Origin of the sequence: Photobacterium sp. Alg240-V54, from assembly GCF_900537155.1 — a bacterium.
Classification (GTDB): domain Bacteria; phylum Pseudomonadota; class Gammaproteobacteria; order Enterobacterales; family Vibrionaceae; genus Photobacterium.
This window is the reverse complement of the sequence record NZ_UNRL01000002.1, coordinates 461,372-576,714: the sequence shown is the minus strand read 5'-3', so window position 1 is coordinate 576,714 and position 115,343 is coordinate 461,372. Positions and strand designations below refer to the sequence as shown.

Annotated in this window: 95 protein-coding genes and 1 pseudogene (1 of these 96 cut by a window edge); 45 read left to right on the top strand and 51 right to left on the bottom strand. The window is 39.2% G+C overall.

The annotated features are described in order from the left end of the window. Positions 1–83: 83 nt before the first annotated feature. Positions 84–2,375, bottom strand: coding sequence for a DNA internalization-related competence protein ComEC/Rec2 (locus G6R09_RS08100; protein WP_065166208.1), 2,292 nt, complete (start codon positions 2,373–2,375; stop codon positions 84–86). Positions 2,376–2,405: 30 nt separating this feature from the next. Here G6R09_RS08100 and G6R09_RS08095 point away from each other — a divergent pair, with 30 nt between their 5' ends. The 4 genes from G6R09_RS08095 to G6R09_RS08080 all read left to right on the top strand — a co-directional run bounded on the left by G6R09_RS08095 (position 2,406) and on the right by G6R09_RS08080 (position 5,065). Beyond that, a complete protein-coding gene (locus tag G6R09_RS08095; protein WP_065166566.1) occupies positions 2,406–2,930 on the top strand; it encodes a DUF2062 domain-containing protein in 525 nt (174 codons plus the stop codon). Between the two features lie 311 nt (positions 2,931–3,241). After that, on the top strand, positions 3,242–3,799 hold the full coding sequence (locus tag G6R09_RS08090; protein ID WP_036795227.1) for an HdeD family acid-resistance protein: 558 nt from the start codon (positions 3,242–3,244) through the stop codon (positions 3,797–3,799). A 185-nt stretch (positions 3,800–3,984) separates the two neighbouring features. Continuing rightward, positions 3,985–4,407: a hypothetical protein gene (locus G6R09_RS08085; RefSeq protein WP_065176632.1), complete on the top strand. Its 423-nt coding sequence runs from the start codon at positions 3,985–3,987 to the stop codon at positions 4,405–4,407. Then, on the top strand, positions 4,400–5,065 hold the full coding sequence (locus tag G6R09_RS08080) for a DedA family protein (protein ID WP_065166211.1): 666 nt from the start codon (positions 4,400–4,402) through the stop codon (positions 5,063–5,065). The genes G6R09_RS08085 and G6R09_RS08080 overlap by 8 nt, the downstream gene beginning before the upstream one ends. Positions 5,066–5,158: 93 nt before the next feature. Here G6R09_RS08080 and G6R09_RS08075 read toward each other — a convergent pair whose 3' ends face one another. The 4 genes from G6R09_RS08075 to lolC all read right to left on the bottom strand — a co-directional run bounded on the left by G6R09_RS08075 (position 5,159) and on the right by lolC (position 9,449). Beyond that, on the bottom strand, positions 5,159–5,710 hold the full coding sequence (locus tag G6R09_RS08075; RefSeq protein ID WP_065166212.1) for an outer membrane beta-barrel protein: 552 nt from the start codon (positions 5,708–5,710) through the stop codon (positions 5,159–5,161). A 604-nt stretch (positions 5,711–6,314) separates the two neighbouring features. Beyond that, positions 6,315–7,559 carry a lipoprotein-releasing ABC transporter permease subunit LolE gene (lolE, locus tag G6R09_RS08070; protein WP_163921607.1) on the bottom strand — a complete coding sequence of 415 codons (1,245 nt, stop codon included), beginning with the start codon at positions 7,557–7,559 and terminating at the stop codon, positions 6,315–6,317. Beyond that, positions 7,559–8,248, bottom strand: a complete 690-nt coding sequence (lolD, locus tag G6R09_RS08065; protein WP_065166214.1) for a lipoprotein-releasing ABC transporter ATP-binding protein LolD — start codon at positions 8,246–8,248, stop codon at positions 7,559–7,561. The genes lolE and lolD overlap by 1 nt, the downstream gene beginning before the upstream one ends. Continuing rightward, the gene (gene lolC, locus G6R09_RS08060; protein WP_065166215.1) at positions 8,241–9,449 is read right to left on the bottom strand and encodes a lipoprotein-releasing ABC transporter permease subunit LolC; all 1,209 of its coding nucleotides are present in this window, start codon (positions 9,447–9,449) and stop codon (positions 8,241–8,243) included. The genes lolD and lolC overlap by 8 nt, the downstream gene beginning before the upstream one ends. A 239-nt stretch (positions 9,450–9,688) precedes the next feature. Here lolC and G6R09_RS08055 point away from each other — a divergent pair, with 239 nt between their 5' ends. The 4 genes and pseudogenes from G6R09_RS08055 to G6R09_RS08040 form a co-directional block, all read left to right on the top strand. Then, positions 9,689–10,273 (top strand): PilZ domain-containing protein, encoded by a 585-nt coding sequence (locus G6R09_RS08055; RefSeq protein WP_065166216.1) that lies wholly within the window; start codon positions 9,689–9,691, stop codon positions 10,271–10,273. After that, entirely contained in the window at positions 10,263–13,724 is a 3,462-nt protein-coding gene (gene mfd / locus G6R09_RS08050; RefSeq protein ID WP_163921605.1) for a transcription-repair coupling factor, read from the top strand. The genes G6R09_RS08055 and mfd overlap by 11 nt, the downstream gene beginning before the upstream one ends. An 87-nt stretch (positions 13,725–13,811) precedes the next feature. Beyond that, a complete protein-coding gene (locus tag G6R09_RS08045; RefSeq protein ID WP_065166218.1) occupies positions 13,812–14,363 on the top strand; it encodes a GNAT family N-acetyltransferase in 552 nt (183 codons plus the stop codon). A gap of 49 nt (positions 14,364–14,412) precedes the next feature. After that, positions 14,413–14,586, top strand: a pseudogene (locus tag G6R09_RS08040) (DUF2492 family protein); the annotation flags it as partial. Between the two features lie 190 nt (positions 14,587–14,776). Here G6R09_RS08040 and G6R09_RS08035 read toward each other — a convergent pair. Then, positions 14,777–15,781, bottom strand: a complete 1,005-nt coding sequence (locus tag G6R09_RS08035; RefSeq protein WP_163921603.1) for a VirK/YbjX family protein — start codon at positions 15,779–15,781, stop codon at positions 14,777–14,779. 285 nt (positions 15,782–16,066) lie between these two features. Here G6R09_RS08035 and G6R09_RS08030 point away from each other — a divergent pair, with 285 nt between their 5' ends. Beyond that, positions 16,067–16,540 carry an FKBP-type peptidyl-prolyl cis-trans isomerase gene (locus G6R09_RS08030; RefSeq protein WP_060996557.1) on the top strand — a complete coding sequence of 158 codons (474 nt, stop codon included), beginning with the start codon at positions 16,067–16,069 and terminating at the stop codon, positions 16,538–16,540. Between the two features lie 95 nt (positions 16,541–16,635). Here G6R09_RS08030 and G6R09_RS08025 read toward each other — a convergent pair whose 3' ends face one another. The 6 genes from G6R09_RS08025 to hinT all read right to left on the bottom strand — a co-directional run bounded on the left by G6R09_RS08025 (position 16,636) and on the right by hinT (position 21,394). Beyond that, positions 16,636–17,925, bottom strand: coding sequence for an NAD(P)/FAD-dependent oxidoreductase (locus G6R09_RS08025; RefSeq protein ID WP_163921602.1), 1,290 nt, complete (start codon positions 17,923–17,925; stop codon positions 16,636–16,638). 190 nt (positions 17,926–18,115) lie between these two features. After that, positions 18,116–18,655 (bottom strand): alpha/beta hydrolase YcfP, encoded by a 540-nt coding sequence (ycfP, locus tag G6R09_RS08020; protein WP_065176633.1) that lies wholly within the window; start codon positions 18,653–18,655, stop codon positions 18,116–18,118. Between the two features lie 204 nt (positions 18,656–18,859). Further along, complete coding sequence (locus G6R09_RS08015) at positions 18,860–19,792, bottom strand: phosphotransferase (protein WP_163921599.1); 933 nt, start codon at positions 19,790–19,792, stop codon at positions 18,860–18,862. Positions 19,793–19,827: 35 nt separating this feature from the next. Next, positions 19,828–20,421, bottom strand: a complete 594-nt coding sequence (gene lpoB, locus G6R09_RS08010; protein WP_065166221.1) for a penicillin-binding protein activator LpoB — start codon at positions 20,419–20,421, stop codon at positions 19,828–19,830. Positions 20,422–20,454: 33 nt separating this feature from the next. Further along, the gene (locus tag G6R09_RS08005; protein WP_163921596.1) at positions 20,455–20,850 is read right to left on the bottom strand and encodes a YcfL family protein; all 396 of its coding nucleotides are present in this window, start codon (positions 20,848–20,850) and stop codon (positions 20,455–20,457) included. A 193-nt stretch (positions 20,851–21,043) separates the two neighbouring features. Next, entirely contained in the window at positions 21,044–21,394 is a 351-nt protein-coding gene (gene hinT / locus G6R09_RS08000) for a purine nucleoside phosphoramidase (protein WP_065166223.1), read from the bottom strand. Positions 21,395–21,745: 351 nt separating this feature from the next. On the opposite strand from hinT, the gene G6R09_RS07995 reads away from it, so the two are divergent. Beyond that, the gene (locus tag G6R09_RS07995; RefSeq protein WP_240345710.1) at positions 21,746–23,749 is read left to right on the top strand and encodes a methyl-accepting chemotaxis protein; all 2,004 of its coding nucleotides are present in this window, start codon (positions 21,746–21,748) and stop codon (positions 23,747–23,749) included. A 168-nt stretch (positions 23,750–23,917) separates the two neighbouring features. Continuing rightward, a complete protein-coding gene (gene pyrC / locus G6R09_RS07990; RefSeq protein WP_163921594.1) occupies positions 23,918–24,949 on the top strand; it encodes a dihydroorotase in 1,032 nt (343 codons plus the stop codon). Between the two features lie 79 nt (positions 24,950–25,028). Here pyrC and G6R09_RS07985 read toward each other — a convergent pair whose 3' ends face one another. The 4 genes from G6R09_RS07985 to G6R09_RS07970 form a co-directional block, all read right to left on the bottom strand. Next, positions 25,029–28,103: an efflux RND transporter permease subunit gene (locus G6R09_RS07985; RefSeq protein ID WP_163921591.1), complete on the bottom strand. Its 3,075-nt coding sequence runs from the start codon at positions 28,101–28,103 to the stop codon at positions 25,029–25,031. Continuing rightward, positions 28,103–29,197 (bottom strand): efflux RND transporter periplasmic adaptor subunit, encoded by a 1,095-nt coding sequence (locus G6R09_RS07980; protein WP_163921588.1) that lies wholly within the window; start codon positions 29,195–29,197, stop codon positions 28,103–28,105. The genes G6R09_RS07985 and G6R09_RS07980 overlap by 1 nt, the downstream gene beginning before the upstream one ends. Continuing rightward, positions 29,194–30,231 (bottom strand): efflux RND transporter periplasmic adaptor subunit, encoded by a 1,038-nt coding sequence (locus G6R09_RS07975; RefSeq protein ID WP_163921585.1) that lies wholly within the window; start codon positions 30,229–30,231, stop codon positions 29,194–29,196. Before G6R09_RS07975 ends, G6R09_RS07980 begins: the two co-directional genes overlap by 4 nt. A 206-nt stretch (positions 30,232–30,437) precedes the next feature. Beyond that, positions 30,438–31,952 (bottom strand): fumarate hydratase, encoded by a 1,515-nt coding sequence (locus G6R09_RS07970; protein ID WP_163921582.1) that lies wholly within the window; start codon positions 31,950–31,952, stop codon positions 30,438–30,440. Positions 31,953–32,127: 175 nt separating this feature from the next. Between G6R09_RS07970 and pabB the strand changes: the two genes are divergently transcribed. The 5 genes from pabB to G6R09_RS07945 all read left to right on the top strand — a co-directional run bounded on the left by pabB (position 32,128) and on the right by G6R09_RS07945 (position 38,448). Beyond that, positions 32,128–33,525 (top strand): aminodeoxychorismate synthase component 1, encoded by a 1,398-nt coding sequence (gene pabB / locus G6R09_RS07965; protein ID WP_163921579.1) that lies wholly within the window; start codon positions 32,128–32,130, stop codon positions 33,523–33,525. A gap of 39 nt (positions 33,526–33,564) precedes the next feature. After that, positions 33,565–34,173, top strand: a complete 609-nt coding sequence (locus G6R09_RS07960; protein ID WP_065166227.1) for a CoA pyrophosphatase — start codon at positions 33,565–33,567, stop codon at positions 34,171–34,173. A gap of 180 nt (positions 34,174–34,353) precedes the next feature. Beyond that, complete coding sequence (locus G6R09_RS07955) at positions 34,354–35,601, top strand: aromatic amino acid transport family protein (RefSeq protein WP_065166228.1); 1,248 nt, start codon at positions 34,354–34,356, stop codon at positions 35,599–35,601. Positions 35,602–35,842: 241 nt separating this feature from the next. Continuing rightward, complete coding sequence (locus tag G6R09_RS07950) at positions 35,843–37,204, top strand: L-serine ammonia-lyase (RefSeq protein ID WP_065166229.1); 1,362 nt, start codon at positions 35,843–35,845, stop codon at positions 37,202–37,204. A 359-nt stretch (positions 37,205–37,563) separates the two neighbouring features. Next, positions 37,564–38,448, top strand: coding sequence for an AraC family transcriptional regulator (locus G6R09_RS07945; protein WP_065166230.1), 885 nt, complete (start codon positions 37,564–37,566; stop codon positions 38,446–38,448). Positions 38,449–38,574: 126 nt separating this feature from the next. Here the strand turns inward: G6R09_RS07945 and G6R09_RS07940 are convergent, their stop codons facing one another. Both G6R09_RS07940 and G6R09_RS07935 read right to left on the bottom strand, forming a co-directional pair. Continuing rightward, a complete protein-coding gene (locus G6R09_RS07940) occupies positions 38,575–39,165 on the bottom strand; it encodes a GPR1/FUN34/YaaH family transporter (RefSeq protein WP_065166231.1) in 591 nt (196 codons plus the stop codon). Between the two features lie 502 nt (positions 39,166–39,667). Further along, positions 39,668–40,840, bottom strand: coding sequence for an iron-containing alcohol dehydrogenase (locus tag G6R09_RS07935; RefSeq protein ID WP_163921576.1), 1,173 nt, complete (start codon positions 40,838–40,840; stop codon positions 39,668–39,670). Between the two features lie 314 nt (positions 40,841–41,154). On the opposite strand from G6R09_RS07935, the gene G6R09_RS07930 reads away from it, so the two are divergent. The 5 genes from G6R09_RS07930 (at position 41,155) to G6R09_RS07910 (ending at position 46,776) form a co-directional block, all read left to right on the top strand. After that, on the top strand, positions 41,155–42,105 hold the full coding sequence (locus tag G6R09_RS07930; protein WP_163921573.1) for a porin: 951 nt from the start codon (positions 41,155–41,157) through the stop codon (positions 42,103–42,105). A 177-nt stretch (positions 42,106–42,282) separates the two neighbouring features. After that, on the top strand, positions 42,283–42,546 hold the full coding sequence (locus G6R09_RS07925) for a GrxA family glutaredoxin (RefSeq protein WP_065166234.1): 264 nt from the start codon (positions 42,283–42,285) through the stop codon (positions 42,544–42,546). 264 nt (positions 42,547–42,810) lie between these two features. After that, a complete protein-coding gene (locus tag G6R09_RS07920) occupies positions 42,811–44,493 on the top strand; it encodes an aspartate:alanine antiporter (protein ID WP_060996575.1) in 1,683 nt (560 codons plus the stop codon). A 268-nt stretch (positions 44,494–44,761) separates the two neighbouring features. Then, positions 44,762–45,436 carry a response regulator gene (locus G6R09_RS07915; RefSeq protein WP_163921570.1) on the top strand — a complete coding sequence of 225 codons (675 nt, stop codon included), beginning with the start codon at positions 44,762–44,764 and terminating at the stop codon, positions 45,434–45,436. Then, positions 45,433–46,776: an ATP-binding protein gene (locus tag G6R09_RS07910; RefSeq protein ID WP_065166236.1), complete on the top strand. Its 1,344-nt coding sequence runs from the start codon at positions 45,433–45,435 to the stop codon at positions 46,774–46,776. Before G6R09_RS07915 ends, G6R09_RS07910 begins: the two co-directional genes overlap by 4 nt. A 47-nt stretch (positions 46,777–46,823) precedes the next feature. Here G6R09_RS07910 and G6R09_RS07905 read toward each other — a convergent pair whose 3' ends face one another. From G6R09_RS07905 to G6R09_RS07885, 5 genes are all read right to left on the bottom strand, one after another. After that, positions 46,824–47,234: a PACE efflux transporter gene (locus G6R09_RS07905; RefSeq protein WP_087843865.1), complete on the bottom strand. Its 411-nt coding sequence runs from the start codon at positions 47,232–47,234 to the stop codon at positions 46,824–46,826. A 163-nt stretch (positions 47,235–47,397) separates the two neighbouring features. Beyond that, the gene (gene fabV / locus G6R09_RS07900) at positions 47,398–48,600 is read right to left on the bottom strand and encodes an enoyl-ACP reductase FabV (protein ID WP_065166238.1); all 1,203 of its coding nucleotides are present in this window, start codon (positions 48,598–48,600) and stop codon (positions 47,398–47,400) included. A 189-nt stretch (positions 48,601–48,789) separates the two neighbouring features. Then, entirely contained in the window at positions 48,790–51,066 is a 2,277-nt protein-coding gene (locus G6R09_RS07895) for an acyl-CoA dehydrogenase (RefSeq protein ID WP_163921567.1), read from the bottom strand. Positions 51,067–51,110: 44 nt separating this feature from the next. Then, positions 51,111–51,776 carry a TetR/AcrR family transcriptional regulator gene (locus G6R09_RS07890; RefSeq protein WP_163921564.1) on the bottom strand — a complete coding sequence of 222 codons (666 nt, stop codon included), beginning with the start codon at positions 51,774–51,776 and terminating at the stop codon, positions 51,111–51,113. Positions 51,777–52,513: 737 nt separating this feature from the next. Next, on the bottom strand, positions 52,514–53,335 hold the full coding sequence (locus G6R09_RS07885) for an NAD-dependent epimerase/dehydratase family protein (RefSeq protein WP_163921561.1): 822 nt from the start codon (positions 53,333–53,335) through the stop codon (positions 52,514–52,516). 342 nt (positions 53,336–53,677) lie between these two features. Between G6R09_RS07885 and G6R09_RS07880 the strand changes: the two genes are divergently transcribed. Beyond that, positions 53,678–54,535: a MurR/RpiR family transcriptional regulator gene (locus tag G6R09_RS07880; protein ID WP_065166242.1), complete on the top strand. Its 858-nt coding sequence runs from the start codon at positions 53,678–53,680 to the stop codon at positions 54,533–54,535. A 187-nt stretch (positions 54,536–54,722) separates the two neighbouring features. Continuing rightward, entirely contained in the window at positions 54,723–56,168 is a 1,446-nt protein-coding gene (gene pyk, locus G6R09_RS07875; protein WP_163921559.1) for a pyruvate kinase, read from the top strand. A 96-nt stretch (positions 56,169–56,264) separates the two neighbouring features. Here pyk and rimJ read toward each other — a convergent pair whose 3' ends face one another. Further along, on the bottom strand, positions 56,265–56,849 hold the full coding sequence (rimJ, locus tag G6R09_RS07870) for a ribosomal protein S5-alanine N-acetyltransferase (protein ID WP_163921556.1): 585 nt from the start codon (positions 56,847–56,849) through the stop codon (positions 56,265–56,267). A gap of 163 nt (positions 56,850–57,012) precedes the next feature. Between rimJ and G6R09_RS07865 the strand changes: the two genes are divergently transcribed. After that, the gene (locus G6R09_RS07865) at positions 57,013–57,507 is read left to right on the top strand and encodes a methylated-DNA--[protein]-cysteine S-methyltransferase (protein ID WP_163921554.1); all 495 of its coding nucleotides are present in this window, start codon (positions 57,013–57,015) and stop codon (positions 57,505–57,507) included. 78 nt (positions 57,508–57,585) lie between these two features. On the opposite strand, the gene tyrR is transcribed toward G6R09_RS07865, so the two are convergent. The 6 genes from tyrR to pspA form a co-directional block, all read right to left on the bottom strand. Beyond that, positions 57,586–59,124: a transcriptional regulator TyrR gene (tyrR, locus tag G6R09_RS07860; RefSeq protein WP_087843872.1), complete on the bottom strand. Its 1,539-nt coding sequence runs from the start codon at positions 59,122–59,124 to the stop codon at positions 57,586–57,588. Positions 59,125–59,440: 316 nt separating this feature from the next. Next, positions 59,441–60,475 carry a YcjF family protein gene (locus tag G6R09_RS07855; protein ID WP_163921552.1) on the bottom strand — a complete coding sequence of 345 codons (1,035 nt, stop codon included), beginning with the start codon at positions 60,473–60,475 and terminating at the stop codon, positions 59,441–59,443. After that, positions 60,472–61,869, bottom strand: coding sequence for a YcjX family protein (locus tag G6R09_RS07850; RefSeq protein WP_163921549.1), 1,398 nt, complete (start codon positions 61,867–61,869; stop codon positions 60,472–60,474). Before G6R09_RS07850 ends, G6R09_RS07855 begins: the two co-directional genes overlap by 4 nt. Before the next feature lie 138 nt (positions 61,870–62,007). Then, positions 62,008–62,394 carry an envelope stress response membrane protein PspC gene (gene pspC / locus G6R09_RS07845; RefSeq protein WP_065166249.1) on the bottom strand — a complete coding sequence of 129 codons (387 nt, stop codon included), beginning with the start codon at positions 62,392–62,394 and terminating at the stop codon, positions 62,008–62,010. Then, positions 62,394–62,621 carry an envelope stress response membrane protein PspB gene (gene pspB, locus G6R09_RS07840; protein ID WP_036795289.1) on the bottom strand — a complete coding sequence of 76 codons (228 nt, stop codon included), beginning with the start codon at positions 62,619–62,621 and terminating at the stop codon, positions 62,394–62,396. Before pspB ends, pspC begins: the two co-directional genes overlap by 1 nt. Before the next feature lie 76 nt (positions 62,622–62,697). After that, positions 62,698–63,366: a phage shock protein PspA gene (gene pspA, locus G6R09_RS07835; protein ID WP_060996588.1), complete on the bottom strand. Its 669-nt coding sequence runs from the start codon at positions 63,364–63,366 to the stop codon at positions 62,698–62,700. Between the two features lie 217 nt (positions 63,367–63,583). Here pspA and pspF point away from each other — a divergent pair, with 217 nt between their 5' ends. From pspF to G6R09_RS07805, 6 genes are all read left to right on the top strand, one after another. Further along, on the top strand, positions 63,584–64,606 hold the full coding sequence (pspF, locus tag G6R09_RS07830) for a phage shock protein operon transcriptional activator (protein WP_065166250.1): 1,023 nt from the start codon (positions 63,584–63,586) through the stop codon (positions 64,604–64,606). 136 nt (positions 64,607–64,742) lie between these two features. Further along, entirely contained in the window at positions 64,743–66,362 is a 1,620-nt protein-coding gene (sapA, locus tag G6R09_RS07825; protein WP_163921546.1) for an ABC transporter substrate-binding protein SapA, read from the top strand. Between the two features lie 3 nt (positions 66,363–66,365). Then, the gene (locus G6R09_RS07820) at positions 66,366–67,328 is read left to right on the top strand and encodes an ABC transporter permease subunit (RefSeq protein ID WP_163921543.1); all 963 of its coding nucleotides are present in this window, start codon (positions 66,366–66,368) and stop codon (positions 67,326–67,328) included. Beyond that, positions 67,315–68,202 carry a putrescine export ABC transporter permease SapC gene (gene sapC / locus G6R09_RS07815; RefSeq protein WP_107204456.1) on the top strand — a complete coding sequence of 296 codons (888 nt, stop codon included), beginning with the start codon at positions 67,315–67,317 and terminating at the stop codon, positions 68,200–68,202. Before G6R09_RS07820 ends, sapC begins: the two co-directional genes overlap by 14 nt. 1 nt (position 68,203) lies before the next feature. After that, a complete protein-coding gene (locus G6R09_RS07810) occupies positions 68,204–69,202 on the top strand; it encodes an oligopeptide/dipeptide ABC transporter ATP-binding protein (RefSeq protein ID WP_065166252.1) in 999 nt (332 codons plus the stop codon). Beyond that, positions 69,199–70,023 carry an ATP-binding cassette domain-containing protein gene (locus G6R09_RS07805; RefSeq protein WP_065166253.1) on the top strand — a complete coding sequence of 275 codons (825 nt, stop codon included), beginning with the start codon at positions 69,199–69,201 and terminating at the stop codon, positions 70,021–70,023. Before G6R09_RS07810 ends, G6R09_RS07805 begins: the two co-directional genes overlap by 4 nt. 75 nt (positions 70,024–70,098) lie before the next feature. Here the strand turns inward: G6R09_RS07805 and pyrF are convergent, their stop codons facing one another. From pyrF to aroA, 7 genes are all read right to left on the bottom strand, one after another. Further along, the gene (pyrF, locus tag G6R09_RS07800; RefSeq protein WP_163921541.1) at positions 70,099–70,809 is read right to left on the bottom strand and encodes an orotidine-5'-phosphate decarboxylase; all 711 of its coding nucleotides are present in this window, start codon (positions 70,807–70,809) and stop codon (positions 70,099–70,101) included. A 148-nt stretch (positions 70,810–70,957) separates the two neighbouring features. Beyond that, entirely contained in the window at positions 70,958–72,127 is a 1,170-nt protein-coding gene (lapB, locus tag G6R09_RS07795) for a lipopolysaccharide assembly protein LapB (RefSeq protein ID WP_065166255.1), read from the bottom strand. Positions 72,128–72,133: 6 nt separating this feature from the next. After that, positions 72,134–72,418: a LapA family protein gene (locus G6R09_RS07790; protein WP_036795300.1), complete on the bottom strand. Its 285-nt coding sequence runs from the start codon at positions 72,416–72,418 to the stop codon at positions 72,134–72,136. A gap of 128 nt (positions 72,419–72,546) precedes the next feature. Further along, a complete protein-coding gene (gene ihfB, locus G6R09_RS07785; RefSeq protein ID WP_036795301.1) occupies positions 72,547–72,837 on the bottom strand; it encodes an integration host factor subunit beta in 291 nt (96 codons plus the stop codon). An 80-nt stretch (positions 72,838–72,917) separates the two neighbouring features. Then, positions 72,918–74,588: a 30S ribosomal protein S1 gene (gene rpsA, locus G6R09_RS07780; protein WP_060996598.1), complete on the bottom strand. Its 1,671-nt coding sequence runs from the start codon at positions 74,586–74,588 to the stop codon at positions 72,918–72,920. 123 nt (positions 74,589–74,711) lie between these two features. Continuing rightward, a complete protein-coding gene (gene cmk, locus G6R09_RS07775) occupies positions 74,712–75,389 on the bottom strand; it encodes a (d)CMP kinase (protein ID WP_065166256.1) in 678 nt (225 codons plus the stop codon). A 213-nt stretch (positions 75,390–75,602) separates the two neighbouring features. Beyond that, positions 75,603–76,883: a 3-phosphoshikimate 1-carboxyvinyltransferase gene (aroA, locus tag G6R09_RS07770; protein ID WP_065166257.1), complete on the bottom strand. Its 1,281-nt coding sequence runs from the start codon at positions 76,881–76,883 to the stop codon at positions 75,603–75,605. A 173-nt stretch (positions 76,884–77,056) separates the two neighbouring features. Between aroA and G6R09_RS07765 the strand changes: the two genes are divergently transcribed. The 4 genes from G6R09_RS07765 to G6R09_RS07750 all read left to right on the top strand — a co-directional run bounded on the left by G6R09_RS07765 (position 77,057) and on the right by G6R09_RS07750 (position 80,035). Then, the gene (locus G6R09_RS07765; RefSeq protein WP_163921537.1) at positions 77,057–77,485 is read left to right on the top strand and encodes an NUDIX hydrolase; all 429 of its coding nucleotides are present in this window, start codon (positions 77,057–77,059) and stop codon (positions 77,483–77,485) included. A 119-nt stretch (positions 77,486–77,604) separates the two neighbouring features. After that, on the top strand, positions 77,605–78,276 hold the full coding sequence (locus G6R09_RS07760; RefSeq protein WP_065166260.1) for a response regulator transcription factor: 672 nt from the start codon (positions 77,605–77,607) through the stop codon (positions 78,274–78,276). Beyond that, complete coding sequence (locus G6R09_RS07755; protein ID WP_163921534.1) at positions 78,245–79,495, top strand: HAMP domain-containing sensor histidine kinase; 1,251 nt, start codon at positions 78,245–78,247, stop codon at positions 79,493–79,495. The genes G6R09_RS07760 and G6R09_RS07755 overlap by 32 nt, the downstream gene beginning before the upstream one ends. 15 nt (positions 79,496–79,510) lie before the next feature. After that, on the top strand, positions 79,511–80,035 hold the full coding sequence (locus G6R09_RS07750) for a lipocalin family protein (protein WP_065166262.1): 525 nt from the start codon (positions 79,511–79,513) through the stop codon (positions 80,033–80,035). Positions 80,036–80,092: 57 nt separating this feature from the next. Here G6R09_RS07750 and G6R09_RS07745 read toward each other — a convergent pair whose 3' ends face one another. From G6R09_RS07745 to gyrA, 4 genes are all read right to left on the bottom strand, one after another. Next, positions 80,093–80,818 carry a sulfite exporter TauE/SafE family protein gene (locus G6R09_RS07745; RefSeq protein WP_065166263.1) on the bottom strand — a complete coding sequence of 242 codons (726 nt, stop codon included), beginning with the start codon at positions 80,816–80,818 and terminating at the stop codon, positions 80,093–80,095. Between the two features lie 99 nt (positions 80,819–80,917). Continuing rightward, positions 80,918–82,957: an EAL domain-containing protein gene (locus tag G6R09_RS07740; protein WP_163921532.1), complete on the bottom strand. Its 2,040-nt coding sequence runs from the start codon at positions 82,955–82,957 to the stop codon at positions 80,918–80,920. A gap of 154 nt (positions 82,958–83,111) precedes the next feature. Continuing rightward, a complete protein-coding gene (gene serC / locus G6R09_RS07735; RefSeq protein WP_065166265.1) occupies positions 83,112–84,194 on the bottom strand; it encodes a 3-phosphoserine/phosphohydroxythreonine transaminase in 1,083 nt (360 codons plus the stop codon). 267 nt (positions 84,195–84,461) lie between these two features. After that, a complete protein-coding gene (gene gyrA / locus G6R09_RS07730; protein ID WP_107204455.1) occupies positions 84,462–87,128 on the bottom strand; it encodes a DNA topoisomerase (ATP-hydrolyzing) subunit A in 2,667 nt (888 codons plus the stop codon). A 460-nt stretch (positions 87,129–87,588) separates the two neighbouring features. On the opposite strand from gyrA, the gene G6R09_RS07725 reads away from it, so the two are divergent. The 5 genes from G6R09_RS07725 to yfaE all read left to right on the top strand — a co-directional run bounded on the left by G6R09_RS07725 (position 87,589) and on the right by yfaE (position 92,874). Next, entirely contained in the window at positions 87,589–87,759 is a 171-nt protein-coding gene (locus tag G6R09_RS07725; protein WP_156673543.1) for a hypothetical protein, read from the top strand. A 161-nt stretch (positions 87,760–87,920) separates the two neighbouring features. Beyond that, complete coding sequence (gene ubiG / locus G6R09_RS07720) at positions 87,921–88,631, top strand: bifunctional 2-polyprenyl-6-hydroxyphenol methylase/3-demethylubiquinol 3-O-methyltransferase UbiG (RefSeq protein WP_065166266.1); 711 nt, start codon at positions 87,921–87,923, stop codon at positions 88,629–88,631. Positions 88,632–89,130: 499 nt separating this feature from the next. After that, entirely contained in the window at positions 89,131–91,398 is a 2,268-nt protein-coding gene (gene nrdA, locus G6R09_RS07715) for a class 1a ribonucleoside-diphosphate reductase subunit alpha (protein WP_065166267.1), read from the top strand. A gap of 46 nt (positions 91,399–91,444) precedes the next feature. Further along, complete coding sequence (nrdB, locus tag G6R09_RS07710; protein ID WP_065166268.1) at positions 91,445–92,578, top strand: class Ia ribonucleoside-diphosphate reductase subunit beta; 1,134 nt, start codon at positions 91,445–91,447, stop codon at positions 92,576–92,578. Further along, positions 92,575–92,874 (top strand): class I ribonucleotide reductase maintenance protein YfaE, encoded by a 300-nt coding sequence (yfaE, locus tag G6R09_RS07705; protein ID WP_065166269.1) that lies wholly within the window; start codon positions 92,575–92,577, stop codon positions 92,872–92,874. The genes nrdB and yfaE overlap by 4 nt, the downstream gene beginning before the upstream one ends. A 67-nt stretch (positions 92,875–92,941) precedes the next feature. Here yfaE and adiA read toward each other — a convergent pair whose 3' ends face one another. The 4 genes from adiA to G6R09_RS07685 all read right to left on the bottom strand — a co-directional run bounded on the left by adiA (position 92,942) and on the right by G6R09_RS07685 (position 99,169). Beyond that, on the bottom strand, positions 92,942–95,233 hold the full coding sequence (gene adiA / locus G6R09_RS07700; protein ID WP_107204454.1) for an arginine decarboxylase: 2,292 nt from the start codon (positions 95,231–95,233) through the stop codon (positions 92,942–92,944). A 55-nt stretch (positions 95,234–95,288) separates the two neighbouring features. Next, positions 95,289–96,611, bottom strand: a complete 1,323-nt coding sequence (gene potE, locus G6R09_RS07695) for a putrescine-ornithine antiporter (RefSeq protein ID WP_065166270.1) — start codon at positions 96,609–96,611, stop codon at positions 95,289–95,291. A gap of 293 nt (positions 96,612–96,904) precedes the next feature. Beyond that, on the bottom strand, positions 96,905–97,747 hold the full coding sequence (locus tag G6R09_RS07690; RefSeq protein ID WP_163921529.1) for an META domain-containing protein: 843 nt from the start codon (positions 97,745–97,747) through the stop codon (positions 96,905–96,907). Positions 97,748–97,951: 204 nt separating this feature from the next. After that, entirely contained in the window at positions 97,952–99,169 is a 1,218-nt protein-coding gene (locus G6R09_RS07685; protein ID WP_163921526.1) for a CinA family nicotinamide mononucleotide deamidase-related protein, read from the bottom strand. A gap of 430 nt (positions 99,170–99,599) precedes the next feature. On the opposite strand from G6R09_RS07685, the gene tyrP reads away from it, so the two are divergent. Next, positions 99,600–100,814 (top strand): tyrosine transporter TyrP, encoded by a 1,215-nt coding sequence (tyrP, locus tag G6R09_RS07680; protein ID WP_163921523.1) that lies wholly within the window; start codon positions 99,600–99,602, stop codon positions 100,812–100,814. 195 nt (positions 100,815–101,009) lie between these two features. Then, entirely contained in the window at positions 101,010–102,968 is a 1,959-nt protein-coding gene (locus G6R09_RS07675) for a bifunctional diguanylate cyclase/phosphodiesterase (protein WP_065166273.1), read from the top strand. A 56-nt stretch (positions 102,969–103,024) separates the two neighbouring features. Here the strand turns inward: G6R09_RS07675 and G6R09_RS07670 are convergent, their stop codons facing one another. Continuing rightward, the gene (locus G6R09_RS07670; protein ID WP_065166274.1) at positions 103,025–104,221 is read right to left on the bottom strand and encodes a methyltransferase; all 1,197 of its coding nucleotides are present in this window, start codon (positions 104,219–104,221) and stop codon (positions 103,025–103,027) included. 128 nt (positions 104,222–104,349) lie between these two features. Continuing rightward, on the bottom strand, positions 104,350–105,324 hold the full coding sequence (cysB, locus tag G6R09_RS07665; RefSeq protein ID WP_065166275.1) for an HTH-type transcriptional regulator CysB: 975 nt from the start codon (positions 105,322–105,324) through the stop codon (positions 104,350–104,352). 502 nt (positions 105,325–105,826) lie between these two features. Between cysB and G6R09_RS07660 the strand changes: the two genes are divergently transcribed. Continuing rightward, positions 105,827–106,588: a DNA repair protein gene (locus tag G6R09_RS07660; protein WP_065166276.1), complete on the top strand. Its 762-nt coding sequence runs from the start codon at positions 105,827–105,829 to the stop codon at positions 106,586–106,588. A 91-nt stretch (positions 106,589–106,679) separates the two neighbouring features. Next, on the top strand, positions 106,680–107,477 hold the full coding sequence (locus tag G6R09_RS07655; RefSeq protein ID WP_065166277.1) for a tRNA isopentenyl-2-thiomethyl-A-37 hydroxylase MiaE: 798 nt from the start codon (positions 106,680–106,682) through the stop codon (positions 107,475–107,477). Between the two features lie 90 nt (positions 107,478–107,567). Here the strand turns inward: G6R09_RS07655 and topA are convergent, their stop codons facing one another. Continuing rightward, positions 107,568–110,219 (bottom strand): type I DNA topoisomerase, encoded by a 2,652-nt coding sequence (gene topA, locus G6R09_RS07650; RefSeq protein ID WP_060996624.1) that lies wholly within the window; start codon positions 110,217–110,219, stop codon positions 107,568–107,570. 617 nt (positions 110,220–110,836) lie between these two features. Between topA and G6R09_RS07645 the strand changes: the two genes are divergently transcribed. Beyond that, complete coding sequence (locus G6R09_RS07645; protein WP_065166278.1) at positions 110,837–111,094, top strand: YciN family protein; 258 nt, start codon at positions 110,837–110,839, stop codon at positions 111,092–111,094. 58 nt (positions 111,095–111,152) lie between these two features. Here G6R09_RS07645 and sohB read toward each other — a convergent pair whose 3' ends face one another. Next, the gene (gene sohB / locus G6R09_RS07640) at positions 111,153–112,214 is read right to left on the bottom strand and encodes a protease SohB (RefSeq protein ID WP_065166279.1); all 1,062 of its coding nucleotides are present in this window, start codon (positions 112,212–112,214) and stop codon (positions 111,153–111,155) included. Between the two features lie 264 nt (positions 112,215–112,478). On the opposite strand from sohB, the gene G6R09_RS07635 reads away from it, so the two are divergent. Then, positions 112,479–113,249 carry a YciK family oxidoreductase gene (locus tag G6R09_RS07635; RefSeq protein ID WP_065166280.1) on the top strand — a complete coding sequence of 257 codons (771 nt, stop codon included), beginning with the start codon at positions 112,479–112,481 and terminating at the stop codon, positions 113,247–113,249. Between the two features lie 99 nt (positions 113,250–113,348). Here the strand turns inward: G6R09_RS07635 and rluB are convergent, their stop codons facing one another. Together rluB and G6R09_RS07625 are read right to left on the bottom strand one after the other, a co-directional pair. After that, entirely contained in the window at positions 113,349–114,527 is a 1,179-nt protein-coding gene (rluB, locus tag G6R09_RS07630; RefSeq protein WP_060996628.1) for a 23S rRNA pseudouridine(2605) synthase RluB, read from the bottom strand. Positions 114,528–114,836: 309 nt separating this feature from the next. Next, a protein-coding gene (locus tag G6R09_RS07625; protein ID WP_060996629.1) for an L-threonylcarbamoyladenylate synthase crosses the window boundary here: on the bottom strand, positions 114,837–115,343 show its 3' portion. The gene runs 114 nt beyond the window's last position; the window shows 507 of its 621 coding nt (coding positions 115–621); its start codon lies beyond the right edge, outside the window; it ends in the stop codon at positions 114,837–114,839.

The window sequence follows — 115,343 nt, the reverse complement described above, 5'->3', positions numbered from 1 at the left end:
CAAATTTGTCCTTACTCCTTTTTTATTAAAGGGTTTTTTCTGCTCATAAAAACACCACTAACACCCTAATCATGGTTATTATTTTATTGTTTAGTCAACCAGTGTGGTCGATACCAGTCTTGAGAATAATGACGTTGTCTTTTTACACTATAATCATCTGCTGTCATTGTAATCGTTATTTGACCACTATCTTGAGTGCTGAGCCAATCAATATGGTTATCTTGATAGCGCTTTTTAACCGCTTGTGACGGCAGTCCCCACGGATTAAAATGACCGATGGAAGCAACAGCAAGTGATGCTGCAATAGCACTCAGTAAAGTTTGAGTTGAGGAGGTGTTACTGCCATGATGTGGCACTATAATAATGTCAGCCTGCCAAGCTTGAGTTTGCATTAACATCACTAATTCTGATTTAGCGTCAATATCCCCTGTTAATAAAATACTTGGTCCATGACCATCTATCGCTTGAATTCGAATAACACAAGAATCTGAATTGGTTGCTCGCCCTGTTGCTTTAGGTGGCCACTTAACTACAAAATCAAGACCTTGCCACTGCCATGTTTGCCCTATAACACACTCAGAAAATTCTGCTCGTTGATCACTGCTGTATTTAGTAGCAGGCTGATAGCGCTGAATAAGATACTCACTACCCCCAGCATGATCGCTATCAGCATGACTCAAAATTAACCCATCAATCGCGGTTATTCCTTTATTGGCCAATATTGGAGTAATAACGGATTTTGCAATGCTGTTTTCATTCCACGAATTCCCCGTATCATAAATAAATACTCGCTGCTGTTTTTCAATTAAGATAGCTAAGCCGTGACCCACATCTAACACACTGAGTGTCCATTGTCGTGGTTGATGATTATTTTCCCAACGCCAACTCATCACAATAAAAATCACACTGCAATAAAACCATCGAAAAAACCATATTGGTAATAATGGCCATACAACGATCGTTATTGCACCAATCACCAGCCATGGTGTTAAAGCTGCAGGTAACATCATCCATGCACCATGACTCCATGCTGCAATATTTAGAATAGGGCTTAGTGAGACATCAGCCAGTAGCCAACACCATGATGATAGCCACGGCCACCATGAGGTGATGACACCCATTAACACTAAGGGAACGGTAATAATACTAACCCAAGGCACGGCAACTAAATTGGTTAATGGTGCTGCTAAAGATACACCACCAAACCACCACCATTGCATTGGCAACATCAAGAGTAATAAATAGCCTTGTAACTTACAGAGGTGCTTTAGCTTTTGATATCCGCGTTGATACCAAGGTAACGTCGCCAAATTCGGTGAGTTATCTGTCATCATCATGGCTAAAAAAATAATAACCGCATTAAAAGACAGCCAGAACCCTGCGCTATAACTCACAAAAGGTTGCCACAATAAGCAGAGGCCGACAGTTACTAATACCACTTGCCACGGTAGCCAATAGATTGCAGTTACTCTTAAAATGCCTACGATTAAACACATTAACAGTGCACGTAAGGTGGGTAAACTAAACCCCGCTAACCATGCATAGCCTAATGCAAACGCCAATCCACTCAATAACGGTAGCCATAACCAATAATGTGTTTGAGGAAGACATAACCGCAATAGATAACCTAACCACCACCCCATTAACATCGCAAGTCCGATATGAAGCCCAGATATTGCTAACAGATGCGCCAAACCACTATCACGAAGATAAACCCAGTCTTGCGCTTTAAGTCCATCTCTTAGCCCAAAGCTTAATGCAGTTAAGTAACTTTGATTATCACGATTTTTCAGTAATGGCGTAATTTGATCTAACCATTGCTGTCTCAATGAGGTGGAGGAAGATAGTCGTATTGGGATCACATCACCGCTGTTTACTACCGCACTACCATGAATACCGCGACTTAAAGCATATTGTTCACCATCAAAGCCAGCTTGATTAACTCGACCGACAATACGACTTAACCTTACCGGTAATCGCCATACTTGCCCTTGCTTCAACGGGGGCGGATTTTTCCACATCACCATTAACCGCACTGGAAAAACAAAATCAACCTTGGCGGAATGTAGGTTGAGCACTTTGACCTCAAAATTCTCAATGGGTATATTTTCATTAAAAAGCGTACTAACGCTAACATCTATGGTAATATTAGTTCTGTTTTTTGGAATGCTATCTATGTCGTTAATATATTGATTAGCATCAAAAACAGCCCATAATATAGCGAGTGAAAAGCAAATAACGATAACATTTCGACACACTATAAATATAATACCGCCAACAGCTATTAGTAATAATAAATACCAATATGGTGGTAATATATTAAAAAAATGTAACGATAGAAAACCGCTGATACTCGTTATAAATATTTGAACCATATGGCCTTAGCCAGTTTAAAAAAAATCATTATGCCAAGACATTTCATTAAAAAATTTCTGCCTAGCCATGAAGTAATTAAACGCCAAAAAGCGTTGAAAATATTTGGGAATCTACTTTATAACCCTAATCTATGGTGTTTAAACCGTCGCTCAGCGTCTGGTGCATTTGCTGTAGGTCTGTTTATGGCCTTTGTTCCACTTCCTAGTCAAATGTTAATGGCTGCAGGTTTAGCTATTATGTTTGGTGTCAATTTACCGCTCTCTGTCGCGCTAGTATGGGTCAGTAATCCTGTTACTATGCCGGTACTCTTTTACGGCGCTTACAAACTCGGTGCGTGGGTATTACACAGTCCAGATGTTGGATTTCATTTTGAATTAACATGGGATTTCTTGTTAAATCAAATGAGCCAAATCGGTCCTCCATTTTTACTAGGCTGTTTTATCTGTAGCGTTTTAAGTGCGTTAATCGGATATTTTGGTATTCGCTGGCTATGGCGCTACTCAGTTGTACGTAGCTGGAATCGCCGTAAATTTCGTATTCCTAAAGCGCACTAACAATTATTTTTTATCATAATAAAACTCCATCACGGTGGAGTTTTATTGTTAATCGTTTTTTTTTGAGAAATAGCCCCCACTGTTTTAGCTGCGCTTACTCACCCTTTCACTATTAGCCGATCTACCGCACATCTATTGACCATTATCCCTTCAAACACCCCATCAAAAACTTATATTGCTAATTAGTTGCATTTTATACCTAATAGTAATTACTATTGTTCAGTATACTATTAAACGAGAATACATCCTTAAATAGCAGTCACTTAGCTAACAGCTAAATAAACATTAATAATTAATTAAAGGGAAATAAGATGGAAAACCCAGTGAAAAATTTACTGACAAAAGGCTGGAAATGGTTTGTCATCGTTGGCGTAATAGTGGCTCTTGCAGGTATTTTTGCCATTAGCTTACCTGTTGCAGCAGGTATGACGATCACCACAATTATTGGTGTGATCTTTTTAGTCATTGGATTGGTACAGGTTTATCACACCTTTAGTATTCCACAATGGAAAACCAAGATATGGTATGTCATTAGTGCACTCTTTTACCTCATTGGCGGCTTATTTATTTTAGGACAACCTTTTATTGGGTTAGTCACTATTACCGTACTAATGATTGCAACTATGGTCTTTAACGGTATTACACGAATGGTGTTTGGCTTTAGCAGTCGAGAGCATCTTGCAGGCTGGCGCTGGATTGTATTCAGTGGCTTATTGTCTACCGCAATTGGGGTGTATTTCTTTAATTTAATGCACAACCCAGAGTTTTCAATGTCGCTATTAGGAATTTTTGTTGGGGTTTCATTAATATTTGAAGGAATTAGCTTTATTTTCATTGGTTCACAAATGAAAAAAGCACTTCATAAGTAAAGACTAATATTAAAATGATTATTAAAGCTTCAGTACTCTACTGAAGCTTTTTCTTTATAATTCAAATAATAACTTACCATAAACATAACTAACAAATCATTTTAGCCACAATTTATTATAAAAATATTGCCTTTAGTCGAAAATTTAAGTAAAAGTGTTTTTTTTATACTTAGGTGATACTGTTGATGGGTTATCTTACTCTATTTAGCTTACTGCTAAGCGTTTTATTAATAAACGCAACGAGTATAACTACGCCAGCAACATCCTTCCAGTATGCTTTACATTCAATGTCAGCATTTAGCGTTACCAGTAATGAAGAAAACTGGAACGATAATGTCATTATTTTATCGAATAATACTCATAAAACACGACAGCTATCAAAAACCGAGAAAAAGAATTTTGTTCCTGCTCTAAATTGTGACAACAATGCCACTCAGCGATTACACCCAATAATAAGTCATTATTCTAAGCATCAACGGTATCCACTTCTTGAGCTTGCTAATTTTCAATACCGTTTTACCCATAGTCGTAGGCAGTTAAGGTTACTCAATTACCGCGACATTTACTTTAATTATGACTCTGACTACAAGGACTACATAGATGCTTGATTCATTTGTATCTATTTTTTCAGCGCTATGGCAACAAGATTTTGCAGCATTACAAAACCCAGAAAGTATTGTAATGATCTATTTTTGTGTCACCTTTGTTATTTGGCTGGAAAGCGCATTTTTACCTGCTGCACCGCTACCTTGCGACAGTATTGTTATTTTAGCAGGCACATTAGGTGCTATGGGGATCATTGATTTTAAACTGATTGTGTTTTTATTAATTGTTGCTGCTGCAGTTGGTAGTTGGTTGGCATATTTACAAGGTCGCTGGCTTGATCATTTACCCAAGGTAAAACGGTGGGTCGATATGGTGCCACCTCATCGAATGCAGACTGTCGATAAGCTGCTTATTCGCCATGGTATCGTAGCTTTGTTTACTGCACGATTTATTCCAGTTGTACGCCCACTATTGCCATTAATGATGGGATTTAGGGTTAAGAATCAAGCCCACTTCTTCCGCTTTGCTTGGCTAAGTGCAACGGCATGGGTATTACTGCTAACAGGGCTAGGTTACTTATTAACGTTATTACCAGAAAATGTTGCGCGTGTGACTACCATGGTATTGATGGTTGCGCCTTTTGTTACTTTAGGTATCGCAATCATTAGTCTGTTAAGTAGCTGGCTGCTGAAGCGTTTTAAAAAAAATAACATCGCTTAATCTCTGTTTACAGTAACAATATACTAATCAATAGCTATAAAAAAACCCGCTAACAGTTAGCGGGTTTTTTATCATCTGTATACGGGCTTAAACTTAGAAGTAGAAGCGAGTACCGAATACGATGTTTGTTAGGCTGTCTTTCGCTTTGTTGCCAGAGAACTCAATATCGTCAGTTGCGATGTTGTAGTTAACTTCTGCGCTTAGAGCAACGTTAGGATTGATGAAGTACTTAACACCACCAGCTAGTTTAAGGTTAAGTGCCCAAGAATCGCCACTCTTACCAAAGTCAGAACCAGCACCATCTTTGTTGTTGTAGTTTAGAGCAGCAAGCTCAGTTGCAACACCTACGTAAGGAACCCAGTTAGTAGAGTTAACAAAGTTGTACTCTGTGAATACACCTAGCTTACCGCTAATTGCATCGTTTTCATCTTTAGCTGCAACAGATGCAGTACCACCAACTTCCCAGTTGTCTTTTACGAAAGTACCGTAAGAACCGTTTAAGTTTAGATCCCAACCGCTACCAAGCTTAGCATTACCTTGAACACCAATCTCTTGTGTGCCAGCAGGAAGTTGAACAGCTGCTTGTGCTGCTACAGGAGCCATTACAGCAAAAGCTACTAATAAACCAAGTGCATTCTTTTTCATGTTAATTCCTAAATTGTGTTTTTTTTATAAACAAATAGCTGTCCATTATAATTAATAGTCATATCGATGCAGGGTAAATCCCTTTCCAATAACGACAACAGCATACTCGTATTTAAGTAACGACAAATTATCACGTAAAAATGACACTGTTAAATTAAAAAATATAAATTCACAAAAAAAAGAACAGTGTTCGTAATTTATATATAACAAATTTCCTGATCAGCAATCATTGACAAACCTCAGCCAGCATCAGTACTGGCGATTGGTACTTTTTTATAATCCAGCCAACGAAAACACTGAAAATCACAGCGCATAAAATAAAAAAAACAATGTTTGTTATTGTCAAAATAATCACATGTTTGGTCAAAAAATAACCATAATTATCAATTAACCGTCAAAATAATTACTTTTAGATCTTATTTTTATGTTTATTTATCTATTAAAATGAACTTATTTACTGATTGATAATAAAAAACCAACATCTTACGAGGGAGATCATAGTTACTATTACTTTAATCACTAATATCGCTCAAATACTCCCATAAAAAAACGAAGCCGAAGCTCCGTTTTTTATTATCTACACCGATATAATCCAAATCGGTTATTACTTTGCACTTAATACACGAGCAGGTTGTAATCGACTAGCACGAGTTGCTGGGTACCATGTTGCGAGTAAACTCAATACAATCGCTGTTGCCGTAACAATTGCAACATCCTGCCAAGCTAATTGTGTTGGTAAGAAATCGACAAAATAGATATCACCTGATAGGAACCTATGTCCGATAATTTTCTCTATTACTCGTACAATATGGGTTAAATTAATCGCAACTAAGGATCCAAATATCGAACCAATAATACTACCAAGCACACCTGATAATACGCCATGCCAAACAAAGATAGCTTTAATCAGCCGATCACTTGCCCCCATTGTGCGTAAAATGGCAATATCTGCGGCACGATCTTTTACAGCCATCATCAGCGTTGAAACAATATTAAAACAAGCCACACCTATCACTAATACCATCACTAAATACATAATGGTGCGTACCATTTGAATATCACGGTATAAATAGCCGTATTTTTGTGTCCAGCTCTTTAAGTAGACATAAACAGGTAAAGTATCGCCAACTTCTTTTACTATTTGTTGAGCATCAAGCACATTATCAACATTCATCTCGATGCCAGAAACACCCTGCCCCATATCTAAATATTGTTGTGCATCTTGTAACGGTACGATCGCTAAACTGTGATCGATCTGTCCGCCTAACGCAAGCAAGCCCACAACTTGTAGACGAATACGTTTAGGCGCTCTTAACTTCATTTCAGGATCGGTATTTGGAATCATCGCGGTGATCCAATCACCGACCTTTAATTTCAGTTTAGTTGCAACACCTTGCCCTAAGATCACCTCGCGCTTACCGGCAGTGAAAGTTGACCATGCATTATTCTTTACATAATGAGGCAACTCACTCACTTTAAGCTGTTCTTTAGGATCGACACCACGCACAGCAACGGCTTTTAGTTTGGCGCCTCTTTCAAGCAGTGCTGTAAATTCAACATAAGGCGCTGCAGCTGTAATGTGTGGGTGCAGCTCAACTTGCTTTAATAGTGGTTTCCAATTGTTCAATGGCGGTTCTACTGCTTGTAACTCACCTTGAGGAATAACAGACAGTACTCGCGTTTGTAGCTCACGTTCAAAACCATTCATTGCAGATAAACCAATGATGATCACTGCAACCCCAACCGCAATACCAAGCATTGATGACAATGAGATAAATGACACCATTCGATTGCGTTTTTTAGAACGGTTAAATCGGCTACCTATATAGAGGGATAAAGGACGAAACATTACTTCTCCTTAACCTCTGCTAAAATGCCATCTTGCATGTACATACAGCGATCAAGTTTTGATGCTAACTGCCTATCATGAGTTACCACTAAAAATGCAGTACCAGATTCTGCATTTAACTTACGCATCAAATCATAAATATCTAATGCTGTTTGGTGATCTAAATTACCTGTTGGCTCATCGGCAAGCACAATCGCTGGGTTATTAACTAATGCACGAGCAATAGCAACCCGTTGGCGTTCACCACCACTCAATTCTGATGGGCGATGTTCAAAACGATGATCTAAACCCACCATTGCCAGCATATCTTGAGCACGAGTACGCGCCTCACTAACGGCAACGCCACCAATCAATAATGGCATTGCCACGTTTTCTGTGGCAGTAAAATCAGCTAACAAATGGTGAAATTGATACACGAAACCAATATCTTGATTACGGATTTTGGCTTGTTTATTTGAACTTAATGTATCTAACCGCTGCCCTTTAAAAAACACTTCGCCGTTAGTCGGTTCATCTAGTGCCCCTAAAATATGCAATAAGGTACTTTTACCCGAACCTGAAGAACCAACAATAGCAACTAATTCATGATCTGCTATTTCAATATTGACCTGTTTTAATACTTCAGTTTGTAATTGACCTTCTTGATAGGTTTTACATAATTGCTGACAAGATAATAAAGCATTATTCATAACGAAGAGCCTCAGCAGGACGGACAGCGGCCGCACGATAAGAAGGGAAAATAGTCGCTAATAAACTCAAAATAATAGCGCCAACAATAACAGCCAAAATTTGCATCGGCTCAAAATCTACCGGTAGAGAACCACCAATTGCAGCGAGGTTAACACCGAAAAATGCCATAATTGGATTTATATAATGAGACAGTATCACACCAAAAATGCCACCTAATAATGCGCCAATAACACCGCTACTTGAGCCTTGAACCATAAATAGTGTCAGTACCTGTCGATGGGTCATACCTTGGGTTTTTAGAATTGCCACTTCCGCTTGCTTTTCCATTACAACCATGATTAATGCGGAAATAATGTTAAACGCAGCGACACCAATGATAAGTCCTAACATTAGCCCCATCATGTTTTTCTCCATTTTAACCGCTTGAAATAATTCACCACGTTGTTCACGCCAATCAGACCATTTCCAATCATTAGGCAACGGTATTTTTGCAAGTTCAGTGACGGCAAATGGATCATCAAGGTACAACCGCCAGCCTGACATTTGATCTAGTTTGTAATGTAATAATCGACCTGCATCAGAAATATTAGTGAAAACTAACTGTTTATCAACGTCAGATCCGGTATCGTAAATTCCAGACACGGTAAAATTTCGCTGACTAGGTAAGCGACCTAAAGGGGTAAATTGGCTGGCACTAGTGACCATAAGACGAATTTTATCACCCGGCTGAATATCTAATTCAACAGCCAGTGCTTGACCAATAATTACGTTAAAACTACCTGGCTGAAGGTCTTTTAATGAACCCACCATTAAATGATCAGCAATCGGATCATATTGGTTTGGTTCAATACCTATCATCATTCCAGCGGCTAACGAATTCGCACTTTGAATGATAGTTTCACCCCGTGTAATTGCCGTAACTTTAGTTACATGTGGCAATTGCTTGAGTACTGTTGGAACCTGCTCAGATAATGGAACTCGCCCATCAGCATGCGTTACAACAGCTTGCGGTAACACACCTAAAATTCGGTCTTTGAGTTGTTGTTCAAAACCGTTCATGACTGACATTACGGTAATTAATGCCATCACTCCAACAGTAATACCCGCGGTTGACATATAAGAAACGAAGCGACTAAAACGGTCACCTGAACGTCCTCGTAAATAACGTAAACCAATAAAAAAAGATACAGGATGAAACATAGGCTTAAAAAACCACTCCTTTATTTGATGACTCAAGAATACGCGTTAACGGCACGGTTTACCATCTAGCAAGGTAAATGTAATGTAAAAACAGTGAGTAAAAGATAGCCGCTTAACGGAGATCACTTGCTCGTCGGTACGCTCTAAGTAATAATTAACCCACATGTCACGATATAATCTGGGTTACATAACCTCAATAGTGACAACGCCGATGACAACTAACAGGCAGTGAGTAAGTAATGAGACAAGATGAATATTTTTCAGTTCACTTAGGACTAACAATCAATGTCGAACCATTAACTGATGGAAAACCACTCCCCGATGTCGACACCTTTCGTGCTGAAATACCGCCACTGTTCCGTATCTCGAGCGAATGTAACACGCTCGAAGAAAATGCAGAACGGCTATTAGCTGGATTTGGCAAACAAGACAGTAAACTCTTAGTCGATTACCTTAGCGCTCAAAATAGTAAAATAAACCTACTGTTATCTTACGTGCTATCTCAACAAGATAATGCTACTTATCGATATATAACCGAGACCTTTGGTGCGAGTAATGTAAGCTTTTATAGCTCACATGAATTTCCGATTGGGCAAAATGTCACCGTTAAACTATTTTTAGATCACCCTGCAGCGGCAATTTATTGTTATGCTGAGGTGGTTAACTGCTCCGTTTTAGAGGATCGTTTTTTAATTCAGCTTCATTACACGCGACTGTTAGAAGACGATCGTGATTTATTAATCCGTGCCGCACTGCATTGCCAACAAAAGCTTTTACGTCAGCGGGCCCAACAACGAAACATGAATAATAACAATGACGAATAAAACATTACTTTCCATTCCCGTACCTAAAAAATCTGGGGATAATCGTTACATCGGTAATTTATCAGGTTCTGCGTTGGCGTTGTCATTAGCAGAAATTGCGGCCAAACATAACGGGCCGATACTTACTGTTGTTGCTGATACTCAAACGGCACTAAAACTGCAGCCTGAAATAACTCAATTTTGTGATATTGATGTCCATGTTTTTCCTGATTGGGAAACACTGCCGTATGATAATTTCTCACCTCATCAAGATATTATCTCTGAGCGTCTCGCACGTTTATATAAAATGCCAACTCAAAAAAATGGCATTATATTAGTTCCTATCAGTACGCTATTGCAGCGCCTTACGCCTCAAGAATTTATTCATAAGCATGCCTTAATTGTCAAAAAAGACGATCGGATTTCGCTAGAGAAATTGCGTCTTCAATTAGAGGCATCAGGCTATCGTCATGTTGATCAAGTGATGGAGCATGGTGAATATGCAAGCCGAGGTTCATTGGTTGATCTCTTTCCTATGGGTAGTAACGCACCCTACCGAATCGATTTTTTTGATGATGAAGTTGATTCTATTCGCCAATTTGATCCTGAAAATCAACGTTCAACAGCAGAAATCGCCACGATAGATCTTCTACCAGCGCATGAGTTCCCAACGGATGAATTAGCGATTGAAAACTTTCGTATGCGCTGGCGTGAACGTTTTGAAGCACGCCGTGAGCCTGAATCTATTTATCAACAAGTCAGTAAGAAAATCTGGCCAACAGGTATCGAATATTGGCAGCCACTGTTTTTTGATCATACCGAAACCTTGTTTGATTATTTACCTAGCAATGCATTATTGGTGACCTTAGGTGATTTAGAGCCAGCGGTAGACACCTTCTTGCACGATGCAGAGTACCGCTATGATCAGCGTCGCGTTGATCCATTACGACCATTACTCGCCCCTAAAGAATTATGGCTAACTAAAGATGAAATGTTTAGTGGCTTTAAGCAACTGCCACGAGTAAGAATACAACGCGATCCAATTGATGATGAAAAAGTAGGCCGTTATAACCCTGCATTAACCGCTGTTCCAGCTATTACTATTAATCATCAACTTAAAGAGCCGTTCGCTGAACTGCGTCAGTTTACTGAGCAATTTAAAGGAAAAATTATTTTCTCGGTGGCTTCAGAAGGTCGCCGCGAAGCACTATTTGATTTATTAGCTCGAATAAAGCTTCGTCCAACTGTTTTTGATAGTCTTGAAGCAGCAATGGCTGATAAAAAAGCCAAGCATTGCCTTGTTATTGGTGCCGCTGAAAACGGTTTTATTCTAGAAAAACCCGCTGTCGCTTTTATTTGTGAAAGTGATTTATTGGGCGAGCGTATTCAACAACGTCGCCGTAATGATAAAAAGACCACGGTTAATGCTGATACCATTATTCGTAATCTGGCTGAATTACAAGTCGGTCAGCCTGTGGTTCATATCGATCATGGTATTGGACGTTATCAAGGTTTACAAACGCTAGAAGCTGGCGGCATTAAAACTGAATATGTCACCCTTGAATATCAAGGTGGTGCAAAACTGTATGTACCTGTCGCTTCACTGCACCTTATTAGTCGTTATTCCGGTGGCGCTGAAGAAACCGCACCGATTCATAAATTAGGTGGTGAAGCGTGGGTTAAGGCGCGCCGTAAAGCTGCTGAAAAAGTACGTGACGTTGCAGCAGAATTACTGGAAGTTTACGCCATGCGTGAGCTAAAACCAGGCTTTAAATTTAAACTTGATCGTGAAAGCTATGCTGATTTCTGTACCAGTTTCCCTTATGAAGAAACCTACGATCAAGCATTAGCGATTAACGCGGTACTGTCTGACATGTGCCAACCTAAAGCGATGGATCGTCTAGTCTGTGGTGACGTTGGTTTTGGTAAAACAGAAGTCGCAATGCGAGCAGCCTTTGTTGCTGTTGACAATAATAAACAAGTAACGATCTTAGTACCGACAACACTATTAGCGCAGCAGCATTTCGAGAACTTTCGCGATCGCTTTGCTAATACGCCGATTCGCGTTGAAGTGCTATCTCGTTTTAAAACAGCCAAAGAACAAAAACAGATTCTGGCAGATGTTGAAGAAGGTAAGATTGATATTCTTATTGGTACTCACAAACTGCTTAATAGTAGCGTTAACTACCATGATCTTGGGTTACTGGTGGTTGATGAAGAACACCGCTTTGGTGTCCGCCAAAAAGAAAAGATTAAGGCGATTCGAGCCGACGTTGATATTCTAACGCTAACTGCAACACCCATCCCTCGAACGCTTAATATGGCAATGAGTGGTATGCGTGACTTATCGATCATTGCAACGCCACCCGCGCGTCGTCTAGCAATCAAAACTTTTGTTCGTCAAAGTGATGAAAATATTATTCGCGAAGCCATATTGCGTGAAATCAGCCGTGGTGGTCAGGTTTACTTCCTGCATAACGAAGTCGATAGCATCGAGCAAACCACAGCAGATTTGGCTAAATTGATTCCAGAAGCACGAGTCACTTTTGCACATGGTCAAATGCGTGAACGTGAACTTGAAAAGATCATGGGTGATTTTTACCACCAACGTTTTAATGTCTTAGTTTGTACTACTATCATTGAAACGGGTATCGATGTACCTAGCGCTAATACCATTATTATGGATCGTGCAGACAATCTCGGTTTAGCCCAATTACACCAGTTACGTGGTCGTGTGGGTCGTTCTCATCATCAAGCCTATGCTTACTTACTGACACCCCATCCTAAACGGATGACCAAAGATGCGGTTAAACGCTTAGAAGCCATTGCATCATTAGAAGATCTTGGTGCCGGCTTTACTCTAGCAACCCATGATTTAGAAATTCGTGGTGCTGGTGAATTATTGGGTGACGAGCAAAGTGGTCAAATTCAATCCGTTGGTTTTAGCTTATTCATGGAAATGCTAGAACAAGCCGTTGAATCATTACGTGAAGGTAAAGAGCCAACACTTGATGACTTACTCAAGCAGCAAGCTGAGGTAGAAATGCGTATTCCAGCATTGCTACCTGATGATTATATTCCTGATATTAATACCCGTTTATCGCTCTATAAGCGTATTGCAAGTGCAACCAATGACAATGAACTTAATGAAATTAAAGTTGAGTTAATTGATCGCTTTGGTTTGTTACCAGAAGCGGCAACTAACCTGTTAACAGTGAATAGTCTTAAACTCAAAGCTGCCATTATTGGGGTTAAGAAAGTAGAGAGTAATGAAAAAGGCGGTTATTTTGAATTTAAACAAGATGCAGCTATTAACCCTCATTTTCTAGTCGGCTTACTACAAACACAACCGCAGCACTTTAGAATGGAAGGACCAACTAAACTCAAAATTGTATCGGAACAACCAGATCGTAAAAAGAGAATTAAATTTATTGAAGATCTGCTTAACCAATTTAGAGAAAATATGATCTAATACCGACTAACCCTAGATACTCGTCTAGGGTTTTTCTTTAGTATCATTATTACCTTACCGACTATCACTTCATAGACCACTATTATCATGAAACTTGATTACCAACTTACCACACCACGGCTTATTTTACGGCCATTTAAAACTGTCGATTTAAACGCCTTTTTTGAAGCAGTTAGTCAATCAGCACCTTACCTTGAGCCGTGGTTAGAATGGTGTGACAGTGATTTTGACCAACAACAAGCCCATGAGTGGATCGCCGCTAGTCGTTTAAGTTGGCAGCATGATTACAGCTATGAGTTAGCGATTTTTGATCGTTTTAATGATGATTTTGTAGGTACAGTTTCGCTCAGTGCTATTACGCCATTATTTAATTCCGCTAATCTCGGCTATTGGATCAGCCACAATTATCATCGCCAAGGCATAGCGACGGAAGCGAGTCTCGCTATTATTCAATTTGGCTTTCAAATATTAGGTCTTACTCGACTAGAAATTATTACTCATATTGATAACTACGCCAGTCAAAAGACCGCATTAGCTTGTAATGCTATTTTTGAATGCGAAGCAAGAAATCGTATTTTTTATAGAAATAAACCAATCAATGGCTATGTGTATTCTCTGATACCACAAGATTTATATTAAACCTTATTATCGGCATTGATATTAGTATGCATCAGTACCTTTCACCCTTGAAACATTACACACTTATGTCGAGCAACATTGGGGAACCGAGGTTCGGTTTCATACTTGTAAACTTAACGATCTTTCATTAGATGCACTGCTAACGTTTCTTTTATCTCGCAATAAGATCACTCTTGATGGTGATCTCTTACACACCAATAGAGATAATATCTGTCAGCATTAAGATAATTATCGTTCAATTGGTACATAACCCTATTTATCTTATGGATAATGGTAGCGGCTTTACCATTATTTATTTGATATAACCGCTATATATTAATAAGATCACCACCTGTACTACAAACATTTGAAGTACAGGTGGCATTATATTTTTCTGTTATGTCTATATATTTAAAAAATAACCAATAGAGACGTTATGATTTATCAATTTTAGTTATTATTTTTGAAATGTTAGTATCAAATAATAACTCTGTATCTTCTAGCCACTGATAGCGTTTAGTATATAGCTTCCTTTTATTTCTATTTAAACTTTCTAAATCTTTTTTAGGAATCTCTAACGGTATTTTATAAAAATTACCATCAAAAATCTCAGCCCCATATTCTTGCCAATGACTGTCATAATCAAAGGTAACGGCATTACGTTTACGACCAATATATCGCCAAGATTGATACATATGAGATCTATTACTTATCCCAAATAGCATTTTTAAATCCAAGCTGTGGGCAAGCATAATGGCAAATTCAAGAATCAATGCTTTGGGTCGAAGTCCATGACACCCTTTTGTTAAGGCTTTTATTACATCATTTCTATTTTCAACATCATGATTAGGTCCTTGTATCGAGCCTATATACATTGAACCTTGATGTTCTGAGCTCAAATTCATTGTTATCATATAGATACGTTGATTCTTATCATTCACTAAACGTAAACCTAACGCTCCTTCCCTATTTTGTCCCCGATCTAATATCAGTTTATATTTAGCTTCATTACGATCTTCTATTTCTAATACACAATAACCTTCATCTCGATAAATTAAGGGTAAATTAGACGAGAATAGCTCTGACATGCATTGAAAATGTTGAGTTACCGAAGTAATTCTTTGCTTTTTATTCCAATTAACGCATAAATAAGGTTTAAATGGTTTTTTTACAATATGTGGATGTAACGCTAATATCACACTAAGATTGGGTGTTAAAAAAGTATTTATTAAGTGCTTTAAGCGTGAGTAATGCAAATAGCTCCATATTATAAATCGTGTGTCTTTACGCTTTTTCTTCCAGCCAGAAGATTTATAATTAAGATGGTTAGCAATATTTTTTATATTGTTAAAAAAACAATTCTCAGAATTTAATTTATAACTCGCATCAGTCAACTCTCCTTGATGAAGTAAATTTATATCATTAAGATTATTGTTCATTTTCTATCTATCAACCTTATGCTTATAATTTCTTGTGAAAATAAATCACCATCACAATATTCAGAATAAGCATACTACAGTAACAGGAATTCAAATCAACTAGCAGTATAATATGTAAAACGTCACTAACTTTTATTTACGAATAGTTATGCTAACAATATGCTATAAAAACTAAAAAGATTATATATTCCACCTTAAAATTTAATTCTTAGATTGTTATTTCATACTGTTACTTCTGAAAGAGAATGATATTATTAGTTAAATTTATTCAGTAAGGACACACTAGTGCCAAAAATTATTATTGCAGTGGTTATCGCTGCCGTGGTTGCGTTTTTTCTTTATCGCTCTTACAACAACAAACAAGCCGCACAAGAAAATATTAAGATTGGACAGGAATTTCTAGCGGCAAACAAACTAAAACAAGGCGTGCAAACCACTGCTTCAGGTTTACAATATTTGGTATTACAACCAGGTACTGGCACTGAACATCCAAAACCAACAGATACAGTGACTGTCCATTACCATGGTACATTAATTAATGGCACTGTATTTGACAGTTCAGTTGATCGTGGTGAAAAGATTTCATTTCCACTAAATCGAGTGATTAAGGGCTGGACGGAAGGCTTACAACATATGGTTGTTGGCGAAAAAGTGCGTTTCTTTATTCCTGCAAATCTTGCGTATGGTAATAATGGCGCAGGCAGCATTCCACCAGGATCAGTACTGATCTTTGATGTTGAGTTATTTAAAATTAATTAAATTCTCTGCATCAATAAAAACGCCAGTATGGAACTCTAACAAAAGAGTTACTACCATACTGGCGTTTTTTATTAGTTTAATATTACGCTAATTTATTAGTGCAATTTCAAACTAGGACGAAGTACACGGTTAATTCTACCCACTAACATAATCAAACCGGTTTTAAACATGCCATGTAACGCCATTTGATGCATACGATACAATGAAATGTAAACCATACGAGCAATACGGCCTTCAACCATCATTGAACCTTTTGACAAGTTACCCATTAAGCTACCAACAGTCGAAAAACGGCTTAATGATACTAATGAACCATGGTCACTATAGATGTAAGGTTTTTGCTCACGATCAGATAATTTAGCCACGATATTAGCAAAACAACGACTTGCCATTTGGTGTGCAGCTTGCGCGCGTGGTGGTACAAATGAACCATCTTCTTGCACACATGATGCCAAATCACCAATAACATAAATGTTATCATCACGAGTGGTTTGCAGCGTTGGTTTCACCACTAACTGATTAATACGGTTAGTTTCAAGACCTGCGATATCTTTCATGAAATCAGGCGCTTTAATACCAGCAGCCCACACCATAATTTGCGCAGGAATATGTTCACCATCTTTAGTAGTTAAGCCTGTTTCATCAGCCTTTGTTACCATCGTCGCAGTACGAACATTAACACCTAACTTAGTCAGCTCATTATGTGCTGCTTGAGATATGCGTGGCGGTAATGCTGGTAAAATACGCTCGCCAGCTTCAACTAAGTTAATGTTTAAACGGGAACTATCAAGATCACCAAAACCGTAGTTATGTAATTCTTGCACAGCATTATGTAACTCAGCAGAAAGCTCTACGCCCGTTGCACCTGCGCCAACAATTGCAATATCAACTGTTTTTTGATCTTTATTAGCATGTAACTTCATGAACTGGTTATTCATTTCACTACGGAAACGGTGTGCCTGCTCAGGACTATCAAGGAAAATACAGTTATCACGTACCCCCTGAGTATTGAAATCATTTGATGTAGAACCAATCGCCAATATTAGAATATCGTATTCTAATGAGCGCTCAGGCACTAATAGTTCATTATGCTTGTCATATAATGCCGCTAAAGTGATGGTTTTAGCATCACGATCAATGTCCTGCAATGAGCCCATTTGGAAATCAAATGAATGGTTTTTAGCATGGGCGCGATAACTAATTGCATCAACACCAGCATCTAACGATCCTGTTGCAACTTCGTGTAGCAATGGCTTCCATAAGTGGCTTGCACGACGATCAACCAATGTAACTTCAGCACGACGCTTACGGCCTAATGTTCGACCCAATTTAGTGGCTAATTCTAAACCACCAGCACCACCACCAACAACGATAATACGTGTCAAGATAGCTTCCTCTCTAATTTATATGATTTTTAAAAACTGACAAAGACTCAATTGCATAACAGTCTGCTAATCGTAAATAATCAAGCATCAAGACCGCTAGGCGAAAAAGTATCTATATATTTAAGTTCACGTACGTAGGCAGACGGATCTACGACCCGTCTGTGATATGTAGGAGGTAATGGTTCCGTTGTTACTGCGCTTTAAACGCTTTTATTTTTTGTAGATGTTGCGAGATTTTTGTAAATTTATGAGATTCATTTTCATCCCATATAATATCGTAAAATTGATCTAGCTCATCTTTTGTTTGCTGATTATCTAACACTTCATCATGAGTTGAAAGGATACAAAGACAATTTCCTGTATTTTTTTTACGAAAATTTGTTACACACTTTGTCAGAATATCCTCGTATTCCTCAGGACGGTCTATTTTTCCTTCCATATTATGCTCAGGATGCAAATTAGGATTAAACATTACTTGTTTTATGCCTGATAAGAAGCCAATTCGTTCAGCCCAATATCCACCAAGACCAACACCACAAATTAGCGGTTGTTTGTCATTGCAGGTTTCTAGCAATTTATGCACTTCTTTCAATAAATGTTGCATATCATGCTTAGGATGCAACGTACTATAATTTAGAAATCGAACATCAGAATCAATAAATTGTAATTGCAATACTTTTTCATGATTACCTGGGCTTGTAGAGTCAAAGCCATGTAAATAAATAATCATTGTTGCCCCTCACTATCTAGTAATAATTTTACGTACTATCTATACCGATATAGTGAGGTTAAATCCATAATATAAGTAGTGTTTTAACAAATTTAAAACAAAAACTATGATCTCGTCTACAAAAAACTATTCATCAAGATAATAGCGGTTACAACTCAAGTGCTATTTTTAATAACTTACTTATTGTTTTTAAACAACATTCTCTTATGCATCACTTAATACATTATTAATGTATTCAATAAGTTGTAACTGTAATTGCGATGCATGTTGTAAATATTGTGGTTGATGCCAAACATCATAACCAACGTAATACCACAATAATGCTAAATATTGGCACCACGGTTTCCAACCAATAACAGCTTGTAACCAGTCATGTTTATTAAAGTGTGTTTCTTTGTCAACCAACTGTCGATAGTCGCAATAATCACTTATAGCTAATTCATCATCGAGGTCATTGGCAATAATTGTCATGGCTAAGTCTAAACTTGGATCACCTGCCGCAGCATATTCCCAATCGATAATTTTGGCATTTTCCGCCGTTGAACCTTGATTTGAAAATGGCACAATAACGTTATAGCGCCCGAGATCAAAATGGCAGCAACAATCAGCAAACACTGTTGGTATTGGGTGATTTTGAAAGTAATTATAAATGGCCGTTAATAGCGGTGTTTTATGTTCAGTGTCAATATATTGCCAATAATGCAGTCCTCGCTGTTGAATATCTAGCCGCCAACAAGGTACTGGTAATTGATGCACTTTTGCCTGTAATTGACACAGTGCCGTATTCGAAAAATGGGGAGATGCCTCTATGCCAGCAAGCCATTCAACAAACAACCCTGTTACTTGATCTGTTGATGAATGACTATTAACAACCAATTGCAATGGTTTAGGGGCTAAGCCCGTATCAGAGATCATTGTCAATAAATCATATTCATGTTGACGTTGAATACCAAATGCATGAGCCGCAGTAGAAAATGGCCGCCATACATAGTGTTTGGTTTGATTTGTTGAACGATGAAATAACTCGACTTTCCAACAGCGGTTAGTTAATCCTCCCGCTAACTTTGATGCTGAAACAAACTCAGTATCGGGTAAAGTCCGTAAAAGATCATGATTAAAATGCACATGATCACCCATATTATTGCTCCTTACCCGATACCAATACGTCTAAATTACCAAGTAGCACTATTAGTTGCGGCGGCTTGTATAATTTGATCTTGACCAGACCATTCAATCGTACCTGATTTTAAATCCATCAAACGCATTGTCATTTTATAATATGCTTGTTTGCCGTTTGAGGTCGATTTCATGACTGTTGATACGTGCCCATACAGCATATATTGTGCGCCAACCATATTACCAAATTGAATCGCTGTACTTTGGTTAACAAAACGGTCATCTTGACTGAAATGTAATTGTTTACGTACCGCTTTAACACGTGCAGGATCAACAAAACGGAACTTACCTGAATCTTGAAGACGTTCACTGATCATTGCCGTTAAAGCGTTAGTATCAACATGGCTACGGGTCTGATTTTTTATACTATCAACCACAACAATCGGTTCACCACTCGCTGTTATTGAGCGGATCGCTGCTGAAGCCAGCATTTTATCGACCATTGATGATGATAATTTTTCTAAGTCACTAGCACCAAAATTTGTCACTGCATTTTCAATACCATGTAATCCACCACCATAATTAATCGGTTGAGCACACCCGCCTAATAACGTTGCTGTTGCTAGTAAGGCTATTACACTCTTTTTCATTTTTATTACCTTTATAATGTTATCTACTGTTGCTTAATTTTGTGTATCACGCACAACAATACGGTATTGTGTCGCCGCAGTGGTCGGTGCCAATGCCTGCAGTGACAATCTTTGATTAGGTTTAATGATCAATGTTTGCAAGGTTGGTATTGAATGACAAATCTCTAAACCACTACCATCATACCAATAAAAACGATAGCTCAATGATATCGCTGCGTCAGTTTTATTGGTGACATCAACAGATGCATGCAAATAGCCACCCTGCAACTCTGTTTGTGAACGACTAAAATCAAGTTTATTCGCTAATATGGTATTACCAATCACAACATGGTGATTACCCTGCTCAAGACTGATTCCAGGTATTGTTATGCCACTACATCCCGTAACCAGAACGGCTAACAATATCGATAACGCATATCTATACTTCATGCTACATTCATGTACAGCTAGGCTGCAGCCTCCTCAATTTGATAACCTATTTTATTAACACCCTATTATCAGTTTACTCAATAGAATCAAAAAAGCTTGAGCAAATCACCACTATCTATTAATTAGCGATGTCATACTCAAGCTTTATTATCAACATATTTGATTACAGTTTTGTGCTAGTCATTATAAGTGATTAACTGACAACCATTGGACCTAACGGACGACCGCCTAATAGATGCATATGAATATGATAAACTTCTTGGCCACCGAAAGGATTGCAGTTCACAATCAAACGATAACCATCTTCAGCAATCCCTTCACTTTGTGCAAGTTTACGTGCAACGGTAAACATACGCCCCATCATTAATTCATCTTCTGCTTCAACATCATTCACTGTTGGCAGTAATTTATTTGGAATAATAAGAATATGGCTTGGCGCACGTGGATTTATATCACGAAATGCAGTGACTAATTCATCTTGATATAAAATGTCTGCTGGAATTTCTTTGCGAATGATCTTACTAAAAATAGTTTCTTCAGCCATACCTGACTCCATTTAATAATCAGCTTAAATATATTCTTGGTTGAGTATGCGCTACCAATGCTTACAGAGCAATATTGAACACCGTTTTAAACACTTTTTTCACTAAACATTTCATCTTTTACCGTTAATTTTGCAACAACCGTCAAAATATTCACCAATGTCGTTATCAAACAGTCAAGAGTTTGAAGTTCGCGTCGATAGATAAATCAAACTGACGTAACATTATAAATATCAATAACAATGACTAAATCCATTACCTTTGTCGTTGTTTGAAACCAACGGTAATTGTTAGATAAGGACAATACGATTCTTAAATATACCGTTATTAGCCTTTATGAAATTAGGGATCTTATGAAAAAAAAACCTCAAACCTCTGTCATACGTCGTATGTATTTAGGTTTTGCTATCTTAGTAGCACTCTTTGTTGTCACTATCATCTTTATGCTCGATGGTGTCAGCCGCATTCACAACCAATTAAAATCCATTACTACTGATGCTCTTCCTCTCGTTTCGGTTTCAAATAATGTTAGCGTACAGTTATTGGTTGCAGACAAGATATTTAAAGATTTTCTCACCAGTCAAGATCCTCAAGTGATGGCAACCTATAGTACTGAGTTTGAGAAACAAAACGCTGTTTTTCAGCAAGCTCGTAATCAACTTGAACAAGTGACAAAGAATAACGCTCAATTAACAACCTCAATTCAAGCTTTAACAGACCTTGAGCAACGTTATTTTACTGAAGCTACCGTTGCCATGACAAACTACCGTTTATTACTACTTGCAACCCATGAACGCCAGCAATCATCCCGTCAATTTCAACAACTGCAAACAGAACTTAATATCGGCATGAAGGAGTTTATTAACGAACAAGATAATCTTGCCGTTAAGATGCTGTCTAAAAACTACTTTGTGAAGTTAAAAGAAACTGAAACCATTACGCTAGATGCATTGGCTTCTGATAATACTGCTGCAATTGAAAAAGCGATTAAAAGTAATAAAGTCAGTGTTAATCACCTCAGAAACACCTTTCGCTCTTTAACGGTATTACTACCCAAATTAAAGCAAACATTTGGCCCATCGGTAGAACAATACGCACTTGATATTGGTCGTACTGGTGGTGTTCTTGACCAACATTTTGAATATATTCAAGCTCAGCATCGTCTCTACAGTAATATCGCAACCTTAGCTAAAGAAATAAATCAAGCAATGACAATTATTGGTGATTTTACGCAACAAGCTAACAGCCAAATGACTGACACCATTACTACTGCCGACACAACCTATACTGATGTAGTCACCAAAGCAGTGATCATTGGTATCGCCGTCATATTGCTCGCTATTATCGTCGGTTGGTATTTAGCTCGCAGTGTACGCCGACCATTAATGGCTATGTTAAGCACCCTAGAAGCATTAACAGCAGGCAATATGACTCAGCGCACTGAAACCAGTAAATTTATCGAATTTAACCAGCTAAGTCATCATATCAATATGTTAGCTCAAAATTTACAACAAATATTAAGTCAAATTAGCCATGCTTCATCTGAATTAAGTACCGTTGCAACTGAAAATCATGCAACTACTGCAGAAGCGAAACTACGGTTAAATAGCCAGCGCCAACAAACGGCATCAGCTGCCACTGCAATGATAGAAATGGAGCATTCCGTTACTGATGTATCAAAAAGTGCTCAAACAACCATGGAACGCGTTAATGAAGTAGAACAAGCATCTGCAGCTGGACGTAAAGTAATGACCAGTAATATCAATACCGCCCATCAGCTTTCAACTCGCTTAGATGAATCAGTACAAGCGGTTGAACAACTTCAAAAAATGAGCAGTAATATTGGTTCAATCTTAGATGTTATTCGTAACATTGCTGATCAAACCAATTTATTAGCCCTTAATGCTGCAATTGAGGCAGCTAGAGCCGGTGAACAAGGACGTGGATTTGCTGTTGTTGCTGATGAGGTACGAGTATTAGCTAAACGTACCACTGATTCAACATCTGAAATTGAAGCCATGATCAAAAATTTACAGACCAGCTCAGGCCAAGCAATGAATATGATGCAAAGCTGCGTAACAGAAATGGATAACAGTATTGGACTTGCTTCTAATGCCAATAGCTCAATGGAAGAAATTCAAGCTATCATTATTGAAATTAGTGATATGAGCAGCCAAATTGCACAAGCAGCAGAAGAACAACGTTGTACGACCACTGAAATTGCGCGTAGCTTAGAAGATATTAGCCATATTGCCGATAATAGCTATAACGCGATGGAGGAAATGGCTGATACTGGTGTCAAACTTGAGCATTTAGCCACCGAGCAAAATACGCTAGTGAGTCGATTTAAGTTATAACCCCACCACTCACCGGTATTTATATCGGTGAGTATTTCATCGATTTCACCCTCCCATAGCAATCGATTGCGATTTAATGTCGTCGCAAACCACATTGTTTGATTTATCAACTTTACTTCAAAGGACGATACTTTTAGAATCGGGCAAATTTTTTGGTAGGGAAACAAAATGACAACATTAACGATTACTCGTCCTGATGATTGGCACACACATTTACGTGATGGCGATGTATTACAAGATACAGTAAGAGATATTAGCCGTTATATGGGCCGTGCGATTATCATGCCTAATTTGATCCCTCCTGTTACTGATACAGAATCTGCTTTAGCTTACCGTGACCGCATTCTTGGTGCTCAACCAAAATCAACATTCTCTCCGCTTATGGTTATCTACCTGACAGATAACACATCACCTGAAGAAATTAAAAAAGCCAAAGCATCTGGTCATGTATACGCAGCCAAGTTATATCCTGCTGGTGCAACCACTAATTCAGATTCTGGTGTTACTTCAATTGATAACATCCGCCCAGCATTAGTGGCGATGCAAGAAGTCGGTATGCCACTGCTTATTCATGGCGAAGTCACACATAATCACGTTGATATTTTCGACCGTGAAAAAGCATTCCTAGAAACAGTACTTGCTCCTATCGTTGAAGAGTTCTCATCTCTAAAAATTGTACTTGAACACATCACTACTGCAGAAGCTGTGAAGTTTGTGCAGAGTGCGGGCGACAATGTCGCTGCAACGATTACTGCACACCACTTACTGTTTAACCGTAACCATATGTTAGCCGGTGGTATTCGTCCTCACTTCTACTGCTTACCGATTTTAAAACGTAACACTCACCAACAAGCACTGATTGAAGCTGCAACCAGTGGCAGCAAGAAGTTTTTCTTGGGAACTGACAGCGCACCTCATGCTAAAGGTCGTAAAGAAGCAGCTTGTGGTTGTGCTGGCTCTTACACCGCTCATGCCGCAATTGAGCTGTATGCTGAAGTATTTGAGCAAGCGAATGCACTCGAGAAACTAGAGGGCTTTGCGAGCTTTAATGGCCCTGATTTTTATGGTTTACCACGTAATACCGATACCATCACTTTGATTAAAGAATCATGGAAAGTGGCAGAAGAAATGCAATTTGGTGGCGATACCGTTGTACCAATTAAAGCTGGCGAAATGATGACGTGGACTGTTAACGTGTAAATTAACCTCTTTTTCTCTAAGCTTAAAAAAGAAAGGCTTCCAAAACGGAAGCCTTGTTATTTTCAATATAGTAATTAGGCTATGCCGTTTGATCTGCTGGTATTTTCAATTTATGAAATAAACGATACAACACAGGGACAACGATCAGTGTTAACACTGTTGCAAAGCTCAATCCAAACATAATCGTTACTGCCATCGGCTTAAAGAAAACATCTGGTAATAAGGGAAGCATCCCTAAAACGGTTGTTATTGCCGCCATACATACAGGACGAACACGACTTACCGCCGCATCAACCACCGCTTGATATTTTTCCTTGCCGCTTGCTATCTCAATTTCAATTTGATCTAACAATACGATACCGTTTTTCACCAACATCCCTGACAGACTCAAGAATCCCAATAATGCCATAAAGCCAAATGGCGTATTTAATAGCAATAACCCTACCGTTACCCCAATAATTGCCAAGGGTACCGTTGCCCATACAATCAGTGCTTCTTTAACTTTATTAAACAGCACAATAGTAATTAAGAACATTGCTAAATAACCCATCGGCATGGTTTGAAATAGTGACGCTTTTGCATCTGCTGATGATTCATACTCACCGCCCCACTCCAAACTATAACCTGCTGGTAAATCAATCGCTTCTATAGCAGGTAAAATACGCGCTTGAACCGATGCAGCAGTTTCATCACCTAATGGATCAGGATCCGCCATAATCGTTAGCATACGCTTACGATTTTTACGCACAACCAATGGATCTTCCCAGCGCACATTCACACCTAATACCACTTGTTGTAATGGAATATAACCTTGAATTGCTGGGCTCCAAATCTTCATACCTTCTATGGTGCTAATATCAACCCGTTCATCTTCTGGCAAACGTGCCACTATTGGCATTAAGTTTGTTCCTTCACGATACAAACCTATATTGAACCCTGAAAATGCCATTTGTAGCAATTCATCGACATCTTTTTTGGTAATACCATAACGCCTTGCTTGGCTTTCGTTAAACACGGGTTCAATAACTTTGGTACGATCTCGCCAGTCATGACGAATATTAAAGGCACCAGGATCTGCATTCATAACATCAACAACTTGCGAAGCAATACCACGAAGGATCGTTGGATCTGAACCGACAATGCGAGCTTCTATTTTAGAACCTGATGATGGACCTAACATGACCTGTTTTAGTTTGAATTCAACTTCTGGATGATCTTTGTTCATCGCTTGGCTAAATTTACGCATAACAGGAATCACATTTTCAAAACTATCCACTCGAACGATCAACTCACCATAAGAGGCATAGCTTTTCTCTGGCGCATAAGTCAGCATAAAGCGTTGTGAACCTTTGCCTGCACTTGAACTAACATAATCAACACCGTCTTCAGCATTCACCACTTTTTCTAACGATTTCAAGGTAGCATTCGTTGCACGAATATCAGTCCCTTCTGGTAACCACACATCAACCATAAACATTGGCGTTGTAGAAGCAGGAAAGAATGATTGTTTTAACAACGTGAAGCCATATAAGCTACCGCCAAGCATTAAGATCAACGCTAACACCGTTAACCATGCACGACGCATACAGAACTCTAGCGACTTACGGTATACCACGAAGAAAATACTGCCATAAGGATCTTTTTGATTTGCTCCTTGATCCACTTTGACATTTTTAAAGAAAAGATCAGCAAAGAAAGGCGTTAATGAAATAGCCGTAAACCAACTCAACATCAGTGAAATTAATAATACCGTAAATAAGGTTCGACAATATTCACCAGTTGAATCTTGTGATAAACCTATAGGCGCAAAGGCCATAACTGCAATCACTGTCGCGCCAAGTAACGGCCACTTAGTTTGAGCTACAATATCTGAAGCGGCTTGTATTCGCGTCCGCCCCTTTTGCATTCCAATGAGAATTCCTTCAACGACTACGATGGCATTATCCACCAGCATACCTAGCGCGATAACCAATGCACCCAATGATATACGTTGTAGATCGATTGCCATCCACTTCATAAATACAAAGGTACCAAGTACGGTTAATAGCAAAATCAGACCAATCAATAGTCCTGATCGTAATCCCATAAAAAACAGCAAAACAATGATAACAATCGTAACTGCTTGACCTAAACTAACCACAAAACCACTGACTGATTTATCTACTTCTGTTGGCTGGCTATATACTTCATCAATATCAATACCAACTGGTTGTTGCTGTTTCAACTCGGCTAATCGCTGCATCACTCGTTGACCGACTTCAACAACATTCACCCCCTCAATAAAAGAGACTCCAACGTTAAGTGCCTGATGCCCATTAAAACTGACGAGATTATCAGGAATTTCTTTAAAGCCTTTTTTAATGTCAGCCACGTCACGTAAATAAATCAGCCCATCAGCACCTTTATCGGTAATGATTAAATCGCCCAGTTCATCAACATTCTTAAACTCACCCGTCGGATGAACACGTACATATTCATCGCCAATGCGAACTGCGCCCGCACTTGTGACTAAGTTTTGGGTAGCTAAAATGTTGTAAATAGTATCCGGTGAAATACCTAAACTACTTAAGCGTTGCATCGATATTTCAATGAACACTTGCTCTTGCTGGTTACCAGTAACAGATACCTTACCCACGCCACTGATCAACTCAATTTCACGGCGAAGATAATCGACGTAGTCACTCAATTCTTTATAGCTATAACCATCGCCGGTTATTGCCAACAAAATACCGTAAACATCACCAAAATCATCAATCACTTTTGGTTTTGCAACTCCTGGAGGCAAGTTTGACGAGATATCATTGACCTTACGGCGTAATTCATCCCAAATTTGTGGTAAATCGTCAGGTCCATAATTATTTTTCATGGTGACTGTGATTTGCGATAGCCCTCGGCTAGAGAGTGAGTTCACTTCGTCAACATAAGTCAGTTGTTGAATCGCTTTTTCTATCGGATAAGTGACTTCTTCCTCTACTTGCTGTGGCGTTGCACCAGGATAAACAGTAACCACCATCGCATCTTTAATCGTAAAAGCGGGGTCTTCTAACTGTCCTAAGCCAAAAAAAGATACGGTGCCGCCAACTAAAAATATCAGTGTCAGCATCCAGCTAATCACCTTATTTTTTATAAAATAGGTCGCGATATCTTGTTTCATTATTGCGTACCCTCCTTAGTAAATATCACCACTTTCTGTCCATCCCTTAAGCGGTTAACGCCTGTTACAACAATCTGCTCACCTTGCTTAACACCAGATTTTAATCGCACACCTTCTGGCACGACTTTATCCGTTACAACTCGACGTTTCGACACCGTATTATTTGGTGTAACTATCCAAACATATTTATGATCTGAAGCGATATCATCACCATCTAAGTTAAATAACGCTTCAAGTGGCACTATTTGTTGTCCAACCTGATAAACTTGTAACTTCTGAGCATCCGCTTCAACTTCAATCGTCATCCCTTCTAAAATAAACTGCTCTTTAGGCATAGGCATGGTTAACGTCACAAGAAATGAGCCCGATTCTGGATCTGGCTCAGTGGTGAACTCTTTTAACGTCACTGCATATTTTTCGCCATTAGGTAAAATGGCCTGTGCGGTGGATCGCTGCCCTTTATCTATATCCAATATACTTTGCTTGGAATAAATCATATCAGGCGCTTGGATCTCGATATCAACAGCATCCGTACTATGAAGATTCATCATTTGTTGACCGACTTTAATATTTTCAAATTGCTCAACCGGAATGGTTGATATCACGCCTGAAAAAGGTGCTTTAAGCGCAGTAAAACTTAATTTCAATTGGGCTAAATCAAGGTTGGCTTTAGCAATACTTCGCTTAGCTTTTAATTCATCAAATTGAGACTGGGGTAAATAACCATTTTTTAATAGTGTCGCTGAACGACGATATTGGCTATTAATGACATTATATTTTGCCTGCGCATCATCCACTTCTAATCTGTAATCACGCGGATCCAATCGGGCTAAAACCTGACCTTTTTTAACTGTGTCTCCTGAACGAACCAAGATCTGCGTCACTTCTCCTGCAATACGAAATGATAAAACAGATTTATCTGCAGCGGATGCCATCGCGGGAAAAGTTAATTTCGGTGATTGCTTACCTGATTGCACTTGCTGCACTTTCACTAGTGGTAAATCTTGACGTGGCTCAATCGTTGGTTTATCACAGCCTTGAAGTAATAACACTGTACTGATTGTCAACGCCAATAAACTATAACGTTTGATCATAACCCGCGCTCCTTGATCCATGAGCGAACCTTTTGACCTGATTGCAATTCAGAAACGCCAGATGTAGCTATAACATCACCATCATTTAACCCTGAAATAACACGGTTATTTTTATCTAATGTGACTTCTGTTCTAACAACTTGCTGCTTATCATCAACACGCCAGACATAATTTTTATTATCTTCAATCATGATCGCTCGCGGCGGAATGGCTCCTGCTTTACCTTGCGGCAGCACAATCATCACACTACCAGACATGCCTGGCATAATATTGCTGCCATCAGGACGAGCCATCGAAAGTGTTACTTTATAACTTGACGTTTTGCTGTCAGGCTCAGTATCGATTTCTTTAAATTGCGCCGCAAAAGTTTGATTAGCTAAAGTGTCAAACGCAACGGTTGGATTAATATTTTCGGCATGACCTTGAAAGCGAGCGAGAAGATAATCAGGAAGCTGAAATGTCATGTTAATTAATTGGGCACTTTGAATATGCATTACTGGCTGTTTAGCAGCAATATATTCATAGTTTTCAACCATAGATAAAGAAATATGCCCGTCATAAGGTGCTACCAACTTGGCATAACTTAAATTCGATTTCGCTTTATCTAATGCAGCTTTGGCCTGTTTCAAATTGGCTTTTGAAGTATCGTAATCTAGCTCTGATACTACATTTTGATTACGTAATTTTTTATCGCGCTTAAATTGCACATTCGCTAAATCATATTGCGCTTGTGCTTGTTTGACTAACAGTGATAATTCATCGCTATTTAATGTCGCAAGTGTCTGCCCTTTCGTCACAAATTGACCTGGATGTACGTCGACACTTGCGAGTTGTCCTGCGACTCGAAAAGCTAAAACGGCTTTGTCACCCGCTTCAACAATTGCAGGAAACGCACGTTGTGATTCATTATTACCGACCGAAACTGACTGTAATTTTACCGGGCGAGATTCAGGCTCAGCTATCACTGCTTGATCATCCTTGCACCCACTTAACGCTAAGCATGTAAATAATGCCGCAATAAAGCGATACCTCATACTACTCTCCATGATGTTTTATACTGAATCCTTACTATTGTTAAAATATAGTACAAATAACTGCTATCATAATGAATAATATAGATTAATAAATTAACAATACGGTTTCATTTTCAAAGTAAAGCCGATATCACAATTCTTATCGATATAAAAAGGCAATAAAAAAGGAGCACAAGGCTCCTTTTATTTAAATATCCCTAAATGGCTTATTTCGCCATTTCAGCTATATTTACACGCCATGTGTCAGGGCCGGTTTGGTGAGCATTAACACCTTCAGCATCCACAGCAACCGTTACTGGCATATCTTCAACTTCAAACTCATAGATAGCTTCCATACCTAAATCAGCAAAAGCGACCACTCGCGCCTTTTTAATGGCTTTTGCGACTAGATATGCAGCACCGCCTACCGCCATTAAATACACCGCTTTGTGTTGCTTAATCGATTCAATGGTTGCAGGCCCACGCTCAGCTTTACCGATCATGCCAGTTAGCCCTGCTTCACCTAACATCATTTCGGTGAATTTATCCATGCGGGTTGAGGTTGTCGGTCCAGCAGGCCCTACGACTTCATCACCAACAGCATCAACAGGACCCACGTAGTAAATAAAACGATTGGTAAAATCAACCCCTTCAGGAAGACCTTCGCCATTAGCTAACATTTCTTGAATGCGTTTATGAGCAGCATCACGACCAGTTAGAATCTTGCCGGATAACAACACAGTTTCACCCGAGCGCCACTCTTGTACATCCGCTTTAGTTACGTTATCAAGATTAACACGGCGGACATTATCACCGACTTCCCACGTTACTTGTGGCCAATCACTCAATTTCGGTGGTGTTAATTCTGCAGGCCCATTGCCATCTAAGGTAAAATGTACATGGCGAGTTGCTGCGCAGTTAGGGATCATACATACAGGCTTTGATGCTGCATGGGTTGGCGCGCTTTTAATCTTAACGTCCAGCACCGTTGTTAAACCACCTAAACCTTGAGCACCAATACCTAATTTGTTAACACGTTCATAAATATCTAACCGTAATGCTTCTTCTGTTGTTTTAGCACCACGTTGCTGCAATTGATGAATATCTACCGCTTCCATCAATGATTCTTTCGCAAGCACCGCAGCTTTTTCGGCTGTACCACCAATACCGATGCCTAACATGCCCGGTGGACACCAACCTGCGCCCATTAATGGCACTGTTTTTTCTACCCATTCAGCAACATCATCAGAAGGATTAAGCATCACCATTTTAGTTTTATTTTCAGAACCGCCACCTTTGGCTGCAATCTGAATTTCAACCTTATCGCCAGCCACCATCTCAACATGTACCACGGCTGGTGCATTATCTTGAGTGTTCTTACGCGTACCAGCGGGGTCTGCAACCACCGAGGCACGCAATGGGTTATCAGCATTAGTATAAGCTTGACGTACCCCTTCATCGATCATCTGTTGTACCGTTAAGTCACTGTCCCACTGTACATTCATACCAATTTTAACAAAACAGGTCACAATACCCGTATCTTGACAAATCGGACGACGTCCTTCAGCTGACATACGAGAGTTAATCAAAATTTGGGCAATGGCATCTTTCGCCGCTTGGCTCTGCTCTTTGTTATAGGCTTTTTCTAATGCTTGAATAAAATCCAAAGGATGATAGTAAGAGATATATTGTAAAGCATCGGCGACACTACTGATTACATCTTGTTTACAGATGACGGTCATAATTACCCTCGTTAAATATTATTATTCCATGGCGCCCTGTATTAATCTTCCTGAATGTAGGGTATTAAACAACAAAATAGTGCTGTTCAATCTTGGGCGTCTTTCGTTGAATATGATACTCTTGCCCATAACATTGCGCTATGCGCCAATCAAACCTCTTGTCACAAAAAAGAAAATGATTTGTAAATCACACCCAGAATTAAGCATTACCTCATTACCCTACTCAAAAGATGCCGCACTTTCATGGTTTGCACCATTATCGAGGTTGCCATGGGCAATGATATTACGTTCGGCAGCGACTGCGCACCCAGATAATCGTTATGATATTTTAGTTGCCGATCCTTTAGCCACTATTGAGTCACAAAATGACATAACTTATATTAAGTTTTCAAATGGTGACCAACGTACTACTGCCGATGATCCTTTCAGTGTTATAAATTCCTTACAAAATGAATTATTACCGTCACTTAGCCCTCTTGAAAACATACCTTTTATTGGTGGATCATTAGGCTATTTTAGTTATGATTTAGGCCGTAGAGTAGAAAAAATAGCAGTAACTGCAACCCATGATATTCCATTGCCAGAAATGGCTGTGGGTATTTATGATTGGGCATTAATTGTCGATCATCAATTACAAAAAATATCGCTTATTGAACCTCAAAATAGTCACCGCTTATCGTGGCTAACTCAACTGCAATCTCAAGTAACAGCGCCAACAACACTACAAACCAGTAACCCAAATACAGCATTCAAATTAACATCTTCATGGTCATCAAACATGACTAAAGAGGATTATTGCAACAAATTTAACACCATACAGTCATATCTATTATCTGGTGATTGCTATCAGATCAATCTTGCACAACGATTCAGTGCGGATTACCAAGGAGATGAATGGCAAGCTTATTGCCGTTTAGAGGCCGCTAATGGCGCTCCCTTTTCAAGTTTTATTCGTACCGATAACAGCGCCATTCTTTCTGTTTCACCTGAACGTTTTTTACAATTAAATCACGGCACAATTGAAACTAAACCCATCAAAGGCACTCGCCCACGTAGTACTGATATGATTGAAGATGCAGCCAATGCTAAGGCACTTCAACAAGCGCCTAAAGATCGCGCAGAAAATGTGATGATCGTTGATTTACTGCGTAATGATATTGGTCGAGTTGCAATACCAGGCAGTGTTCGTGTACCTGCATTGTTTGCTATTGAAAGTTTTCCAGCAGTGCATCATTTAGTCAGCACCGTTACCGGCCAACTCGCTAGTAATTATTCAGCCACTGACTTATTACGCGCTTGTTTTCCTGGCGGATCGATTACTGGTGCACCCAAAATCAGAGCAATGGAAATTATTGAAGAGCTAGAACCTCATCGACGCAGTATCTACTGTGGCAGTATCGGCTATATCAGTCGTTGCGGCAGCATGGATACAAATATTGCCATTCGCACACTGGTTGCTTACCAACATCATTTATATGCATGGGCGGGAGGTGGCATTGTTGCAGATAGCGATGCAGAAAGTGAATATCAAGAAACTCTCGACAAATTAAGTAAAATTCTGCCAACCTTATAATAGTGCTAAATTTAACAAAATATCTGTAATGGAGACTTTATGAATGAACAGCAGCAACTTCTAACGCGGTTTCTTATGGCACCCAGTCAGCAATATGATAAAAGCCATAAGCGTAGAATTGATCATCACTTTAACGATGATATTAATTTCAAACCCGCTGCTGTTCTCATTCCGTTAGTTCCTCGAAAGCAAGGTTTTAATGTCGTATTAACCCGCCGTGCAGAACACTTAAAACACCACCCTGGACAAATTGCGTTTCCTGGTGGTCGTTTTGAAGATACTGATAATGATTTAATCACCACAGCATTACGTGAAACCTATGAAGAAACCGGTATTATTTGTCAACGTAATAATGTTATCGGCCAGTTAACGCCACTTGCAACAACCAGTGGCTATATTGTTACCCCTTTCATCTCAACCATCAGCAGTAACTATAGTGCTAAGCCAGATCCTGGTGAGGTTGACGCTATCTTTGAAGTACCACTCAATTACTTACTTGATCCCCAAAATATTAAATCACATCAGTTCCACCTGCGAGGTGAGTTTCACCGTGTGTATGCGATACCCTATAATAATTATTCCATATGGGGCGCAACTGCACAGATGATTAAACTATTATCTAACCAAATTTGGGAAGATAAAAAATAACCAAATATACGTTTTATTTTAATCTTACAAGCTCATTAGTGTGATGCAGGTCTTATTTATTTGTATCACAATATATTCGTATTACAGAACGCGATCTTTATCCTTGTGTTCCCCCAATAAATAGCGACAATGCGCCCGTTCCTATATTCCGTTCCGTTCCCTTTTATTGGATATCACAGCATGCAAAATACATCGACAGCAACAGGTGCGACAAAAGCCAGATGGACCTATAAAGATTTCACATGGGCTCTTTCTCTATTTGGTACAGCAGTAGGTGCAGGTGTTCTATTCTTACCAATTAAAGCGGGTGCGGGCGGTTTTTGGCCACTAGTTATTCTTGCTCTTATCGCAGCGCCAATGACTTGGTTTGCACATAAAAGCCTAGCGCGTTTTGTATTATCATCAAAAAATCCAAATGCTGATATTACCGATACTGTAGAAGAGCATTACGGTAAAACAGGTGCTAACCTAATTACTTTCGCTTATTTCTTTGCTATCTACCCTATCGTATTAATTTACGGCGTTGGTATTACTAACACGGTTGATTCATTCATGGTTAACCAACTGGGCATGGAATCAATCCCTCGCTGGTTACTATCAGGTGTATTAATTGCACTGATGACTGCAGGTGTCGTGTTCGGTAAAGAATTAATGCTAAAAGCAACATCAGCCATGGTTTACCCATTGGTTATTATTCTACTGGTTCTTTCTGTATACCTTATCCCTGACTGGAACATGTCAATGGTACAAACAGAAGCTGATTGGTCAGCAATGCCTAAAATCATTTGGCTAGCAATTCCAATCATCGTGTTTTCATTTAACCACAGCCCAGTTATTAGCCAGTTTGCGAAAGAACAACGTCGCACTTACGGTGATGACGCCGTTAAGAAAACTGACATGATCACTGGTGGTGCAGCGATGATGCTAATGGGCTTTGTAATGTTCTTCGTATTCTCAGTTGTGCTTTCAATGACACCTGAACAATTGAACATGGCAAAAGAACAAAATATTTCAGTGCTTTCATACCTAGCTAACGTAAAAGATTCACCTGCAATCTCTTACTTAGGTCCACTGGTTGCATTTGCAGCGATTACTTCAAGCTACTTTGGTCACTTCCTTGGTGCTCATGAAGGTCTTGTTGGTCTAGCAAAATCTCGCTCTAAGATGCCTATTGCTAACATTGAAAAAATCTCTCTAGGTTTCATTGTTATCACAACTTGGATTGTAGCAATCATCAACCCTAGTATTTTGGGTATGATCGAAACAATGGGCGCACCAATGATTGCGGGTATTTTATTCCTACTACCTGTTATCGCAATGCAAACAGTACCAGCAATGGCTAAATACAAAACATCAGTATTTGCTCGTATCTTCACTGTTTTATGTGGTATCGCTGCAATCACTTCTGTAATTTACGGCGCATTTTAGTAAAACAGCTATAAATGTACCGTTTGCGAATAATTAATCGCATAAAAGCAAAAAATTGTGCTAGTACTCATGGTGTTTACTAGCACAAATAACGTAAAATAGATGATACTTAAGAGTAACAGTGCATCGAGCATCATTACTCTTTTAGTTTAAGTGCGCTCGCCAAGGAAGGAGCGAGGATATCAACGAATAACAGTCTTACTCGGAAGCAGAATCGCCTCCCTCTGACTGAGGTAATAACATGATCAGTATTTTCGATATTTTCAAAATTGGTGTCGGTCCTTCTAGTTCACACACTGTAGGCCCAATGAAAGCAGGTAAAGAGTTCATCGACGACTTACGCTCGTTAGGTAAACTACGTGACGTAACTAAAATTACTGTTGATGTTTATGGCTCTTTGTCGCTAACAGGTAAAGGTCATCATACTGATATTGCTATCATTATGGGTCTTGCTGGCAACTCCCCTGAGCATGTTGATATTGATAGCATTCCTGGATTCATCTCTCGTGTTGAAGAGACTGAACGTCTTCCTGTTGGCATGCACTGCCATACTGTCGATTTTCCACGCGATGGCGGTATGAACTTCCATACTACTAACCTATCCCTCCATGAAAACGGCATGTCTATCCATGCTTGGAATGGTGATGAGGTTATTTTCTCTAAAACTTACTACTCAATTGGTGGTGGTTTTATTGTTGATGAAGAAAACTTCGGTAAAGAACAGACCAACACAGTAGAAGTTCCTTACCCATTCTCTTATGCATCAGAGCTATTAGATCAATGTAACACACACGGGCTTTCTATTAGTGCCGTCGTTATGGCTAACGAACGTGCAATGAATGCTGAAGATGAAATTAGCACCTATTTTGCTAACATTTGGAAAACCATGCGTGAATGTATGGAGCGTGGTATGAATGAGGAAGGTATTCTTCCTGGACCACTACGTGTTCCTCGTCGTGCAGCAGCATTACGTCAACAGTTAATCACAACAGAAAAACTCAGTAATGACCCAATGACAGTTGTGGACTGGGTTAATATGTACGCGTTTGCTGTCAATGAAGAAAATGCAGCCGGTGGTCGTGTTGTGACAGCACCAACAAATGGCGCATGTGGTATTATCCCTGCTGTTTTAGCTTACTATGATAAGTTTGTGCAGTCAGTTGGACCAAAAGAATATACTCGTTACTTTGCAGCATCAGGTGCTGTTGGCGGTTTATATAAGCGTAATGCTTCAATTTCTGGTGCAGAAGTTGGCTGTCAAGGCGAAGTTGGTGTTGCATGTTCAATGGCAGCAGCAGGCTTAGCTGAGTTAATGGGCGGAAGTCCTGAACAAGTCTGTATGGCAGCGGAAATTGCCATGGAACACAACCTTGGTTTAACTTGTGACCCTGTTGCTGGCCAAGTACAAGTACCATGTATTGAGCGTAATGGTATTGCCGCAGTAAAAGCAATTAACGCAACCCGCATGGCACTTCGTCGTTCATCAGCACCACGAGTATCTCTAGATAAAGTCATTGAAACGATGCTTGAAACAGGTAAAGATATGAACGCTAAATACCGTGAAACCTCACAAGGTGGCTTAGCGATTAAAGTTATTTGCTAATCATAGAGCACATAATTTAGTAACACCAAAAAACTATCTTCGGATAGTTTTTTGTTTTTAGCTCAATATTCCTCATTAAAACCCCCATTTATATACAACACGGTTCATTTGTATTCTCCTCTCAACACTATGCAATTAAGATATATACCCATATTATATCAATATAACTATTAGCTTTATCCGTTGTTCTTTATATAACCAATTGTGTCTATTCTTTCGTTTCTTTTAGTCCTATACTCACCCGTGTATACACATTATCATTAATGTCGTATCAGCATGGATGCGTATATCGCCTTTACATCATTGATGTACGATATGTAATGAAGGATTTATTCCCTTTATAGAGAAGCAATATTGCTATGAAATATAAGCGTATCCTCTCGCAGAGCCATGTTGTTCTGAAAGAGTTTTATGTCGATCATCATTTAATTGTAAAATTATCAAATGCAGAAGGTAATATTCATATTAATGGCCACGCCATAGACATAAAAAATAATAGCATTTTAGCTATACCTAAATTTAGTCACATCTCTTGCTCTATTAATCAATTAAATACGCAAGAGAACATTGAATTGCAAATCTTAATGATTAATGAAGGTGCGATCAGTGCAGCATTCAACTATATCAGTGCCCTGAAGCAACCATCATTAACAAGCTCAAATTGCTCGCCTATCTATCTCATTGACTCTTCTGAAATTGTTGAGCAAAATTTCGCATTATTTAATCAACTATTGCCAAGCATTAGTGGATCAACAATGGAGCAAACTTTGCTGAGCCAGTGCTTAGTTTTCATTTTAATTGCACTTAATGATACTGGTATTGATGTTTTCAATGTTTATCGCTTTAATTATGACGAACCTAAAGAACGAACGATTGCACGCTTAATCACCCAAGATCCGCAACGAAAGTGGAGCGTTGATGATATGGCAAAAGCACTATTTACAACGCAATCAACGTTACGTCGTCATTTAGCAAAAGAAGGCGTCTCATTTAGCCAATTATTACTTGATGTTCGAATGGGATTAGCGCTTAACTTTTTGACGTTTTCTAATTACTCTATCTCACAAATAGGTAACCGTTCTGGTTTTGGTAGTGCCGCCTATTTTTGTGATGCATTTAAACGTAAATATAATGTAACGCCATCACAGTTTAGAAGTAGTTCAAGAAAAGAAAATGATATGGATACTGAAGGATGCTTTACTGGTATAGAACACACGCAGCATTTACCAGAATTGTGCCATTAAAAAATACGATATCAATTTAACACTAACATCAAACCTCGCCAATGCGGGGTTTTTTATTATTGGTAAATACCTGATATAAAAAAGCCCTGCTTAAACAAGCAAGGCTATTTATCAAACTATAAGAAATTACGCAGCAACTTGTTGTAGCTCACGATCTTTAGGTGCGGTGCCAATCGGTAAGATAACACGACCATATTCAGCATTTAATACTTGTGCCATTGCAAAATAAATCGCACTTAAACCACAGAAAATACCTTCAATACCTGCAATGAAACCGATGGTTGTATTACCAGTGAAGTCACGGGCAGCTAACAAGAAGAATAAAATCGTTAAAGAACCAAAAACAACTTGCTTAGCAGGCGGGTAACGTAGTGAGCCAATAAACATAAATGCTGTAAATAGACCCCAAAGTGCTAAATACCAACCCATAAAGTGCGCTGGGCTTGCTGCAAAACCCATTTTAGGTAATACAATTAGACCCACTAACGTTAGCCAAAATAGGCCATAAGAAGTAAATGCCGTTGTACCAAACGTATCACCACGCTTAAAGCACATCATGCCTACAAGAATTTGACCAAGACCACCATAGAAAATACCCATCGCTAGAATCATAGAATCTAGAGGGAAAAAGCCAGCATTATGGATATTTAATAAAACGGTCGTCATACCAAAGCCCATTAGTCCTAATGGTGCTGGATTTGCAAGTTTTGTAGACATCTTCTTCCCCTACAGGATTTTCAACAAAAGTGATAAAACTTCAAAATGTGTTCGCATATTTATGCGCCGCGAATTCTAATGGAAGCGGAGATACAGATCAATGCCTATATCGTGAAAAACAGCATCTAAATCAAAAAACACCATTAAAGCATGAAATATGTAAAGAATCTTTGTGATACTGAAAGCGCAAAATTGTTAGTAATTATTAAAAACATTAAAACCAGTTACACTCTCATAAAATACTGACAAAAAAATACATAACCAATTGATTAAAAAAACATTTAATTTAATTAATATTTTTAAACAAACAAGAAACAAAAACAAATATACTGACTTATTTTGCCATTTAAACTGATGCTTCAAAAAAAAACCTCAAAATATCGATTTTTTTAAAATATAGCGCTAAAAAAAAGCGACCTAAGTCACTTTTTAATGTGGAACGAGTAAAACTCGATACAATCACAATTGTGTTATATCGTTGCAGTTATTATTTAACCCAAAATCATGGCTGTTGATAATCACAATTTAAATAGCAAACTTGCTCTAAAATCGTAATGAGTCGCTGTTGATTTAACGGTAATGGGTTACCTTTTATCGCATTAGTGCGTAATGCATCATCAGCAACCTCTTCAAACATGGTATTGCACAATCCATACTTCGATAATAGTGGCAGCTGCAATTTTGTTAAGATGCGATCTACCCATTGCACACTGTCTTCTATATTAGCATCACTATTCATCGTCAATATTACGGCTAATTTTTGATAACGAGCTAGCACATCACTACGCCCTAACTCGATAGCAACTGATATATTTTCAGCCATTACATAGGGAGCTAACCGCGCGGTAATCAACCCATGTGGCGCATTTAATCGCCCACTTAATGCAGATGCGAGTCCATGAGCGGCACCTAATTTAGCATTTGAGCGCGCCATACCTCCAAGCATTGCAGCAAAAGCCATATCACTTCTTGATGGGTAATGATCATCTCGACAAGCTGCTAATATTGACATCGAAATCCGTTTTAACCCTTCCTCACAAATCATATCTGTTAATGGATTTGGCTCACCACAGACATAGGCTTCCATCAGATGGGTAAACGCATCCATTGCACAGTACCCAGACAAAACGGTGTCCATACCATAAGTAAGCGTCGGATCAATAATTGCTAAGTCAGGAAAGAGTTCAACATTACTTAAGTTAACTTTTACTTGTTCCTGTGCAGATTGTAACACCGCACTTTTACTCACTTCTGCCCCAGTACCTGCTGTTGTTGGAATAGCAATAAATGGCAATGATTTAACTTGTAATGGCACATTACGTCCAACAACATCAACATAATCATAGACACTCCCCTGATTAGGAATTAATGCTGCTAATGATTTAGCGACATCAAGCACACTCCCGCCACCAATACCGATAACCATATCAGGACAAAAAGTACGCCCCATTGCAGCTAACTCTTCGATCATCGCAATTAATGGTTCGCCTTTGATAACTAATCGTTGATAGCGCATATTCTGCTGCTTAAAATACTGCTCAAGTTGCTGTGAACGCTGCTGATCTTGACCTGTAACTAATAATGCACTGTAACCAAACTGATTCAGTAACGATAAAGAATCATGCAAAGCACCTTCACCAAAGATAATCCGTGTTGAAGTCATAAACTGAAACATAGGCTATTTACCTCACCCTAAATCACGTCAATTAAATAAAAGTATCAACTCTGACAATTGTCGTTATTGTTAATTGTACGTAACTAGATTCAATCAGATAAGTTAACCTAATATTGATTACAAACAATTTTTTGCTTGTTTCAATAACTACACCGTTAAGATCAACCCTCACTCACAGTAGCAGTAATACATCACTAACAAACAGATGTCGTAAAAGTGACTTTTTACTGCAATAGAAGCGTAATAACGCATTGGTAGGCTGCATAAAGTTCAACGGCAATGAAGCCATATAATGATTTAACGAGGAATGAACCATGAAACAAGCAGCAGTGGTAGCCGCTATCTTTACCAGCTTATCAACAACCGCAACTGCAGCAACGGTGTATGACAATAATGACACTGTGATTGAAGTTGGTGGCCGAGCAGAAGCGCGTTTTAATATCTCAAAACAAAATAAAGGTATTAATAACGACAGTAATGAATTTAAAGATAAAAGCCGTGCCCGCCTCTCTTTAAAAGGAAAGTCTGCAATAAATCAACAACTCACTGCTTTTGGTAAATATGAAGCTGAAATTTCAGATAATAAAGATAGCACTGTCACCACTCGTTACCTTTATGCCGGATTAGACTCGCAATTTGGTGCATTTTCATATGGTAAACAAGATTCAGCGCAAGTGATGCTCACTGATTTTACAGATATTTTATCAACTTTTGGTGGTGATGCTGTTGATCTGGTTGATGGTAATAAAGACAAACGCGAAAATAATTTTTTATATGTCGGTGAGTTTAATAATCTAGCCATTGCGACTAACTATATTGCAGAAAATAACAGTGGTACCAAAGACAGTAACAGCGTTGGTATTGCTGCCCAATATAGCTTTCCTTTTGGGTTAAACTTAGGTGCAGGCTATGTTAATGGTAATGACGGAGTCGATATAGATGCCAACCAATTTAACCTCGCAATAAGCTATGAGCTCGATAATATCTATGCAGGTGCAACATACGCTAATGGCAAACATGGCGATGCTGACTTAAATGGTTATGAGTTGGCTGCAGCATATACATTTAATCAATTTACCGCACGAGGCGTTTACAATTTTCAGCAATCAGAAACTAACAATGTCACCACTGATGAAGTCGACTACTTTGCTTTAGAAGGCCTCTATAAATTCAACAAAAGTCTACGTACTTACATCGGTTATAAATTCCAACAGCTTGACGCAAAAGATGATGAATTACAGGCAGGTATTCGTTATGACTTTTAAATACATTCATTAGGCATTATCACTAAGCCAGATCAAATATCTGGCTTTTACTTTTTTGGACGCCATCAACGCTTACATAAACGATATCGCTTTTATCTATTGGTTTAACAGAAAAAACCCTCTTCCGCTATTGCGACAGTCACGCTATAGTAACCGTAAATTATGCAGGAGAAATTTATGTTCGTTGTTATTTTTGGTCGTCCAGGTTGCCCTTTTTGTGTTCGTGCAAAAGAACTAGCAGAAAAAATTAAACAAGAGCGCGACGATTTTAACTTCCGCTACGTTGATATCCATGCCGAAGGTATCAGTAAAGCTGATTTAGAAAAGACTGTTGGTAAGCCAGTTGAAACTGTGCCTCAAATTTTTGTTGATCAAGACCATATTGGCGGTTGTACTGAATTTGAAGCTTATGCAAAAGAACATAACCTTCTTTTTAAGTAAGCATTAATACTGATTAACAAAAAGGCTGACGACATTGTCAGCCTTTTTTATATTTACACGATTATTATTGATAATTTAAACACCATATTTTAACGTATGATCCTCCTTTAAAAACCTCACTACGATTAAAAAGGAACTTTATCTCAACAAGTTTCTTTAGAAGATATATTTTCGCTATTTATTTATAATATAAACTATAACCTCTTCCAAAAATCGGCTAGACTTTATGCCACTTTTATCTTTCCATTATTTCGGAAATCCATCGTGAACATTGATGTAGCCGCACTTCTACACCAAAATGATATTTTATTACTCTTTGTAGTCCTTGCTGTTGGTTTAAGTATTGGTAAGATCCGCTTTGCCAAGATGACCCTAGGTAACTCCATTGGCGTTCTACTGACTGCTTTATTATTTGGTAATGCGGGTTTTACGTTTGATACTGATGCACTCAATATTGGCTTTATGCTGTTTATTTTTTGTGTTGGCATAGAGGCTGGACCAAACTTCTTTGGTATCTTCTTTCGCGATGGTAAGCATTATTTGCTACTAGCATTAGTCGTTTTACTGTCATCCATTGCTATTACCATGACCATGGCACGTTATTTACACATGGATATCGGTTTAGCGACAGGCTTGATGGCAGGCTCATTAACCGCAACACCCGTACTTGTAGGTGCAAAAGACGCATTAAACAATGGTCTTGCGGGGATTACTGATCCTGCGATGATCAAGCAATTAAGCGAAAGTTTAAGTGTTGGCTATGCCATGTCTTATCTTGTTGGTTTAGTAAGCTTAATTTTCCTTGCGAAACTAATGCCTAAATTACAAAAACAAAACCTTGCTGAATCATCTCAGCAAATAGCACGAGAACGCGGTATTGGTGAAGTCGCACAACGCAAAGTATATTTACCGATCATTCGTGCTTACCGTGCCGGACCTGAACTGATTAATTGGATTGATGGCCGCAACTTACGTGAGCTGGGTATTTATCGTCAAACGGGTTGTTATATAGAGCGTGTACGACGTAATGGTATTTTAGCCAATCCTGATGGTGATGCCATTTTACAAGAAGGTGATGAAATAGCATTAGTGGGCTACCCAGATAGCCATGCGCGTCTTGACCCTAGCTTTCGTAATGGTAAAGAAGTTTTTGATCGTGATTTACTCGACCTACGTATTGTAGAAGAAGAAATTGTGGTTAAAAATGATGGTATTGCTGGTAAACGTTTATCAGAATTAAACTTATCTGAATATGGTTGCTTCCTTAACCGTGTTGTACGTGCGCAAATTGAAATGCCAATGGATCATAATATTCTATTGAATAAAGGTGATATCCTGCAGGTCAGTGGTGAAAAAAGCCGCGTATTAGGGCTCGCTGAGCGAATTGGTTTTATCTCTATTCATAGTCAAATAGCGGATCTACTTGCGTTCTGTTGCTTCTTTATCATTGGCCTATTAATGGGCTTAATCACCATGAAGTTTGGCCATATTGCATTTGGCTTAGGTAGTGCCGCTGGCTTGTTGATTGCTGGTATTACCCTTGGTTTCTTACGTGCTAACCACCCTACTTTTGGTTATGTGCCCCAAGGTGCGCTCAACATGGCTAAAGATTTAGGCCTGATGGTCTTCATGGTCGGAATTGGTTTAAGCGCAGGTTCTAATCTGTTTGCTTCTATTGCACATATTGGTTTAACTGTATTTGTTACTAGCTTAATGGTCAGCGTCATTCCTGTAGTATTAGCCTACCTTTTTGGTGCTTATGTGCTGAAAATGAATAGAGCATTACTATTTGGCGCTATCATTGGTGCGCGTACTTGTGCTCCAGCAATGGATATGATCAATGAACATGCGCGCAGTACAATCCCTGCACTGGGTTATGCTGGTACGTATGCGATTGCTAACGTACTGCTAACTATTGCCGGCACCTTGATCTTTATTTTCCAATAACACTATTCAAAATAATATTTATCCAATCTTTATAGTCGGTTAACTCATTAATTTATTAATGAGTCAGCCCCTATTCAGTCGGACACTCTACACTGGTTATTAGCGTAAAAATGTAACTAGCAATGCAATCATTTGATTTTTATGATTCAATTTCCTGCTGGTTTACATATTCAAACATGAGACTATGGTAACGATAACTAATGCGCTTTATTATTAGATACTTTACCATAGCTCATTAATACCATTCGTTATCTCTGGTGCCCAATCTATGCGTATTCTTATTGTCGAAGACGATGCCATTCTTAGCCATCACCTTAAATCGCAACTCAGCGAGTTAGGAAATCAAGTTCAGTGTGCCAGCACAGCTGAAGAAGGACTGTTTTTTGCACAAAACTATCCTAACGATATCGCGGTTGTCGATATCGGTTTACCTGATAGAGATGGCATCAGCTTAATTAAAGACATGCGTAAAAAGGGACTACGTTTACCAATAATGATCCTAACTGCACGCTCAAATTGGCAAGATAAAGTCACAGGGCTTGAAGCTGGCGCTGATGATTATTTAGTCAAGCCATTTCAAAAAGAAGAGATGGTTGCACGTTTAAGTGCGCTTGTTCGTCGCAGTGCCGGTTTTGTAAAGCCAGAAATGACAGCGGGTGATATTCGCGTCGATTTATTAGCTAAGCAAGTTTATATTTGTGAAGAATTATTAGAATTAACCGCATTTGAATATGACTTATTAGAGTACTTAATGCGACATAGCCGTCAAGTTGTCTCTAAACAACGCTTACTTGATGTACTGTATGAAGATCAAGAAGGTGATCCTAATACAATTGAAGTTATGATCAGCCGCTTACGTAAAAAATTCACTAAAACTGGACAAAATAACCCTATATCAACCATTCGTGGTCAAGGGTATATTTTTGAACTCAATGCCCAATGAGTCGATTTTTCCAGCCTCGATTAAGACAACGGGTATTGATCACTTCAGTGGCAATTATTGCACTCGTTACATCAGCCCTTGCTGCAGTCATTAATAAACTTTATTCTCAAAGTTATATGGCATCATATTCATCGGAACTTGTTGCACAAATGCCGATGGTTGTTGCACAGCTTAATCGGGCTGGATTAATTAAAGATGTCGACAAATGGATTGATTCACTCGATCCTTCAGATACCGATTATATTGCCGTTGTTTGTGATCAAAGTGACAAAACAACCTGGGTTTCAAATAAAGCATCGGCAAAAAAATTAAGCGATGTCTGCCGTTATTTACCAGAAAATATATCAACGCCCACCCTTATTACGATGAAAAATCATCAAGGATATATTGCTTATAACCTCAGTCGTAATAAAGAAAATGGTACTATTTATCAATTGGTTGTGCTTCGTTCAGCCGATGCTTACGAACACTCTCTAGCTCAATTACATAAACGTACAGCTTTCTATTTAGGGCTGTTTGTTTTAATTGCCGTAGCATTTCTTATTGCCGCCTTTCACTGGGGTTTCCAACCATTACGAAAATTAGCTTCTCAGCTTGATCAAATGGCAGAAGCTAAACGAGAAAAGCTGGATGATAATTATCCAATGGAACTGCAAGAAGTTACCATGGCGGTAAACCGTTTAAGCCGTATTAGTCATGACCAACAAGGCCGTTATCGACATGCGATGGATGATCTTGCCCATAGTTTAAAGACCCGGTTAGCAGCAACAAACGCCCTACTTGATGATACTAGTTTAGATCGCCGTGAATTAAATCAACGCATCATGGAACAAATCAGTCAAATGGATGATTTGGTGCAATACCAATTAAAACGGGCGATGGTCGGTCAACAAGGGTTACAGAAAAGCAACGTTGAACTCAAACCTATCATTACTAGCCTAGATCGAATGTTAAGTAAGATTTATGCCGATAAACACGCAACCTTACATTATCACTTTGATGACGACCTAAAATTACCAATCAATAAAGATGACTTAATGGAATTGTTTGGCAATATGCTTGAAAACAGTTTCCGCTTTTGTATTAGCCAAGTGAAATTATCAGTTATTGAAACGAATGACGATTTTACCATTATGATTGAAGATGATGGCCCAGGAGTAAAACCTGAGCTACGTGAAGCGATTTTTCAACGCGGTGTACGCGCAGATCAACTCAACCCAGGTCAAGGTATTGGTTTGTCTGTTTGTAATGAAATTATTGATAGCTATCAAGGCAAAATTAATGTCGAAGATTCAGAACTTGAAGGCGCTGCATTTATTATTAAACTGCCTAAAAGCTAAGCTTTAACAATCAAATAAATCAGCCAGCGCCTATCGCTGGCTGATTTTTACCCATTAATAGGATAGATACGATCATAAATAAGATTGTAGCCATAGGCATAGAATAAATAAAATACAACCATGCCAATATCTAATACAAATGCATGCCATAAGCTAACATTAAGCACCCATGCTAATACTGGAATAGTAAAAATAACTAATCCAGCCTCGAATCCTAAACTATGCAGTAACCGTATTCTGACTGTCTTCTGCGTTGTACTATATTTTTGCTGCATCAAATTATCAAACCATTGGTTATAGACATAATTCCACAACGTCGCCACGATAGAAAAGAACACACCGACAGCACCTACATGGCCAAGCTCGAACCCAAATTGACTCAATATACCTACCATCAATAGCAAACCAATAACTTCAAAACCAATTGCATGACGAATGCGATCAAATGTTGTTCTCATTTTTATATCTCTTTCACAATTACCGATAAAATATACGCTTAATATATCTATAAATAACTAGAAACAAAGTCAAATACCATCCGATTTAAAGATAGATCGAAAATAGAGATATAAAAAAACCGCCATGATGGCGGTTTTATAAAGTATTTATCTGTCAATACGATTAGATATCTTCTACATCAAAATCAACAACAGGATTTACATCAGCATCGTAGTCAATACCATCAATGCCAAAGCCAAATAGCTTTAAGAACTCATCTTTGTATTGTTGGTAATCAGCAACATCGTACAAGTTGTCATTGGTTACTTTTGACCATAGATCACGACAATGCTGTTGAATATCTTCGCGCAATTCCCAGTCATCTAAACGTAAACGGTTTTCAGCATCAACCTCAGCTGCTGTACCATCTTCTTTGTATAGACGTTGGCTAAACATACGTAAAATCTGCTCCATGCAGCCTTCATGTACGCCTTCTTCACGCATCTTCTTAAATACCATCGCAATATACAATGGCATCACAGGAATAGCAGAACTTGCTTGTGTCACAACACTCTTTAGCACTGCAACATTAGCAGAACCACCTGTCGCACTTAGCTTAGTGTTTAGCTCTTTTGCTGCGCGATCTAGATCCATTTTGGCTTGACCTAACGCGCCATGCCAGTAAATAGGCCATGTTAGCTCAGTACCAATGTAGCTATAAGCTACGGTCTTACAACCATCAGCTAATACACCTGCGTCTGCTAACGCATTAATCCATAGCTCCCAGTCTTCGCCACCCATAACGGTAACAGTGTCTGCAACTTCTTGTTCTGTTGCAGGCTCAATGCTGGTTTCGATCAATACGTTTTTATTGGTATCCACAGCTGTTGTTGTATACGTTTCACCCATTGGCTTTAGGCATGAACGAATAACTTCACCTGTCTGTGGCAATTTACGCACTGGTGATGCTAATGAGTAAATAACCATATCAATCTGACCAAGATCTTGCTTAATCAAATCAATTGTTTTTTGTTTGGCTTCGTTAGAGAAAGCGTCACCATTTAGGCTTTTTGAATATAGACCTTCTGCTTTAGCAAACTTGTCAAATGCTGCTGAGTTATACCAACCTGCAGTACCTGGCTTTTTCTCTGTACCTGGCTTTTCAAAGAAAACACCAATTGTCGCTGCGCCACCACCGAATGCAGCTGCAATGCGTGATGACAAACCGTAACCACTAGACGAACCAACCACTAATACACGCTTTGGTGCATTAGCAATAGGACCTTGTGCTTTGGTGTGAGCAATTTGCTGCTTTACGTTATCTTCACAACCAACTGGGTGCGTTGTTGTACAAATAAATCCACGAGTTTTAGGTTTGATGATCATTTTCAACTTCCCTTACATAATTGTGAATAGGATAAAAGGTTAATGACAGATACGCATTAAATTTATGCCATAAATGAACAAAAATCACAGTGGTTGGAGGTGTTACGCCAATTTTTGGTCAAAAAAAGTGCCACGTATTTACGTGGCACACGGGAGATTCCAGGTTTATATTTCACTGGCTAAGTAACCCTAAGCTGCCTTCCCTGGTTGCAAGCTTACTTGTTTAAAATGGTCAGCACAAAAATGATCCACTTGAATCGCTCTTTGTCTTAGCGTGTCGGCATTTTCTATTTTTTTACGCTCATCTTCTGTGATCACTCCCGCATCCACCGCTAACTGTAACTTTTCAATTAATGAAGCTTTGCGTGGGATCTCACCATTACGTGTCGCTTGCATTAACTTACGTTCTAAAGGTTTGATCTCATCCAAAACAATAAATGCGCGTTCCATTATTGCAATGGGATCATCGTCTTTAGTTCCGACGTAACACAAATGCGTTAATCGGTCTCGATGAGCACTTGGAGTCATCAGTAACGCTGCAATACTGATACTTATATCATCGGTTGGTGCTGAATAATGAATCCCTACAGGAAAAGTAAGTAAACGTAATGCTCGGCCAACACCTCTGCGTGGAAAATTACTAAATACACCGTCAAACGCGATACCACATTGATGCAAGCAATGCTGTAATGAATAATGAACCATAGGTAAATCTTGCTGCTGACGACCATCGTCCTCAAACCGTTTTAATACTGCTGACGCTAAATATAAATGGCTTAATACATCACCTAAGCGTGCAGATAACAATTCTCGACGTTTTAATTCTCCACCTAAACTTAACATTGATACATCAGCACACACTGCAAGTGCTTTTGACATTCGCGATAAATGACGATAGTAAGTGCTGGTTTCACCACTGACAGGAGTACGATTAAAATAGCTACCACTGACGGCATTTAACAATGATTTAGCCATATTTCCGGCAGCAAAACTAATATGTTTCATTAATAAGCCATCAAAGTCTTTTGCAGCTTGCTGTTCATCAGGATTAGCAGCAGCAGCCATTTCATCGAGTACATAAGGATGACACCGAGTCGCACCTTGACCAAAAATCATTAAATTGCGGGTCAGAATATTAGCGCCCTCAACCGTTATAGCGACAGGAATACCAAAATAGTGATGACCTAAATAATTCATAGGTCCAAGCTGAATACCACGGCCAGCATGAACATCCATTGCATCATTAAGAACGGTTCGTGACATCTCTGTCATATGATATTTAGCAATCGCAGTCACAATAGCGGGGGTTTGACCTGAATCTAATCCGGTCGTGGTCAATGTTCTTGCTGCTTCTAGCATATAAGTAAAACCACCAATCCGGCCTAATGCTTGTGCAACACCTTCAAAATTACCGATTGGCATTCCAAATTGCTTACGTACAACCGCATAAGCACCGGTTGTTTTAGCCGCTAAATGACCAATAGCGGTTCCTAATGCAGGTAATGAAATCCCTCGCCCTGCAGATAAGCATTCCACCAGCATTCGCCAACCTTTACCAGCATAATCCTGACCACCAATGATCCAATCTAACGGAATAAAAACATCATTCCCGCGCGTAGGACCATTCATAAATGCCATATTTAGTGGATCATGACGCTCGCCGATTTCCACCCCAGCATGGCTCGTTGGAATCAAGGCACAGGTAATACCTAGATCAATTTTATCACCAAGTAATCGCTGTGGATCTTTCATTTTAAACGCTAACCCAAGCACTGTTGCCACAGGAGCTAGGGTTATATAACGCTTATTCCAAGTTAACGTTAACCCTAACACCTGTTGGCCTTGATATTCGCCATAACACACAATACCTTCATCAGGGATCGCGCCTGCATCCGATCCTGCATTAGGCCCAGTTAATGCAAAGCATGGAATATCAACACCATCTGCTAATCGAGGTAACCAGTACTCTTTTTGCTGTTGTGTACCATAATGGGTCAGTAATTCCCCTGGACCTAACGAATTAGGAACCATCACACAGACAGCCGCACTTAAACTTCGCGTTGCTATTTGCGCCACAATAGTAGAATTAGCATGTGCTGAAAAATCAAGCCCGCCATATTGTTTACCAATAATGAGTGCAAAGAATTTTTCACGGCGTAGGTATTGCCAGACTTCAGCTGGTAAATCTTTTTGTTGTTGAACGATTTGATAATCATTGAGCATTGATAATAATGTTTGCAGCTTAGTATCTATGAAATGTTGCTCTTCATCGCTCAGAATTGGTTTGGGATAATTAAGTAACGTTTGCCACTGTGGTTCACCACTAAATAACTCACCATCCCACCATACACTGCCGGCTTCCATGGCTTGTTTCTCTGTGTTTGATAGTGGTGGCAATACTTTCTTGAATAATTTAAAAGCAGGATCACTCAAATAACGTTTACGCATGCTTGATAACGAGCTCATAATACATATCCTTTTGTGATTCAATGACAAGTAATAGTGATGAATTAGGAAATTGGGTTTACCAGTAATTCCTCATTAAGCGCTATCGGGGCGGTAACACCAGCAGCAAGATAAGGAACTAAACGATTAATTAAATCTTCGGTCTTAATTCGGCTTGAAAAGTCATTCGCTGCGATGGCAAATAATGCGGTACTTGAGACCACCGTAAACACCGATGCCCCAAGGGTAAAATGTAGTCGCCAGAATAATGTCTCAGGATCTAAACAAGGGTACGCACGCCGAATCGCACTCACAAATAGTTGAATAACATCATCATAATGGGTCGTTATAAACCAGCGTAAATGCCCTTGAACGTCGGTATAACCATGGCCGATCAATGACATAAATATTGTAGTGCCATTATGTTTAAAACTATTTAATCGAAGTAATGGCTGCTTAGTGCACAGAAACACATCATTCATATCAAATTCATCACGCTGATGCAGTGCCAGTAACTCTTGTTTAAATGCAGGAATGAACTGCTCGAGATAGCGCCCTAATACTGCTCGAATAAGCCCTTTTTTATCGCCATAGTGATAATTAACAGAAGCAAGGTTGGCATCAGCTGCAGTGGTAATAGCACGTAAAGAGGTTTCTTTAAAACCACGCTCGGCAAACAGCACCTCAGCAGCATCCAGAATGCGATGTTTAGTCGTTTTTGGCAGTGACATATTATTCATCCAATTTAAACGCTTGTTTAAATATTACACAACCACAGCAACATTAACAATTGCGCTACATCACGAATTGTTATTTAAAATATCGAATTAAAATAAAAACCAATAAAATCAGCATCAAAGAGTAACTTTATTCGATATCTGTAATAAAATGGAACCAATGATATAAAAGCGTGTCTTACAAATACCACTGCTTTTTTTAGAAGTTTTTACTTCACCGCCCACCAGCAAACATTTGTTGGTGGGTTTCCTTTATTTACAACGGCATTAATCAATAGAAGATAATAATTTCAAATAATCGCATTTTTTTTGAACTTTCTTCGTAATAGCAACTCTTACTTATGTATTCAATTTGATAAATCGTTTTTTGCTCAACAGTAATCGCTTTTTATTGAATGTTTAATTCACTACTGCTTTAAATCCTAATTGTATTTTTTTTGGATAATTTCCTTCCCGCTGATATTTTCAGCGGGATTTTTTTTTGCCTAAAACTACAGCAAAAAAATAATCTAAAATAAATATCTTTTTTTTCAATTTAACTGAACTTTGTTATTAATAGGTAGTCTGACTATATAAGAATTGAAATTATAGGTAAGTCTTTTTGTTTTTCTGGCCGTCAAACAGACCTGTAATTTAAATTGCTACTACTGCTTTAACTCCTTATTGTATTTTTTATTTGCGCTGAAATGTTTATTTCAGCGCTTTTTTTTGGCTATTTTTTACTGCTGCAGTTATATCTCTGGCGTACCCTGTAATAAATCATCATATTTCATCGTCACACCAAGATAACTAAGTGTCTGATTTGAATTTATTTTTTTACCATTCTCCCCTTCGTTATCTTGATTAAAATTAGGAAATGGCAGCTGAGCTTTTAGTGCCATTGCCGTATAATATTGTTCTCGACTAGGATGAGAGCTTGCAGCAAGATGCATGACAGGCATCGACACTGTCTGCTGAATAATCGCTGAAAGAACTTGAATGCAATCATCTAAATGAACCAAATTCACCAGCTGCTTGCCAGCACTCAGTTGACGCCCTGATAAAAATTTTACTGGATGTCGCGATGGGCCAAACAAACCCGATAGCCGTAACACAGTTAAATTATGCTGCCATTGTTGGCGTAACTGCTGCTCTAATTGATAATGTAATATTCCTGAGGCGGTATTTGGCCTAACAGGCGTTACTTCAACAACTTCACCTTGTAACGGATCGTACACTGAAGTGGTACTGATAAAAATAATTCGCTTACATCCTGCTCGCTGGGCTGCGACTGATAATGACATGATATTATCAATATGCGCTTGTGGGTTAAGATGCTTACGCCCAGGTGGAATCGCAATTATTAAAACATCAGTTGCTAGAAATTGATTAATTGCGGTACTAACATCTCCGCTAAGTGGCAATGTTAATAAGCACCCACCTATTCCCTGCTGTTTTAACGCCTCAACACCCGCTAAGGTTGTTTTTGATCCCCAAACCTCAATCGCTTGAGATTTTAATGATAACGCTAACGGCAATCCAAGCCATCCACAGCCACAAATACTCACTTTCATTGACACTCCTTATTTACCAACAACCAATTACATTTATAATTTTTCACTAAATTATAAAACGAACCACGCCATCATTTATTTTACAGTTCGAAATAAATCACTATTTATAGAGTAAATACTGATAGTTAGAAAAATAAAATAATAAATTCCAACATATTTGTTTTATAAGTTTCAATTCTGAAAATAAAAAGTCGATCTTGATCAAAATCTCATAAAAACCCCCTGAAAAATACCGTCAATCACTAGAATATGTTAAGAGTTAAGTAGTATAGTTTCAATATATGGGCAACTTGATGACAAGAATGCTACAAATGAAATTTAATAACGAAGTGCATAATTACTATGAATACCATAGAAAAAATACAAAATAACTTAGAACACTTCAGTAAATCTGAACGAAAAGTAGCAGAAGTTATTATTGCCTCACCACAAACAGCGATTCACTCAAGTATCGCCACATTAGCCAAAATGGCAGATGTCAGTGAGCCTACTGTTAACCGTTTTTGTCGTCGCCTTGATACTAAAGGGTTTCCTGACTTTAAATTACATTTAGCGCAAAGTTTGGCAAACGGTACCCCTTATGTAAATCGTAACGTTGAAGAAAATGACGGCCCTGATGCTTACACCGCAAAAATATTTGAATCCACCATGGCTTGCTTAGATGTTGCTAAAAATAGCCTTGATCCGATGCAAATTAATCGTGCCGTTGATTTACTTACCCAAGCCAAAAAGATCTCGTTCTTTGGTTTAGGCGCTTCAGCATCTGTTGCTCATGACGCACAAAATAAGTTCTTCCGTTTTAATATCCCTATTGTTTGTTTTGACGATATTGTGATGCAACGTATGAGTGTGATCAATTGCTCCGATGGTGATGTTGTTGTCGTCATTTCACATACTGGACGCACTAAAAGTTTGGTTGAGATTGCGCAAATGGCGCGCGAGAATGGTGCAACAGTAATTGGAATTACAGCCAAACATTCACCACTCGAACGAGAATGCTCGTTATCAATTTGTCTTGATGTACCTGAAGACACGGATATTTATATGCCAATGGCAAGCCGTGTTGTGCAAATGACAGTCATTGATGTATTAGCAACTGGGTTTACCTTACGCCGAGGCTCCAGTTTTCGTGATAATTTAAAACGTGTTAAAGATTCACTCAAAGACTCCCGTTTTTCTAAAGAACGTTTTTCTTTATAACTACCGACATTAAGCGAGGTTTCGGCTTCGCTGATATAGCAGATGTACTCAAATTTATCTTCTTTGCTGTTTATCATACTTACCAAGTAGCCATCGCTATTAAAGGTTTATTAAACCGATATCAAATATTATGCATTGATTGATATCGATTCGATTAATAAGCCTATTTACCTTTATGGAGCTTACAATGTCAGAACGACTAAGACGTACCAAAATTGTTACCACCCTTGGCCCAGCAACAGATCGCGATAATAATCTAGAAAAAATCATTGCAGCTGGTGCTAATGTTGTGCGTATGAATTTTTCACATGGTAGCGCTGAAGATCATATTCTTAGAACACAACAAGTTCGTGAAATCGCGGCACGCTTAGGTAAACATGTCGCTATTTTAGGTGATCTTCAAGGGCCTAAAATTCGCGTATCAACCTTTAAAGACGGTAAAATTCAACTTAACATTGGCGATAAGTTCACTCTTGATAGTGATTTACCTAAAGGTGAAGGTCATCAAGATGCTGTTGGACTTGATTATAAAGAATTACCTAATGATGTTATTAGCGGTGATGTGTTGTTACTTGATGATGGCCGTGTACAACTTCAAGTAACCGAAGTTGCTGGTAACAAAGTGCATACCGTTGTTACTGTTGCTGGTCCTTTATCAAATAATAAAGGCATTAATAAAAAAGGGGGCGGACTATCCGCGGCGGCATTAACCGACAAAGATAAAGCAGACATCATTACTGCTGCTGCCATGGGAGTAGATTATCTTGCGGTCTCTTTTCCTCGCAATGGTGAAGACATGCACTATGCACGCCGACTGGCAACGGAAGCAGGACTTACGGCAAAATTAGTCGCTAAAGTAGAACGCGCAGAAACAGTGGCAACCACGGAAGCCATGGACGATATCATTCTGGCTTCCGACGTGGTGATGGTTGCTCGTGGTGACTTAGGGGTTGAAATTGGTGATCCTGAATTAGTTGGAGTACAGAAAAAACTGATTCGCCGTGCACGCAGCTTAGATCGAACTGTGATCACTGCCACTCAAATGATGGAATCGATGATCACAAGCCCGATGCCAACACGTGCTGAAGTAATGGATGTGGCTAATGCGGTTTTAGATGGTACCGATGCGGTAATGTTATCCGCAGAAACCGCCGCGGGTGATTTCCCCGTTGAAACCGTCACTATCATGGCCAGTGTTTGTCTAGGTGCAGAAAAAGAACCAAGTATCAATGTCTCTAACCATCGCTTAGATCGTAAATTTTCAACACCTGAAGAAACCATTGCCATGGCAACCATGTATGCTGCTAACCATATGGTGGGCATTAAAGCGATAGTGGTAATGACAGAATCGGGCCGTACACCTCGTCTGATGTCGCGCATTTCATCGGGCTTGCCTATTTTTGCACTTTCACGTAATAAAACTACGCTTAATCGTGCTGCTTTATTCCGTGGAGTCACACCGGTATTTTTTGACCGTGATAGTGATGCAGGATTGGATGCGGCAAAGCATGCTCTTGCTGTCCTAAAAGACGCAGGTTATGTACAGGCAGGAGATCTCACCATTATTACTCAAGGTGATAAAATGGATACTATTGGCTCAACTAACAATATGCGTATTTTAACCGTTGATTAGAATATCATAACGGTAGCAATAGTAAGCTAACATAACAGCTGAGAGCACTTATATAACAAAAGTTAACTCTCAGCTTTTTTATACCTAAAAGTCTATTTAACTTATTGGTAATGACCAGTTGGGATTAATCAATGACGCTAACACGTGATCTTGCCATTGACCATTTATCAATAAATAATCTTTCGCCAGACCTTCTTTCTCAAACCCTACAGCTGTTAATACACTGCCACTCTTACTATTATGAGGCATATAGGCCGCTATAATACGGTGAAAATGTTTATCAACAAACATCCATTCACATACTGCCGTTAACGCACGACGCATCACTGCTTGTCCTTGATATTCTTGATCTAAAGAATAGCCAACATGACAGGCATAAAATGGTGACTTGACTAAGTTACTAAAGTTTATTACTCCAATAATATCGTCAGTTGTACGGTGCTCTATAACAAAATAGAAAGCCATTTCATGGCGATGTAGCGTCGCTATTTGTTGCAGTCGTTGTTGCCAGCCAGCTAAACTAAAGAAAGCCTCATGTCGTAAGGGTTCCCAAGGGGCTAGAAAATGACGATTACGCTGATAATATGCGCTAATTTGTTCAGCATCTCGCGCTTCAATCAAGCGAACTTTTATATCATCAAGTACAATAGTTGATGAGCGATGTATAATTGAATGAAACAAGTATTACCTCGGCATGACAATGTTAATTGATATAACGCACATTTTGTGAGTTTACATGATAATGAAAGCAAGCCACATTCAATATTCGATATATTAGCATGCCGTTGTCTGTTAGTATTTATCAGTCAATGTTATTAATTATTACGCCTTTAGTGAGTTATTGATGTATTACGATTGTATTGAAACAGAACTGGGGAACATTATGCTGTTGGCCGATCATCAAGGTCTGCGACAGTTATCGATTACCAGTCCCAGCTATAGTCCGAATGAAATATGGCAACATAACCCAGAGTTTATGGCCCCTTTCATTAAACAACTCAAAGAATACCTCACCGGCTCTCGGCAAAAGTTCACCTTCCCTCTCGCTCCCCAAGGCACTATCTTTCAACAGCAAATCTGGCATGCCATTGCCGATGTTCCTTATGGTGAAACCGTCACTTATGAACAAATAGCTGAAAACCTTGGTAATACTAAAGCCACTCAAGCGATTGGTATGGCAAAGAATGTTAACCCTATTCCTATTATTATCCCTTGTCATCGCGTTTTAAATAGTCATAACTCATTATGTGGTTATCGCTATGGCGAAGACATTGTTGCATTACTATTAGCCTTAGAATCTGGCGACACAATCTTGCTTGAAGCCCATCAGGATATCTAATTCACATCGATAAGCTTAAGCGCTTATGATTAAAATAAAGAGATAGTGTTTTATCGCTATCTCTTTTATTTTTGACGATTAATTCCGCTTACTAAGACCATACTCGCGCAATTTATTTGCGACTGCAGTATGAGAGACCCCTAATCGTTTCGCTAATTTACGTGTTGATGGGTAACTCTGATATAAGTTAGATAGGATGCCTGACTCATAACGCTTCATAATCTCATCCAACGATCCAGTCAATGTCTCTTCACTGATAACAGTGCTTGACTCATTTTCAGGTAGCTGTACATCAGCACATGTCATCTCAGCACCCTCTACTTGCGTCATTGCACGAAATAATACATTACGTAATTGGCGAATATTTCCCGGCCAAGCATACTGCTTTAACGCTAAGGCTAACTCTTCAGATAACATTGGTTTAGGTTGATGTAACTCTTGTGCAAATTGCGCCAAAAATAATTCTGCTAATGGCACAATATCAGCAGCACGTTCACGTAAAGGCGGCACAACTAATGCGAGTACATTGAGTCGATAATAAAGATCTTCTCTAAATTCACCTTCAGCAACTAACTCCGGTAACTTTTTCTGAGTCGAACAAATGACACGTACAGAGACTTTTATTTCTGCCTCTTCACCCACACGACGGAAAGTGCCGTCTTGAAGAAAACGTAATAATTTAATCTGTAAGTGTTTTGACATCTCGCCAATTTCATACAAAAAAACTGTACCACCTGCAGCTTGTTCAAAAATACCTTTTTTAGCCGGTTCATTGGCACTCTCTACACAACCAAAAAGCTCGGTTTCTGCAGCATTATCTGGCATAGAAATACAGTTGACCACAAGAAAAGGTTTATCTCGATGTACCGAGCGCTGATGACAAGCGCGCGCTAACATTTCTTTACCTGTTCCTGTTTCACCTTGTATAAGTAATGGTGCATCTAATAATGCTAATTTCTTGGCTTGCGCTAATAAATGCTTAAAGCGTGATGAATGACCGATCAAATGTTCAAAGCCACTATCACCATTTATGGTGCGCGTAACAATCGGCATTTTAGCCTCAGACAGTGATTTCAATAAGATTAGCGCACTGGCAAGTACAGGTTCTGGCGCTTCATCACTGACATAGACCGGCATGATATCCATTTGATAATCAAGCCCTGCAATAACCACTATTTCACTATGCTTTTGAGCCTGATTTTTATCAAGCCAACGAGTAAAATTAAATCCAAGCAAAGTCTGAATATTTTCACTGAATAAATCTTCACTACGATGGCCGATTAATTGCTCTGCTGCTTGATTCGCAAAATCAACTTTGCCATTTAAATTAATAGTAAAGAAAGGATCGGGTAAGGTCTGCAATAGCGCAGATAATTCAGTATGCTCACGCTCACTGGGCATAAACTGAATTTTACGTACATCTGTCACGCCATCTAACTGCCGAATTTGTGACATAAGTTGACTAAACTGTTCAAATTCAACTTCAGGACAATTTAAATAAATAATGCCAATTCGATCAATTTCAATACCACGTAGATCGATCTCTTGGCTGGTTAAAATATCCAATAATTCGCGGGTCATCCCGACTCTATCTTCGCAAAAGACCTGTAATCTCATTGTTTACACCTTCTTATTATTCATCTTATGTGTATTTGATTAATTACAGCTATCTATTCATTCAACATCTATTAATACTAATAATAATCATAGTGTTAAGCTTTATTTTTGAGAGGCTCAATCCACATAACGAAAACCATATATAAATAAACACTGTCAACAATTCCTGACAGTTGTGTCAGTGTGCGACTAACCTTTTAATGAGTCAAGCCACGAGATCGCATCTGCACAGATTAAATACAAAAATCACGCTGTTAAATAAAAAAAAGAGAACCATAAGTTCTCTTTTTTGCTGCTTTTTATCACATCTATGCCGCTATTGGCTTTTATTTTTATTGCCTAATTGGCTTAATAAATCACGACGAATTTCACTTAATTTTGGCTGTTCTCCTTCCATCCATGGCAATGGACGCATGAGGTTAATCGCTTTAAGGCCTAAACGTCCGGTCAGTAACCCAACGCCAACACCTTGTGCCACACGGGTAGACATTCTTCCAGCAAGATCCATTGAAAGCATATCCATACCTAAATCAGCAACCACTTCAGACGCACCTGCAAATGCCATATTCGCAAGAACTAATTTTACTAATTTAATCCGCGACCAATAACTAAGCTCGATGCCATACACTGCTGAAATTTGCTCAATCAAACGAAAATTTCGCCATGCCACCAGCAACATGTCGGCAACAGCTAATGGACTCAAAGCAACCATTAATGCAGCTTCACTGGAATATTTCGCAACTAACTTACGTGCTAACTTATCTTGTTGACTTACCACCATTTGATCATAAAGTGCTAATACTTCTCGATCATTATGGGTTGCCGCTAACGCGTGTAGCCAGCGATCATAGCCATGATTATCGGTTGGAATTTGGCTTAGTTTTGCTAATTTCACACAAAATGCTTTCCCCGATCCAATCCCATCCGCAGCTAATAATTGCTGTGCTTGGTCGCGTTCATTTTGACGCTGTTTTAAGCGACGTAAATTAATCAACTCACGCCCAAGTGCACCAATTCCTGCCACCGCAATACCGGCAACAATCGCACTCCAGCCTAATGATAACCAATTACCCGTTTGATAAGCCGTTGTTACATGATCGACGGTCTGCCAACCAACCATCGCCGCACCTGCCACTAACAACCCTTTAAACCACCGATAACGACGTTTAGGTTTAGCAGCTAAAATATGATCTAGTGCTTGCTCTGTCTCAATTTCTTCGACTTCAACAGTATCAGGTAAAAACGCACTCTGCTGTTCAAAATTCATTTTTGCAGTCAGCTCTGGCTGTTGCTGACTTAATGGTTGATCTAACTCATCAAACACCATTTTTGCTTTTAATGGCTCTGTCATTGCAATTTATCTCCCAATAGATATTCCAACGCTTTATCCATTCGAATATGCGGTAAAGGCTCATCACTCTGCTGTGGTAAAGGCCGTAAATTAATAAAATCAAATCCATTTTCATTCCAGAACTCTTGATTTGGTAACCGCTTAGGTACCTCTCCTGGAAAAAAGGTTTGCGCATTACCCGATATGTCAGTACCGCGTAGGGCTGGAACCTGTTGACCTTGATGATTGACAAACCCAGGCTCACTGGCCTGAATAGAAGCCAAACTGATACAGTCCATAGCAATACCTTCAAACGATGCTGTTTGCCATGCTTCATTGACTAGTTGTTGTAGCAACCCGACCAAGTTTGGATGCTGTTCTGGGGTAATATGATCAGCTTTTGTTGCTGCAAACAATACCTTATCAATGCGTGGCGAAAACAGGCGCCGTAACATTGAACTGCGGCCATATTTAAAACTTTGCATCAATTGATCTAACGCTTGGCGCATATCATTAAATGATTCATAACCAGCATTTAACGGCTGCAAACAATCAACTAATACAATTTGACGATCAAACTTAGAGAAGTGATCATTGTAAAACGCCTTTACAACATGCTGCTGATAATACTTATAGCGTTGTTTAAGCATGCCAAAGTTACTGTCTTCGGTCGCTGTGGCTAATTGTTGCTCGGTATATTTATTGGTCCAGACCATTGGGAAAAATTGTAATACGGGTGCACCCGCTAATTCTCCTGGCAACACAAATCGTCCCGGTTGCACCCAATGTAAACCACCTTCCGCTTTACATTGGTGTAAATAATCCGTAAACGCGGCGGCAATAGTTTCAATTAAGGTCTCATCAGCAGGAGCAAAAGGATCAAATTGCTCCCCCAACTCAAGCCATGATTGCGCTAATGCTAACCGTTGACCCTTCAATACTTGTGCCTGTTGCTTTGACCAACTAATAAAATCAAGATCAAGCAAAGGTAAATCTAATAGCCACTCACCGGGATAATCAATAATATCAAGATACAAAGTCGCGGTATCTTGAAATAATTTAAGTGGCCCTTTTTGTGGTTTAAAACGCAATGCAAGTCGAGTTTGACTCACATCACTGGTTGGCTGAGGCCATGTTGGTGGCGATGATAACAATGCATTCATACCGTCATCGTAACCAAATTTAGGTACATGCATATCCAACTGAGGGACTCTTTTAGAGCCTAATAAATAGCCTTCCCGTACCGCTGAAAACATTGGTAAACGAGGGTTAGTACTTACATGTAACAATTGATTGATCAGTGACGTAATAAAGGCCGTTTTTCCTGCGCGAGATAAACCTGTTACCGCAAGACGCACATGGCGATCAAGGCTGCGGTTAACCCATTTATTCACTTCATTACTCATTCGATTCATTACGCTTCCCTATTCATCTATACGGTCTTATAACTGACCATAAAAAAGCAGGCCTGAATACATCAGTACCTGCTTCATATTGATATTATTTATAGACTTAATCTAGATAAATAACATCAAGCACTGTCGATTTGTGCTCTAAAGTTTATTAAATTCACGATCAACTTTAAAGGCAGATGAGGTTACATAAGCTTCCATTTTTTGAATACTGACTTCACTACGTGCGAGTTCTGTTTCAACATTATCCAAAATCTGTTTCGCTGATTGCCCCGTTTGCCATGGTTTTTGCTTTACATTATGTTCAGTATATTGATGTTGTTGTTCTTTTCGCTGTGGCGGCATTTTATCTAAAATTAACCAAGCAGCAATATAAGCAACCGTCGCAAAAAAACCGACGCCTAATAAAAAAGCAGTTACGGCTAAAATACGCATTAACCAGGTTTCAACACCAAAATATTCAGCTAAACCTGCACAAACACCCCCTAACTTACCGTTTTTAGGATCGCGATATAGTGTTTTACGCATTATTTCTGTCTCCATTGTGGCGCTTCAGCATCTAAAATTCGCTCCAGCGTAACAATCCGCTCTTGCATCACCTCTGCGCGTGCCACTAAAGTTTCTAACTTTTTATGATCTTCACCAGACAATCCCTCACCTGATTTACGCTTACTGCGGTAATGAAGAATTAACCACAATGGTGCGACAACAACCATAAACACCACTAATGGAACACTAATAAAACCCATAGACATTTGTTGTTCTCCTTTCACGCAGGGGTAATAGCACTATTATTATTTTTATGTAATTTAAAGGACAATTATTCCGTGATTACTGTTGTTTATCGTTCATATTTGCTTTTAAACGCTCAAGCTCTTTTTCAATATCATCTTGTGCTTGCAAATCTGCAAACTCTGACTCTAAGCTTTTTCCGCGACCAAAACTATAACTATCCGCTTCGGCTTCCATTTCATCAATGCGGCGCTCATATTGTTCAAACTTCGACATTGCTTCATCAACTTTACTAGTATCAAGTTGACGACGAACATCGCGACGTGTTCCTGCTGCCTTATGGCGTGTTACTAATGCTTGTTGGCGAGCACGTGTCTCTTGCAATTTACGCTCAAGTTCAGCCACTTCTAACGATAATTTCTCAATCGTTTCATCAACTAATTTATATTCTTCATTTAATGTTAACGCTACATCAACCAATTTTTGTTTTTCAATCAATGCTGCACGTGCCAGATCTTCACGACCTTTTTGAATCGCTAAACTGGCTTTCTGTTGCCAATCTGTCGACTGTGTTTCAATCGCGGTAATACGACGACGTAATTCTTTTTTATCCGCGAGTGCTCGTGCCGATGACGTACGCACTTCAACCAATGTATCTTCCATTTCTTGAATAATCAGACGGATCAGTTTTTGTGGATCTTCTGCCTTGTCTAATAATGAATTGACGTTAGCATTTACGATATCTGCAAAACGAGAAAAAATACCCATAATAAAGCTCCTTGGTCAACCGTCTTGAATCATGTCAATGAACGGTTTATATCATTAGACTAACGTTATGTTGTCATGTGAGGTGTCATTGTTTTATATACATATCAACTTGCGTGCCAACTTTTAACCTACTGTTTTATAATAACTAAATAAATAACAGTGGATATTAATAAATAATGATATAGTGAATATAACCAACTTTTAGTGGAATTGACCAATGAAAAAGACCGAAAATTTAATCGGTGAGTCAGATGCTTTTTTAGCAGTACTTGATCATGCCTCACGACTTGCCACGCTTAATCGTCCGGTGCTTATTTTAGGTGAGCGCGGTACAGGTAAAGAACTGATTGCACAACGTATTCATTATTTATCTGCGCGCTGGGATCAACCACTCATCAGCTTAAATTGTGCCGCATTAGCTGATGGTGTTATTGATTCAGAACTGTTTGGTCATGAAGCGGGCGCTTTTACTGGTGCTAAAGGCCGCCATCAAGGACGGTTTGAACGTGCTGAAAGTGGCACTCTCTTTTTAGATGAGCTGGCAACAGCACCAATGGGAGTGCAAGAAAAATTATTACGTGTGATTGAGTATGGTGAATATGAACGTGTTGGCGGTAATAAAAGTTGCCAAGCCAATGTACGATTGATCTGTGCCACCAATCAAAATCTGCCACAACTTGCTGCGAAAGGAAAATTTAGAGCCGACTTATTAGACCGACTGGCCTTTGAAGTGATCCATTTACCCCCATTAAGAGCACGAATTGATGATATTTTACCACTGGCTGAACACTACGCTGTACGCATGTGCCGTGAAATGAATTTCAGCTACTTTGCAGGTTTTAGTTACCAAGCTCAGCAGCAATTATTAAGTTATTCATGGCCTGGCAATATTCGTGAATTAAAGAATGTGGTTGAGCGCTCAGTTTTTCGTCATGATCAACAAGATGAAGTTATTGATACCATTGTGATAGATCCCTTCACAACCTCATGGGATAACGTTCCTCCCCAGCTCCCCTCTCAATCGACCCCAGTTAAATCATCACAACATCAGGAAGCTGATACACTGACATTTCCAATTGATCTCCGTCAACAACTACAACAGCAAGAAATTATTTGGATTCAACAAGCACTCACATTAGCGAAGTTTAACCAAACTAAAGCGGCTGAATTATTACGTCTTAGCTATCATCAATTAAGGGGCTTAATACGCAAATATAACATCAATATTAATGGTGATTAATCGACCAAAATAAGACAAAAAATCAACATAATTGATGCTTTTTGACTAATTTAATTCAAAACAGGCTGGATAACTTGGTGACCGAGATGGAAAATGATAAATTTAAAAACTTAATTTCAAATAACGCCTATTAAATATGAGCGCTTACTATCGTCTTTTTATTGCTAGCTTGGTTTTATTAACCCTCAGTGGTTGTAAACAACCTGCAAAAGATTCTGTGACTCAACGTCGCGGCTTTGTCTATTGCGGCCAAGATACACCGACAACGCTTAACCCCCAATTAACAGACGGTGGATTAACAGCAGAAACCCTTTCGGCACAAATTTTTGACCGTCTGCTATTACTCGATCCTGTTAGCCATAAACCATTACCTGATCTCGCTAAAAGCTGGACAGTCAGTGATGATGGCTTAGTGTATACCTTCACCCTACGCCAAGGTATAAAGTTTCAAACAACGGCATGGTTTACGCCAACACGCACCATGAATGCTGATGATGTTGTGTTTAGCTTTGAACGCGTCATTAACCCTGATAATCCTTTTCACCATATTTCAGGTGGCCGTTATCCATGGTTTGAAAGCCTCGGCTTTGCCAATGATATCGAAAGTATTAAAGCACTGAACCCACATACCGTACAATTTAGCCTACGCCGCCCAGATAACTCTTTCTTATCCAATTTAGCGACCAGCTATGCGGTGGTATATTCAGCTGAATATGGCAAACAACTGTTAAAATCAGGTCAAATTGGTCAATTAGATAGCCGCCCGATTGGTACTGGACCGTTTTATGTTGATCAGTTTATTCCAAATGATCTGATTCGATTAAAACATCATCGTGGCTATTGGCAAGGTGTAGCACCAATGGAACAAGTGGTGTTTGATATTTCTTCCCGTGGTATGGGCAATCTGACCAAATTATTAAGTGCAGAATGTGATGTATTAGCCTCACCTGTTGCGAGTCAGTTACCGGTTATCACTGACAATAATAACTATGAATTATTGGCTCAAAGTGGCATGAATGTGTCATTTTTAGCACTAAATACCAGCTTAGCTCCTTTAAACAATCTTAAAGTGCGCGAAGCTATTAGTTACGCCATTAATAGAAATACATTATTAAATTCAGTTTATTATGGCACGGCAACTAAAGCTAAAAGCTTATTACCGCCGACATCATGGGCTTATAATAATGACAGTAAGGCCATCAATTATAATCCTAAAAAAGCCAAAACATTACTTAAGCAAGCCGGTTATAACCCCGATCAAGTATTGACCATGTGGGTACCGTTAGAATCTCGACCTTATAATCCTAGCCCTCAAAAAACAGCCGAACTGATTCAAGCTAACCTCAAGGCAATAGGCGTTAATGTTGTTATTTATCATCAAGATAACATTGGTCGCCTAGGGGTAAACAACATGAATAAATACGACATGATGTTAGCGGGTTGGATTGCAGATAACGGTGATCCTGATAACTTTTTACGACCATTATTATCATGTAATGCCAAACATGCCGGGCTCAATGTTGCTAATTGGTGTGATGTTCAATTTGATAATCTACTCGAACTGGCATTACGTACCAATAAAACTCAGCAACGGGTTAATTATTACCAACATGCGCAGGATATTCTTGATCAGCAGGTGCCAATCATTCCTCTTGCCCATGGTGTATATTTTCAAGCACACAATAAAACACTCGGTGGACTACAAATGAGTCCTTTTGGCTCGCGTTCATTTTCTAGTGTCTATCGGACTGAGTAAAGTATGTTTATCTACACTATACGTCGCTTAAATTTGTTTGTTATTACATTACTCATTCTAACGATTGTGAGTTTTAGCATTTTAAGGCTTGATAACCAATTGCAATGGGCTTACGAACCTTTTTGGCAAGGTTGGCTGATTTACATCCAAAACTTACTCACAGGAAACTTAGGGATTAGTGCAACTGGTATACCGATGAGTACCGAAATACTCAAAGTTTTTCCAGCGACATTGGAACTGTGCTTTTTCGCTTTTATTCTGTCTTTAATGATTGGTATTCCTTTAGGGACAATTGCTGGTGTTCGCCGTGGACGCCCTATTGATACGGTAATAAGTTCGATTACATTATTGGGCTACTCTATTCCGTTATTTTGGCTAGCAATGTTACTTATCTTATTGTTTTCGCTTAATTTAGGTTGGCTTCCTGTTTCTGGACGCTATAGCTTATTGTATCAATTTAACCACGTAACAGGTTTTGCCTTAATTGATATTTTATTGTCTGATAAACCTTATCGAATGGAAGCTTTCTTTGATGCCGTTAAGCATCTTGTGCTACCGACGATCGTATTAGCGATGGCGCCTACTACTGAAGTTATTCGTTTAACGCGCGCATCAATTGCTGAAGTTATGACCAAAAACTATATTAAAGTCGCTCAGACAAAAGGCCTTTCAACCTTTGAAATTGTCCGCCGTCACGGTATGAAAAATGCGATTCCACCTATCATTCCTAAACTTGGAATGCAGTTTGCGTCAATGATGACATTTGCCATGCTAACCGAATCTATTTTCAATTGGCCGGGCATTGGTCGCTGGCTACTCAACGCGATTGCAGCTCAAAACTATGTCGCTATTCAAGCCGGTGTCATTACTGTCGGCGGCTTTATTTTATTAGCCAATATTTTATCTGATGTTGTTGGTGCAATTGTTAATCCACTAGTAAGGAAGGAATGGTATGCCATCAAATAGCGTTTACCAAGAAGCCACCATTCCAACGCAATGGGAACGATCATGGCAAAATTTCCGCGCAAATTCATTAGCCATGTTTGGTTTGTGGAGCTTATTAGCGCTATTGTTAATTACGATAAATGCGCGTTGGCTAGCCCCTTATTCAGCGATAGAACAAGTTGGCGAACTCCTTATGCCGCCATCATGGGATAACTCTGGCCATGTATCATTCTTTTTTGGCACTGACGATCTTGGCCGTGATATTTTATCGCGACTGTTGATCGGCAGCCAGTTAACCTTTGGCTACGCTCTATTAGTGGCCCTAGCATCAAGTGCAATTGGACTATTAATCGGTATTTTAGCCGGCATGAGTAACGGTCTAAAATCGAGCTTCCTTAACCATATTTTAGACACGGTGTTATCAATTCCGTCATTATTGCTAGCAATCATTGTTGTTGCATATATGGGACCTGGAGAAATACATATTTTACTCGCTATTTGGCTAGCATTAATTCCACGTTTTATTCGTGCTATATACACTGCTGTTCATGAAGAAGTGACTAAAGACTATATTATTGCAGCGCGTCTTGATGGCGCTAATAACTTTTATCTGCTCTATAACTCAATATTACCTAATATTCTAACCACCATTACCACTGAAATGACACGCGCGATCTCTGTGGCGATCATGGATATTGCAGCACTCGGTTTTCTGGGTTTAGGCGCACAAGCACCCTTACCAGAATGGGGGGCAATGCTCGGTGATTCAATTGATCTTATTTATCTCGCGCCATGGACAGTCACCCTGCCCGGACTTGCGATTACGTTTAGTGTGTTAGTTATCAACCTTGTTGGTGATGGTATGCGCCAAGCTCTTAATGCGGGAATTGATTAACATGCCATTACTTGATATACGTAATCTAACTATTGAAATCGATACCCCTCAGGGCATGGTAAAAGCCGTCGATCGAATGAGTCTCACCATTAATGAAAGTGAGATTCGAGGGCTAGTAGGAGAATCAGGCTCAGGTAAGAGTTTGGTTGCTAAAGCCATTGCAGGTGTGTGTAAAGATAACTGGCGCGTTAACGCTGACCGCATGCGTTTAGGGGATGTTGATTTATTAGCATTATCACCGCGCCAACGACGTAAAATTGTTAGCCGTGAAATTGCGATGATTTTCCAAGAGGCATCAACCTGCCTTGATCCCTCAGAGCGCATTGGTGAGCAATTAGAAGAAGCAATTCCATCATCATCATTTAATGGTCATCTTTGGCAGCGTTTTCATTGGCGTCAAAAACAAGCGATTGCTTTGTTACATAAGGTCGGTATTAAAGAGCATAAACGCGTCATGCGCAGTTATCCTTACGAATTAACTGATGGTGAGTGTCAAAAAGTAATGATTGCGATGGCAATCGCTAACCGACCTCGATTATTGATTGCTGATGAACCAACCAACGATCTTGACCCTATTACTCAGGCACAGATTTTTCGACTACTAAGTCGCATGAACCAACTGGGTAACACTACTATCTTATTGGTTAGTCACGATTTAAACACCGTGACTCAATGGGCCGATAGGATCACTGTCATGTATTGTGGACAATCGGTAGAGTCAGGCACCTCAAAGCAATTACTTGAGCTACCTCATCACCCTTACACGGCAGCATTAATGCGGGCAATGCCTGATTTTTCGATGGATGTCAGCCATAAATGTAAGCTCGAAACACTACCGGGTTCAATTCCACCACTGCAACATTTACCTATTGGCTGCCGTTTAGGTCCACGTTGTCCTTACGCACAACGGAAATGTGTTGAAGTACCTCAGCGCCAAAAAATAAAAAGTCATAAGTTTAGCTGTCACTTTCCGCTAAATATGAAGGATGACAACAAATGAGTTCATTACTTGAAGTTGAAAACCTAAAAAAAGATTACCATTATCGCTCGGGATTATTTCGTCGTCGTACGATTGAAGCGGTAAAACCTGTCTCTTTTCATCTTGAGGCCGGTGAAACCATTGCGCTTTTAGGAGAAAACGGTTCAGGAAAATCTACTTTAGCAAAAATGTTAGCAGGCGTGATCACGCCAACAGAAGGCATTGTGCGCGTCAATGGTGAGCTGCTGCATCACCATGATTATCAAACCCGCTGTAAGCTAATACGAATGATTTTCCAAGATCCTAATACCGCGTTAAATCCACGGATTCAAATTGGTCGTATTCTAGAAGGTCCGTTAAAGCGTAACACCAATATGACGCCGCAAGCTCGCGAAAAACGTATCATGGATACACTTAAGCGCGTAGGGTTATTACCTGAACATGCTTATTTTTATCCACAAATGCTGGCAACAGGCCAAAAGCAACGTGTATCTTTAGCGCGTGCACTGATTCTTCAACCATGTATTATCGTTGCAGATGAAGCGTTAAACGGACTTGATATGTCGATGCGCTCTCAGATGATAAACCTATTATTAGAGCTGCAAGAAGAAATGGGATTGTCTTATATCTATGTGTCACAACACATGGGAGTAATAAAGCATTTCAGTGACAAAGTGATGGTGATGCAAGACGGTGAAGTAGTAGAAAAAGGCCGCACAGCAAATGTGTTTGAAAACCCTAAGCACTCATTAACTCAAAAGCTGCTTGATAGTCACTTTAGCTCACCAACACGAGAAAAAAGTGGTCAAATACTTAACAGTACGCCGAAAATTAGCTATTAATCATAAAATAAACGCCAGCATTATTACTTATTAGTGTAACAATGCTGGCGTTATCGTTTGCTTAAGCGTTAAAAATTACGCCAGTGTTTTATTAATTGCTGCCAATACCGCAGCAGGATCATTTGCTTGAGTAATTGGACGACCGATAACTAAATAATCCGATCCAGCAGCCATCGCTTCTACCGGTGTCATCACACGACGCTGATCACCCGCTTCACTGCCTACAGGGCGAATACCGGGGGTTACCAACTTAAATTGTTGACCAAATTGCGCTTTTAACAAACTCGCTTCTTGCGCTGAACACACCACCCCATCAAGACCACTATTTTTAGTCAATGTTGCTAAATTCAGTACTTGTTGTTGAGGCTGACATGCAATACCAATACCCGCTAAATCATTCGCTTCCATACTGGTTAATACTGTTACACCAATTAATAGTGGGCGATCTTTACCATAAGGTTCTAAAATATCACGCGAAGCAGTCATCATACGCTCACCACCACTGGCATGCACATTAACCATCCATACACCTAGCTCTGCAGCAGCCTTTACCGCTTTTGAACATGTGTTTGGAATATCATGAAATTTTAAATCCAAAAATACAGAATGACCACGATCATGTAACTGGCGTACAAAATCAGGGCCAAAAAAAGTGAACATCTCTTTACCGACTTTTAAACGGCAACTTCCCGGCTCAATACGATCGACAAAAGCGAGTGCCTCATTATGATTATCATAATCAAGGGCAACGATTACTTTAGGGTCTGTTACTTTAGTGTCTAGCATTGAGGCTCCTATTATGTCTAAATATATCCACTGTGCGGTAATCCCAACCGCCGGCAGGATTCTACATTAATTGATTAAATTTGGTAGCTACAACTACAAAAAAACCAGTACATTACTGCACTGGTTCTAGAAAAATATTTGATGGTAATTATTCACCATCAAGTCCTCGAATCGGTTTTATTTGTCCCCAACTCTTACACGATGGACACTGCCAATATAGTGCATGGGTAGCAAAACCACATTGACGACAACGATAGCGTGGTTTTACTTTAAGCTGTTCACCGACTAAATGACGTAAGCTGGTTAAACTTTCTTTAGCACGGCCTTCTTCTGCTTCATCGAGATGATATTCCATCAACTGATAAAAGCCTTTCATAGTTGGGTTCTTTTGCAACTGGCGGGTCATAAATGATTGTGCTGTCACTGCACCTTCATTTTTAGCAATTTCATCAGCAAGCATTAACTCTGCACTTGCCCCTGCTTTTTGCTCGACACAGTGTTGTAAATATTTTAGCCATGCATTTTGGTTATGCATCGCTTCATAACACTCAAGCAATAGCGGTAAAGCTTCGCCAACAAACTCAATATCTTGATCTGAGATCCGTTCTAAAATTTTGGCGGCTTGTTTATATTCTTGCTGCTTGACTTGAATTTTTGCCATTGCAATCGAAGCTCGAACACAATGCTTATCTACTGAGAGGGCTTTTTTTAATAGCTGAATCGCTTTATCTTGATTTTGCGCGCTCAGCTCCAGCATCGAGAGTTCACACCAATAATGGGCGATATTATGCTTGAGTTTTGTTTTACCTAATTTCACTAATTGGGTCGCCATTTCAATGGCTTTTTCCCACTCGCGTGTTTGCTGGTAAATCGCTAATAACTGCTGTAATGCTGATTTACGATAATCAGGCTCATCCAACAACTGTTCAAAAATACGCTCAGCACGATCAAAAAAACCAGCAACCATGTAATCTTTTGCTAATTGCTGTAATGATAAATTACGTTGTTCAATCGATAAATTCGGTCTTGCTATCAAATTTTGGTGAATACGAATGGCGCGATCGACTTCTCCTCTGCTGCGGAATAAATTACCGAGAGCAAGATGAGTATCAATAGTTTCACTGTCAACCTGAAGCAACTCAATGAACAGGTCTACTGCTTTATCAGACTCATCTGATAACAGCATATTAAGACCTGTTACATATTGGCGAGATAAGTGGTCAGACTTTTCTTGCTTTTGGTTACTTGCGCTCCTGTTACCCATATACCAACCATAGGCAGCTGCAATAGGTAAAAGTAGGAACAACAATTCAAGCATTAATTCTTATTCCTTAATAGGCTTAGCACGAAGTTGATCAAGCTCTTGTTGCTGCTTGGTTACTTTCTTCATTAAGCGATTTTTAGCAAAGCGCGCTTTAAGATATAAAGTACCACAAATTACCCAACCAATAACAAAACCAGCACCAAACGCTGTGCCTAATAGCGTAGAAAGTTGAAATTCACCCTGAGCGATTAAATAATCAAAGCTAACCATTATTTGATTTTGAGCACCAAGAGCCAGAGTGATTAAAAAGGCAGCTACTAGAACAATAATTCCTAAAATCTTCATCGTGAATCCTCTCACTAAATCTAAATTATAATTACTGATTATGCAGTAATTTTACTGATCAAACCATGATCTATAGACATAAAAAAACGGCATACCGAGAGTATGCCGTTTTTTTGTTCTATTCGCGGTTAAGCAGCTATTGATGCATTAACACGGTCACGTAATTCTTTTCCTGGCTTGAAGTGAGGAACGTACTTGCCGTCCAACTCAACTTTATCACCTGTCTTTGGATTACGGCCAACGCGAGGAGCACGGTAATGCAAAGAGAAGCTACCAAAGCCACGGATCTCAATGCGATCACCTTCTGCAAGTGTGTTCGCCATATGTTCAAGAATATCCTTGATTGCATCTTCTACCTGTTTGGCAGAAAGATGTGTTTGTTGACTACATAGTCTTTCAATTAATTCAGACTTTGTCATAAACACTCCGTTTTAGTAAGTTTCTCAATAGTATAGCCGTTTAGAGGGAAAAAGCTAAAGCGATTTCCCTCTACGCTCAATTATTCGCCTTTAGCAGCTTTGAAAGCGTCAGCCATAGCGTTACCAAACGCAGCATCGTCTGCTTTGTTTAGTGTAGCCATTGCTTCTTGCTCTTCAGCAACGTCTTTAGCACGTACAGAAAGGTTGATTACGCGGTTCTTACGGTCAACGCCAGTGAACTTAGATTCAATAGAGTCGCCAACAGAAAGAATTAGAGTTGCGTCTTCAACACGGTCTACAGATGCTTCAGAAGCGCGTAGGTAACCTTCAACACCTTCAGCTAGCTCAACAGTTGCGCCTTTAGCGTCAACAGCAATAACTTTACCAGTTACTAGAGCACCTTTCTTAGTGTCAGCTACGAAGCTGTTGAATGGGTCTTCTTCGATTTGCTTAACGCCTAGAGAGATACGCTCACGCTCTGCGTCAACTGCAAGAACTACTGCAGAAATTTCGTCGCCTTTCTTGAAGTCACGAACTGCGTCTTCACCAGAAACATTCCAAGAAATGTCAGATAGGTGAACTAGACCGTCGATGCCGCCTTCAAGACCGATGAAGATACCGAAATCAGTGATTGACTTGATCTTACCAGTTACTTTGTCGCCCTTAGCTTGCATTTCTGCAAATGACTGCCATGGGTTCGCTTTACACTGCTTAAGACCTAGAGAGATACGACGACGCTCTTCGTCGATATCAAGAACCATAACTTCAACTTCGTCGCCCACGTTAACAACTTTAGATGGGTGGATGTTTTTGTTAGTCCAATCCATTTCAGAAACGTGTACTAGACCTTCAACGCCTTCTTCGATTTCAACGAAGCAGCCGTAGTCAGTTAGGTTAGTTACGCGGCCAGTAAGCTTAGTGCTTTCTGGGTAACGCTTAGCGATTGCAACCCATGGATCTTCGCCAAGTTGCTTAAGACCTAGTGATACGCGAGTACGCTCACGGTCGAACTTAAGTACTTTAACGTTGATTTCATCGCCAACATTAACGATTTCAGAAGGGTGCTTAACACGCTTCCAAGCCATGTCAGTGATGTGTAGAAGACCGTCAACACCGCCAAGATCAACGAATGCGCCGTAGTCAGTAAGGTTCTTAACGATACCTTTAACTTCCATGCCTTCTTGTAGAGAAGCAAGTAGCTCATCACGCTCTACGCTGTTCTCAGATTCGATAACTGCGCGACGTGAAACAACAACGTTGTTACGCTTCTGGTCAAGCTTGATTACTTTGAACTCAAGTTCTTTGTTTTCTAGGTGAGCAGTGTCACGAACTGGACGTACGTCTACTAGTGAACCTGGTAGGAACGCACGGATGCCGTTAAGTTCAACTGTGAAGCCGCCCTTAACTTTACCGTTGATGATACCAACAACTGTTTCAGCATCTTCATAAGCTTTTTCAAGCTGGATCCAAGCTTCGTGACGCTTAGCTTTCTCACGAGAAAGTTTAGTTTCACCAAAACCATCTTCGATCGCGTCAAGAGCAACGTCAACCTGAGCGCCAACTTCGATTTCTAGTTCGCCAGCAGCGTTCTTGAATTCTTCAGCAGGGATAGATGACTCAGATTTTAGACCAGCGTCAACTAGTACGTAACCGTTTTCGATAGCGATTACAGTACCTTTAACGATTGCACCTGGGCGAGTTTCAACTTGGTTTAGCGACTCTTCAAAGAGTTGAGCAAAAGATTCAGTCATTTAATTAATCTTCAATATGATAAACAACCATGGGTATCCTACCGCATGGGGTTGATAATAAAGTCAGTTATCATCCATGACACCGACGTTATCTAGCCACTTACGCAGCTAAATATGGATTCTTTATTTTAGCTTAGCATCAACATATGCCAAGACTTTTTCTAGTACTTGTTCAATCGACATCTCAGTCGAATCAAGTACTAAAGCGTCATCAGCAGGACGTAAAGGCGCTACTGCACGATTGCGATCGCGGTAGTCTCGTTCCTGGATTTCACTTAAAAGGCTGCTAAAGCTAACATCTAAGCCCTTTTTTTGCAACTGATTCATACGACGAGTTGCACGTTCTTCAGCACTGGCGTCTAAGAAAATTTTCACTTCTGCTGATGTGAATACCACGGTACCCATATCACGACCATCAGCAACTAAGCCTGGTTGCTCACTAAATGCACGCTGACGACGTAGTAAAGCTTCACGTACTCGTGGTAATGCAGCAACTTTTGAAGCGGCATTGCCTACTTTTTCAGTGCGAAGCGTATCAGAAACATCCTCGCCTTCAAGAATAACTCGAACCAACTCACCTTCAGCAACAAACTGAACATCGAGATGTGCAGCTAGTGGCACTAAAGCATCTTCTGATTCAGTATCTACACCATGATGAAGTGCTGCAAGTGCAAGAACACGGTAAATCGCACCAGAATCGAGCAGATTCCAGCCAAGTTTTTCTGCCAATAGCATACATAGTGTGCCTTTGCCGGCGCCACTTGGCCCATCAACAGTAATGACTGGAGCATGAGTAGACATAAGTTTTCTCCGAATATGTATCCGTAATAGCAGTAACTTAACCCAAATTAAGGTTAGCCATCAAACGGTGGCACATTATACGGAAAAAAATCTTAAATTTATAGAGTTATTACCTTTTCTATACTACCTTTTTACACCAATTAAAAAGCCTGATGCAATCACATCAGGCTAGTACTAGTGTAAACTTAAATATCAACAATCGAACAATAAAAGTTAAACACTTAAGCCCTGAAGCTTGATGAAATAATCAGGAAAGGTTTTTGAGGTACATTTCGGATCATTAATCGTCACTGGAGTATCGCTTAAAGCCACCAGCGAAAAACACATTGCCATGCGATGATCATCATAAGTATCAATTTGTGCATGGTTCAATGTTGTTGGTGGCGTAATAGTAATATAATCACTGCCCTCTTCAACTACCGCGCCGACTTTACGTAATTCAGTTGCCATAGCAGCTAAGCGATCTGTTTCTTTCACGCGCCAGTTGTAAACATTGCGAATCGATGTTGTCCCTTTGGCAAATAATGCCGTCGTTGCAATTGTCATTGCCGCATCTGGAATGTGATTAAAATCCATATCAACCGCGGTTAAATTACCACAACGCGCAATAACATAATCATCGCCCCACTCGATATCAGCCCCCATTGCTGCCAACGCATCTGCAAATTGAATATCACCTTGAATACTCTTTTTACCAATACCGGTAACTTTCACTGCACCGCCTTTAATCGCAGCAGCAGCTAAGAAATACGACGCGGAAGAAGCATCGCCTTCAACCAATAAGTCGCCAGGGGAAACATAGCTTTGATTACCTCGAACAACGAACTGTTGATAATTACGATTGTCAACTTCAACCCCAAACTGGGCCATAATATGTAGCGTAATATCAATATAAGGCTTTGATACCAAGTCGCCTTTAATGCTAATTACAGTATCAGTTTGCGCTAAAGGTGCTGCCATTAAGAAAGCAGTTAAAAACTGACTTGATATAGAGCCATCAATTTCAACCTCACCGCCTTGCAAACCGGTACCAATAATCTTTAATGGTGGATAATTTTCATTTTCAAGGTAAGTAATATCGGCACCGGCACTACGCAGCGCATCAACAAGGTGACCGATTGGGCGCTCTTTCATGCGCGGCTCACCGGTTAATGTATATTCACCAGTCCCTAGACATAGTGCAGCAGCTAAAGGACGCATTGCCGTGCCAGCATTACCTAAATACAATTCAAGCGGCTTTGTTGCGCTAAATGCCTGGCCTAAACCATCAACTTCACATTCTGTTTTATCGGCTGATAAACGATAATTAACCCCAAGTTGCTTTAATCCATTAAGCATATGGCGAATATCATCGCTATCTAATAAGTTAGTTAGCCGCGTAGTTCCTTTCGCTAATGCTGCTAATAATAAAGCACGATTCGATACACTCTTTGAACCCGGCAGGTTCACTTCACCGTTAACTTTAGCAATCGGCGCTAGGGTTAAACTTTCCATTGATTATTCTTCCAATCCTAATTTTTCTTATCTAGCAGAGTACCCAATAATGTCGCAGTTATCTAGCGGCAGTTTTTTTAGTATTTGATAACTTGGTTTAATATTGTTCCACCATCGACGCTGTAATTACGGTAGAGTAGCAAAATATGATAACGGTAAATATTGGAGTAAAAATGAGTGCCGTAACACCGATGGTTGGAATTGGAATTATTATTGTTAATCAGCAAGGGCAAATATTAATCGGCAAACGTAAAAATAGCCATGCCCCATATTACTCGATTCCTGGTGGCCATATGGAATTGGGTGAAACGTTTAGCCAATGTGCTATTCGTGAAGTAGAAGAAGAAACAGGGCTAACTATTTACGAGCCACAAGTGATTGCAGTAACTAATAACCTCGCTACCTATCACGAATCCGGTAAACATTATATTAGTGTCGCTCTGCTCGCGACACAATTTAGCGGTCAATTAACCTTAAAAGAACCGGATAAATGCGAGGGCTGGCAGTGGATCGATCCAACTAAGGTACCTTCACCACAATTTGATGCGAGTGAACAATCGATTCAATGTTATTTAGAACAACGCTTTTGTATAAATGACTAACTAATGTGATTTTCTTCATGAATATAAACCTTGCAATAAACAAATTATGAATATTGTTTTATTGGCGCGTATACTACTGCCTCAAACGTGAAGTATTCGTGAAGAGCGAAATAGAAAAGATGAAAATTCTTATTGTTGATGATAATCATCAGATTGTTGAAACGATTGCTGATTACTTAGAGCTAGAAGGTATAACTGCTGACTGTGCTTATCATGGCCAAGCAGCACTCTCTTTTATTGAAAATAACCATTATGACGTCATCATTATGGATATTATGATGCCTAAAATAGATGGTATTGTGGCCGTTCAAAAAATCCGTAATGAACTCTACTGCGGTACGCCAATTTTATTCTTAACCGCCAAAGATACTCTTGAAGACAAAGTCGCTGCATTTAAGGCCGGTGGCGATGATTACTTATTAAAACCATTTGCAATGGAAGAACTGTGCTTACGCTTATATGCTTTAGCTAATAGAGGTCCAAGACAAGACATTGGCCTATTAAAATTCGCCGATATTGTAATGAATAACCGCAGTGATGAAGTCAGTCGCGATGGAAAAATCATTAAGTTAAGCCGTATTCAATTTAAAATACTCAAAGTATTACTGCATCATGCCCCTAATATTGTTAGTCGTCAGCAAGTTATAGATGCAGTGTGGGGCGAGGAATCCCCGTCTAGTGATGCCCTACGCAGCCATATCTATGGATTACGAAATGCGATTGATAAAGATTTTGCCACTTCACGATTAGAGACCATTCATGGACAAGGTTACCGCATCAAAGCAGCATAGTTTTCCCAGTATTTATCGTAAAGTTGGTTTAAGTTTTGGATTAATGACATTTGGCATGTTTGTTCTGTTCTGGGTTGTTATTTATATCGCAGAAAACCAATTAGAAGTAATTAGCCTTCATCATTGGTTAGACAAAGAATCTAGCCAATATGTTATCGACTATAAAGAAATGGGTGATAACGCTCCACTGCCTAATAACAGTGAGTTTAAAAGTTACTGGAGTGAAAAATCATTACCAAATTGGTTAAAAAAATATAATCAACCCGGCTTTTTTGAACATCTGCGCGGCACTGAGGATAAACATTTTTTAGTGTTTGATCATCCTTCAGGAAGAGGGTTAATGTATGTCATCTATCAAGATGATGCTGACGATTACCTTGATGATTATGAAGATAGTCTCCATTATTTCACGTTTATTTTTGGGCTATTACTCTCATTAATCATGGGTGGATACAGCTTTTATTTTGTGCGTTCTTTATCGCAACCATTAGCGAAAATAGATCAGAAAATTCGCCAGATGCCACCAGATCAACCCTCTTTTGAGGTTGAAACCCAGTACCGGGAAACTCGTGAAATTGAACAAGCATTATTGGATAGTAAAAATAATATTGCTGGATTTTTTCAACGTGAAAAAGAATTTAGCCGTTTTGCATCTCATGAACTGCGTACACCAATCATGATTATTCAGGGATCAACAGATTTACTCAATAAAGTCCCTAATCAACCCAATGTCGCTAAAAAAGCCATTAATCGATTACATCAAGCCAGTGATGATATGCGGATTTTAACTGAAACTTTTCTATTATTAGGCAAAGAGTCAATTGAGGGGCATCATTTTAGTCAATGCCATCTTGCCGATCAGCTACATCAGCAATTAGTGGTTATGGAACCTTTATTTGCCAAACAGGATGCAAGCTACTATCTTGAGATTAATCACGCCGCAACAATTAATGCGCCGCTCAGTTTTATTACTATTATTATTAACAATCTAATCAAAAATGCATTTAGCTACAGTATTGGCGACATAGAAATAAAATTAACCCATAATTGCTTAACGATCATCAATCGCCATGATGGTAATGAAATTTATAACCAAGGTTATGGGTGTGGATTAGTGATTGTGCAACGTATTTGTGAGCGTATGCAGTGGCCATTCACGATAACGGATAATGAGGTTACTTTTACCGCCGAGGTCACTTTTTCATATTCACAATCATAAGTTAAGGAATAAGGGATGCCTACTTATATCAAATGGTTTTATTGTATCTGTTGCTTGAGTTTACTAACTGGCTGCACAACCGGTAAGCCTAATAACGTTGAACCTATTACGCATTTTGATGTAAATCGCTATTTAGGCCAATGGTATGAAATCGCAAGATTAGATCATAGCTTTGAACGCGGTTTAGATCAGGTAACAGCCACTTATAGTTTAAATCCAGATAAGAGTATTAAAGTGATTAATCGTGGCTTTAATATTACCGACCAGCAATGGCAACAAGCACAGGGCAAAGCAAAATTTGTCGAACAGCCTAATATTGGCCATCTAAAAGTATCCTTCTTTGGGCCTTTTTATGGTAGCTATATTATCTTTGCGCTTGAAAAGGATTATTCTGCAGCATTAGTGAGCAGCTATAATTATGATTATTTATGGATTTTAGCGCGCGACAAAACCCTCGACCCAAAAGTACTTAATAAATATCTTACCCTTGCTCAACAAGCTGGGTTTGATACCAATAAATTAATTTACCCTCAACAGTAATGCCGCTATTTTTTACGTCCAATAACAGCTTAGTTCGCAATATAAGCTGTTATTGTTCTAACTAAAAACATGTAAACCTTGTGATAATGAAACCACCGCAGATAAAGAACATAATACTAATACACCGTATTGCATCACCTGTTTTTTAATTTTATGTCGAACACGATACGCAATAATGCTCGCAATAATAGGTGCCGGTAGCAACCAAACGATGGTCGTAAAATCAGCCATCGTAAACCGTCCAGAATAATGCAATGCAATCAATGAAATAATGTTGGTTAAACAGAAAAAAGCCGCCAAATTAGCGCGAATAGTTTCTGGCTCTTCATTCTGCATCAATAAAGCAACAGGTGGGCCGCCAATACCGGTCGCAGTGCCTGTTACACCCGAAATTAAGCCGCCAATAAATAAATTAACTGACGTTGGCGCTAAGCGCAATTTTGCTAAACTTAATATTACAGCCGCTAAGACTGTGACTCCCAGCATGATTTCTAATTGATCGGTGGTGATCACCATTAGAACATAAGCAGCAACCAGTGTTCCTGGCAACCGCCCTAAAAAAGCAAAAATTAAAAACCGTAATGATAAGGCATGGCGATACTGATACCACACAATTGCAGACATAAACATGCCAATAACAACAATCGCACTCGGCATTAACCGTGGCTCAAGCAAAAGAATAAATGGCCCAGCAACGACACCCATGCCAAATCCAAGCGTACTTTGGATAAAACATCCACCAATAAAAACTAATAAACAAACAAAAAAGATAAGTGGATCCATAACATTCTTACACAGTGAAAGAGTGTTAGTGATCCTACTCTTTATTTCTACTCATAAAGTAAAAACGATACCAAACAAATGGAATGTTATATTGCAAAATTATACCGTAATATCATTGCTAGATTCGGTAACAGTAACTGTTTTCGACCACGCTAATGCATCATTAAGTGGCATCGGTTTAGCAAAATAAAACCCTTGGCAGATATCAATACCGCACTGTTGGACAAATTGTTTTTCAGCTTGAGTTTCAACACCTTCTGCAACTAATACACAACCTGTTACTTCACTTATTTTTGCTAATAATTGATATAAATTTTTCCCGCGCTCATTGTCAATATTAAATAATAATGAACGATCTAACTTTACTTTATCAAAGTTAAACTTGAGTAAATGCGGAAAAGACGCATAGCCAGAACCAAAATCATCAATAGCAACAGTTATCCCTAATGCTTGTAATACAGCAATATTTTCAGAAACTTGCTTATCATTATCAATAATAGCTTCTTCTGTGATCTCTATTTCTAAGTGCAATGGTGAAATATTATAAAAACGCAAACGTTCAACAATGTAAGCCACGATATGTTTATCTGAGATGGTTTCTGTTGAGATATTAATGGCGACTTTACAATTAGGTGTTAATGGCATCTTTTGCATGTCGACCAATACTAAATCAATCACCATTTGATCAAGTTGTTTCATCGCACCTAATTGCTGAAAATCTTGAATAAAGAGTGGAAGCAATAGTTTTCCATCAGGATCTTTATAACGTATAAGTGATTCAAAAGAGAAACCAGGCTTATTATTCAAATAAACCTGTGGTTGATAATGCATGATAAATTCACCGTGACTCAGCATTCGGCTTACACGACGACTAATATCATGCTTACTTATATAGCTACTCATTGCTTGAGTCACATCCCCTAAAAATGATTTTAATGTGCTACGACCCAATTCGTGTTGGCGGCTTATTGCCATATTATTGCTTTCGCTTTGTCCAACAAAATAGAGGTAAAATGGTCGATAAATAGCAATGCCAATAATAACCACCACTAGTTGTAATACCACTCCAGAAAAACTGTGCTGCGTGGCAATATAGCCACTAATAAATGGCGGCGTCATCCAATCAACGATGGTACTCACAGGATTTACTAATCCAATCGTCATTGCACTATACACGACCACAAAACTCACTAATGGTACAAATACAAAAGGAACAATTAATATAGGATTAAAAATAATAGGTAAGCCAAATAACAACAGTTCATTTATATTAAAAATAACTAACGGCAATGCCGACAACGCTAGTGTAATATGTCGTCTTTCTTTTGAAAATAATAACACGCATAGTAATAAACTTATGGTATTTCCTGAGCCCCCCATTGATAAAAAAGCATCATAAAAACCCTGCCCTAGTATATTTAAAGCAGCGTCTCCAGCTTGCCAATCGGCAATATTTTGCTGAGTATTTTCAAATAACTGTTGTTTTGCTCTGAATAGAAAGTTATGCCCATTTATACCAATAGCCCCTAATAACCCTAAAAAAAATTGATAGGCTAAACCACCATAAAATGTCAATGGATTGAGAGAGATATCATGGCGAACTTCTTTACTTAACTCGATAATAATCGTTGTGAATTTTGCTAAAAAAACAGTTAACAGAAGAAAACAAAAAAAGTGTAATACATGTTTATAAAGCGTACTTACAAAGTCAATTCGAGATGGATCTAATGGAAAAAGACGAAAAGAAATACAGCAGATTGCAGAAATCATTGCTGCCAGTAAGGCAATCAACGGATTATTAGGTAATCCTGTCTGTGCTGATACTAATGCATTAGGCACTGATACTGCAATGAAGAGTAGTAATGAATATGGTACAACCACCATTGCATTTACACCATGCTTTGTAGCGATATAATAACTAGTGATCAAACATAATGCTATCGGGTAGATACCAATTAAGAGATTAGAAAAATAAAAGAAGATATTAGCTAAATCGCTAAATTTAACCCAATTTAAGCCGTAACCAACAAATAACGTAATCGCATTACAAATAATCAGAGGCAGTAATAATAAAAATACAACTGAAATATCACGAATATATTCGTTGTAATATGATTTTAATACTGAGCTTTTGCGCATACATTCACATAACAAGAGAAATGAATGCTAGATTATATATATCAAATATTAATGCTCAATCAAAAACATTGTAACTAGATATTATTTTGATGCTTTTTATAAAAAAATACACACTCGTAGTGTGTATTTTTTATTAATTCAATATTCTTGTTAGTTATGCATTATTTTTTTCAAATATTCGCATAAAGTCGACCAAAGCTTGAACACCTTCTAATGGCATCGCATTATAAATAGAGGCACGCATACCACCCACAACACGATGGCCTTTCAATGCTTTTAATCCTGCTTTTTCTGCTTGAGCTAAAAATACATTATCAAGTTCAGGATTTTTCAATTGGAATGGTACATTCATCACTGAGCGGTTATCTGCATGGACGTCATTAATGTAGAAATCAGACTGATCGATAAAATCATACAATAATTTTGCTTTTGCTAAATTACGTTGCTCCATTGCAGCAACACCACCAACACTTTTAAGCCATTTAAACACTTCACCCGCTAAATACCATGCAAAGGTAGGCGGAGTATTAAACATCGACTCTTTATCAACTAAGACGGTATAGTCTAAAATACTCGGTAGGATTGATTTCGCTTTACCTAATAAGTCATCACGTACAATAACAATCGTTAATCCCGCAGGACCGATATTTTTTTGAGCGCCCGCATAAATTACACCATATTTAGACACATCAATCTGACGCGATAAAATAGTTGAAGACATATCAGCGACAATAGGTTTATCGGTAATAGGTAAGTCGCGGATTTCAATGCCATCAATGGTTTCGTTAGGACAAAAATGCACAAAGGCTGCATCTTCTGAAAGCGTCCACTCACTGGCCGGTAAAATAGCCTTTTTACCGTCTTTAACGTACGTAATATCAACACTGTTTGGTCGGCAATATTTCGATGCTTCTTCAATAGCACTATGTGCCCAAAAGCCACCATCCATATAATCAGCAGTTTCGGCATCACCTAAAAGGTTTAGAGGTACTGCTGCAAATTGACCTCGCGCCCCACCATGACAGAACAGTACATGGTAATTAGCAGGTATATTAAGTAGTTCACGCAAATCTTGTTCTGACTGAGCGGCAACCGCAAGAAATTCTTTACTACGATGGCTTATTTCCATAACGGAAGTGCCTAACCCCTGCCAGTTAATGAATTCTTGCTGGGCTTGCGCCATCACATCTGCGGGGATCATTGCCGGACCGGCACAAAAATTATAAACCTTATCCATAATGTTGTATTTGCTCCTGCTCGAGTTACAAAATAAAAAGTGACTACTTCATAAAGCTAATAGCACCATACATGATACTGCTTTTAGCATTACAAAACAGACATTAACAATAAATCTCAACATTGTGATAGAGATCATTTATTTATTTTTACACCTTTATTGCGCAACTTTAAAGGTTTAATTAAAGATTCCTTAGCTTACAAATATTAAGATAAAAAAAACGCAGCTCAATGGCTGCGTTTTATTTAGAATAAAGCACTATCAGGCTTATTCTTGCTCAGTTGAATCACCTGATTCTGCATCTGTTGCTGGTTGTTCTGTATTTGCCACAGCTTCACCATCAACTAATTCTGCATCTTCAATTAACTCTACTTCAGCAGGCTCATCAATACGTTGCAGGCCAACAACTTTTTCGTCTTCAGCAGTACGAATAAGTGTTACACCTTGAGTATTACGACCAACACGGCTAACTTCAGCAACACGAGTACGAACCAGTGTGCCACCGTTGGTGATCATCATAAACTCATCGCCGTCTTCAGCTTGAACAGCACCAACTACGCTACCGTTACGTTCAGAGACTTTAATTGATACCACACCTTGCGTTGCACGGCTCTTCGCCGGGTACTCTGCAAGTTCAGTACGCTTACCGTAACCATTTTCAGTTACTGTAAGAATATCGCCTTCATTGTGTGGAACGATTAACGAAACAACTTTATCGCCTTCAGCAAGTTTGATACCACGAACACCAGCTGCTGTACGACCCATACCACGAACACCGCCTTTCGCGTTGCCTTCAGCATCAATCACAGGGCTTTCGTAGAAACGAACCACTTTACCAAATGCTGAGAACAGCATGATATCGCAATCACCGTCAGTGACATCAACACCGATCAATGAATCGCCTTCACGTAGGTTAACCGCAATAATACCGGCACTACGAGGACGACTAAAGTCAGTTAATGGTGTTTTCTTAACAGTACCATCAGCTGTTGCCATGAAGACAAACTTATCTTCAGTGTATTCACGTACAGGAAGAATAGCGGTAATACGCTCATTTTCTTCAAGCGGTAGAATATTCACAATTGGCTTACCACGTGCAGTACGGCTTGCTAATGGTAATTGGTATACCTTCAGCCAGTACATACGACCGCGGCTAGAGAAACATAGAATCGTGTCATGGGTATTAGCAACCAACAAACGTTCAATGAAGTCTTCTTCCTTCATGCGCGTTGCTGCTTTACCTTTACCACCACGGCGTTGTGCTTCGTAGTCGCTCAGAATTTGGTACTTAACATAACCTTCGTGAGAAAGCGTAACAACAACATCTTCTTTAGTGATCAGATCTTCTAAATCGATGTCATTACTTGCTGCTGTGATTTCAGTACGACGTTCATCGTTGAACTGCTCTTTCACTAGCTCTAATTCTTCACGGATCACTTCCATCAAACGCTCAGAGCTTGATAGAATGAACATTAGTTCAGCGATTTCTTCAAGAAGTTGCTTATATTCTTCAAGAATTTTGCCGTGCTCAAGACCCGTTAACTTATGTAAGCGCAGGTCAAGAATAGCTTGTGCTTGTTGCTCAGTTAAATAGTATTGATTATCACGAATACCAAACTGCTCTTCTAGCCAATCTGGACGCGCAGCATCAGTACCAGCACGCTCAAGCATTGCTGCAACGTTACCTAACTGCCAACCACGAGCAACTAAAGCTGCTTTAGCTTCTGCTGGTGTATTTGTTTGACGAATTAATTCAATGATTTCATCGATATTCGCTAGTGCAAGAGCCAAACCTTCAAGGATATGAGCACGATCACGCGCTTTGCGCAATTCATAAATAGTACGACGTGTCACCACTTCACGGCGGTGATTAACGAAACACTTAATCATTTCTTTAAGGTTGAAGATCTTAGGTTGGCCATTATCAAGCGCAACCATGTTGATACCAAATGTAGTTTGTAATTGAGTTTGAGCATAAAGATTGTTTAGAACAACTTCACCAACTGCATCACGCTTACATTCGATAACAATACGCATGCCGTCTTTATCCGACTCATCGCGTAGTGCACTAATACCTTCAACTTTCTTATCTTTAACAAGCTCGGCAATTTTTTCAATTAAGCGTGCTTTGTTAACTTGGTATGGAATCTCATGAACAATAATGGTTTCACGACCATTCTTTTCAGTTTCGATTTCAGCTTTGGCACGCATGTAAACTTTACCGCGACCAGTATGATAAGCGTCAACGATACCTTTACGGCCATTGATCATTGCAGCTGTTGGGAAGTCAGGACCTGGAATATATTCCATTAGCTGATCAATAGTGATGCTCTCATCATTGATATACGCTAAACAGCCGTTAATCACTTCGCCAAGGTTATGGGGTGGTATATTCGTTGCCATACCAACCGCAATACCAGAAGAACCGTTCACTAATAAGTTAGGGATCTTTGTTGGTAAAACTGCTGGTATTTGCTCGGTTCCATCATAGTTAGGAACGTAATCAACCGTTTCTTTGTCTAAGTCAGCCAATAATTCATGGGCAATTTTAGACATACGGACTTCGGTATAACGCATCGCAGCGGCAGAGTCGCCATCGATTGAACCGAAGTTACCTTGACCATCTACGAGCATGTAGCGTAGTGAGAACGGTTGTGCCATACGAACAATAGTATCGTATACAGCACTATCACCATGTGGGTGATACTTACCGATAACATCACCTACCACACGGGCAGATTTCTTATATGCTTTATTCCAGTCATTGCCTAGCACATTCATCGCGAATAAAACGCGGCGGTGCACAGGCTTAAGGCCATCACGCACATCAGGAAGAGCACGACCAACGATAACTGACATCGCATAGTCGAGATAAGAGCTTTTCAGCTCCTCTTCAATATTTATGGGCGTGATCTCTTTTGCAAGATCGCTCATGGAGCCAATATCCCTCAGGTAATTTCTGTCGTATTTTTATACGTGCAAGGTGCAATAATATAGCATATTTCAGCCTAAATAGACCACCTTTCACGACTTATGTTATGAGTAATTTAGCGGAATTTATAGAAAACAGAAACAAACATCGTCACATCTGTGGATTAACCGCACTCCACTGTTTATTTATTGCTCATTATACTGACCGCCTAAACTACTCTCTTTAACCTACAGAGTGTGTAATCATTTGTAAAAATAAGATGTAACACAGTTTTATAGCTGGAATGGCTTAAAATTAACAAAATAAAATCAAAAATGCGACATTTGACCATTTATCAATCATCATAATTGAACACACTGTATAAACTATTTGTTATTGCGTTAAAGGGCCTATTTTCACAATAGCGAATACATTGATGTTTAAAATAACGTCAACGTTAAATTAAACATTCCGAGCTTGTTAATGCATAAACTTACTGAGGATAAAGTAATGGGTGCCGCTATTAACATGATTGGTCTATCAATCATTATTGGTAAATACATTCTGATGCTCATTCTTGCTATTACCACTGTGTTTGGTGGCATGTTCACACCTGAACTGATTCCAACCACAATAAATAGTTTTAATGAGTAATACGTCATTTCGCCAAGTAGCACAATTGTACTTGGCGACCATATGCTTTTGTTATTATCAATATCTTCTTTTCAATCGCCGTTTATCACAGTTATCCTTTGCAACTAGCGCTTAATTTCGCATAATAGTGACTATCAATTAAGGAAAATGGCCCCACAAACATGACCAAATCACGCAATGTTGATCTTGCAGAAATCGAAAAATTTGAACAAATAGCCTCACGCTGGTGGGATCTAGAAGGCGAATTTAAACCACTTCATCAAATTAATCCGTTACGCTTAAATTATATCATTGATAATGCCAATGGCTTATTTGGCAAAAAAGTACTTGATGTTGGTTGTGGTGGTGGCATTTTAGCCGAGAGTATGGCCATTGAAGGTGCTGATGTTACTGGCCTTGATATGGGCAAAGAACCATTAATGGTCGCAAAATTACATGCTTTAGAGACCGGTACTAAACTTGATTATGTTCAATCTACAGCAGAAGAACATGCAGAACATCACCATCAAACTTACGATGTCGTCACATGTATGGAAATGCTAGAACATGTGCCTGATCCTGCATCGGTAATTGCTGCATGTGCCAAAATGGTTAAGCCTGGCGGACATGTTTTCTTCTCAACATTGAATCGCAATATTAAATCGTATTTGTTTGCCATCGTTGGTGCAGAATATGTCATGAAGTTAGTTCCCAAAGGAACACATGACCACCAAAAATTCATTCGCCCATCTGAATTAATGGCGATGATTGATCATACACCACTACAAGATCGTCATATTATTGGACTTCACTACAATCCGCTCACCAACAGCTATAGTCTGGGTAATAACGTTGATGTGAATTATATCGTTCATACCATCAAACCATTGTAGTCAACCTAAAACGAATATTAAAGGAGATGACTTTATCTCCTTTTAGCTACATAGTGCTAACAAACGCAATTCCACCTAATATTTTAAATCAAAAAAAATCAATAAGATCAAGGGCTATTAACACTTTATTTAGTTAAAAAACCACCATTTTCTTAGTTCAAATTTGCAGCTAAAAAGCAATAAAAATAAATTTTATTTATCTAAAAAAATAACAGAGAAAGCATTGATTTTTACTATCTATTTGATGCTATTCGCTACATCAGTGAGTTGGTACTAACTTTTTTTTTAAATCCCCATGTTATCCACAGCCGCTCAAAAAATACCATCTTGCAAAACCACGCATTCACCACTATCTTGTAAACACTTTCGCTAAAGACCCCAACATATAGTGTTTTAGCTAAATAACAGTATTTATAATAAAGATCACATTCTTTGCTAATCTAATAGATAAAGTGCAAAAAAATATCATCCGCAAGGAAAACTGGGAAAATAACAAAAAATGACTCAACAACTAACAGTTACTAAGCGCGACGGTCGTAAAGAACTTATCGATCTCGACAAGATTCACCGTGTTATAGATTGGGCTGCTGAAGGCCTAGAAAATGTATCGGTCTCTCAAGTCGAACTAAAGTCACATATCCAGTTTTATGACGGTATTCGTACTGATGATATTCACGAAACTATCATCAAAGCGGCAGCTGATCTTATTTCAGAAGAAACGCCTGATTACCAATATCTTGCAGCTCGATTGGCAATTTTCCATCTTCGCAAAAAAGCCTATGGTCAATTTGAGCCACCTACGTTATTTAGCCATGTTAAAAATTTAGTCGCTAAAGGTAAGTATGATAGCCACTTACTAGACGATTACACTGAAGAAGAATTTGCAGTGATGGATACCTTTATCGATCACTGGCGCGACATGAATTTCTCTTATGCTGCGGTTAAGCAACTTGAAGGTAAATACCTTGTTCAAAATCGTGTATCAGGTGAAATTTTTGAGAGCGCACAGTTTCTTTACTTATTAATTGCTGCGGCATTATTTAATAAATATCCGAAAGAAACTCGTCTTGATTACATCAAACGTTTTTATGATGCATCTTCAACATTCAAAATTTCACTGCCAACGCCGATCATGTCAGGTGTACGTACACCTACACGTCAATTCAGCTCATGTGTATTGATCGAATGTGATGATAGCCTTGATTCAATCAACGCAACTGCAAGTTCAATTGTACGATACGTTTCACAACGCGCAGGTATTGGTATCAACGCTGGTCGAATCCGTGCATTAGGCTCTGAGATTCGTGGTGGTGAAGCCTTCCACACTGGTTGTATTCCGTTCTATAAATACTTCCAAACAGCGGTTAAATGTTGTTCTCAAGGTGGTGTTCGCGGTGGCGCAGCAACACTATTCTACCCAATTTGGCACCGCGAAGTTGAGTCTCTATTAGTACTTAAAAACAACCGTGGTGTAGAAGAAAACCGTGTTCGTCATATGGATTACGGTGTTCAAATTAATAAATTAATGTATACCCGTTTAATCAAAGGTCAGAACATCTCATTGTTCTCGCCATCTGATGTTCCTGGGCTATACGATGCATTTTTTGCTGATCAAGTAGAATTTGAACGTTTGTATAACTTGTATGAGCAAGATGAAAGTATTAAGAAACAATCAATTAAAGCGATTGAACTCTTCTCATTGCTGATGCAAGAGCGTGCTTCTACTGGTCGTATCTACATTCAAAACGTTGACCACTGTAATACTCACAGCCCATTTGATCCGGCTGTCGCACCGATTCGTCAATCAAACTTATGTCTTGAGATTGCACTACCAACCAAGCCATTACGAAATGTTGAAGATGAAGACGGTGAAATCGCATTATGTACGTTATCTGCATTTAACTTAGGTGCAATTGATACCTTAGATGATTTAGAAGAACTTGCTGAACTGACAGTGCGTGCACTCGATGCATTATTAGATTACCAAGATTACCCATTACCTGCAGCGCGTCGTTCAACCATGAACCGTCGTACATTAGGTGTTGGTGTTATCAACTTTGCTTATTACCTTGCTAAGCATGGTGTACGTTATTCTGACGGAAGTGCAAATAACCTTACTCATGAAGCTTTTGAAGCGATTCAATACTACTTGTTGAAAGCATCAGTTAATTTGGCAAAAGAACAAGGTCCATGTCCGTTATTTAACGAAACAACCTATGCTCAAGGTGTTTTACCAATCGATACTTACAAAAAAGATATCGATAATATCTGTAGTGCAAAATTGCATTACGATTGGGAAACCTTACGCGAAGAGATTAAAACACACGGTCTACGTAACTCAACCTTATCAGCACTAATGCCATCAGAAACATCATCGCAAATCTCAAATGCGACCAATGGTATTGAGCCACCGCGTGGATACGTTTCCGTTAAGGCATCAAAAGATGGTATCCTCAAGCAAGTTGTTCCTGAGTTTGCTAAATACAAAGATAACTACGAGTTACTTTGGAACATTGGCAGCAACGATGGCTACCTACAACTTGTTGGCATTATGCAGAAATTTATTGATCAGGCTATCTCGGCAAATACTAACTACGATCCGAGCAAGCAACCTGGTGGCAGAGTTCCAATGAAACTGTTGCTAAAAGATCTGCTTAATGCTTATAAATTAGGTGTTAAGACACTGTACTACCATAACACTCGAGATGGCGCATCTGATAGCCAAAGCGACCTGAGTGGCGATGACTGTACAAGTTGTAAAATTTAAGCATTCAAAAGGGAGTCTTATGGCTCCCTTGTGATTTGAGGATATCATGGCCTATAGTACTTTTTGTCAAACGAGCAACGACCAACTTAAAGAACCAATGTTTTTTGGTCAATCAGTCAATGTTGCCCGTTATGACCAACAAAAATTTGAAATTTTCGAAAAATTGATTGAAAAGCAATTATCTTTCTTTTGGCGTCCAGAAGAAGTGGATGTTTCTGGTGATCGCATTGATTACAATAACTTGCCAGATCATGAAAAGCATATTTTCATCAGTAATCTAAAATATCAAACGCTACTTGATTCAATTCAAGGTCGTAGCCCAAACGTAGCATTATTGCCTATCGTTTCACTACCAGAATTAGAAACATGGATTGAAACATGGTCGTTTTCAGAAACGATCCATTCTCGCTCTTATACACACATCATTCGTAATATCGTTAACAATCCATCGCTTATTTTCGATGATATTGTTCGTAATGAACATATTATTAAGCGTGCTGGTGATATTTCTAAATACTATGATGATTTAATCGCAGCAACTAATGATTATCACCGTTACGGTGAAGGTCAACATTCTGCCGATGGTATTGCTTTCACTGTTGATTTACATGACATCAAAAAGAAACTTTACCTGTGCCTAATGTCAGTCAATGCGTTAGAAGCGATCCGTTTCTATGTGAGTTTTGCTTGTTCGTTTGCTTTTGCTGAACGTGAGCTAATGGAAGGCAATGCTAAAATCATCAAGCTGATTGCACGTGATGAAGCATTGCACTTAACCGGTACTCAACATATGTTGAACCTGTTACGTAATGGCCATGATGATCCACAAATGGCAATTATTGCTGCCGAATGTGAAGAAGAGTGTTTCAGCATCTTTAAAGCTGCGGCTGAACAAGAAAAAGAATGGGCAGAATACCTATTTAAAGATGGTTCAATGATTGGTTTAAACAAAGAAATTTTATGCCAATATGTTGAATACATTACTAACTTACGCATGGTTGCTGTTGGTTTACGCCCTGCTTATGATGGCGCAAATCAAAACCCAATTCCATGGATCAACTCATGGTTATCATCAGATAATGTTCAAGTTGCTCCTCAAGAAGCAGAGATAAGTTCATATCTTGTCGGTCAAATCGACAATGATATTAGTGCTGATGATCTTGGTGATTTTGAGTTGTGAGTCAACTAACCTTTACGGTTAATGGGATTAAGGTTTGTGGCAATCGCCATGAACCTTTATTAATCCAACTAGAAAAAGCAGGCATTAAGCCAGAATACCAATGTCGTAATGGTATGTGTGGTGCTTGTCGATGTAAACTTATCTCAGGATCAGTTACTCAACAAGATGCTCTCGCTTTTATTGGTCCAAATGAAATATTAAGCTGTTGCTCTATTCCACAACAAAATATTGAAGTTCATTTTGATTATCAACTCAACACTGAACACCCAGCAGCTAAAACTAAAATAGCTCTTTAATACTATCTGATTATTTCAATCACGATAAACAATAAAGAGCTATTATATTTTTCTTTCAGTACTGTAACTACTTCACACACATCACATGGTAAACACCATCTTCAACTTCAGTCCCTTCCGTTTCATGCTCAAAGCCAGGGAATTCTTTATCCCAAATTTCTAAGCTATGTAAGTACCCAATTTGAGGACTATTGGCATCACCAAAGTTCTCACCAGACATCAGCATTGGAATACCCGGTGGGTAAGGAATAACAGCATTAGCGGCAATACGCCCTTGCAGTTTATTCGATGGCACCATTTCTACATTATCATCCACTATCGCTTCAAATGCGGCCCGAGGCGTAATATCAGCCTTTGGTAAGGTTGAATAAGCAGCATTTAACATTTCAGATGGCGTATGGGTCTTTAGGTAACTAAACATCTTGTCACCTAAGTCTTTTAACCCTAGGTTACCATACACCTGAGGATGGCTTGCAGCTAAATCAGGTAGAACTGATTTCAGTGGAGTATTATTATCATAATGGGTTTTAAAACTAAGTAAGGTATTAACTAACGTTGCCCACTTACCTTTAGTTATTCCCATTGAGAATAAGAACATCACTTGGAAATCTGTGGTACGGGTTGGCACAATACCAAAACGCGTAAGATATTGAGTCACTAATGCAGCAGGGACACCAGTATCAAGTAACTTACCATCATCCCCCATACCTGGTGCTAAAATACTGACTTTAATTGGATCGAGCATACACCAATCTTGCGGGATATCATCGAAACCATGCCATTTATCACCGGGTTTCATGATCCAAAAATCTTGGTTAGTCGCTAGCAATTCAGCAGGCGCATCTTCAAATGCATATTCAACCCCTGTATCGGGATCAACAATAGACTCGGCATTCCATGGTTTAAAGAACCAATCACCATCAGCAACAAACTCACGGTGCAAGCGTCCCATCGCTTGACGATAATCAACCGCTTCTTTAATGACTTCATTGGTTAATGACTCACCACGATTACCTGCCATTTGTGACACTGCAATATCATTTGAAACACTGATCGCATATAACGGTGATGTGGTTGCATGCATCATATACGACTGATTAAAGCGCTCAAAGTTAATATGATCTTTACCATTACGAACATGAATCCATGATGCCTGAGAAAGTGCATTTAATAATTTATGGGTTGAATGGGTAGCAAAGACGGTTGGACCATCATCTGGTGTATCTTGTGGCTCACCACGCATAGCAAAATGATCGGTATAAATAGGGTTAAAACGCGCGTAGCCATACCATGCTTCATCAAAGTGAATCCGATTACTACTTTCACTTAAAATATCTTGCGCACGTTTAGCGTTATAACATAAACCATCATAGGTACAGTTTGTCACCACCGAATAAGTGGCCATGTTACCGGCTTTATCTTTGGTTAACTCGCTGCTTTCTGCTGATTTTTTCAGCCCTTCCGGTGACATTTGATCTGGATAAATCGGCCCGATAATACCGTAGCGGTTACGGGTAGGAACCATATAAACAGGCAATGCCCCAGTTAACATTAACCCCTGCTCAATCGATTTATGACAATTTCGATCACAAATAGCGAGGGTGTTTTCTCTCATACAAATTTGCATGATAGTACGATTAGCCCCTGAAGTACCGGTGACTAATGAATAGGATCTATCAGCTCCAAACACTTTCGCGGCGTAATCTTCACTTTCACCAAAGGCACCAGTATGATCAAGCAATGAGCCTAAAGAACCGCGCTCAATACCCATATCTGAGCGGAAAAGCCCTTCACCATAATAATTATAGAAGCGTTGACCTTCTGGTGTTTTTAAAAAACCGACTCCGCCTTGATGCCCTGGTGCAGCCCATGAATATTCATGCACACTGTCATATTTCATCATTGCATTAGCAAGCGGCGGTAATAGCTGTTCACGATAACGTTGCATTGCTGCAATTGCGCGACCCGCCATAAAATCAGAGGTATCTTCTAAAATCCAGGCAAACTCACTCACTAATGACATTAACTGACGATCAACGGTTAAGGTCATTTTTTTACGCTCTGCGAGTAAAAAGACTGGCACACCTTGTTGGCGTTGATTCAATTTATCAATCAGAGAAAAGAACATATCATTCTCTTCTTGTTGTTGACCTGTCATGCTTGAGGTCAACATAAAGCAGTCAATCGCCATATTAACGTTGAGCATTGAGTAGCAATCATCATAAGTAGATGCTTTGACGACAATAATTGATTCATCTTCAAATTGTTCAACTAATCGGTCGATAGCATTTGCAACTACTCCCGTAGCTTGAGAGTTATCAAAAATTAATACTCTCATATGTTTACCATAATTCAACATATACAATCCTTTAATATCAGACTAGTAATTAATATTTCGCTTACTACAATACAACTCACGATGACACTTTATTATTAATAGCTTCACGGCTAGCAATAAACCCATAGAAGAAATAACCGACCAATGTAATAATAGCGCCATAAAATACCGCCTCCTCACCGGTAGAATATGCACCATAAATACTATATAACACGGCAATTGAACCAATAAAGATACCGTTATTATATTCTTTCTTACTAACGTTACTTTGTCTCATAATTATACCGAGAGCAGTTAACGCTAATACATAAGGCACCATATTAATAAAGACAGCTAAGTTTACTAATACATTAAATTGTTTTAATAATGTTGGTGAAATGGTCATGACCGCGAGTAGTAATTCAAAGGCTAACATGATCATCATGCCTTTAAATGGCGCATCATATTTATTTACATCACCAAAAATTTTGGGAAACAGACGCATATCAGCAGCAACTTTCGATACTTGCGCATTGGTAAATTGCCACCCAAGTAATGAACCCAAACACGCCATAATTGCCATTGCTGTAATAATTTCACCAACCAATGGACTAAACATTTGTGCAAACACCAGCCCAAATGGAGAATCAGATTTAGCTAAAATATCGTTGGGAATAATACCTTGAATAACGGTAGTGGAAGCAATATAAGTTGCCGCAGAAAAGACGGTCGCTAATAAACAAGCAAGCGGTACATTACGTTTAGGATTCTCAACGGTCCCTGAGTTAGCACCCGCCGACTCAATACCTAAAAATGCCCACAAGGTTAACGCCATTCCAGAGTAAATTGCGCTACCAACTGAGATATCATGGGGGTTCCAAGCTTCTTCAAAAATTTTGGCATCAAACCAAAACCAGCCAATAACCGATAATCCAAGCACTGGAATGATAATTCCCCATACAGTAATGGTGGAGATTTGTCCGGTTATCTTTGCCCCTTTCACATTAGCGAACATAGTTACAATCAGAATAGAAATAACACCAACAAAGGTATGAATGGGTGTTTCTTTTAACCATGGAATAAAATATTCTAAATAACCGACACATGAAACAGAAATAGCTACAGCACTAATAACAAGGCACACATAGTAAGTATAAGAGGCAATAAAAAAACTGGATTTACCATGTGCTTTTTCTGCGTAGGCGGACATACCACCATCGTCAGTACAATACATACCACATTTAGCAAATGCATAAGCGATTGCTAATGCACCTATTGCGGTAACACCCCATGCAAGTAATGCAATTCCTCCTGTTGCCGCTAAGCTGGAGGGTAGTAATATTATTCCCGATCCCATCATATTAACGGTAACTATGGTCGTTAACCCCATTAGTCCCATTTTGTTACTATTTCCACTCATAATGTAAACTACCTTATTAATTATTTTAATAACAATAATATTTCGATAAAATTACCTATCACTGTGGTATATCGAAACAAGTATAATTTAAAATTTTAAGGTCGGTTTATTTGTTAATGATATATTTAAATATTCTGACTTACACATGAAAAAAAATAACTTTTTTTGCATGTTTTAAATATATAAACTATGTAGTGGAGTTTTCATTTATTATTCAAAGACTAATACATAAAAAAAAGCGTATAAAAGAAACACATCTTCTATTACGCTTTTATTTATTAGTTATTAATAATTTATTTTATTTTAAATGTCGCAATCGTATTCGCGTTATTATCTTTAACACTTAATATATCATTATTAATACTGTAACTTGTAATTTCAGGTAATGCCGCTAAGAATGCTTGCTCTAATTCCATCCCTTCCATACACATTTTACGTGTTGCTGCCGCTTGCCCAATTGTTAGCGTTGTTGGCGTTTGCGCAGTTAATGCACCATGGAAATTATTACAGCCAGAAAAACCACTGACTGTGTTTGTTGTGGTATCAAACTGAATGAATGCATTATTGCCACCAGCACCGGGTTGTACTGTTTGATCTGATAATGTCACTAATTGCCATTGTGGGCCAGCAAGTGTTGGTTGATCCGCTTGCGGAGCAGTATTTTGAGATGGTGCAACACGATCTAATTTAACCTCTAATGGCTGTTTTGCATCAGCAGCAAACGGATCCACCGCCGTTGTAGAGGTCATGATCAATTTATTGTCGACTTTCACTGTTGCACGTACATTATAACGGTGATTCGCTTTTATTTTATTTGCATCATAATTTAACGTAACAGGATAAGGAGGGGCACCAGCAATATCCATTGATTCAGTACTCAATGTGACAGAAGCTGCATCAGCAAGAGAGACATCTTCAAGCGCAACATTTAACACCGCACCTGGTGGCAACATACGACGATCTAAATAGATAACACTGACTTCTAATGGTTTCATATTGGCTTGCTCTGCTTTAACAACAGCAGCAGGTTGCTGAGGTGCCTTCACTGTTGCTTCATTATCATTACAGGCTTGTAGCATTAACGCCGATAAGATTACTGATGTCGCTAATACTACTTTTTTTAATTTAAAAGCCATTCTTTTTCCTTAAATTTACATATGCTTATTTGCAGAAATTAGGTTACTTATTTTAAGCAACTCATTATTGCTGTTAGTCTATTTTTAATCGTACTAGCAATGATTAGTCACTAATTTCATTGCATACTATCATTTCTTTTCGCAATAATACAGCATTCAAAATAACAAAAAAGCCATTGATATTATGATTGTTAGCGTCTTTTGTTATAGCGTCTCAGTAGCAATGCGATCTAATGATTCATAACAGCCAAAGACATCTTTGCTTTGTAAATGGCGACGTAACATATCAAACAGAACCGTTGCTATAATCCAACGTCGATTATAATTGTTATATTGACGCGTAAATACCAACTGCTGACACCAACAACCATCAGGTGTTGTAAGACCTAGCATAAACCCACCTTCAGTAGATGACGGCCCGGTTGTTAGCGTATAAGTAGCAGGTGCATGTAAATGTAATCGTTGAGCTCGTAATGCAATTAATGTTGATAATTCTTCAGTATCAGCATGATCATCTATGTTATCGGCCATGACCTCACTAACCGCAAGTTTTGTGCTCAATGCTGGTACATCTTGGAGCCAATTAATCGCAAATCCACCTGAGCTTTGTTCTGATAATGCTAACGACGCCTGCTGAGGTAATAAATTTGCAATCGTATCAAGTAGTGGACACCCTTCACCAACGATATTATCGCCAAGTAAAGCTTTCATTTGTGATAATAGTGCCGTTACTTGGGTGCCATCTTGAGGTGCAAATAATTTTATTTCAATAAAAGGCAATGATGAGCGATAGCCTAAGCTGTACCCATCAGGCAATATCAGTGCTTGAAAACGATCACTAATGCTAGATTCAGACAGTCCATAAGTATGAAGACGATGGCAAACCTTGCTGTCCACCACCGTAAACATGGTTTGTAGCCGCGGCAAGATCTGATCCTTTACCATGACTTTAAACTCACTCGGTACGCCTGGCGTAAAAAACAGCCATGCTCGATTTAATTGCATCATAAAACCACAAGCAGTACCGACAGGATTATCAATTAATTCAGCACCTTCAGGTAACATTGCCTGTTTAAGGTTAGCATCAGGCATTACTCGCCCGAGTTGCTGATATTTCGCTTTCATTTCAGCAACCCAAGCGTCGGACTGTTCAAGTCCAACATTGGCTGCCATCGCTGCGGATGCTGCTGTCAAATCGTCCGATGTTGGTCCTAAACCACCATTTACGATCACAATATCAGCACTTAAACTACATATCTCAATTTCTTTTGCCAACGCTTCATAATCATCTCCCACCGTCACTCGGCGTGTCATGGCAAAACCTTGCTCGAAAAACAATGCTGATAACCATGCAGCATTTGTATCTGTAATATCGCCATACAGTACTTCTTCACCAGTACTGATCATCACTATATTAAGCATGGTTGTTATTCCCTATAAAAACTTGATTATTAGATACAGTTTATGCCTAACCTCAAATCATAGATAGAATATTATGCATTGACTTTATTATCGATTGTTTATCATTCAACAACAATTAACTGTAATTAAAAGTTTACACAATAAAGATAAGTTGACAGTTATACGCTCTATGGTTAATGTAGCCGCTAACAGCAACGCTGAAATCTTGTTAATTTGTTATTTTATCTAGTCAAGAGAGATTTAAAGTGCGAAATATTCATCCTAATACTGCCTATCGATAGCCACAGTGGCTCAATCTAGGTGTAAACATTTTAAAACACTTCATCTCGATTATGCCGCTGTGGCCTGCTTTTATATATAGGGAGCGACCACAGGTGTATTTATACCCCCTCCCACGTTACATTTTTTATCCTCAGGGAGTGACATAATCATGTCTTTAAATAAAACATTCGGCAGTATGCTGATCATTGCTGGCACCACTATCGGTGCGGGTATGCTAGCCCTTCCTCTTGCATCCGCAGGATTAGGTTTTACAACTGCAACAATTATCATGATCGCTATTTGGGCATTAATGACTTATACCGCCCTATTAATGCTAGAAGTTCATCAACACGCAGATCCCTCCTCAACCTTAAACACCTTGGCACACCAATTGTTAGGTCGTAAGGGTCAGACGATTGCTACATTAGCAATGTTCTTCTTATTTTACGCATTATGTGCCGCTTACATTGCAGGCGGCGGTAGTCAATTAAGTGAAAAGATCTCTACTTGGACAGGAACAACAATTGCACCTCAAATAGGTGCGGTGATCTTTACGATTGCTATCGCTAGTGTGGTATCAATCGGCACACACAGTGTAGATATGGTTAATCGTATTCTCTTTACAGCAAAAGTAGTGGCACTTGCGGTTATGCTTGGCTTATTACTGCCGCATGTGCAAGGACAACATCTGGTTGAAATGCCGATTGAAAAAGGATTAATTCTGTCTGCCTTACCGGTTATTTTCACATCTTTTGGTTTTCATGGCAGTATTCCTTCCATTGTTCGTTACATCGGAATTGATATTAACGCGCTGAAAAAAATCATGACCTTTGGTTCTGCACTGCCATTAGTAGTGTACATTTTATGGCAATTAGCTAGCCAAGGTATTATGGGGCAACCACAATTAATGGCTAATACTACCTTAGGTGCATTCATTGGTAGTTTAAGCCAATTACTGCATAATCCTATGGTCGGTCAGTCGGTGTCTATTTTTGCAGATCTCGCATTAGCGACTTCATTCCTTGGTGTAAGCTTGGGACTATTTGATTTTCTGGCCGATACCCTCAATCGTGGTAATCATCTAGCAGGTCGTGGACAAACAGCTTTAATTACATTTTTACCGCCGCTCGCTTTTGCTGTGTTTTACCCTCAAGGGTTTATTATGGCACTCGGTTACGCTGCTATTTCATTAGTTATTTTAGCGATATTTTTACCTGTCGCGATGGTTAGAGCACAACGTAAAGCACAACAGACTGCTAATAATCACTCCGGTTATGTGGTAAAAGGCGGCTCGCCAGCTTTAGGTATTGTTACTATCATCGGTATTATTATTATCGCAGCACAGCTATTACAAATGATTGGAGTAATACCTGCTGTCGGTTAACAGATTAATAGTATTGCCATATAAAAATGCGGTTACAAATAGCCGCATTTTCATCCAATAACACGGTTGAATAACCACCATATATATAAGAATGTGAACTAATATCACGTCGTTATCATTAATATATGTTTAACCCGTATTATTTGAGCTATTCTCTTTAAAATTAACACCTTAATAAAAAGTAAGAAGCTGGAGATGGATCCTTTCTCACCTCTACATTATCTTCAAAATCCAATTTGGGTTTTTGATGTTGATAATAAAAAAATCCTATGGGCTAATGATAAATCACTCCCTTTATGGGAAGCTACATCAATTGATGAGCTCTTAGAGCGTGATTTAGGTCAAGATATGTCAGCCGCGGCAGGGGCAACGCTACTAGAATACCAACACGCCTTTAAATCAAACAAAACCATTAAAACGTGGTGGTGTTTCAATCCCAAAAAAATCACTAAAAATATGCTGTGTTTATTTTCAGGGATCCCACTTGATGATGGCCGTATCGCAATGTTAGTTGAGGTGATTGCAGATGAGTCATCGCTTCGTCGCGATCTTGCATTTTCTGATTGTTCAAATTTAGCACTTCTTTTTAATGACAAAGGTTGCTTTATTAGCGCTAACGATGCTTTTGCTAGTCGTTATAGTGATAAGTTAAACGATCTTTCGGAGTTCATTGGTGATACTGATATTGCCCAAAAATGGCTTGAGGATGCAAAAAAAAATAATCATTTCAAGTGCAGTCGCTTATGTTGGACTGGGCAGCGCCATCATTGGTTTGATATTGAAGCTAAATGGCTAAGCGATAATTCACAGTTATTACTACAACTGGTTAATGTCACCAAAGATAAACAAAAACTTAATCAAGAAAAATACAATGCTGAGCATGATTATCTCACAGGACTAATGAATCGTCGCGGTGTCTCTGCTGCACTAAAAGCTAGCCATCATCATTTATCACACTATAGCCTACTGTTTCTTGACCTTGACGGGTTTAAACTTGTTAACGACTCCTATGGCCATGCCGCGGGTGATAAATTACTGCGTGCTGTTGCAATACGACTGTTAAATATTGTTAAAGACAGAGGACTGGTGGCACGCTTTGGTGGTGATGAGTTTATTATTCAAATCGAAAAGCGCAACTACACGACTCTCGCTCATTTTGCTAATCAAATAATAGAAACATTAAATCGACCATTTCATATTAAGGATATTGGCGAACTCTCAATTAGTTGCAGTATCGGCACAGCAAACTATCCAAATGATGCCAATAACTTTGATACCCTCGTCACCCAAGCAGATATGGCAATGCACCGCGCAAAACAACGAGGCCGCAATTGTTATTATCCTTTTTTACAAGAAATGGCGGATGCGTTATATCGTAAAATGACTCTGCGTCATCATTTATCTCAAGCACTTGAAAATAATGATTTTGAGCTATACTACCAACCGATTATTGACTTAAATACACAACAACTAAAAGGTTTTGAAGCACTGATCCGTTGGTACGATGAATCATTAGGTCAAGTTTCACCGGCTGAATTTATTCCGTTAGCAGAAGAAACGGGACAGATTGTGCCGCTCGGATTATGGATTTTACACAGTGCTTGCCAACAGTTAGCTTATTGGACTCAACATTATCAGCAACCGTTTATTATCAGTATCAATTTATCACGCGCCCAATTGCAGCCTACTTTAGCGCAAACCATTGAGGAGATGATCCTGCAATACAATATAAACCCATCACAACTGGCATTAGAAATTACAGAATCAGCCATGCTCCAAGATTACTGTGAAACTAAACCGTGTTTAGATGCGCTTGCAGCAATGGGTATTGAGTTATATTTAGACGATTTTGGTACCGGTTATTCATCACTATCACAGTTACATGATTTACCAATCAGTACGGTTAAACTTGATCAAAGTTTTGTGCAAGGTGAACACACCAGCAGCAAAGTCATTATTGAAGCAACTAAAGCTATTTGCGAGAAATTGAACTTGAAAATTGTAGCTGAAGGCGTTGAAACACGTGCACAACTTGATTATATCAATCAATGTGGTTTTGATTATTGTCAGGGATATTTCTTTAGTAAACCCATGCCTGTTGAGGAACTTGAACTGAAATATTTTCATCCCAAATTAGTTGATATATTAGCTTAACTTAACCATCGAGCCCTTTCCCTATCTATAATGATAGGGAAGCGTTCATTCTTAAGCTACAAATCGCCACGTTCAGCATGAATCAATAAATTACGTGGAGTGATAGGCTTATCACAAAAAGAGCCAATCACAACGTTATAACCTTGCTCCTCTAGAAAACAAGCCCGATCAAGTACCAGCCACATTTCCAATGGCCGACGAAATAATTGTCGAACTAGCTCCATTCTTTCGGTGATAGCAAATCGCTGCTCACCTTGACGTTGCCAGTATTCAAAATCAAGATTTGAAGGTAAATCAATGCCTTTTTTTGTCGCAGCCCAGTGGCAGAACGCTTCAAAACCTTGAGTAAGTAAGGCTTTTTGTACATTCGGCACTGCCAGATAAGTATCGTTTTGGTTGAGCTCTCTTTGTAATAAATCAAACCCTAACCGAAAACTCACTTCGACAAATCGTAGCTGTCTTACTCGATTCCCCGCCGTAACCGTTTCTTGTAACGGCAATCGTAAATCATGTTTCGATAACACTAATGCACTGGTTTTTGCTGCTGCTGACATGGGTTGATAATACGATTGACGAATTAAATGGTAACAGCAAGGTGAAATACTCACTGCTGCCCCTTTTTTCGCGACGACCCGCTGCAACAATGAAACGTGTAAATCTCCACAGGCATGTAACGCGACAGCATGCTGGTGAGCCATAATGGCTTTATCACTCTCGAGACTAAACGCATCAGCATGAACAAAATTAATGTCTAATTGTAATTGTTTCGCAGCTTGCTCACCATCAACACATAACTGCTGTTGCCACTCCAGACTTGTAACCGGTTGCTGGTGGGATACAGCCAGTACGCGTCCAAGATAGCCTTTGCCAGCACACCACTCTAACCATGGTAATCCTAAGCGCGGTAGTACTTCATTGAACGCGGTAATTTGTTGCCATTTTCTCCCCGGAACACCACTATCCAAACCTTGTGGTACCGATCGCTCTGTCCGTGTTAACGGTGATGTTTCCGCTGCGATTTGGGTTAACTGTTCAGCATCGTCAATCCATGGCTGTAATGCTGCTGTTAATGCCTTGATATCCTGACTTAATAATTGTAATTGGCTATCATCTATACGCATTAGCCATTGACAAAATTGTGGATTTTGCTGCCAAACAAATCCACGCTCAGCAAAAGGCATAAACTGCCAAAATTGACAGTTTCTCACCAACAATGCATCAAGACGATGAAAAAGCTCAACGTAGTTAGACATAAACAACCATTTACTCACCAAAAAATTGGAGGCTAGTGTATACCAAGCTCACGTATGAGGCATTATCCAAATAATAAAAAAACCGCTATCACTAGCGGTTTATATTGTCTTTTCAATACTATTAGCGGCTATCTAACCGGTAAATCCATTGATGCAAACATCTCGTTTATTTCTGCAGCGTTTTTTAATCCAATCGCTTGATCAACCACATTACGCGTAAGGTGCGGTGCAAAACGCTCCATAAAATCATACATATAAGAGCGTAAAAACGTGCCTTTCTTAAAGCCTATCATTGTCGTACTTGAGGCAAAAATATGGCTTGCATCAATTGCAACTAAATCATGATCAGCATCAGCATCAATTGCCATACTTGCGATAACGCCAACACCTATTCCTAAACGCACATAGGTTTTAATCACATCGGCATCTGTCGCTGTAAAAACAATCCTGGGCGTTAAACCAGAACGATTAAAGGCACTATCCAGTTCAGAACGACCAGTAAAACCAAATACATAAGTAACTAATGAATATGCAGCTAAATCATGAATAGTGATCGTTTCTTTTGCCGCAAGTGGGTGATCTTTGCGTACCACAATGGAACGATTCCAATAATAACAAGGCAACATAATCATATCTTGGTATAGGTGCAATGCCTCAGTTGCTATTGCAAAATCAGAATTCCCTTTACCAACAGCATCTGCAATTTGTGCTGGCGTTCCTTGATGCATGTGCAGTGATACTTTAGGAAATCGATGTGTAAAACCTTGAATAACATGTGGTAACGCATAACGCACTTGTGTATGAGTCGTCGCAATATTCAGCGTGCCCATCTCAGGATGAGTATGCTCACCAGCAACCGCTTTAATGCTTTCAACGCGCGATAATATATCTCGCGATATACGTACTATCTCTTCACCTGCAGAGGTGACTTTGGTTAAATGTTTACCACTACGTTCAAAAATTTGAATGCCGAGTTCATCTTCCAATAACCGTACTTGTTTACTAATACCAGGTTGAGAGGTATATAAACTCTCTGCCGTCGATGACACATTAAGGTTATGATTTACGACCTCAACGATATAGCGTAATTGTTGTAATTTCATGGTCTCGCCCAATCAATAATCCGTTACCTTTCACACTATTCCATAAACTCATCCACTGATTTTTATGTCAAAGCATGATCGTGCAACCATGTAATAAATATTTTATATATTGAATTAGCCCCGTTTCATAGTTTTTATTTACTTTTAGTCATAAAAAATACCATTCAACCACCATATAGACATAAGGCCATGTACTAATTACACACAAACATTAGAAACTTAATCATATTAAATAGAATACAAATAAAAGGGAAAAGTCAGAATGTCTGTAATCTACACTGTTATCCTAGAGTTTTGATTCTCTTAAAATAGCATCACATGCGCGCGGTAATTCTATATATTGAAGTAATATCAGAATAAAAACAAAGCATTTGATTTAAAAAGCCACATCTTTCTCTATAGCATTATTAAGTTAGCATTTTTTACTAACAAACTACCACTAAACAACGAGATAGTGTATCTTCCTTAGTTATATATTAACCATAAAAGATAGTAAAATTTTATGAGTATCCCTCTTGTTATTGGTTTAATCAGTCTTCTGCTCATTTTAATTATTGGTTACAGCGTAATCATCCAATATCGTCAACGACTAGAAAGTGCGAAACAACAAGAATTGGCCAAGCAAGTTGCTATTATTGACGCAACTGAAGAACTCATAAGTAATGCTAGCCACTTGCCTTACAGTAAAGAATTATTAGTCTGTCTGAACAAACGTATTCTTTATGCACTAGAAAGCATTGCTGAAATCGATACTAAAGATAGAACATTAAAACAACGTATTCAGCATGTTAGTGAACAATTAACTTATTTAGAAACCCATTTTGATCAAACTACTGTGGTGCCGTTTCAAGTACCAAACTCTGATCGACAAGCAATTGGCATGTTACAACTAGTTAAACGCTTAAAAACCGTTTTAAAAGGAGAACATGGTAAAGGTCGTATCGCAACCCAAGCTTATGTGCAAGAAAATACCCGTCTAGATAACATGCAACTGCGCATCAATATTGAAAATGTGGTTAAACGAGCAAATGATGCACGTTTAAAACGCCAATTTGGTACCGCTAAACAACTGCTCAAAAAAGGCATTGATGTTTTATCATCTCGTAGTGATAGTTACGCCACTAAAGCTCAACAAAAACTACAATATATGCTCAATGAAATCGATAATAATATGAGTGTAAGTAGCGAACAAGAACGCCAACAATTACTTGATAAAGATAACGATGAATTAGATGTGTTATTCCAACCAAAGCGAAAATGGTGATCTGATTTACTTTGGCTTAAAATAAGCCAACGACAAAGGTCGCAATTGCGGCCTTTTTTTATGCCTTCGATAACAATAAAAAGAACATCCTATGGATAATACTCAGCAAATGATTAATACGCTACTTCAACCGATTAATCAGTTTCTTCAATGTCAAACCCCTGATAGCTGGATTGAAGAGGCACGTAAACCAGAAAATCTTACCGCATTATTAGTCGATCACTGTAATTGTGAGTTGAAAGCCAGTCAGACCGCAATGTTTATGGTGCGTAAGTACGCCGTTGATAAATCCAGTGGTGCTGCATTGATGGCGTGGGCAAAACCTTATGAAGATTTTGTTTATGGCGGAAATACACGTTCAACCACGGATTTTCACAGCAAGAAAAATGGTTTATTGGCACCATTAACACCACGCAGTGATTTTGCTCATGGACCAGAGCTGATAGATAAAATGGTGCGCTTAATTAAAGAAGAATTCCATCATTTTGAGCAGGTACTTGAGATAATGGATAAGCGTGAAATTGCTTACCATAATCTTCATGCTGGACGTTATGCTAAAGGCTTAATGAAAGCGGTTCGCACCCATGAGCCTGCAACTTTAATTGATAAGCTCATTGTTGGTGCCTATATTGAAGCACGTTCTTGTGAGCGATTCGCTAAACTTGCGCCTTATTTAGATCCAGAATTACGCAAGTTTTATATTTCTCTGTTACGTTCAGAAGCGCGCCATTATCAAGATTATCTAACACTTGCAGAAAAGATTGCGGGTAAAAATATTGCTGATCGTATTCGTATTATTGGTGCGAAAGAAGCAGAATTAATTCTAGCGCCCGATGATACTTTCCGCTTTCACAGTGGCGTTCCTGCTATAGTTGTTTGTAATGCGTAAAAACAACATTAACTCATGCCAAAACAGCAACTAATGAAAACAAAAAACCGCCCAATTAGGCGGTTTTTTAAAATCTAACAAAAGAGGCTATTACTCTTCTTCAGTCGATTTTTCTTTTTTCGGTTTCTTACGCTTGTCGGTAATTTCCCACTTGCCGTCCACAAATAGACCCGTCCAGCCTGTTGGCTTGCCGTCTACTTCTGAGCGCACGTAATTCTCTTTGGTTTTACGAGAAAAACGAATAACGGTTGGTAGCCCATCAGGGTCAGCAACTGGCGCATCGGTTAAGTATAAGAACTTAGGTGATAAACGTTCTTTAAAGCGTACAAGCTCTTCCACTAACGGTGCACGTGTTTCACGTGATTTAGGGAACGTGCTCGCTGCCATGAACAAACCAGATGCACCATCACGTAATACAAAGTACGCATTGGTATCTTGTGTACATGGAATTTCTGGTAAATGTACTGGATCTTCTTTTGGTGGCGCAACTTCGCCATTCTTGAGGATCTTACGAGTGTTCTTACACTCTTCGTTAGTACAGCCCATGTACTTACCAAAACGACCGTTTTTGAGTTCCATATCAGAACCACACTTGTCGCATTCAATCAGTGGACCTTCATAGCCTTTAAGCTTGAACTCACCTTTCTCGACAATATAACCATCACAACTTGGGTTATTACCGCAAACGTGAAGTTTACGATCTTGGTCAATTAAGTAAGCATCCATTGCCGTACTACAAATAGGACAACGTTTCTTGGCGCGTAATGCTGCCGTTTCAACGTCTTCCTCAAGTACATTAACAATGCCTTCTTCACTGCCTAAGTTAATCGTCGTTTTACAGCGCTCTTTTGGCGGTAAGGCATAACCTGAACAGCCTAGGAATACGCCTGTAGATGCAGTACGAATACCCATCGGACGAGAACATGTTGGACATTGAATGTCAGTCAGTACGATATTGTTAGGTTGCATACCGCCTTCTGACTCATCTAACTCAGCCTTTTTAAGCTCAGCAGTAAAATCAGAGAAGAACTCATCCAGTACTTTCTTCCAGTTTTTCTCACCTTCAGCGATTTTATCAAGATTACCTTCCATACGGGCAGTAAAATCAAAATCCATCAGGTCAGGGAAACTGTTATCTAGACGGTCAGAAACAATCTCACCCATTTTTTCAGCATAAAAACGACGCTGATCAACACGTACATAACCACGATCTTGAATGGTTGAAATAATCGACGCATACGTTGACGGACGACCAATGCCACGCTTTTCAAGTTCTTTAACCAATGCAGCTTCTGTAAAGCGTGCTGGCGGCTTAGTAAAGTGTTGTTTAGGCTCAAGCTGCTCTAACTTCAGTACGTCACCTACGTTAACTTCAGGTAATGTTGTATCTTCATTTTTACCTGATGGGCGTTGTACTAATGTCCAACCGGCAAAACGTAATGTACGGCCTTTCGCTTTCAGCAAGAAATCACCAGCTTTAACGTTGATCGTACTTGAATCATATTTTGCAGGCATCATTTGACAAGACACAAATTGACGCCAAATTAAGTCATACAACTTAACTGCATCTTGATCCATGCCTTCTAAATTTTCAGCTTTTACTTCTACGTTTGAAGGACGAATCGCTTCGTGCGCTTCTTGGGCATTTTTCTTACTGCCATACACATTGGCATTTTCAGGTAAATACTCATTACCATACTCATTGCCAATCAGCTCACGTGCCGCTTCAACCGCTTCTTTTGAAAGGTTGGTTGAGTCAGTACGCATGTAAGTAATATAACCCGCTTCATATAAGCGCTGTGCAAGGCCCATGGTGCGCTTAACACCGTAACCTAGACGTGTACTTGCCGCTTGCTGTAATGTCGAGGTGATATAAGGCGCAGATGGCTTACTGCTGGTTGGGCGATCTTCACGCTCAATCACTTCATAAGCCGCTTTTTCAAGTAGCGCATGCGCTGCCATCGTATCGACTTTATTTTCAGGACGGAATGATTTACCCGCCTGTTGCGCAACCATTAACCGTAGCGCATTTTTGCCTACCGTTAGTGTATCTGCGTGAATATCCCAAAATTCTTCAGGATCAAACGCATTGATTTCATGCTCACGCTCAACAATCAGCTTTACTGCTACTGACTGAACTCGACCCGCAGATAGTCCACGTGCGACTTTTTTCCACAATAGTGGCGATACCATGAAGCCAACAACACGATCGAGGAATCGACGCGCTTGTTGTGCATTCACACCATCAATATTCAATTCACCTGGCTGTTCAAATGCTTGTTGAATAGCATTTTTGGTGATTTCGTTAAACACAACCCGCTTGTAGCGTGATTCATCGCCGCCGATGATCTCACGAAGGTGCCACGCAATGGCTTCTCCTTCGCGGTCCAAATCCGTTGCGAGATAAACAAAATCAGCATCTTCTGCTAATTTTTGAAGTTCACTAACGACTTTTTCTTTGCCAGGAAGTATTTCGTAATGCGCATTCCAATCATCATAAGGATCAACACCCATCTTGCTGATTAGCGCTTTACGATCTTTCTTCTTTTTGATCGCCGCTTTTTCTTCAACACTCAACCCTTTAGTCGATGTTGCTGCTGCTTTTTTACCGCCACTGCGGGCGCCCGTTGGTAAATCACGTACGTGACCAACGCTTGATTTTACAATGAAATCCTTACCCAAGTACTTATTGATTGTTTTCGCCTTGGCTGGGGACTCCACGATAACGAGAGATTTACCCATAATGACCCTATTACGTCCTCGTGCTCGCTAATACTAAAAATATAAATAACTGCTTAGCTAATCATTAGCGCCACAACATTCGACCAATCTCATTAAGTCACTAATCGAAAAACTTAAGAGCAGTGAATTAATATGATGAGTTCCAATTTGATAATGATACTTATTTTGCAATTAATTATTGCACTTCATTTACGTAAAATACTCTTTACATATTGGGCTAGAAAACAAGAAGGTCAACTGCTTTTTAATTTATTTCGTCTATTTGGTTGCAGCTTCCGCAATTGTTATTAACTTGTAAATAAGTTCTAAGCGTCGTTTAATCCATTTACAACGTACTGATTATCAAGGTGATAAAATCATAATTTACCTTATAGGACAATCACTTTGATGATTTCTCGCTACTGTAATAACATAAAAATGCGTTATCATTACTATCTATATAGAGGTATTTGATCCGTTTTACTAAATTTTCTTGCATCTAATCACAGTATCGCCGTTTTTTAAGTTAATTAATGTTGAAATCTGAATAGATATTAACCAACTGACAATTCTGTTATTTGTTTTCTGACACCAACTTACTTAGACTGTTATTATTTTACAATTGATGAGTATTAATCATGGCTAATAAAGTTGAAATTTCGATCAATGAGCTATTAATGATCGCCAACCAAATCATTCAAGATCACAAAGATTATGTTGAAGGCATGCGCGCAACATCTGTGACAGAAAAAGACGGCGTATTGATCTTTAAAGGTGAATATTTCCTAGATGATGACGGCTTACCAACCGCGAAAACGACAGCCGTCTTTAATATGTTCAAATTCCTGGCGCATAAATTATCGCCAGAATTTACCCTCAATACACTACTCGTTTAAATGACAAAAAACCCGCAATAATTGCGGGTTTTTCTTTAATTATATCAGTTAGCGATAATTACATAAAAGGACGCTGACCACGTGCAACCCACTTCATGAGTAATGTATCAGCAGCTTCACTTGACGCGCCTGATAATTTTTCAATCAATTTCTTGCGACGTACATATTTAACTTGTAGTACTTCACGTGCCTTACATGCTTCAGTGATCAAATCATCACTGGTGCTAATCTGATCTACTAAGCCCAATTCAAGTGCTTGTTGGCCAAACCAATGCTCACCGGTTGCGACCTTATTAAGGTCCAGATCTGGACGATGAACAGCAATAAATTGTTTAAATAATCCGTGAGTTTCTTCAATTTCTTCTTTGAATTTTTCACGGGCTTTGTCAGAGTTTTCACCAAACATTGTTAAGGTACGTTTAAACTCACCTGCTGTGATTTGTTCAAACTCAATATCGTTTTTCTTCAATACTTTACTGAAGTTTGGTAACTGTGCAATCACACCAATTGAGCCTACAATAGCAAACGGAGCAGAGACGATTTTATCAGCTACACACGCCATCATATAGCCACCACTTGCTGCAACTTTATCAACCGCAATCGTTAGTGTAATACCCGCCGCTTTTAAGCGATCAAGTTGTGATGATGCTAAACCATAAGCGTGCACCATACCGCCGCCAGTTTCTAAGCGTAATAGCACTTCATCACCTTCAATAGCGATGGCTAAAATGGCACTAATCTCTTGGCGTAATGATGACACTTCACGCGCATCAATACTGCCATGAAAATCAATCACAAATAAACGTGGCTCACGCGTTGTAGTTAAATTGCCATTTTTTACTGCTTGTTTTATTTCATTTTGACGCGCTTTATCATGTTCTTTATCTGATTTTTTATCTGCCTTATCACGTGCTTTTAGTAACGCTTTATCAAATAAGTGTGATTCTAACTGCTCAACGGTATCTTTATATTGCTCAGTTAAGTCAATCACCTCAAGTTCACCTTTTTGTGAACCATGACGACCATTTAACGCTTTTGCCAACACCAACACACCCACAATCGCAATAACGACTGTTGCAATTTTGGCGAAAAACAAACCATACTCAAACAAAAATTCCAATATTTAACCCTCTATTTGGCAACACAAAGCGCCATAACTTATTGTAACTATGTTATTACTATCGTCGCTATGACTTCAATTTATTACGAAAATAAATCAAGCTCACCGTCACGATTTTCAAATAAATGTACGTTCTCTCAGAGTATAAATTCTGATATGTTTTAGTAGTAATCGATATTACAGCCAAGCTCAAGACTTGATGCGTTCTTCGACGAAAAAACACTCAAATAACAACAAAAAGACATTATTTAAAAGGAAGCTACGGTGAATTATCAAATTGCTGCGAACAATTTAAAAGATCGAGTGATCTTAGTAACAGGTGCTGGTGATGGTATAGGTCGAGAAGCGGCACTCCAATATGCTGCACATGGCGCCACCGTCATTTTATTGGGAAGAACTATCGCTAAACTGGAAGCTGTTTATGATGAAATAGAAACCAATGGCGGTAACCAAGCAGCAATTATACCGTTAGATTTACTGGGCGCGACCAAACAGCATTATCTTGATATGGCAGATACTATTGAGCAGCAATTTGGTCGCTTAGATGGTGTATTACACAATGCAGGCCTGTTAGGTGCATTAAGCCCTATTGATCACATCGAAGAGTCTGTTTTTGATGATGTAATGCAAGTTAACGTTAAAGCGCAACTATTGCTGACTCAAGCTATTTTACCGCTAATCAAACAATCACCTGATGGTCGTATCATCTTTACCTCATCAACGGTTGGTCACAGCGGCCGTGCTTTTTGGGGAACGTATGCTATTTCTAAATTCGCGACTGAAGGCATGATGCAAGTGTTAGCCGATGAGCTCAGCGAGACGACTGTTAACGTCAATGCCATTAACCCTGGTGGTACACGTACAGGCATGCGCGCGCAAGCGTTTCCAGCAGAAGACGCACGGTTACTTAAAACACCACTTGATATTATGCCACTGTATTTGTATCTGATGGGACCTGAAAGTCGTCATGTTTCAGGGCAATGTATTGATGCTCAGCCACAAAGAAAACCAGGTATCAGTAGCGAAGAAGAATAGTTCATTGGTGCTATCATCTATCAATGATAACAATAAAAAAAGCCGACATCACTGTCGACTTTTTAGTATTCATCGTGCGATGACACGCTTAGTTATATATTACTGACGTGTACGCGGTTTGGCTGGCTTATTCGCTAACGGGTTACGACGATTTGCCGCATTACCCGAAGGCTTACGCTTACCAGATGCACTTTGTGGTTTATCTGATGCATTATAAGGCTTCTTCGCATCATCTCTTGGCTTACCAGCAATATGTACTGGTTTACCTTGTGCGCGATCTGAACGAGGTTTAGCGTTATCGCGACCTGTTGATGCAGGTTTCGCACGACCACGGCCACCACGTTGCTCTTGCTGTTGAGCGTCTGCCTCAGCATTACGGCTTGAACTTGATGGTGCGCGACGATCATTGTTACGACCGCGACGACCGCTAGGTCCCGTTGTTTCAACACGCTCTTCGTGACGACGAACAGCACGACGAATCTGACGAATACCTTTTTTACGTTTCTGACCTTCAACCGTTAATACGGTTTCAGTTTCAGGTGGCAATTCTACTGTTGCACGTAATTCGTTTACTTCTTTTAATTCAAGCTCGCTCCAACCACCACGAGGCATGTCTTTGGTTAAATAAACATCACCGTAACGAACACGCTTTAGACGACTTACAGTTACGCCTTGTGAATCCCATAAACGACGAACTTCGCGGTTACGACCTTCTGTGATCACCACGTAGAAAGTATGATTCATACCTTCACCGCCAGAATAAACAACATCTTCAAAGCGAGCGATGCCATCTTCTAGCTCAACGCCTTTAACAACATTCTTTACCATCTGCTCGTTAACTTCACCAAATACACGTACCATGTATTCACGTTCAACAGTACGGCTTGGGTGCATTAAACGGTTAGCTAATTCACCATCGGTAGTGAAAAGTAATAAGCCCGATGTGTTAGCATCTAGACGACCAACAGAAACCCAACGGCCTGTTGTAAGACGTGGTAGACGATCAAATACAGTACGACGGCCTTCTGGATCATGACGAGTACATAACTCACCTTCAGGCTTGTTGTAGGCCAAAATTCGACAGATTTCTTCATCTGACGAAATTAATGCGATGTTATGACCATCAATACGTACGCTAACACTAAGGTCTTCAAGACGATCGCCAAGTTTAGCAACAACACCATCAACGCTCACACGACCGTTTTGGATCATTAATTCGATTTCACGGCGTGAACCTTGGCCAGCACGTGCTAACACTTTTTGTAATTTTTCACTCATTATAAACAAACCTTTGTCGCCTTCACAGGCGTCGAAATTCTCATCAAAATAGCCATATAATCATAGTTTCTTACGGCAAAACTGCACGATAAAGAAAGTGATAATGGATGGTTGATGCGAATAGCAATAATTTGGATTCTAACCTGACAATGAACAATTTATCATGCTAGATATGTAGCCAATTATTATCGCAAATATATCGCTTATTTACCATCAAAATAGCGATAAAAAAAACGTATCACAAACAATGTGATACGTTTATAAACCACCCTCTTACAACAAGGTAATTACGATCTAAATTAAACCGTTTTATTCAAATGGTGTAATATCACCAGCACCAACACGTACAATTTCAATCTCTCCATTACTAAAATCGATAACGGTTGTTGGCTGCTCACCAAGATATCCACCATGCATAATCAGATCGACAGCGTGCTCTAATTGATCACGAATTTCATCAGGATCGGCTTCAGTCGTATCTTTGCCCGGTAAAATTAAACTGGTCGACATCATTGGCTCACCTAATGCTTCTAACAATGCTAATGCGATATTGTTATCTGGCACACGAATACCGATTGTCTTACGTTTGGCATTCATCAATCGACGCGGTACTTCTTTCGTTCCTTTAAAAATAAAGGTGTATGCGCCAGGGGTGTTATTTCTTAATAATCGAAATGCAATATTATCAACGCGGGTATACAGCGATAATTCAGATAAATCACGGCATAACAGAGTGAAGTTATGCTTATCATTTAAACGGCGAATCTGACAGATGCGCTCTAGTGCCTGTTTGTTTTCTATTTGGCAACCTAAGGC

What these genes read in the sequence shown, in the direction of transcription:
- G6R09_RS08100 (WP_065166208.1), bottom strand. Translation starts at nt 2,375, where the DNA reads ATGGTTCAAATATTTATAACGAGTATCAGCGGTTTTCTATCGTTACAT.
- G6R09_RS08095 (WP_065166566.1), top strand. Translation starts at nt 2,406, where the DNA reads ATGCCAAGACATTTCATTAAAAAATTTCTGCCTAGCCATGAAGTAATT.
- G6R09_RS08090 (WP_036795227.1), top strand. Translation starts at nt 3,242, where the DNA reads ATGGAAAACCCAGTGAAAAATTTACTGACAAAAGGCTGGAAATGGTTT.
- G6R09_RS08085 (WP_065176632.1), top strand. Translation starts at nt 3,985, where the DNA reads ATGGGTTATCTTACTCTATTTAGCTTACTGCTAAGCGTTTTATTAATA.
- G6R09_RS08080 (WP_065166211.1), top strand. Translation starts at nt 4,400, where the DNA reads ATGCTTGATTCATTTGTATCTATTTTTTCAGCGCTATGGCAACAAGAT.
- G6R09_RS08075 (WP_065166212.1), bottom strand. Translation starts at nt 5,710, where the DNA reads ATGAAAAAGAATGCACTTGGTTTATTAGTAGCTTTTGCTGTAATGGCT.
- lolE (WP_163921607.1), bottom strand. Translation starts at nt 7,559, where the DNA reads ATGTTTCGTCCTTTATCCCTCTATATAGGTAGCCGATTTAACCGTTCT.
- lolD (WP_065166214.1), bottom strand. Translation starts at nt 8,248, where the DNA reads ATGAATAATGCTTTATTATCTTGTCAGCAATTATGTAAAACCTATCAA.
- lolC (WP_065166215.1), bottom strand. Translation starts at nt 9,449, where the DNA reads ATGTTTCATCCTGTATCTTTTTTTATTGGTTTACGTTATTTACGAGGA.
- G6R09_RS08055 (WP_065166216.1), top strand. Translation starts at nt 9,689, where the DNA reads ATGAGACAAGATGAATATTTTTCAGTTCACTTAGGACTAACAATCAAT.
- mfd (WP_163921605.1), top strand. Translation starts at nt 10,263, where the DNA reads ATGACGAATAAAACATTACTTTCCATTCCCGTACCTAAAAAATCTGGG.
- G6R09_RS08045 (WP_065166218.1), top strand. Translation starts at nt 13,812, where the DNA reads ATGAAACTTGATTACCAACTTACCACACCACGGCTTATTTTACGGCCA.
- G6R09_RS08035 (WP_163921603.1), bottom strand. Translation starts at nt 15,781, where the DNA reads ATGAACAATAATCTTAATGATATAAATTTACTTCATCAAGGAGAGTTG.
- ycfP (WP_065176633.1), bottom strand. Translation starts at nt 18,655, where the DNA reads ATGATTATTTATTTACATGGCTTTGACTCTACAAGCCCAGGTAATCAT.
- G6R09_RS08015 (WP_163921599.1), bottom strand. Translation starts at nt 19,792, where the DNA reads ATGGGTGATCATGTGCATTTTAATCATGATCTTTTACGGACTTTACCC.
- lpoB (WP_065166221.1), bottom strand. Translation starts at nt 20,421, where the DNA reads ATGAAAAAGAGTGTAATAGCCTTACTAGCAACAGCAACGTTATTAGGC.
- G6R09_RS08005 (WP_163921596.1), bottom strand. Translation starts at nt 20,850, where the DNA reads ATGAAGTATAGATATGCGTTATCGATATTGTTAGCCGTTCTGGTTACG.
- hinT (WP_065166223.1), bottom strand. Translation starts at nt 21,394, where the DNA reads ATGGCTGAAGAAACTATTTTTAGTAAGATCATTCGCAAAGAAATTCCA.
- G6R09_RS07995 (WP_240345710.1), top strand. Translation starts at nt 21,746, where the DNA reads ATGAAAAAAAAACCTCAAACCTCTGTCATACGTCGTATGTATTTAGGT.
- pyrC (WP_163921594.1), top strand. Translation starts at nt 23,918, where the DNA reads ATGACAACATTAACGATTACTCGTCCTGATGATTGGCACACACATTTA.
- G6R09_RS07985 (WP_163921591.1), bottom strand. Translation starts at nt 28,103, where the DNA reads ATGAAACAAGATATCGCGACCTATTTTATAAAAAATAAGGTGATTAGC.
- G6R09_RS07980 (WP_163921588.1), bottom strand. Translation starts at nt 29,197, where the DNA reads ATGATCAAACGTTATAGTTTATTGGCGTTGACAATCAGTACAGTGTTA.
- G6R09_RS07975 (WP_163921585.1), bottom strand. Translation starts at nt 30,231, where the DNA reads ATGAGGTATCGCTTTATTGCGGCATTATTTACATGCTTAGCGTTAAGT.
- G6R09_RS07970 (WP_163921582.1), bottom strand. Translation starts at nt 31,952, where the DNA reads ATGACCGTCATCTGTAAACAAGATGTAATCAGTAGTGTCGCCGATGCT.
- pabB (WP_163921579.1), top strand. Translation starts at nt 32,128, where the DNA reads ATGATTTGTAAATCACACCCAGAATTAAGCATTACCTCATTACCCTAC.
- G6R09_RS07960 (WP_065166227.1), top strand. Translation starts at nt 33,565, where the DNA reads ATGAATGAACAGCAGCAACTTCTAACGCGGTTTCTTATGGCACCCAGT.
- G6R09_RS07955 (WP_065166228.1), top strand. Translation starts at nt 34,354, where the DNA reads ATGCAAAATACATCGACAGCAACAGGTGCGACAAAAGCCAGATGGACC.
- G6R09_RS07950 (WP_065166229.1), top strand. Translation starts at nt 35,843, where the DNA reads ATGATCAGTATTTTCGATATTTTCAAAATTGGTGTCGGTCCTTCTAGT.
- G6R09_RS07945 (WP_065166230.1), top strand. Translation starts at nt 37,564, where the DNA reads ATGAAATATAAGCGTATCCTCTCGCAGAGCCATGTTGTTCTGAAAGAG.
- G6R09_RS07940 (WP_065166231.1), bottom strand. Translation starts at nt 39,165, where the DNA reads ATGTCTACAAAACTTGCAAATCCAGCACCATTAGGACTAATGGGCTTT.
- G6R09_RS07935 (WP_163921576.1), bottom strand. Translation starts at nt 40,840, where the DNA reads ATGTTTCAGTTTATGACTTCAACACGGATTATCTTTGGTGAAGGTGCT.
- G6R09_RS07930 (WP_163921573.1), top strand. Translation starts at nt 41,155, where the DNA reads ATGAAACAAGCAGCAGTGGTAGCCGCTATCTTTACCAGCTTATCAACA.
- G6R09_RS07925 (WP_065166234.1), top strand. Translation starts at nt 42,283, where the DNA reads ATGTTCGTTGTTATTTTTGGTCGTCCAGGTTGCCCTTTTTGTGTTCGT.
- G6R09_RS07915 (WP_163921570.1), top strand. Translation starts at nt 44,762, where the DNA reads ATGCGTATTCTTATTGTCGAAGACGATGCCATTCTTAGCCATCACCTT.
- G6R09_RS07910 (WP_065166236.1), top strand. Translation starts at nt 45,433, where the DNA reads ATGAGTCGATTTTTCCAGCCTCGATTAAGACAACGGGTATTGATCACT.
- G6R09_RS07905 (WP_087843865.1), bottom strand. Translation starts at nt 47,234, where the DNA reads ATGAGAACAACATTTGATCGCATTCGTCATGCAATTGGTTTTGAAGTT.
- fabV (WP_065166238.1), bottom strand. Translation starts at nt 48,600, where the DNA reads ATGATCATCAAACCTAAAACTCGTGGATTTATTTGTACAACAACGCAC.
- G6R09_RS07895 (WP_163921567.1), bottom strand. Translation starts at nt 51,066, where the DNA reads ATGAGCTCGTTATCAAGCATGCGTAAACGTTATTTGAGTGATCCTGCT.
- G6R09_RS07890 (WP_163921564.1), bottom strand. Translation starts at nt 51,776, where the DNA reads ATGTCACTGCCAAAAACGACTAAACATCGCATTCTGGATGCTGCTGAG.
- G6R09_RS07885 (WP_163921561.1), bottom strand. Translation starts at nt 53,335, where the DNA reads ATGAAAGTGAGTATTTGTGGCTGTGGATGGCTTGGATTGCCGTTAGCG.
- G6R09_RS07880 (WP_065166242.1), top strand. Translation starts at nt 53,678, where the DNA reads ATGAATACCATAGAAAAAATACAAAATAACTTAGAACACTTCAGTAAA.
- pyk (WP_163921559.1), top strand. Translation starts at nt 54,723, where the DNA reads ATGTCAGAACGACTAAGACGTACCAAAATTGTTACCACCCTTGGCCCA.
- G6R09_RS07865 (WP_163921554.1), top strand. Translation starts at nt 57,013, where the DNA reads ATGTATTACGATTGTATTGAAACAGAACTGGGGAACATTATGCTGTTG.
- tyrR (WP_087843872.1), bottom strand. Translation starts at nt 59,124, where the DNA reads ATGAGATTACAGGTCTTTTGCGAAGATAGAGTCGGGATGACCCGCGAA.
- G6R09_RS07855 (WP_163921552.1), bottom strand. Translation starts at nt 60,475, where the DNA reads ATGACAGAGCCATTAAAAGCAAAAATGGTGTTTGATGAGTTAGATCAA.
- G6R09_RS07850 (WP_163921549.1), bottom strand. Translation starts at nt 61,869, where the DNA reads ATGAATCGAATGAGTAATGAAGTGAATAAATGGGTTAACCGCAGCCTT.
- pspC (WP_065166249.1), bottom strand. Translation starts at nt 62,394, where the DNA reads ATGCGTAAAACACTATATCGCGATCCTAAAAACGGTAAGTTAGGGGGT.
- pspB (WP_036795289.1), bottom strand. Translation starts at nt 62,621, where the DNA reads ATGTCTATGGGTTTTATTAGTGTTCCATTAGTGGTGTTTATGGTTGTT.
- pspA (WP_060996588.1), bottom strand. Translation starts at nt 63,366, where the DNA reads ATGGGTATTTTTTCTCGTTTTGCAGATATCGTAAATGCTAACGTCAAT.
- pspF (WP_065166250.1), top strand. Translation starts at nt 63,584, where the DNA reads ATGAAAAAGACCGAAAATTTAATCGGTGAGTCAGATGCTTTTTTAGCA.
- sapA (WP_163921546.1), top strand. Translation starts at nt 64,743, where the DNA reads ATGAGCGCTTACTATCGTCTTTTTATTGCTAGCTTGGTTTTATTAACC.
- G6R09_RS07820 (WP_163921543.1), top strand. Translation starts at nt 66,366, where the DNA reads ATGTTTATCTACACTATACGTCGCTTAAATTTGTTTGTTATTACATTA.
- sapC (WP_107204456.1), top strand. Translation starts at nt 67,315, where the DNA reads ATGCCATCAAATAGCGTTTACCAAGAAGCCACCATTCCAACGCAATGG.
- G6R09_RS07810 (WP_065166252.1), top strand. Translation starts at nt 68,204, where the DNA reads ATGCCATTACTTGATATACGTAATCTAACTATTGAAATCGATACCCCT.
- G6R09_RS07805 (WP_065166253.1), top strand. Translation starts at nt 69,199, where the DNA reads ATGAGTTCATTACTTGAAGTTGAAAACCTAAAAAAAGATTACCATTAT.
- pyrF (WP_163921541.1), bottom strand. Translation starts at nt 70,809, where the DNA reads ATGCTAGACACTAAAGTAACAGACCCTAAAGTAATCGTTGCCCTTGAT.
- lapB (WP_065166255.1), bottom strand. Translation starts at nt 72,127, where the DNA reads ATGCTTGAATTGTTGTTCCTACTTTTACCTATTGCAGCTGCCTATGGT.
- G6R09_RS07790 (WP_036795300.1), bottom strand. Translation starts at nt 72,418, where the DNA reads ATGAAGATTTTAGGAATTATTGTTCTAGTAGCTGCCTTTTTAATCACT.
- ihfB (WP_036795301.1), bottom strand. Translation starts at nt 72,837, where the DNA reads ATGACAAAGTCTGAATTAATTGAAAGACTATGTAGTCAACAAACACAT.
- rpsA (WP_060996598.1), bottom strand. Translation starts at nt 74,588, where the DNA reads ATGACTGAATCTTTTGCTCAACTCTTTGAAGAGTCGCTAAACCAAGTT.
- cmk (WP_065166256.1), bottom strand. Translation starts at nt 75,389, where the DNA reads ATGTCTACTCATGCTCCAGTCATTACTGTTGATGGGCCAAGTGGCGCC.
- aroA (WP_065166257.1), bottom strand. Translation starts at nt 76,883, where the DNA reads ATGGAAAGTTTAACCCTAGCGCCGATTGCTAAAGTTAACGGTGAAGTG.
- G6R09_RS07765 (WP_163921537.1), top strand. Translation starts at nt 77,057, where the DNA reads ATGAGTGCCGTAACACCGATGGTTGGAATTGGAATTATTATTGTTAAT.
- G6R09_RS07760 (WP_065166260.1), top strand. Translation starts at nt 77,605, where the DNA reads ATGAAAATTCTTATTGTTGATGATAATCATCAGATTGTTGAAACGATT.
- G6R09_RS07755 (WP_163921534.1), top strand. Translation starts at nt 78,245, where the DNA reads ATGGACAAGGTTACCGCATCAAAGCAGCATAGTTTTCCCAGTATTTAT.
- G6R09_RS07750 (WP_065166262.1), top strand. Translation starts at nt 79,511, where the DNA reads ATGCCTACTTATATCAAATGGTTTTATTGTATCTGTTGCTTGAGTTTA.
- G6R09_RS07745 (WP_065166263.1), bottom strand. Translation starts at nt 80,818, where the DNA reads ATGGATCCACTTATCTTTTTTGTTTGTTTATTAGTTTTTATTGGTGGA.
- G6R09_RS07740 (WP_163921532.1), bottom strand. Translation starts at nt 82,957, where the DNA reads ATGCGCAAAAGCTCAGTATTAAAATCATATTACAACGAATATATTCGT.
- serC (WP_065166265.1), bottom strand. Translation starts at nt 84,194, where the DNA reads ATGGATAAGGTTTATAATTTTTGTGCCGGTCCGGCAATGATCCCCGCA.
- gyrA (WP_107204455.1), bottom strand. Translation starts at nt 87,128, where the DNA reads ATGAGCGATCTTGCAAAAGAGATCACGCCCATAAATATTGAAGAGGAG.
- G6R09_RS07725 (WP_156673543.1), top strand. Translation starts at nt 87,589, where the DNA reads ATGCATAAACTTACTGAGGATAAAGTAATGGGTGCCGCTATTAACATG.
- ubiG (WP_065166266.1), top strand. Translation starts at nt 87,921, where the DNA reads ATGACCAAATCACGCAATGTTGATCTTGCAGAAATCGAAAAATTTGAA.
- nrdA (WP_065166267.1), top strand. Translation starts at nt 89,131, where the DNA reads ATGACTCAACAACTAACAGTTACTAAGCGCGACGGTCGTAAAGAACTT.
- nrdB (WP_065166268.1), top strand. Translation starts at nt 91,445, where the DNA reads ATGGCCTATAGTACTTTTTGTCAAACGAGCAACGACCAACTTAAAGAA.
- adiA (WP_107204454.1), bottom strand. Translation starts at nt 95,233, where the DNA reads ATGTTGAATTATGGTAAACATATGAGAGTATTAATTTTTGATAACTCT.
- potE (WP_065166270.1), bottom strand. Translation starts at nt 96,611, where the DNA reads ATGAGTGGAAATAGTAACAAAATGGGACTAATGGGGTTAACGACCATA.
- G6R09_RS07690 (WP_163921529.1), bottom strand. Translation starts at nt 97,747, where the DNA reads ATGGCTTTTAAATTAAAAAAAGTAGTATTAGCGACATCAGTAATCTTA.
- G6R09_RS07685 (WP_163921526.1), bottom strand. Translation starts at nt 99,169, where the DNA reads ATGCTTAATATAGTGATGATCAGTACTGGTGAAGAAGTACTGTATGGC.
- tyrP (WP_163921523.1), top strand. Translation starts at nt 99,600, where the DNA reads ATGTCTTTAAATAAAACATTCGGCAGTATGCTGATCATTGCTGGCACC.
- G6R09_RS07675 (WP_065166273.1), top strand. Translation starts at nt 101,010, where the DNA reads ATGGATCCTTTCTCACCTCTACATTATCTTCAAAATCCAATTTGGGTT.
- G6R09_RS07670 (WP_065166274.1), bottom strand. Translation starts at nt 104,221, where the DNA reads ATGTCTAACTACGTTGAGCTTTTTCATCGTCTTGATGCATTGTTGGTG.
- cysB (WP_065166275.1), bottom strand. Translation starts at nt 105,324, where the DNA reads ATGAAATTACAACAATTACGCTATATCGTTGAGGTCGTAAATCATAAC.
- G6R09_RS07660 (WP_065166276.1), top strand. Translation starts at nt 105,827, where the DNA reads ATGAGTATCCCTCTTGTTATTGGTTTAATCAGTCTTCTGCTCATTTTA.
- G6R09_RS07655 (WP_065166277.1), top strand. Translation starts at nt 106,680, where the DNA reads ATGGATAATACTCAGCAAATGATTAATACGCTACTTCAACCGATTAAT.
- topA (WP_060996624.1), bottom strand. Translation starts at nt 110,219, where the DNA reads ATGGGTAAATCTCTCGTTATCGTGGAGTCCCCAGCCAAGGCGAAAACA.
- G6R09_RS07645 (WP_065166278.1), top strand. Translation starts at nt 110,837, where the DNA reads ATGGCTAATAAAGTTGAAATTTCGATCAATGAGCTATTAATGATCGCC.
- rluB (WP_060996628.1), bottom strand. Translation starts at nt 114,527, where the DNA reads ATGAGTGAAAAATTACAAAAAGTGTTAGCACGTGCTGGCCAAGGTTCA.